Here is a 112,368-nt window from a genome sequence, read left to right on the forward strand (position 1 = left end):
TGGTCACGCTCTGTGAGCAGCGGCTCTAGCGTTCGTAAGCGAGCCAAGAACCATTTGGCATAGTCTTCAGCGACCTGCGGCTGCTTTCGCCCGGCCTGTTCGAAGTGCGCATACCGCAACACGAGCGTTTGCGGAAAGGTCAAGGTCGCCTCGCCGAAGTGGAGGTAGTTGAGGTACGGCCCGAAGTCTGGCTCGTCACGGCCAACATCCAGCTGGCCTGGCGAGAAGCGAGCGGCCAGGTACTGGCAGATCGCGGCCGATTCGGTCATCCGAGTCGCGCCCTCGGACAGCATTGGCACCGTCCCGAGGGGGTTGACCTCGAGGTACTGCCGCGACAGAACACGCGGCGGAAAGGGCAGCATCTTGAGTTCGTAGGACAGCCCGATTTCTTCGAGCATCCAGAGAGGCCGGAACGAGCGCGCACTGACACAGTGGTGCAAGATGATCATGTGAGGGACGTCTGATATGTCGAGTGCTCGGTGCGGTTTTCCAGTTTCACTTTGGGGCTGATCCAGTGACGTACCCAGCTGTCGCAGCAATTGCATCAGCAACGTTGATGTTCGATTCCGTCAGGCCCTGCGGGAGCACGATCACCCCGTCTTCATCGGCAATCAGCCGTGCACCAGGGGAGAATGTGATCCCGCCGAAGTGAACCGGGAGGTCTATTTCGCCCCTTCCACCCATGTCGGCCCGACGAGGGATCGTTCCGAGCGCTTTTACCCCGATGTCCATCTCGTCGATCACCGCTCGATCGCGAATCAAGCCATTGACGAGGACACCGGCCCACCCGTTGCGAGCCACGAGGCCGGCCATGACGTCTCCAAACAGTGCACGCCATTCCAAGCCACCTGCGTCGATGACGAGCACTTGTCCGTTCCCGGCTTGGTTGACCAGGACGCGAAGTGCGCTGATCCCATCCGTGTATCGGGCCGTCCGGATGTCGCCCGCAAACGCGCGTCTTCGGCCGAATCCCACAAAGGGAAGCGCGCAGGCCTGCGCCTGATCGCAGGCGTCGCAAAGGTCGGTTGTTTTGATGCTCATGCGGACATGGTAGGTCCGCAAAGTCGCTGACGGATACCGCATTCGGCGATAGCCCCGATGCCGTGCGAGCATGCACGTCTGCAGCGCGGGCACCGAGGCTGCCCTCCGTCCTCCGGGCGCTATGCCCAGCCGCGATAGCCCCCGTGGCGTATCAGCACTACATACGCGGGAGCTCTGCCGCCTAGAGTTCCCACGAGGTTTCAATCCATGACGACCATCCAACTCAATTCGCGCATCCTTTTCCTGAGCGACGATCCCAATGCGGTCGAGCGGCAACTCCAAGGTGAAAACTTGGCCTTGGTTGAGGCCGGCGCGCTCCGCGACAACATTTCAACGGACGAGATCACCCCGGCAACGGTAGGCACAGTCTGGGATGAACGACTCGGCCGCTATCCCTACACGGGCTTCGTGTCGAGCGGGGTCTATCCCATCGGAATAGATGCGGTAAAGAACGGCGGATTCGCTGTCACTGTCGCCGGCAAGCGCTATGGCAAGGGTTCCTCGCGCGAGCACAGTCCCAGGGCGGAACACACAGCAGGCATTCGTCTGATCATCGCAGAGAGCTTCGAACGCATCTACCGCCAGAATGCGGACAATCTCGGCCTGTTCACGTCCACCGACTTCAGTCTCGTCGAACGAATACAGCAGGGCGAACCAATCGACATCGAAGAGCTGGTGGCCTCGCGCGACGCTCAGGCGGCGGCGATCCTGCGCCATGGTGGTTTGCTGCGTTATGGGCGCGCGCGGATGAAGGTGATCAGCCTGCCGCCAGCGGATACCGCAACCGCTGGCCCCCGAACGCTTGTCGAAAAGATCATCGCGAAGCACCTCGCCGTGACCGGGGACAGCGGCACAAGTCTGAAGGCGGGCAGCGGCGCCTTCGTTCGGCCAGATTGGCGCTTTCTTATCGAGTACTACACACCGATGTGCGCGCACATGCTGCACGCGGAGTTCGGCCGACCACTGCAGTTGCACGATGCACCGAGCGTAAGGCTGTTCGAGGACCACACTTCCTATGTTCACCGCAGCATCGCCCACGCCCGCGCTGGGCTGGTACCCGCAATTCAAAACGTCGCTCGTGAACATCGCAAGTTCGGCGAGGAGTACGACTTGATTTCCCACGGCCTGTTGGCAGATGGCGTTGGCAGCGAAGGCATTTCGCACCCGATGATGTCGGAGCGCTATGCGCTACCCGGACAGATCGTCGTCGGCACCGACTCGCACACCACTCACAGCGGTGCGCTCGGCTGCATTGCTTTCGGTGTCGGCAGCACCGAGATGGCCAACGCGCTTGTCACCGGATTGGTTCGTGTCACTGTCCCTGCGTCCCTGCGAATCGAACTTGCGGGCCGACTGGCCGCAGGCGTGAGCGCCAAGGACGTCGTCCTGCACTTGCTGGCCGACCCTCGCATCCAGGCCGGTTCCGGGGTCGGCAAGGTGTTTGAATTCACCGGTCCGGTGATTGCTCAGCTTTCCACCGACGAGCGGGCCACCTTGACGAACATGACCGCGGAGCTTGGCGGCTTCACTGGCATCGTTGCTCCCGACCAGGAAACCGTGCGATTCTTGCGCGAACGCCGGAGTATCGATTTCCAGTTGGAGGACTGGATGCACAGCGACCCCGAAGCGTCCTATGCGGAAATCATCCAGATCGACTGTTCCACGCTCGCGCCCATGGTGGCGCGTCCTGGTGATCCAGGCAATGGCGTGCCGGTCACTGAGTTGCAGGAGCGCCCGAAGGTCGACATCGCCTACGGCGGTTCATGCACGGGCGGCAAGCGCGAGGACTTCGACGCGTATCACCAGGTGCTTTCGTGGGCTGTGGAGCGAGGCTTGCGCGTGCATGCGGACGTGAAGCTCTACCTCCAGTTCGGCACGATCGATGTTCGAGATTACTGTGTGGAGAAGGGCTACCTCCATGTCTTCGAATGCGCAGGCGCCGAGATGCTGCAGCCGTCCTGCGGCGCCTGCGTCAACGGGGGGCCCGGAACCTCTGGGCGAGCGGAGGAGATCACGATCAGCGCCATCAATCGCAACTTTCCTGGGCGATGCGGTCCGGGAAAAGTGTGGCTCGCCAGTCCCGCCACAGTAGCGGCCAGCGCGATCGCGGGCGAGATCGCGGCTTTTTCGGAGGTGCAGGCCCGTGCTGACGAAGGGCCCTTGCATGCCGCCAGCTGAGCAGGGATGCCTTCGACGCCCGGGGGCGAAGCTGGGCCTCCGCAATCAAGAGCGCGAAGCGATCACCACCAATCCTTGGTTCTCTGCGCTCTCGCCCAGCCTTCGTCACGACATCCTGCGACGTGCAGAGGTGCGCCACTATCCTGACGCGAGTGTGATCTGCCGGCGTGGTGATCCTGCCGATGCGTGGCTTGCGGTGCTGGCCGGTTCGGTACGCATCGGATCGCACTCACCCAATGACAGGCAGATCACTCTGCGCTACGTTGAGCCGGGCGTGTGGTTCGGTGAAGTCGAGATGTTCGATATGAAGGGCCGCCCCTACGATTTTCTGGCCCATGGAGACACTACTTTGCTGTGTGTGGGACGTGACGACGTGCAGCAGATCCTGGTTGATCATCCTGAATTCTGTATCGCGCTGCTGCGTCTTCAATCGCAACGCGCACGGCAGCTTTATCGCCTCGTCGAGGATCTGAATACCAAGTCCTTGCGGGCCCGGATTGCAAAGCATCTTTCGCAACTTGCGCGCACGTACGGGGAGCCAGCGAGCACAGACGGCCCGGAGGTCCGGATCGGCTTGCGTCTGCGGCAGGCCGAGCTTGCCGATTTGATAGGTTGCTCGCGGCAGAGGCTCAATCAAGAGCTGAAGCTGATGGAGAGGGACCAGACAATCAGCGTTGAAGCGGGGGGCGTGGTCGTGCGTAACGACCAAGCGCTGCGGCGGATCTACGAGCACGCGTCGTGATCGTCGTCTCTGGGCGACAATGCAGTAACCCAGCCCAGCATCGGAACATGCGCCGCGTCGATCCCCTCAGCCTTCAATTGTTCCTTGCCGCCGCACGCGAGGGCTCGATCAAGCGTGCCGCGGATGCCGAGCACATCGCGCAATCCGCGCTGAGCCGGCGTATTGCCGACCTTGAGCACGCGCTGGGAGTACAGCTCCTGAGTCGTTCCCCTCTCGGCGTCACGCTCACGGAAGCCGGGCAACGAGCGTACGCCCTCGGTGAAAAACTCGATGCCGACTTCCAATCGTTTGCGCGAGAGGTGCAGGCGTTGAGCGGAGAAGTCGCCGGTACGGTGCGTCTCTTTGCCAACCTCTCCTCGATCGTTGGATTTCTTCCCGAGCGACTCCACGCCTTCAAGGTCGAGCATCCGAACGTGGAAATCGTGCTGCAGGAGCGTTCGTCTAGCGAGTGCATCCGAGCGTGCCTGGACGACCGTGCGGATGTGGCAATTTGCCTCTCAGGCGCAGCCACGCCGCCTGCACTTGAGTCATGGCATTTTGCTGACGATCCGCTGATTGTGATCCTGCCGCCGAATCATCCGTTGACCAAGCAACGCGCGATTCGTTTCGCGGAGCTGCTGCGTCACCCGATCGTGCGCATCCAGTCCGGTGGAGCCGGCGACAGCTTCGTTCAAGAGCAGGCTGAAAAGCTCCGGATGCCTTATATGCCGGTTGTTGCGGTCAGCAGCTACGAAGCCGCCTGCCGCATGGTGGAGGTCGGCATGGGGGTCGCAATCATGACCGGCAGCGCGTTGCGAGCGCTCGCGGGCACGAAGCGCTTCGTGCGACGTCCTCTCGATGAGCCGTGGAAGGATCGGGAACTGCGCGTGTTCGCGCTCAAGAAATCAAGCCGGCTCCGGGCTGTGGACGCCATGATTGCTGCTCTGCGCGGCTGATCCTCACACGCGATTTCTGCTCGGACCGACCATCTGTGCCCGTGCTGCTGAGCGGCTAGGTGCAAGGGTATCGCGTACCGACATATCCCTTCTGACGCAAGAGCACTTCGCCCATTGGCGGCATCGCACCTAAAGTGCCCTCGAGCGAGTATCGCTCCACAAGAACTGCCAGGCGGCGCCACCGCTGAGGCGGTCGCACTTCCGCCAATCCCACGGAGACATCCATGCGCCTTTCATTGCTTCTCGGCCGCAGCGCCGCAATCGCCCTTTCACTGTTGAGCATCAACGCCGCGTTCTCGCCGGCGCAGGCTCAATCAAGCGAGAACAGGCCACTGCGCCTGATCGTTCCCAATCAAGCAGGATCCGGCGTGGATGCCGTGGCTCGTTCAATGAGCAGCGCCCTGACTGCTGCGTTCGGGCGACCGATCGTCATCGAGAACGTGCCCGGAAGTGGCGGCCTGATAGGGACGCAGCAGATCGTGCGTGCCCCAAAGGACGGTTCTGTCCTTGGCATGGTGTCCTCCAATCACGTCATCAATCCCTTCATCTACAAGCACGTACCGTTCGACGCCATCAAGGACATCACGCCGATCTCCGTGATCGCATCTTCCCCTCTCGTGCTCGTGGTGAACACCGAGACGGTCAGGGCAAAGACCACGCGCGAGTTCATTGCCGAACTGAAGGCCAGTCCCAAGAAGTTCTCCTACGGTTCTGCCGGCAATGGGACCGTCCTGCACTTGGCTGCGGAGTATTTCCTCAGCGAGGCAGGTGTGCAGGCCCTTCACATCCCATACAAGGGCACAGGCAACATGATCACCGACATCATCGGCGGGCAGGTCCATTTCGGCATGTTGCCGCTGGCGGTGGCGGCCCCTCAAATCAAGGCCGGGAAGCTGCGCGCCCTTGCGGTGAGTACTTCATCGCGCAACCCAGCCCTGCCCGACGTGCCGACGGTGGCGGAAAGCGGCATTCCGAACTTCGAGTTCGATAGCTGGGTGGCGATCATCGGCCCTGCAGGCTTGTCACCTGCCGTGATCGCGGGCACCTACCAGAAACTCAAGGAAACACTGGCAACGAAAGAGATTCAAGACAGCTTCGCAGCGCAAGGTTTCACGTCGATGGCGACCACACCCGAGCAGACCCAACCCCTCCTGATCTCCGAACTTGAAAAGCACGGAAAGCTCGTGAAGCGGTCCGGTGCCACCGCCGACTGATCTCGCGCAATCCCGATTCCCAATGCAAGGAACTGAAGTCATGAGCACAACCGTTTCCCTCAACGACAAATATGAGTTGCCAAAGGGCCGTGTGTTCATGACCGGGACGCAGGCGCTCGTGCGTTTGCTGATGGTGCAAAAGGCGCGCGACGAAGCGGCGGGTCTGAAGACCGGCGGCTTCGTCTCCGGCTACCGTGGGTCACCGCTCGGCTCCGTCGACCAAGAGCTCTGGAAGGCAAAAAAGCTGCTCGATAAGAACAACGTCACGTTCAACCCAGGCCTCAACGAAGAGCTTGCTGCGACATCGGCATGGGGTTCGCAGATGGCTAGCATGGATCCAAAGGCTACGGTGGATGGCGTCTTCGCCATGTGGTACGGGAAGGGGCCAGGCGTGGATCGCAGCGGCGACGTTTTCAAGCACGCGAACATCGCGGGCACGTCCAGATTCGGTGGTGTGTTGGCGATCGCAGGCGACGACCATACATGCAAGTCATCCACCCTGCCGCATCAGAGTGAGCAAGCCTTTATCGCCGCGGCGATGCCCGTGCTCAATCCTTCGGGCGTACGTGAATTTCTGGAGTTCGGTTTGCATGGCTGGGCGATGTCACGGTACTCGGGCTGCTGGATCGGCTTCAAGGCCGTCAGCGAAACCATCGAGACCACCTCGTCATTCGAGATCGACCCGATGGCGATTGAGACAAGGGTGCCGGAGAACCATCAGGTCCAGCCGGGCTCGCTGTCGATCCGGTGGCCGGACCCACCGATGGAGCAGGAGACCCGGCTGCTGCGCGACAAGCTTCAGGCCGTGCTCGAGTACGTTCGGCTGAACGGATTGAACCGGCAGGAATGGAAAGTTCCGAACGGCAAATTAGGCATCGTGACCACCGGCAAGAGCTATCTGGATACGCGTGAAGCGCTGTCGTTGCTCGGCATTGACGACGCCGGCGCCAAATCCCTTGGGCTGCGCCTGTTGAAGATCGGCGTGAGCTGGCCGCTCGAACCTGACTGCGTGACCGAGTTTGCCGAAGGCTTGGTCGAGATCCTCGTCGTGGAGGAGAAGCGAGGCGTGATCGAGCCGCAGATCAAAGAACAGCTCTACAACGCACCGGCCGACAGCCGCCCGCGTGTTGTCGGAAAAGCGGAGGGCGAAGGGGAATGGGTCCGGTCACCGAACGGCTTCTTGCTACCTCCGAACGGCGAACTCACGCCCGCCCTGATCGCCAAGGTGATTGCGCAGCGTTTGCTGCAAGTGCTCGGCGCGGGCGCACTCCCGCAGTTGGCGACAGCGGTTCTCGCCAGTGCTGGCTGCGCCGCAGCCCTCGACCCGACGCTTCCGCAGCGGCTGCCGTTCTTCTGCTCCGGTTGCCCGCACAACACTTCGACAAAGCTCCCCGAGGGGTCGCGCGCCGGTGCGGGCATCGGCTGTCACGGCATGGCGATCTTGATGGACCGCAACACGGGCAACATCACGCAGATGGGCGGTGAAGGGGCGGCCTGGATCGGCCATGCGCCGTTCACCTCCGAGGGACATATCTTTCAGAACCTCGGCGACGGCACCTACAGCCACTCTGGTTCTCTGGCGCTGCGCGCCGCGATTGCTGCGGGCGTCAACATCACCTACAAGATTCTCGCGAATGACGCGGTGGCGATGACGGGTGGGCAACCTGTCGAAGGGAGCCTGAGCGCCATCCAAATCCTGCAGCAGGTTGCAGCCGAGGGTGTCAAGAACTTGCACCTGGTGTCCGATGATCCTGCGTCCTGGCGGGCCTTGGGAGGGTTGCCCGCGGGCGTCGTCGTCAGCAATCGGGACCGGCTCGATGAGGTGCAGCGTCAGCTGCGGGACACGTCGGGCGTGTCGGTCATCGTCTATGCGCAAACCTGCGCCGCCGAAAAGCGGCGCCGACGCAAGAAGAAGGAGATGGTCGATCCGCCAAGGCGCGTTGTCATCAACGAGGAAGTGTGCGAAGGATGCGGCGACTGTGGTGTGCAGTCGAACTGCGTCTCCATCGTGCCGCTCGAAACCCCGCTCGGCCGCAAGCGAACGATCGATCAGAGTTCGTGCAACAAGGACTACTCCTGCGTCAAGGGTTTCTGCCCCAGCTTCGTGACCGTCGAGGGCGGTGCTGTTCGCAAGGCGCCCAAGTCCAAGAATGCATTGCCTGCTGACCTGCCCCATCCCGTCATTCCGCCGCTCGACCAGCCGTACAACGTGTTGATCACTGGCGTGGGTGGGACCGGAGTCGTCACCATCGGTGCACTCATAGGGATGGCTGCTCACATCGAAGGCAAGGGGGCCATCATCTTGGACATGGCGGGCCTGGCGCAAAAGGGCGGTGCGGTGATGTCACATGTGCGTTTGGCTGCGAAGCCCGACGCACTGCATGGTGCGCGAATCGGTCAGAAGCAGGTGGATCTGCTGCTGGCCTGTGATCTCATGGTCGCCGCAGGCAAAGAGGCGCTGTTCGCATCCGGCACCGAGCGAACCTACGCCGTGGTGAACACCCACGTCGCGCCCACCGGCGGGTTCGCGAAGAACCTGGATTGGCAGGCTCGTCCCGAAGAGTTGCTGCAGCAGTTGAAGTCTGGGGTGAAGCAGACTACGACAGTCGACGCGTCTCGCCTGGCGACCAAGCTGCTGGGCGATGCAGTGGCGACCAACGTCTTCATGCTGGGGTTCGCGTGGCAGTCGGGGCGAATTCCCCTTTCCGAGGCATCACTCCTGCGTGCGATTGAACTGAACGGCGCCGCCGTACCGATGAACACCGCCGCGTTTGCCTGGGGTCGGCAGGCTGTCCTGGAGTTGGACAAGGTGCGTGCCGCTGCAGGTATGGACACCTCGCAGGTGATGCTGCTGCCGCAGCGCACACCGTCATTGGATACGGTAGTTGCCGATCGCAAAATGCGCCTTTCCGGCTACCAGAACGAAAAGTATGCGCAGTATTTCGAGGCCCGCGTTCGGGAACTTGCAGCCCTTGAGAAAGCGACATTGGGAACTGACCGCGTGGCTCGGGAGGTCGCCGCAAGCCTCTACAAATTGATGGCGTACAAGGACGAGTACGAGGTGGCCCGCCTCTACACGGAGAGCGGCTTCTTCGAGCGCATCGACCGCGAGTTCGAGGGGGACTACAAGCTGCACTTCCACCTTGCACCGCCGATCCTGGCGAAGCGTGACGGCAATGGACGTTTGCTGAAGAAGGCATACGGACCATGGGTGGCAGCCGCTTTTCGTTGGCTCGCCAAGGGCAAGGTCCTGCGGGGCACCGTTCTCGACGTATTCGGCTACACGGCGGAGCGCCGCAACGAGCGTACCGAGATCGCGCGTTACCTCGGGCAAATGCGGCAGGTGCTCGCCGAGGCGCGGCCCGAACAGACTGCCACTCTTCTGGAGCTCGCGAGGCTTCCGCAAACCATGCGCGGCTATGGGCATGTGAAAGAGGCGAACGTGATCGCCGCGCGGAGGCGCGAGGCTTACGTTCTCGAACAGCTGCGCAAGCCGGTCGCAGTCAAGGATCCACAAGTGCAGGACCGCGAACCCCAAACTGTCTGAGGAAAAGAAATGAAGAACCAAGATGTATTCGTCGTCGGTGCTGTCCGCACCGCCATCGGCACCTTCGGCGGCTCGCTGAAGGAGATCCCGCTTTGTCACTTGGCGACCGGGGCCGTCAAGGCGGCGCTGGAGCGTAGCGGAGTCGAGCCTGCAAGCGTCGGCCACGTCGTAATGGCTCAAAGTAGTTGACGCCGGGCACAGGCCCACTTCGTCGAGCAGTTCCACAAGGGTGTATGTCTGCCTCAGGGCATCAACCATCAGCGTCTTCTTCCGATTGGTCAGGAGTTGCTGGTCGATGCACAGGTCGTTCCTAAGAAACGCCTTCCGCTGCCGGTTGTAATGTGAAGCCGAACCGAGCGGCGCGCCGCTCCAATTGCCTGACGACCCGTTCGCGATATCGCTGCTCATATTGATCGACGCCCGGATCTTGATATTGCATGTCGAAGCGCATCGTTCTGTAGAAGAGGATGGCGAGCTTGCGCGCTGTAGCGGTCACCGCCTTGGCCTTACCGATGCGTGCCGCCAGCCGTCGATAGAACGCACCGAGGGCCGTCTCGGTACGACCGACATTTACCGCCCACCAGGCGCAGTTGCGACGCCAGTCGGCTGGAGCTCTTGCGGGTATGGGCGGACAGCACCTTTCCCCCGCTGATCTTGCATCCGGGCGACAAACGCATCCACGAAGTGAAGTGCTTTTCGATGGGCCACTCACTGAGGTCGGTACCGCACTCCGCGACCAGCGAGGATCGTCGGTGAGGCGGGTTGGGGCGTCCTGCGGCGAAGCGAGGGGGCTGGCGAGGCCGCCCAGCAGTGCAGGCGCCGCGAGCGCTGCGGCGCTGGAAGCGCCGCCGATCTGGTGCAGGATGAGACGCCGTGCAGGCGTCTCTCGATCATTCAGGGACATGGAGGTCTTCTTCGGGGGGCGGAGTTCGTGCAGACGCATCGATCAGAAGGGCTCGTATTGCGCGGCACCCACCGTTTCCGTCGGCGTGATTGGTGTGCGGTCCAAAGGCTCCTGGGGTATCGGATATGCCAGTTCGAGCGAAAGAAACGGACTCGCGACCGAGGCCTCGTCCGTCGCTTGGGGCAGCGCGTCAGCGCTCGCCGACTGGATCGCATAGATCGAGATCGAGGTGGTGTGGCGGCGGCTCTACTCAAGGTGGGGCGGCTGGCCGCTTACGATGGACTTGCCGGTGTGATCGCGTACGGACCAAAGCGTGGACGCCGGGGCCCCGGGCGTTACCTGTGCCTTTGCCCGAGAAGGCTCGTCAAGCAGGACGCTCGCCTTGTCGTGCGTGAGTTCGCTGAGGTTTGTTGGTCTCTACCAGGGTCGCTAGCAGCGCAGACTTTGCCGTCCGTCAGGACCTCTATCCCGTGGCAGCGTTTTGAGTGATGGGGCGTTCAGCGGATCCCCGGTTGCTCAAGCCTGGGCGAGATGAGAGCAACCACCGATAACCTGTGATTCCCGCGACTAGAGGTGGTCGCCCAACCCACGGTAATGGGGTGTTCTCGTGACATTGGTTATCGCAAGTTGAGATGTGAGACTGCACCAACCACCGATAGAGCGGTGTTTGCGTGCCTGTGGCTATCGTTGGTGGGGCGGCCCACCTCATCGTTGGCTCGAAAGTGGTTTGTATCGGAGGCGCTTCGGTAGGGCAGGGTATGGCGCCACAAGCCGACACACGGAATGTCGCGCGCGCTGGGCGGCGGCTTCAGACTGACAGCAGTCCTAAGGTCGCGACGCCTGCACGTCGCAATTGGGCCCACTGCGGGCCTTCGCATCACTGACCTCGCTGCCGAAAAGCGGTCGCTCATGTCTGATCTGTCGATACAGGGGAAGTGCTTCCCAACAATCGGTAAGCCACATTTGTCGGTAGTCACCACGCGGCCCCTGACAGCCGCCAGTCGCGAGCGGTCGGCGCCAGGTATGGGTTAGGCTGAAAGCGTCCGTTCGGCCCAATGTGATCTCAATTGCTCAACCTTTGGGGGCACCCGAATTTCTTCTTCGGGCTCGGCCAGGAATTCCGCGATGCCCACCCCGCAACTCCTTTTCACCAAGCACATACTCGGCGTTGTCGGTCAGCCGCTTGACCGCAAGGTCGATGAATGCCCTCGCTCGTGCCGGTTGCGACGTCCTGCTCCCGAAGTACACAAAGTAGCTGGCGAAGTCCGGCATATGGTCGGCAAGTATGGGCACCAACTGTCCTGAACGGATATAGGGCGCGGCTGTCACCCCCGCCAACTGCCCCAAGACCTTCCCCGCTAACACGGCCTGCAACTCGAAGACTTCGTCATTGCTGCATATGGCGGGTACGACCGGTTGGTCGGCGACCTGATCGCCCAGCCTGACATGCCAGGGAGCGACCTTGCCGGTCCCGGGGTGGCGGAAGGCACTGCAGCGGTGCGAGGCGAGCGCGGGTAGGGAGTCCGGCACACCGTGGCGCTGGAAGTAGGCCGGTGCGCCGCAAATGACCATTTGCAAGGGAAACAGCTTGCGGGCAATGACACCTTCATGCGGCGATGGTCCGAGCCTGAAGCCGACGTCCACCCGATCCTCGACCCAGTTGCCGACCCGGTCATCCAGGAGCACGTCGGGCTGAATGCCTGGGTACAGTTCGCAGAATTCCTCGACCAGTCGCCAGAGGATAGGTTGAAAGGTCGTGCGCGGGCCGGCGATCCGCAATGGCCCGGTGAACTCATCCTTGGCCGTCCGTGCGTTTTGCAATGCACGCTGCATCCCCAGCAGTGCGGGCTGGACATCTTCGAGCAGGCGCTGACCGGCATCTGTCAAGGACATCACCCTCGTGGTGCGGTGAAACAGCCGCGCATCCAAATGCTCCTCCAACTGCGCGAGCGCCTTGCTGGCCGCCTGCGGACTGATGTTGAGCGCGTGCGCAGCCTTGCGCAGGCTGCCCAGTTCGGCAGCCTTGATGAAGGCGGATACGGATCGAAGCTCGTTGATGGCCATTTGAGGATGCCTCCGCCTCCATTGTCTCCAAATTGATGCCAATCAAACAACCTGTTTGTCACTATTCGGATGCGAGTCGAGTGCCTAAAGTTCGTTCTATCGAACACCAGCGGACTCCACATGCAACACATAACCCTGAACAACGGCCTCAAGATGCCCATCGCCGGTTTCGGCGTCTTCCAGATTCCGGATGCCAAGGATTGCGAACGCAGCGTCGTCGATGCCATCGAAGTCGGCTACCGGCTGATCGACACCGCCGCTTCCTACATGAACGAGGAAGCCGTGGGCCAGGGCCTGCGCGCCAGCGGTGTTCCTCGCGAACAGCTTTTCGTGACCAGCAAGCTCTGGGTTCAGGAGGCCGGCTATGAGCGCACGCAGCAGGCCATCGACAAGTCGCTGCGTCGCTTGCGGCTCGACTACCTGGACCTGTACCTGATCCACCAACCCTTTGGCGACGTGCACGGCTCCTGGCGCGCGATGGAAGACGCCCATCGGGCGGGCAAGCTTCGCGCCATCGGCGTCAGCAACTTCCACCCGGACCGGCTGATGGACATCAAGGCGTTCAACGAAATTGCGCCGGTCGTCAACCAGGTGGAGGTGAACCCTTTCCAGCAGCAGATCGAAAGCGCCACCTTCATGAAGGAAATCGGCGTACAGGCGCAGGCTTGGGCACCATTCGCCGAGGGGCGCAACAACTTGTTCCAGAACGAGGTGCTCGTCGGCATCGGCGCCCAGTACGGCAAGTCCGTGGGTCAAGTCGTGTTGCGGTGGTTGGTTCAGCGGGGGATCGTGGTCTTGGCCAAGTCGGTGCGCAAGGAGCGCATGGCCGAGAACATCGACATCTTCAGTTTCGAGCTGAGCGAGGCGGACATGACTCGCATCACGGCACTCGATACCAACACCAGCAGCTTCTTCTCTCACCGAGACCCTGCCATCGTCAAGTGGATGGCCGAGCGCAAGCTCGACATCTGAGCCAGTCGCATGAGCACTTCCGACACCCAGGCGCCGACCGGTGGCGCTGGCACCGTACTGGCCATCATCGTGGCCAGCTACCTGATGATCGTGGTGGACATCTCCATCGTCATCACCGGCTTGCCGCAGATCCAGGCCAACCTGGGTTTCAGCGCCGCCCAACTCACCTGGGTCACCAATGCCTACACGCTGGCCTTCGGCGGCCTGCTGTTGCTCGGCGCCCGCGCGGGCGACATTCTCGGGCGGCGGCGCATGTTCATCGCAGGCCTCTCGCTTTTCACGCTGGCTTCGGTGGCTATTGGCGTGAGCCAGTCGGCGGCCTGGCTGCTTGTTGCGCGTGCGGTCCAGGGCGTCGGGGCCGCAGTGCTGGCACCGTCCACGCTGGCCTTGCTGTCCACCCACTTCGCCGAAGGGCCGGCGCGCACCCGCGCGCTATCGATGTACGCCGCGGCGGCCGGTGTCGGTGCCACGTTGGGCTTGGTGCTGGGTGGCTTGTTCGCCGATCTGGTGTCCTGGCGGGCTGGCTTCTTCATCAATCTTCCCATCGGCCTGGTGCTGATTGCTGCAGCGAGGCGGCATATCGCGGAGACGGCCACGCGCTCCGGCGGCTTCGACCTGGGCGGCGCGGCGAGTTCCACCCTGGGCATGACGGCATTGGTGTTCGGCCTGGTGCGCGCGGCCGAAGCAGGCTGGCATGACGAGCTCGCGCTGGCCGCCCTGGCCGGTGGCGTGCTCATGGTGTTGGTGTTCGTCTGGATCGAACAGCGTGCCGACCACCCCGTTCTCCCGCTGCGGCTGCTGGCCAGCGGCGAGCGCGCCGGCGCCTATGTCACTCGCATGCTCTTCATGGCGGGTGCGGTGGGCTTCTGGTTCTTCTCCACGCAGTTCTTGCAGGGCGTGCTTCATCTGCGCCCCCTGCAGGCGGGCTTGGCCTTCCTGCCGGTCACGCTGCCCAACTTCGCATCCGCAATGGCGGTGCCGCGACTCGTGCGCCGGTATGGCAGCGCGCCCTTGTTGTTGGCAGGCCTGCTGCTGGGCGTCGCAGGCCTTCTCTGGCTGGGTCGGGCCGATGCCCATGCGAGCTACTGGCTGAACATCGCGCCACCCATGGTGCTTATCGGCCTGGGCCAAGGCTTGCTGCTGGGCCCGTTGACGGCCGCAGGCGTGGCGGGCGTCGCACCGGAGGATGCGGGGGCTGCGTCGGGTCTGGTCAATGTCGCCCACCAACTGGGCGGCGCATTGGGGCTGGGTGTGCTGGTGCTGGTCTTTGCCAGCGCGGTACCGGCCAGTGCGCACGACATCGAAGCCCTCGCACATCGAATCTCGGCCGTCATGGACGTGGGTGCGCTTCTGCTCGCACTGGCGCTGCTCGTGTCCTGGGCCTGCATCGTGGCGCCGCTTCGCCGCCGTTCCTCACAGCAACAGGAGACCCTTGTATGAAGACACTGCTTTGCCTTGCCCTGAGCGGCGCGGCCACCGCAGCGAGCGCGCAGACATCTGTGGCGGCAAGTGCCGCGCCCACCGTCGTCGTTCGCACGGCCTCGTCTACGTCAGTCACGACAGGAGCGAAGGAGACCTTCGCTGGCACAGTGCGCATCAGCTCCGCGTTTCAGGCGCAGTCTCCCGGAAGAGCGGGGGGCGCGATGGTGAGTTTCGAGGCGCGAGCCCGGACCGCTTGGCACACCCATCCGCTGGGGCAGACCCTGGTGGTCACGGCCGGGTTGGGGCTCGTGCAGCAACAGGGGCAGTCGGCCCAGGTGATCCGCCCCGGAGATGTCGTCAGCATTCCCGCCAACGTGCGCCACTGGCACGGTGCAGGCCCCGACGGCTCGATGAGTCACGTTGCCATCGCTGAAAAGGAAGACGGCATCTCGGTGACGTGGCAGGACAAGGTCAGCGATCAGAACTACGAGGCTGCGGTGGTGAGCGCCGGCCTCGCTTCGGCGACCACGGCCGCGACGCTACCTGGACGAGTCGCCCAAAGCACCGAGGAGTCGCGAGCCATGGCACGCACACAGCCCACCTCCGAGATCCTGTCGGCCAAGCAGCAGGCCATTCCACTGATTGCGTCCTTCATGGCGACCGGCGACATGCCCAAGCTCAACGCCGCCTTGAACCAGGGCCTCGATGCGGGAATGACGATCAGCGAGGCCAAGGAAATTCTGGTGCAGCTCTATGCCTACGCGGGTTTTCCGAAAAGCCTCAACGCGCTCGGCGAGCTGATGAACGTCGTGGAGGCACGCAAGCAACGCGGCATCCAGGACGCACCGGGCCGCGAACCTAGCCGCAGCATCGCCACCGGCAATGAACTGGTCGCGGCAGGCAAAGCGAACCAGAGCGAGATTTCCGGCGGGCCGGTTCAAGGCCCACTGTTCGACTTCGTGCCCGTCATCAACCAATTCCTGCAGGCCCATTTGTTCGGCGACATCTTCGAGCGCGACAACCTCGACTGGCAGAGCCGCGAGCTGGCGACGGTCGGCGCGCTCGCTGCCACGCCAGGGGTGGAGGCGCAATTGCGTTCGCACATGCGGGCCAGCCTGCGCGTGGGCTTGAGCGCCGCGCAGTTGCGACAACTGACGCAAGTGCTTGCCGAACGCGGCAATCCAGAAGCCGCCAGTCGCGCCAATGAAGCACTCACGCAGGCCCTTGCGGCTGCATCGAAAGGTTGAGCATGAAAGCCACCCGAATCCTGCTGACCACTGCCATCGCCATGACGACCCTGCTCGCCGGCTGCGCAAGCCAAACCAACGGCCCCGGCAACGCCTCTGGCCCTCTGTTGATCCAGGCTCAAGGGAGCTTCGCAGTCGGCGGGACTGTGCAGAGAACCCCTGGAAATTACGACAACAACAGGCCGACGGCTTCGGGGCAAACCTTCCACGGTGACCATCTCTACGCCTTCTATCAAGTTCCACAGAACCCGAAGGCTTTGCCGATCGTCATGCTGCACGGTGCCTTCCAGTCGGCGCGCAGTTGGGAGACCACCTCGGACGGACGTGAGGGCTTCCAGACTTTGTTCCTGCGCCGCGCCTTCCCCGTCTATCTTGTTGACCAGCCGCGCCGGGGGCGTGCCGGCAACAGCACCATCGCGGCATCCATCGAGCCGGCTCCCAATGACCAGCTCTTCTTCGACCAGTTCCGGATCGGCAAGTGGCCCAGCTACTTCGACAATGTGCAGTTTGATCGCAGCCCGGAGACGCTGAATCAGTTCTTCCGCTCAGTCACGCCCAACACCGGTCCCTACGACGCCGGCATGATTTCGGACGCCATGTCGGCGCTGTTCGCCAAGATCGGCCCGGCGATCTTGTTCACCCACTCACAAGGCGGTGGCCCAGGCTGGTTGACGGCAATCAAGAATCCGAACGTCAAAGCGATCGTCGCCTTCGAGCCGGGCAGCGGCTTCATCTTCCCGCAAGGCGAATTGCCCCCGGCAATGCTCAGCGCTGCCGGAACCTTGTCGCCCGAGGCGGTGCAGCTGTCGGATTTCCAGAAGCTCACCCGCATCCCGATCACCGTCTACTACGGCGACAACTTTCCGGTCGAGCCGACCACGGAGCGCGGCCAGGACAACTGGCGCGTACGGCTCGCCATGGCCCGGCTGTGGGTGGACGCCATCAACAAGCATGGTGGAGATGCCCGGTTGGTGCACCTTCCAGAGATCGGGATTCGCGGCAACACGCACTTCCTGATGTCCGACCTGAACAACGTTCAGATCGCCGACCTGGTGTCGAAGTTTCTCGCCGAGAAGAAGCTGGACTGATCTGCTTTGATGTCCGGCGTTGCGCGGGCATATCAAAGAAATATTGGAGTTTGAATGAACCGCAAAGTCGTCAATGAAAAACGGCGCGAGTTTCTCGGAAAGTCCGCGCTCGCGCTCTCAGTTGCAACCATCGGAGTTTCCGCAATGACCATGAACAACCCCGCTGTCGCCGCCGACGGCATCACCCTTTACGCGGACCTGCCCGGCGTTTCGCGCGAGAACCTGAACCTTCATGTCGAGGCGGAGACACTGACTATCGAGGCGGAGTCGGGCCTGACGGTGCCCGACGGCTTGAAGACCAGCCATACCGAGGTCGGACTCGGGCGGTTCCGTCGCGTGTTCACGCTCAGCAAGGAGCTTGACACGGAGAAGGTGTCAGCCGAGCTCGTGCAAGGCGTGTTGAAGCTGCGGATTCCCAAAGCCGAGCATGCGAAGCCCAGGCGGATCGACGTTAGTTTGGCTTGAAGGGCGCGTCGATGAGCGTACAGCCGACACGGCTGCACGCATTGCGCGGTGTATGTGCCTCTATGGACCAACAGGCGTGGGGGCGCTACGTGAGGTGGCCGACTGAACGCTATCAGGGGGTGTAATAGGTCGACCGAGCAGGTTGTGCGTACAACCAGCGACAGTGCCAGGACCACCCCGTCTCGTCTCGATCAATCCCGGTGCCTCCTGGTGGACCTGCGAAGCCTTGACACCGTGCATCCAGACTTTAGATGTTGGTTTATCTCAACTTAAGGAGGCGCAACGGCGATGCCGATGAATTTCCTGCGGCGCATTGAGAATGCGTCGTTTCCCTTGGTTATCCACGAAGAGAGCGACATTGAGTGCGCGGCCGTCCTGGCCGCTGCCAATCTTGTTGAGGCGAATCTCCCGGAGGTGGGCGATGGCGCCGGCTGTGGGGGAGTGATTTTGCGCATTACGCCGCTGGGTAGGGCAGAGTTAAACAGGCTGCGCGCAGATCTGGAGTAAAGATGCGCGCCGCGGTGTTGTGCGCCCTGTCGCTTCAACCTCATTTCATCGCTTCTCTATGAAGGAACCAAGGGCATCGGTAAGCGACTGGCCGTCCCACCTTGAGAACTGAGGCCAAGCCGGAGACCATGCTGTCCATCTAAGTTAGTTGGACATCATCAATGGACGTCAAGGTGTGCTCGCGCCCATAGGCACGCCGACGCCGGTGCTCGAGAAACTCAGCGCCGCGATGCGGAAGGCTTGTCAGTCAGCCGAACTGGCGAAGAAGTGGTGCGACTATGGCGGGGAACTGCGCTGCAACACGCCCGCCGAATTCACTGCCTTCATCAACGCTCATCGCGCGATGTGGGCAAGGTGATTCGCGCCGCGAATGTGACGCAGGAAGGCACCCTTGCCAAATAAATTTTTCGAACTGCCCCGATGCAATGCGCGCTGTGAACGAGGGCCTGCAACGAGCTCCGGGCGCGTGAATTGGTCATCCGACTGAGGGGATCGGCTTCACCTAGGTTTGTGGAATCTCGTTAGCGACGATAACCAGGTGTTTACGTGCCTGTGGTTATCGCGAGTTGGCCATCGCAAGCACTTATCTCTCTGTGCCATGTTCGCCCCTTCCCGAAATCTTGCTGCGTTCGGAGCATCACATTTGGCGTCAACCATGCCATCCGCTGATTGCGCGCCAACGTCTCACAAAAAGGCAAGCGAGCGATACCCTACGTTTCTCAACATGTCGGCTCGGGTATAGGCGGCCGACTCTCGAGCGTAGTCAGTTTTGTCGAGAACGGCCTCTGGTCCAACGCCCAGTAGCGCGCGGATCGCTTTAGCCATTCGACCATGATCCTTTTCGCCCGGCACTTTATCGTATTCGTCGAGAAGCCTGAGATATCGGTCGTAGGTTCCACTGACGTTAACGGATTGAACTTCATCAAAGCTTGGCAGAGAACGAGCAGCCAGGATTTCCAGTTCGGCCTGTTGCCTTCTTAGCAAAAGCCCGGCGGCCTTTAGCTGAGGCCCAAGAGGGCTCGAAATGTCAAACTGCAGGTTGATAGACCTGTCGATCCGCCTCAGACCTGTTGGCACAGAGATTTCAAGTAAGTGATGTGATATGACTTGTGGCGCGCCGGCCCGCGTGCTCCACGCACGCCTGCCCGCTTCGAGTGACAGATAAAGCTCCTCCTCAGGTAGGTTTTCTTCAGCCCAGCTCGGTCGCTTTGGCCAAGAACGAAGCGTTGCAAGTCGTATGTGGTCGATCGACGCGTCTTCAAGCCACTCAGGCAAACGGCCGTCCTCGTCGAATAGGATGGTTGGATCGACATTTGCGGCATTCATGCTGGCTGCTGGGCGGGCTATGTCAAGTAGGCCAAGCGCGAACGCTGCTTCAAAAACTTCGCTGTCTTCCTGAAGAATTGCGATATCAAGCGCTCCTGCGGCGTCAAAGGGACTGGCACTCCGCACAAGAGGCGTCTCTGTTGGACTAATCCAGTCTCGCAAAAGAAACTGCATCGGATCTAAGTGAAGTTTCGCATCCATGTAGACCCAATCGGCTTCAAAAAACCGAACGGATTTTCTAGTTATGAACTGTCTGCCTGTCTGAACGCACGCTCGAACCCAGGGCTCGTAACGAGGCTTCCAAGGTCCGAGCTTTTCCAAGTTCTCCCAGATTGTCGCAGTTGCGCTAGCAGTGAGTGGCGGGTCGTCGGAAAGCGACGCCGCCTTCCAGCGTTCAAAGAAGAAGGGATAGTGAAGGTTGCGTCGCAAAAACTCCCAGGCCCACTGTTGAGGGGTTAGGGCAGATGTGGCTAATGACATAAAAATTTGGCCTGCAGCGAACGAAGCAGTCTAGCTCCCTCATATGGATCGCGTGCGGGCATTGCTGTCAACAGTAATCCATCTCGGACGCGGGCGACTGCGTCGATTCACAAACGTTTGGCCCCCGTCAAACTTTTGGGAAATGCCAGTGCGGATCTTGAGAAACTCGATTTTTCACGAGGAGATCCAAACAACGCCAAACGCCTGTATCGCAAGTCGCCGTCGTTCATCATTCGGCGCCACCTAACTCCTTCAAAAATTTGCGTCACTAACCAGCTTGAATCGGCCCGCCCGGAGTCGCGCTCGTTCAGCTTTGAGATCCACATGAACATCAATGAAGAAAATTCCCAAAGAACAACTCGATCACGAGCTCGCACGAGCAGCGATCGCCGGCCGCCCGAAAGTATCTGAGGCTGGGCCTAGTGCCGGAGCGGTTGCATTTGCCGCCTTGCATGAGTACCACCGCGAGCCTGTCGACCGCCTACTCAAAATTCACGAGGTCGTGGTGCTTACTGGCATGTGCCGGAGCTCTGTCTACAACCGCCTGCGCGACGGTGACTTCGTCGGCCGTGTGAAGATCGGTCCCCGTTCGATCCGCTTTCCGGAGTCTGAGGTCCGACGGTGGATAGCCGAGCGGCTGCTTGAGCGCGACACGAAGGGAGGACGAGATGCCCGTGCGTAAACGCAATGGTCCATTGCTTGAAGGTGGCGGTGCACTGCGCGCTGCCATCTTGAAAGTCCGCCGCGCGATTGACGTCAGCGGCCGCCGTCTCCCGAAGATCGCGGTGAAGTTGACTACGCCTGGTGGCGAGTGCTGGGCTTACCTGCCTGAGCATGATTTGGTGCAGAAGAAGACGGGGTGTCTCATCGACTTTGCCGTTACTCATGACATCGACACAAGCGACATGGAGGAGGCGGATCTGAAGATCCTCTGTGGTCAGTTGCGTGCTGCGGCAAAAATGCGCGTTGTGCTACTGCAGCGACCCGGCTATTTCCGCGTTCTGGCCGCTGCGCACGAGGCGGAGGGCTTCGTGTATGCCAATCGCATCTACTGGGCGAACGAACAAGGGCAGCCCGGTAAAGTGGTCTGCGTGACCGACCGAGATGTGGTTCCCGCCTCGTGCTCCTTGACGCGTTGGAAGCGCAAGGTCGGCGTCTTGTTCGAAGGCCAACGTTACATGACTGTCGCACTGGGGGCGACTCTCTGCGCATTGCTCGTGCGCGCACTGGATTTGCACAAGATTTCTTTGTTCATCATCGGTGAGAGCTCGATGGGAAAGAGCGCGCTGCAGCGGGCGTGCTTGTCCGCAAGCCGCTCGGGCGATGATCTCGAAAGTGCAACCGGGACCGTCCTGGGCTTGCAGATGCGTATGTCTGAGCGACCTGACGAAGCGGTTCACCTGGAGGATGCCCGACAAGCCGGTAGCTCCGCAGATCTCCCCAAGCTCATCTTCGATGTGGGCAACGGCGCCGCGCGTGCTGTTGGCTCCGCTGGGCAGAGAGCCATCGTAGGGGAGCCAGCCTACTGTACGCTCGTGGTATCGAACGAGCGGACGATTGCTGAAGGGGCGAGAGGGGCGTCCGGCGTGCAGATCGACGCCGGAATGAGCGCCCGCGTTTTCGAGTTGGTCATCGAAGCCGAGCATGGTGCTTTCGACGCGCTTGCCCAAGACCAGGAGCCGGCGGAATTCGCCGAGAAGCTCGCCAGCCGATCGCGCAATTATTTCGGAGCGCTCTGGCCCGAGTGGGTCGAAGTGGTCGCACACAACTTGCAAGAAATCCGCCGGCAGCGTGACCGAGAGATCCCGCGCATGCGCCAGATTCTGGAGACCGCTGTTGAGGCTAAAGACCCTGTGTTGAAACGGATGATCAGCGGCTACGCCGGTTGGATGTTCGCGCTTTCGGTTGCGATCGACTACGACCTGATTCCGCTCACAAAGCAGGAAGTGCGCGGGGCCTTCGTCAGCGTCCTGGTTGAACAGCAAACGCGGCGCGGCGTCGGCCAGACACGCCAGCAAGATGAGATTTTGGGCTCGGTGCGCCATGCACTAGACCGCAATCCGAAGTTTTTCGTGCCTTGGGCAGACCGATCGAATGTCTTCAACGGCATGTGGGGGTACATCCGCGAATTTGAAGGCGAACGCTACTACTTGCTGTTGCCACGGATGCTCGGTGAGCTCTGCAAGGGTTTCGGTGATCGGGACGCTTTGCGGGCGCTCGAGGGCGCGAGTCTGCTCAAAACGAACAAGGGCGAGAAGACGCTGTCGGTTCGCCTGAACCCGGGCGAGAAACCCAAGCGGTTCTACGCGATCAGCGCGCGCATTCAGGGCGACGGCTAACCCATCAGTTGCGCTGTTACGCCGTAACAGCGCAACAACAGCGCGCACGAGTGCTGGGTCGCCATTGGTCCCGACCTACAACCGGGGTAATACCCCACAAACCTTTATTTCATTTACTGGTCTGGCTGAACCGCCAGGCAAGGAGAGACTCATGCCTTTTCGTCTGATTCCTGAACTGGAATCGCATTCTGATACTGACACCGAGCAGACGGCCCGGCTTTTCAGATCGTCGTTGTTCGACACCATGAAGGTGAAGATCAAGCTCCCGGCTAAAGCCGTTAACGAGCTGCACGCCTCGGCCCTCAAGCACGACGGCTACAACTTCAAGGTTCCCGGTCCGTTCCCTGGTTGCATCGCCACCATCTTCTCCCGACCCGGTGAAAAGATCGTGTACATCGAGGCAGGCCCGAAGTTCCTTACCGGTCAGAACATCGTCGGTATCGAGAACGCGCATCAGCTGACCTCCGAGATCATCATTTCAGCCCTAGTGCGTGCTGGGATTGGCATCAGCCAGGCACTTGCCCAGCGTGTGGAGGAGGGCGCCTATGAACTGCTGCGTGCCGACTTCGTTGCTCATTGCGATTGCGGCTCCCCCGGGCGTCTCCGCGCCGTCATGCTGGCGCTGCGTCATCTGGCTGTCGGCACTGCGCGTGACGTCAGCTTCTACGGCGTTGACACGCTCTACATCGGTCAGCACTCCCGTCGCAAGTCTTTGAAGATCTACAACAAGGGCTCGGAGCTGTCGATTCGCCCGATCCCTGAAGGTGTGCCGAATCGAACCCAGCTTACCGCTAAGGCTCAGAGCCTGTTGCGCTTTGAGTTCGTCCTGCGCGCTGAGGAGCTGAAGCGCCTCGGCCTGTCTGATCCGAAAGCGCTGACCTCTGAAATCGTCCGCGGTCTCATTCAGCGTCAGTTCGGCTTCGTCACCCGTGCCAGCGGTTTCATTCCGGATCTTGCACTGGCATCGAATCTGTCCCGCGCGTGCCAAGCGAAGCTTCGCGCGTGGGTGCTCGGCGACACGTCTGCGTTTGCTGGCTCCCCGACGACCTTCTCTTCGAATCGTCGGCAAGTTCTCGCCACCACAGGCATCGATGTCGCGAGTCCGATTGACGCCAAGACCCAGCGCTTGGCCGTCATGGCGGTCCGCGATGTGCTGCGCGACGGTGTGGGTTTCAAGGCTCGACCGAAGCAATGGGAGCGCCTGAAGGAGCGCGCCGAAGCATGCGGCCAAGGAGTGCTTCGCGAATAAGTCGATCCCTGGAAACCACCGAATTCCCTGTTTAGGGCCGCAGCGGGCTCGCCGGTACGGCTGCCGCCCGCGTGGTGCTCACTCCGGCAACCTGGCTGCTATCAGCAATTGCAACCCGGTCTGCGCAGAACACGCGTCCATGTCGTGTTCTACGAGAAAGATGGCGTGCTGGTCCTTGAGGGGCGTCAACAAGGCCGGCATGCGTTAGGTCTCTTCGGCGCCCCGCAGAGCGTCCTGCGCCATTGGATTGCACCTCCGAACGCATTGGCGATATGCGCTGACAATAGGCCAATGTCTTTCGGGTTTAAGCTCGCACCCCTCTCCGACTAAAGGATTACTTGATGACAAAAACTTTCCTCCAGGTGCAAAAGCAGATCGAGCAACTTCAGAAGGAGGCTGAGCACTTGCGCAAGAAGGAAGCCGATGGTGTGCTCAGTCGCATCAAGGAGGCAATTGCGGTGTATGGCTTCACCTCTGCCGATCTCGGCTTTGGTAAGGCATCTGGTCGGGTGGCTGTGGCTAAGACGGCCATTACGAAGAAGACGAAAAAGTCCAAGAAGGCTACTGTTGCTGCAACGGGCGCACCCAAGTTCAAGGACGACCAAGGCAATGTGTGGAGCGGCCGCGGTCCTCGCCCTGGTTGGTTCAAGGCTGCGCTCGAGGCGGGCAAGTCCGCTGACGAGCTGTTGGCCAAATAGTAAAGCTGCCACTCGGGCAGGCCCGAGTGGCATCCGGCTCACGCCAGTCAATGGGCGAGCGGGCAGCGCTTCAAGCTCTAACGTCGCGAAGCAACTGGTTGATAGATGGCCTGGGCCCGCTTTGCTGCCTCCGCCCTCTGGTCCTCGCTAATGTTCGGCAGCTCCAACCCTTCGTCACCGGCCGCGTACAGCCCGCCGCCAAAATCGCTGTCGTAAAACTGCCCATCTCGTTCTCCTCCATCGTGGTACGCGCGCATGGTCGAGATGGTGAGGTCGCGCCCGTGCAGCAATGCCAACTGATGCCATTGCCAAGCGTCCATCGCGTTGTCCGAGTCCAGCGCCTGGGTGGCAAGCGCCCGAATCAAGTCCATATCACCGCGCGCAGCCAGTTGCGTCATTGCGGTGGGGTCGCCTCGCCGTGCAAGCACAGCCAGGGCGTCAGGCGCTCCCTCCGCCGCGGCAACGCTCAGCCACTTCATGCGTTCGGCGTCGTCGGGTGCAAGTTCTGCCATGCGCAGCGCGCTCACGGGCCCTTTCATGCGGTCGGCCACTTCGTATAGGACTCTGCTGCCCAGCACCTCCGCGCATTCCAGGGCGGCCATCCGATCACCAAGCGACGCGGCGGTCTTGAGGTGGCGCATGTACTTCTCGTACACCGGCGCGGCGCGCAAGTAGCCTTCGACCCAGCCCTGCTCGATCAAGGACAGCTTTCTGCCTTTCAGCGACTCTTCGTAGAGGTAGGGGCTCGGCCTCTCGCAGCGGTAAAAAGCCGCAACCGCAAAGTGCGCAATCGGATCCTCCGGGCGAAGCTGAACCGCGCGCTCGAGGCTGTCGAGGAGGAGGGGAGACCTGATAGGTAGCCGTTGACCTTGTTGAGGTCCGCGATGTGGATCGGAGCGGGACTTCGTCTCCCAATCGTCATCGTCCAGATCCTCGTCTGCCAGTTCATCCTCGTCGTCGAGGCTTTTTCGCGAGGCCGAAGAAGACGCATGCAGCGCGGCCGCAAGCGTTTGCCATTCGATAAACGACAGCTGCAGCTCGCCAATCAATCCAATCAGCTCAGTTGCAACAAGCTCTGCATCTGCTGTCGGGTACTCAAGCTGTATCGCGCGGCCCGCTATCAGCGCGCGTGCCTGCAGGCTCTGGCCGTCAGTCCCCGCGTCCGCAAGCAATGCAGTTGCATCAAAGGCGGCCCAAGATCGAAACCCCGCCGCTGCTGCAAGCAATTCGAGCACGTGCCCCCGCTTGACGGGTGTGCCGGTGCGGGCCTGGAGACGGGATTGCGCAACATACGCCAGTTCTTTCAACGTCATTCGAAACTCCTTCGTTGTCGACACGTCGCCTCGGAAACGGTGCGCGCGTTTAAGTGCCCGAGGACGACAGGCGTCGGAAGAAGATCCGCGTTGAACGAAGAGATGGAAAAGTGGCCTTTTTCTACTCGCGCGCAAGTAAGGTGGGCACCTGGCGCGCAGTCTAGCGCAGCCGGCGGGTGGCAATCAATAGCGGTGGGGCTGGCCGTTTGGCCCAGCCAGTCGTTATCGTAGTCTTTGTAAATGCCCGTTTATCGCGACATGAGTCATGTGCGGCCCAGGTTGGAGGTTTGGGGAGCGGCCTCATCCTTGGTTTGAAATCAGTACGCGGAGGACTTCATCGGGAGTGCGAACACGGGCCCCCGCATGATGATCCAGCTCAGTTGAAGACGGTCGAGAGCATCGCGACGAGCCCCTCAGACATCCGGACCCGATACAGCTGGAGTGGCCACTCGTGGACACCGGAGTTGAGAAGGCGCATATTCTTGATCCCTCCACTCGATGGGAGGCCATCATGGAATGCTGCGGCGATTCGCTGCAGGGAGCTAGCCGCGGCCTAGCTGTCTCAGAGCTGATTCAGCGCGCGCATTCATCATTGGGGGAATGCGCGCCCAGCGAACGGGTTCGACGACGGGCTACGGTTTACGTGAATTGACCTATCGCGAGTCTTGTTCAGGCGTGGCGTCGTGGGGCTCCCCGCGTGTTCTGGCTGCAGCCAAGTTGTGGCTTAACCGGAGCGGGAGAGGCGGCTCTCTCCAGACCGGCGCCGATGCCAAGCTACTTGCGGAAATCGATCTCCCGCGTGAGAACGATGCCGCGGAAGTCGCGGAGCCTGTCTCGCTCAACGGCGGAGTTTTCGGCTAGAGCGAAGTTGCTATTGACCTCTTTAAGCAGCTGTTCCGTGTACTGCAGGTCGTTGTCCAGGGCAGCCATGTTCTTGTACTCGACCAGAATGAGCAGATCAGGTTCGCCGTCTCTGGGGTAGGCAACATTCAAGATCTTGTACGAGAGGACCTTGCCGTCCTTTTTCTGTTGCTCCACCAGGGCTCTCCAAAACCCGGACAGGTCCTTGATGTACTCATTGAAAACACCCGCCTTGGTCTTGACGTAGGTGATCGTCCATACCGACTTTTCGTTCCAGGCAGCGTCCTGCCCCTGAGCCAGGGCGTAGCTTGAGAAAAGGAACAGCGAAAGAAAGACAACCTTGCTGATAAACGAAGTCATAGCCGCTTTCCCGATCGAGTAGGTCAGGCAAAGTCTATGGGCGCGGCTTCGTGCAGTCAACGGACCCCGTTGCCGCGTTGCGAGTCCAAACGGGCCGCTCTTAGGCTCTTGGCTGATGCTCCCTTCCCATACCTCGTCGCGCCGACGAAGTTGCCAAGTTCCTCCATTGACAGTGCGCGGGAAAGGGGGAACACTGCGCCGGCGGTTGTTTTGATCAACCTTCGGAGGGTTCACATGCCTAGCAGTCCTTCCTCGGCGCTTGCTGCTGCCATCTCGCTATCAGTGGTCGTTGGCGCGACCCATGCGGGCACTGAGACTGTGAACGTCTCGAAAGACAGCATTGCTGGTGCAGGTAGAAACATCATGCGAACTGCTGACGGAGGCTTGGTCTCCGCTTACAGCGTCAGCGAGAAAGCGCGCCTCCAATTAGTCTTCAGCAGATCTACGGACAATGGCAAAAGTTGGAGTGACGTTATCGTTCCAACTGCGGACGGCGACGTGAGGCAGGCGGCGATCGATTCAAACTTCCAAGGCTCGTACATCGCGTTCACTCAGGAGAGCGGGGGGACCACAGCGGGTAGGATCGCGTTCGCAAGCGCTCCGTTTGGGTCAGACCCATCGCTGGTTGTGTCGGAGCGCGTCACGCCGGCGGGTGTTGAGCCGAACGACACGTTCATTCAAGCTTCCCGCAAAGGGTGGGGAAACCTTGCTGCGGATGACCGGGAAACAGTCGTCTATGGCTGGCAGGATGGAAAGTCTAAGAGTCTCTACATCGGTGTGTCGTCGGATGGCCGTACCTTCCCGATGGCTCGGAAGGTGGTGGATGACCCGTTCGCGGTCTCTGGTCCTTCCGTTGCGATCAGAGGTAATTTTGTCATTGCAACATTTCAAACGAAGAACCCGGCGATGGTGCCCGCAGACGTTTCCGCGCCAGGAGGGGCATACCCAGTCTGGGTCGAATCCTTTGACGCCGGGAAGACGTGGTCAACTCCGAAGCCTCTCTTCGGCATACGTACCGATGACTTCCCCGCAGTCAATGTCGAGGTGCGCCCTGGTGCCTTCAAGGCTGTACGGCTTGCGGGAGGGACATCTCAGTCGAATTCGCCCAGCTTGAACTGGGCGACCTCGCGCGATGACGATTCGAACGAGGAAGCCGAAGACAAGACGGTCCCTCGTGCTGCAGGTGCTGTCAGAGCGCCGCGAACGGATGGTGGTACCACTTTCGTGCAGTCGTCGCTGATGCGCGTTGACAGTGAGGGGCGGCGAGGAGAAGTCAGCGTCGTCAGCTTCCGCCCCATCGAGCCTGGCGCCAAGTGGACGCACGTGATTGCGCACAACAAGCTTACGCAGGTCGCCGGCCGGCAATCCCGGACCGCCTCACTCGCGGACGCCGCAGCTTCGCAGTTCCAATACAGCGCACTGATCGACACCTCTGTTCGCGCGACTCTTTTTCAGGAGCACGATCCTGGGAGCGATAAGTCTCGATTAGTCATCGCGGTGTCGACTGATACTGGAAAGTCGTTTGGCATAAACGTCAGCTTCTCCGCAGCGGAGTTGGCTGGATTGGGCATCCCTCACCTTGGAAAAAGCACGATAGTCTCTGCCAGTCAGTGCCTCTTTGAGGATCGAAATGGTGAGGTTTACATCGACCTTTTAGTCACTGAAGGCGGCGCCCTGAAGTACGCTCGGCTACCTCTTGGTGTGAATGCGAGCCGGCTCCGGGTCGAGCAGACAGTGGCGCGACGTGGCCCGGACTAAGCCACGCACTTATTCCTCTAAAGGAAAGTTGGATGCTGCACCACGTCGAGATCTACGTTTCCAATTTGGCCGTCACGCGGGCCTTCTGGTCCGAGTTGCTCGCGCAGATCGGCTACACAGTCACCGCCGACTTTGGAGATGGTTTTACCCTCAGTGTGGCGGAGGACGCGTACTTGACATTCGTCCAGGTAGCGGACAAGCACGCTTCCCATGAATACCACCGATCTGGTGTGGGACTGAATCACTTGGCGTTCAAGGTATCGAGCAGAGAGCGCGTAGATGCACTTCGACAGCTTTGCCTAGAGCGTCGCTATCAGTGTCTCTACGACGAAAGGTATCCATTTTCAAATGGCGGGACTGACTACTACGCGCTGTATGTTGAGGATCCAGATCGCATCAAGGTTGAGTTCGTGGCAGCGTGATGTGATCCTCGCTGGTGCAGCGGTCCTCTCAGCGTGTGGCATCAGTCTATGCTGTGCGCAGACGTCCGTCGCGGGCGATTGGGTCCAAGCGCAGCAGTTGGGCGGGGCCCTTAGCGTGTATTCGTACGGCGAGTCACCATATAGCCAATCTGCCCCCTTCCTAACGCTCGAAGAGCGAAACGCATTTTCGAGAGGGGCCATCGAGTTCAACCGCATTCGACAGTTGAGTGCGGATCGCAACGCGAACTCCTGCACGCATTGCCACGTCAAGGATGGGCGGGGAATCACGCAAGCAAATGACTTCCGATTAACAGGTTTTTCCGTTTCGAATCCGAAGAACGGAGAGGCGGCAAGCATCTATCGTCACCCTGCCGCTAGCGCACCTCCCCAAGGAAAACTGGAAGGCGTGGATTGGAGGCTTGTCCGCACTATTGAGCTTCCTGGCCGTTTTAAAGTCGATCTGGTCGTCCCTGAGGCGATCGTTGATGGCTTCAGTACTCACGTCGAGCTTAGGACATCTCCTGGTGTGTACGGCTTAGGATTGTTGGAGGCCATACCGGATGCAGAGCTCAGAGAGCTGGTCAGACGGCGGCCGTATCTCCGATTCGGCGTAAAGGGACGGCTTGGCGAGATAGCGAAGTCCGAAGGCACCTTGCCTCAAATCGGGCGGTTCGGCTGGAAGGCGAGTTTCGCCAGCCTCGATGAGCAGGTGGTGGCTGCGCTTGCGAGCGAACTCGGAATTGGAAAGAGTCAATCTGCTCAGGAGGCGCCACAACTGGCGGCGACGGTGGCGGACCTTACCGCTTACCTTCGCTCAATTGCCGTGCCGGCGCGAGATCGCGAAAGCGTGGACCGCAGCAAGCGAGGCGCTAGGCTCTTCTCAAGAGTCGGCTGCGCGATGTGCCACACGCCTAGTTGGAATCGAGTTGGTGTTGCTGGCCTAAAGGAGAGACTGGGTCGGGCAGAGAAGATTTATCCATTCACCGATCTACTGTTGCACGATATGGGCCCTGGGTTGCGCGCCAACAACTCCGATCCACTCAGCGCATACTGGAGGACGCCCGCGCTCTGGGGTATTGGGTTGCAAGCGTCAGTTTCTCCTCAATCTGGCTTTCTCCACGACGGTAGAGGGCGGACAGTGCTTGAGGCAATTCTCTGGCATGCAGGTGAAGCCCAATATTCGATTGCGCGATTCGAATCGCTGTCGCAGCAAGATCGTGATGACCTATTAAGTTTCTTGTCCTCTCTATGAAGTGGGCCTTGATTCTGAGCATGGCTGCGCGCCAAGGGCGGAGCCTCCTCCAGGGCTTGATGAGGCCGAGCGCACGATTCCAGTGCGGGCGAAGCCACGCAGAGCAGCACAGGCGAGTGGCGCTTACCCTAACCGGACTCGTACTCGGCGGGCTGTTGACTGCCATTACAACGGCTGCAGTAGCGTCTACCGAACCGTCGTTCTTGAGAGATCCGACCGGATACAACTCGAGACTCGTCTTCGAGTTCAACGGTCGCCTATGGATTAAAGACGGTGACAGTCCGCATGCCCGCCGCCTGACGAAGGGGAATGACGAGGAGTTCTCGCCGGCGTTCTCTCCGGACGGGACCAGAGTCGCCTTTGTGTCACGGAATCAATCCGGGGCCGAGGTTCATGTTCTTGAGCTTGATTCTGGGTCGCTGAAGCAACTGACCTATGACGGTGGATCCAACGTCAAAGTACAAGGCTGGTTCAGCAACAGTGAGGTGCTTTACTCGACGACCATCAGGTCGAAGAAGCGCGGACCCCTCTTATTCGTTGTCAGCGCTGACAGCTACACAACCCGAACGATTCCGCTTGCAGAGGTTTCTGAAGGCTGCACTATCCAGGGCGACTTCGTTTTCGTCAAACACGAGGAGTTGATTGATAACAACCGCCGCTACCGTGGCGGCTACGCTCAAAGCATATTCAAGATCAACTTGGGCGCCATTGCTTCTAACGGTGGCCTCACCTCGAAGCGTGATGCTTGGGTTTCAACTCCCTTGACAGACCCGAAGCGCGCGATCAGTCGAAAGCCTATTTGCACCGTAAACAGAATCTACTACCTGTCGGACGAGAGCGGCCGCTTTAACATTTGGTCAATGGAGGTGAACGGAAAGGGCGTGCGCCAGCACACATTCGAGACTGACTACGACATCCGTTCCATATCTCACGCCGGTCGCGGCAGGATTCTATACCACAAGCTTGGAGAGATCTATGAATTGGATCTCCGTGTGGGTCGATCGGAAAAGATCGACATCCGCTTGCCCGTGGACGCTTACAGCAACGAACTGGCACTGAAACTCAGAGTTGCGGACGCCACTGAACTGCAGGTTTCAAATGATGGTGATCGTGCCTGGGTGGTGGTTCGAGGAAAGCTTTGGCGCATAGACGCTACTGCTCGTGCAGCCACTTGCGTTGAGTGCGCGTCGAACCTGCGCGTGAAATCAATCCAACTCGCTCCCGATGAACGCACAGTTTACGCATTGGAAGACTCGACTGGCGAGTATCTGATTCGTAGGTACAGTCCGGTCCCCGGGGGGCCTGCGGTTCGGCTCGGTGGTGACATATCCGAACCAATTCTCGACTTTTCCCTCTCGCCGAATGGTCGCGACGTACTAGTTCGATCGGTTGCCGGCAACCTGTTCGTTATAAATGCGGCGACCGGTGAGTCGTGGCCGATGGGCATAGATTCGCGGACCCTGCCTCAGGCCATAAGCTGGTCGTCGAGTGGTAGGTTTGCTGCTTTCGTGACCTATACGGCGCAAGACATTGGCCAGATCACCGTCCTAGATGTCAACTGCCGTAGCGTCCGCCATGTCACGAGTGGCCGGTACGAAGCTTCGTTCCCGGTCTTTTCTCGCGGCGAAGACAAGCTCTATTTCGTCGCTGAGTCGAACTTTCGGTCGACCGTGGTAGACCCGTGGGCGCCTCGCGGATATTGGCCGGACTACCAGAAAAGGTCGCTGGTTTATTCCGTGGCCTTGAAGCAAGATACCTTCTTTACGGAAAGTGGGACTGCACCAGCTTGTGCCGCTGACGGACAGCGCGCGATCTCCATGCGGGAGTTGCAGCTGCAGACCGAAGAACTGCCGTTCACAGCTGGCAACTACACCTTTCTCGCAAGATCAGGTAACCGCCTACTGGCGATCTCTAAAGAGGCAGTACGTGATCCGAAGGGCCGGGTGGTGAGTTTCGGGTTGCCGGGGAACGAGGGCAGATCCGCGCCTATCGCGCTATTGCCTTTTGAAGTGAAGACCTATGCAAAGTCAAGGGACGGCCGCGCGTTGGCTGCATTGCACGAAGCCGGCCTTGTCGTGTGCCACCTGCCTGAGCCGGAGTCTCGTTGTCTCGCTGCAATCCTGGACAACATAGACGGGCTTGACCTACAAGTAAACCTCCAGCAAGAACGTCGGCAAATGTTTTGGGAGCTGTGGCGCCTGTATCGCGACTACTTCTGGCGCCCTGATATGGGCGGCGTGGATTGGAAGGCAGTCGGCGCGAAGTACGCCAAATTCCTGCCTCGCGTATCCAACAGAACTGAATTCAATGAACTGGTATCCGCGATGATCTCCGAACTAGGTGCTGGTCACACGTCGGTTAGGGGGCCTGATCAAGGCGCATTTAGCTCCGCGGCCACGGGGAAGTTAGGAGGTTTGCTGACGAAAGACGCAAGTGGCTTAAGAGTCGCCGAGATCTACGATGGAGATGTAGACCTTGTGGAAGAGCGATCCCCCTTCAGTAGGGCGAAGCCGCCGATAGAAATCGGTGATCTCATCACGCACATCAACGGCGTCGCAGTACGCGACGTGGATTCATTCGCACGAATGCTCATAGGAAAGGCTAGACAGCGCGTTGTAGTGGCTGCGAGCAAGCCTAGCGGTGAAGCGTATCAAACAATCGTTGAAACCGTGTCTGCTCCTCGCGAATCGCTCTTGCGTCTCAAGAGCTGGGTGGCGGGGAATCGCAATCTGGTGGAGCAGCGTAGCCATAGGAAGGTCGGTTACATACACCTTCGCTCAACGAACGAAGCAGACGTGGCCGACTTGATTCGGCAGTACGCTGACTTGCATGATCGGCAGGCGCTGATTCTGGATCTACGTGGGAATAACGGAGGAAACGCAGATCCGTGGATCTTGAACTTTCTTCAGCGCCGAACGTGGCTCAGAATTGCCAGTCGAACTGATCGGATTGAGCTGAGGAATCCGCGGGAATCCTTTAGCGGTCTGCTGATCGTTCTGGTGGATGGGGATACGTATTCGGATGGCGAGGCTGTCGCCGAGGGCGTGCGCAGGATGCGCCTTGGAGTCTTAGTGGGTAGCAGAACGTCTGGCGCCGGCATCTGGGTGAATGATGACAAGTCGTTGATTGACGGAGGCGCCGTTCGGATACCGGAGGCGGGATCCTTTGTTGTCGAAAATGGCGTTCGGAAGATGGTAATTGAGGGGCGTGGAGTCGAGCCGGATGTACGTGTTGAGAACGACCCTTATGCTCTCTTCCACGGACACGATGAACAACTCGACACGGCCTTGCGCATAGCAATGCGAAGGGATCGATCGGGGGTTGATCTGCCGCCTCGGTCGACACATCGAGCGAAGGCCCCAGGTCAACCATAGTGACCTCGATTCACTGCCAGTCCGCGCTCGGCTGGTAAGCGACAGCACAGATGCGACTCCGGTCAATCTTGGATGAGGCCTCGCCGACGAACGACTGAAAGAGGAATAGCACCGTGAGTAGATGATGCGACCGTCTACGTTCGCTAGCGCTGCGAAGCGGAACCGCGCGGGCACTTTCTGTCGCTGGATTTCTCACGTTGAATCGGCAAGTGAAGTTGCGAATCATGAGCAGTGTTGGTGAGGTGGGTTCCTCATAGGCCATATCGTCGATAGCTGATACGGCGGGCTCTCATCGCTTTGGGGCAAACGCCTCACCTTCGTAAACGCCCACTTATCGTCGGTTGGCTATGCAAACAGGGTGAGTCGCAGTCGCCGTTTGACATTAGTTCAGCTTTGCGCGCTCGCTGTCCAGGTGATCTGCCCATGCTTGAAGCATTGCGCGCCTTTCGTCTTGGTACGCGTGCCGGTTATATGCCGCTCGTACCTTGTCTGCTGGCGAGTGCGCTAGGCAGTGTTCGATGACATCAACATTGGCCCCTACTTTGTTGAAGTGCGTACTGAACGCGGCGCGCATGCCGTGCGGTGTACTTTCGCCACCGTAGCCTAGGCGCTCGATGACCGCGTTCAGTGAACGATTCGCCATTGGACGGCTGGGGTCCACTCGGTTCGGGAACAGAAATTCACATTTGTGCGGAACAAGGTCGCGCAACTCATTTAGCAGCATCACGGCTTGCGAGGACAAAGGCACCCAATGTTCCCGTTTGGCTTTCATCCGCGACGCAGGGATCGTCCATGCCTTTGCTTTGAGGTCGAACTCTTCCCACCTGGAAGAAGTGACCTCGGCCTTTCGGCAAGCGGTCAGCAGAACCAACAGCATTGCAATACGGGTTTCGGGCTGGATGCGGCTGGCGTCAAGTGCGCGCAGAAAATTTCCGACGCGTTGTGCGGGCAGCGCGGTGTGATGCACCTGATGGCGTGCTTGAAGCAATCGACGCGGAGGGGTCGGATTCGCCGTGATCATGCCTATGTCGATGGCGTGCTCGAAGATCGCGTGCAAGTGCGTTCGAAGATTCCTAGCGGTTTCGGGGGCGCGCTTTTCCACAGTCGTCAGCAAATTCGACAGTTCGATGCGCTGAATGCTTTCAACATGTCGAAGTTTTAGCTGTGGCAGCAAGTCGTTGTTGATTTCGCGCTCTCGCTGCCGCGCGGTTGAAGCACGCAACTGCTTGTCGGTTTTCAGTCGCCAAGCCGCAACCACTGCCTCGAACGTGCCCAGGTCCGCTTTCAGCTCGACCTGGATTTGTTGCAACTTGGCTTGCTGCCGATGGTGAACTGGATTAATGCCCTCTGCGACAAGACTGCGTGCCTCGAGATGCAGTTCGCGCGCGCGCTTCAAGCTGACGTCAGGGTATCGGCCCAAGGCCAGCACGCCTTCTTTTTGCTGGAGCCAAAACCTATAGCGCCACAGCTTTGTGCCGCCTGGTTGAACAAGCAAAAAAAGCCCGCCCGGGTCTGCCAGCTTGATGGCCCCTTTGGGCGCCTTCGCGTTTCGAATTTGGGTCTCAGTCAGCACGCGCGGCGCAGCAGGCTGGTGCCGGGCCTCGACGGGCAGGTGGGGTGGGGCGGTTGCCATACCCAATAGCATACCCAAAAAAATGTTGGCTGCAGCTGAATCAGTTTGGCTTTTGCTGCACGAGGTCGGAATGCAACTTGTTGTTTTTATTGAATATTTTCAGGGATTGGCCTGTTTTTTGCCGTTCAGTAAGATGCAAGAAAATAGCTCGTGCACATTACAGGTGGCTATTTTCATGAATCGCTAAGTTCTTGATTTCAATGATATTTGCGGAACGATACGACGGATCGGCTTCAAACCGTCCATCAGAGCTGACCGCGGGCGATGCCCGGAGCCAGAAATGTACGCCGCCGCGCGGCTTGCGCCCTGTCGGATCAGGGCCCAACATTCAGGCGGGCGCTGTTTGTTATCTACTGTTACTATGCGTAACCGATCCACGACATAGATCTTTCCAGGCATGCCCAAAGGGGTTCCGAACCCAGCCGAGATGTACGGCATCTACGTCAGGCCCTGGGGTTTCGAAGTGTCCATCGCCAGAGCCGGCGTTCGGCACCGCGAGGTGTTCGGCCAGGCCAGCTACGGCGGCAGCGCGCAAGCGCTCGCGCACGCCCAGCGCTGGCGCGATGCGCTGGTCAAAAGCCTGCCGCCATCCACGCGCCGCTCCCGGGCCGAGAAGATACGGCCCAACAACAAGACCGGCGTACCCGGGGTTTTCCGCCTGCTCGCGCCCAGTGGAAAGATCCTGGGCTGGCTCGCCAAGACCTACATTGCGCACGACCAGATTCTGCGGTCGCTGTTTCTCGCGAGCGAGCAGGGAAGCTCTGCGCGGTCGATGGCGATCCAGGAGCGCGGCCGGCAATTGGGGCAGATGTCGGGGCTGGCGAAGGTGCATCCCGCCGAAGAGGCGATCCGCAAGGCGCCCGCTCGTTCGGCTGCCAAGCTGCCCTCGAAGCGCTCGAAATCCGAAATCGTCCGCAAGAACAACCGCAGCGGAATTTCCGGCGTGACCTTCAAGTCGCCCCGTCCGAAGCACCCGGGATACTGGATGGCCATCACCTACACCACGGGAAAAGGCACGACGAGCAAGGCGTTCTCGGTCGCAGAGCATGGCTACGACAAGGCCAGGACGCTCGCCGAGGCCGAGCGTCGGCGCCAACTGGCCCAAAAGAAACGCGAAAGCCGCCAAGCCGAATGAAAGCAGACCGGATCGCCATTTCCGTGGCACCCGACATCGGCGTTTCGGCCCTGGCGGTGGCGCCGGCCGACGCGCAAGCCTGCCTCGTCCTTGCGCACGGCGCGGGCGCGGGCATGGCGCATCCGTTCATGAACGCCGTGGCCGAGGGCCTGGCTCAGCGGCGCATCGCGACGCTGCGCTACCAGTTCCCGTACATGGAAAAAGGCCTCAAGCGAGTGGACTCGCCGGCGCTCGCCCATTCGACCGTGCGAGCGGCCGTCCGGAGCGCCGCGCACCATCTCGATGGCGTTCGCCTGTTCGCCGGCGGCAAATCGTTCGGCGGCCGGATGACCTCGCAGGTCCAGGCGCTCGATCCGATGCAGGGCGTCGAGGGCCTGATCTTTCTCGGCTTCCCGCTTCACCCGTCGGGAGCCCCTTCCATCGACCGCGCCGCCCATCTCTACGAGGTCGAGGTGCCGATGCTGTTCGTGCACGGCACGCGCGACAAACTGGCGGAGCCCGAGCAGATGCGGCCCGTGCTTCATGGTCTCGGACCACTGGCCACGTCGATGGAAATCGAAAACGCCGAGCACTCGTTCAGCGTGCCCAAGCGCAGCGGGCGCTCGAACGAGGAGGCGCTCGACGAAATGCTCGATGGGCTGGCCTTGTGGACGCAGGCTTGGCGCATCGGCTGAGCCGCGACGCCGCTAGCTGGCCAGTGCGCGCATCTCCGCGAAGAGATCGGCCTTGCCTTCGAAGCCGATGCCCGGCAGCGGCGGCAGTGTGACGTAGCCGTCCTGCACCTTCACGCCGTCGGGGAATCCGCCGTAGGGCTGGAACAGGTCGGGGTAGCTCTCGTTGCCGCCGAGCCCGAGGCCCGCGGCGATGGCCAGCGACATCTGGTGGCCGCCGTGCGGAATGCAGCGCGAGGGCGACCAGCCGTATTCCTGCAGCATGTCCAGCGTGCGCAGGTATTCGACCAGGCCGTAGCTCAGCGCGCAGTCGAACTGCAGCCAGTCGCGGTCGGGCCGCATGCCGCCGTGGCGGATGAGGTTGCGCGCGTCCTGCATCGAGAACAGGTTCTCGCCGTGGCCATCGGGCCCGCGTACACCTCGCCGAGCTTGGCCTGCAGTTCGTAGTCGAGCGGATCGCCGGCCTCCTCGTACCAGAAGAGCGGGTACTGCGAGAGCGCGCGGCCGTAGTCGATGGCGGTGGGCAGGTCGAAGCGGCCGTTGGCATCCACCGCCAGCTGCTGGCCAGGGCCGAGGATCTTCAGCACAGACTCGATGCGCTCGCAGTCCTGTGCGAGCGTGGCGCCGCCGATCTTCATCTTCACGACCGAATAGCCGCGCTCCAGGTAACTGGTCATCTCGCGCTGCAGGCCCTCGACGCCCTTGCCGGGGTAGTAGTAGCCACCCGCTGCATAGACGAACACGCGTGGGTCGGGCGTGCCGTTGCCATAGCGTTCGGCGAGCAACTGGTAGAGCGGCTTGCCGGCGATCTTGGCGACCGCGTCCCACACGGCCATGTCGATCGTGCCCACGGCCACCGAGCGCTCGCCGTGGCCGCCAGGCTTCTCGTTGATCATCATGCGGGCCCAGATCTTGTGGGGGTCGAGGTTCTCGCCGGTCTCGTCGACGAGCGATGCCGATTCGGCCTCCAGCAGCCGCGGCAGGAAGCGCTCGCGGATCAGGCCGCCCTGGCCGTAGCGGCCGTTCGAGTTGAAGCCGTAGCCGATCACCGGCTTGCCGTCGCGGATCACGTCGGTGACCACCGCCACGAGGCTCAGGGTCATCTTCGAGAAGTCGATGTAGGCGTTGCGGATGTCCGACTTGATGGGACGCGTGGATTCGAGGATGTTGACGATTTTCATGAGGAGGGTGGGAGAGAATCTCCGCCGTGGTTCAAGGTGCGATGCAGGAAGGCGTTCATCTTTTTCCGGCGGGGCCTGCACCGTCCAATACTCGAAACGCATACAACTATTCAACTGCGCCGCATATGGGCTCCGGCAACCGACCCCTCGATCTCGAATGGCTGGAAGACTTCCAGGCCCTGGCCGAGACCGGCAATTTCTCGCGCGCAGCAGAGGCGCGCTCCATCGCCCAACCCGCGTTCAGCCGGCACATCCGCGCGCTGGAGGAATGGGTGGGCGTCGATCTGTTCGACCGCAGCGCGCACCCGGTCGCGCTGACCGCGGCGGGCAAGCGCTTCCAGCCCTTGCTGCAGGAAGTACTCGCCGGCCTGCAGGCGGCCCGTGTCGAAGCGCGTGACGCGCACGACCTGGACGCAGCGAGCCTGAGCTTCGCCGCCACCCATGTGCTCTCGCTCACCTTCTTCCCGCGCTGGCTGGGCAGCGTGGAAGCGCGGCTGAGCATGGGGCCGATCCAGACCATCTCCGACAGTTCGCAGGCCTGCGAGGACCTGATGTTGCAGCGCCGCGTGCAGTTCGTGCTGTGCCACGGCCATGCCGGTGCGCCCGGGCGGCTCGATGAAGCGCAATACCCGATGCAGCGTCTGAGCGACGACGTGCTGGTGCCGGTCGCGGCCCCCGATGCGAATGGCGCGCCGCAGCACGCACTGGGCGTGGGCCGTGCGCCTTCGGTGCTGGCGTACAGCGAGGCATCCGGTCTCGGGCGGATCATGCGGTCGATCCAGGACAGCGAGTTCGGCAAGGGCTTCGCGCCGTCGCTGTCCGTGGTCTTCACGGCGCACCATGCCGCGCTGCTCAGGACCATGGCGCTCGAAGGCCGTGGCCTGGCGTGGCTGCCGATGAGCCTGGTGGCGGACGACCTGCGCAGCGGCACGCTGGTGGATGCCGGCGCGGGCGGCTGGCGGGTGCCGGTGGACATCCGCCTCTATCGGCAGCTCGCTGCGATGACGCCGGTGGCCGAGGGGCTGTGGCAGCTCGTCAGCAAGGCCTGAGGCGACGCAACTAGGGGCAATGTCCTGCACGCCGCATCGCCGGCGACTGGCGAGCCGCGCGCCGCACATCCGGAAACTCGGGCGTTCAACAGGAGATGCCCCATGAATTCCAAAGTGCCCGCTCATGAGGAGCCCGAGATCACGCAGGAGGAGTCCGTGCCCAGCGACGGACGGGACACCGAAGGCGAGGAAATGATGAAGAAGGTGGGCAACCGCAAGCTTCACGAGCAAGGCCCGGCGGAAGAAAAGAAGCCGGAAGAGAAGAAGTCCTGACGCAGCGGCTACGGATCGCGCCCATGAACGGCACCGCAGCCACCGTCGATAACGTCGCCGCGCCCGCACCGGCCGCGTCGCTCTGGCAGCGCAGCCGTCGCTGGGTGCTGCTGCTGGTCGGCATCGCCATCCTCGGCCTCTTGCTGTCGCATGCGCACAAGGTGGACTGGGCGGGCGCCTGGCATGCGCTGCAACGCTATTCCCCCTGGCTGCTGCTCGGCGTGCTGGGGCTCGCCACTGCGAGCCACGCGCTGTATGGCTGCTTCGACCTGATCGGCCGGCGGCACACGCGCCACGCGCTGCCGCGTTGGCGCACATGGGCGATCGCGGTCACCAGCTACGCCTTCAATCTGAACCTCGGCTCGCTGGTCGGCGGCATTGCGATGCGTGCGCGTCTGTATGCGCGTGCGGGCCTCGACGAAGCGACGGTGGCGCAGATCGTCGGGCTCAGTCTTGTCACCAACTGGCTCGGCTACGGGCTGCTGGCGGGTGGCCTGTTCGCGGCGGGCGCCATCGCGCCGCCGAGCCGGGCGCCGATCGGTGCAGGTGCGTTGCGTGCGATCGGCGTCGTGATGATCCTGCTGGCCGTGGCGTACGTCGTGGCCTGCGCATTCTTGCGCGGCTGCGAATGGCGCGTGAGGAGCCGGCGGCTGAAGCTGCCCACTGCGCGGCTTGCCTTGGTGCAGCTCGCGCTGTCGGCGACGAACTGGGCGCTGATGGGGTCCGCGATGTACCTGCTGCTCGGGCAGCAGGTGCCCTACACGACCACTCTGGGCGTGCTGCTGGCCGCGTCGATCGTGGGTGTGATCACGCCGATTCCCGCGGGGCTCGGTGTGCTGGAAGCCGTCTACCTCGCGCTGTTGTCAGGCAGCGTGAAGCAGGGCGCACTGATGGGAGCGGTGCTCGCGTATCGCGCGCTCTATTACCTGTTGCCGTTGGCCGGCGGGATGGTGCTCTACCTGTTTCTGGAGCGCCATGCGACGAGTCATGCGTCGGACGGCGAACTGCTCACAACTCGATGAATGCGGACGTGGCCTTGTTCAGTGCCAGCTTTCCCTTGGCGGTGATCGATTCGACTTGCGCGAGTTGGCGTATTGCACGCTCATCGGGCGCACGCTCGGAAGGTGGGATGAATGCGGTGACCAGATCGGCCGCACGCAGCACGCGCAGCCTGTCGATGTCTGCGGCCGTGTGGACGACGTAGGGCAATCTCTGCTCGGAGATCACCCGAAGAAACTCCATGGACATGAGCCGTCTCCTTGTCTTGATGGCGGTCCGGACATTTTGCGCACAAACAATTAGCTGTGGCTAATCCCTGCGGTGGGCATGCCCTTTTGAAGCGCGTACGGAAGTTTTCACTTTGCTTGCGCAGTGCGGGCGCAACCGTTTGCCGCTGCACTGCAGCAGGTTATCTGCTGGCTTGAAGTGGCCAGGCGGTGGTGTCGGGCATGAGGATGTGCCAGAGCAACACGTCGATGCCATCGAAGGTCGCGCGGTAGCGATCGGACAGCCGACCTTCATCGGTCACGTCGCGGATCACGATGCCGTCGATGCGCTGCGGATTCGCGCGGTACACCTGCGCGTAGATTTCCGGATCGGCCTCGCCCGAATCGCCCACGAGCAGGAAGCGGCGCTGCGGGAATTCGGTGAGCAGCCGGTCGATCACGCCGAGCTTGTGCGCACGCGAATCCTCGGCGCCGGGGATCAGCGTGCGCCATGTCGTGCTCTCGCGCAGGTGCATGCTGCCGGCGGGAAAGTCGTTGTCGCGAACGAAGTCCGCGAGCGCCGGATAGAGCTGGATCGGGCTCGACGAGAGGTAGTGGAAGCGCGTGTCCGGCGTCATCGCGAGCGAACGGTAGTACGCGGCCATGCGGGGTGCCGCCTCGAAGCGCCGCGCGAAAGTGTTCAGCAGCATCTCGCGGCGGTCGCGAACCTGCGTGCGCTTGATGGTGTCGTCGATGTCCGAGATGACGGACACGCCCGTCGGCGGCACGACGAGCGCCTGCCCCCTGAAGCGGTGCAGCAGCTCGCCCGGCCCTGTCACGCCGTGGAACTGCAGCCACTGCAGCGGCGCGGTCGTACGCGGTGCATCGACCACCACGCGCAGGTTGCTGCGTCCGTCCGCCGTCGAGGGCGGCATCTTCACGCGGGTCTGCGTGCCGTCGAAGACGACGTCGATCAGCTTGCCTTCCTCGGACTCCGCGTGGAACAGCGCGGTGCGCTGGTTGAAGCGCAGCCGCGCCGCAGGCGAGAGCTTCTTGAGGCTCAGCCCAAGGTAGCGCGCCAGCGCGGCGTCCAGGCCCCAGCGCCGTTCGCGCTCGAAGATCCAGGCGTGGATGTCGACCTCGAGGCGGCCATCGTTCGTGGGGCGCGCCGTGCCGGGCATGAAGAGCGCTTCTTCATCAGGTTCTAGCGGTTCGGCGGCCTGCAGCGCTTGCATGGGCGCAAGGCCTGCAAGCAAGGCCGCACCCATCACAACGGACCGGCGCTTCAGTTGCGGCGCTGGAGGGTGAATAGGGCTGGTGTCGCTCATGCGTCCGCGATGCGTTCGTAGGTCACGAAGCTGAACGCCAGGCCGTCCTTGGCCGAGACGTGCGATTCGCGTTGTGTCTCGCGCCATGCAGCGCTGTCGAGCACCGGCGCATGCGCATCGCCCTCGTAGTCGCGAGCGATTTCGGTCACGACCGCGCGTTGTGCCAATGGCTCGGCCTCGGCGTAGATCTGCGCGCCGCCGATCACCCACACCTCGGGCGATGCTGCCTCGGCGCAAAGCGAGAGCGCATCGCGCAGGTTGCCCACCGGCAGCGCACCCTCGGCGCGCCAATCGGCCTGCCGCGTGACCACGATGTTCTGCCGCCCCGGCAGCGGTCGAAAGCGCGGCGGCAACGAGTCCCAGGTCTTGCGGCCCATGATCACCGGCGCGCCGGCGGTCTGCTGCTTGAAGTGCGCCATGTCCTCGGGCAGGTGCCAGGGGATCGTGCCGTTGGCGCCGATGACGCCGTTGGCGGCGCGGGCGTAGATGAGGTTGACGTTCATGGCAAGCGTGGTGGCAGATTCAGAGCGAGTCGATCTTGATCATGTTCGCGTTGATGGTACCGACTGGCTTGTGGATCTCGCTCTGCGGCACTTCCGCAAAACGGGCCAGCAGGCGCGGATTGATCGGCTCCGTGTCGAAGTAGACGGAGACACGAACAAGTTCGTTGGGGGCGCAGAGTGCGGTGAGGTACGTCGCATACCGGGCCACGAGCACATCTTCGTTGAGTTCGTCGGGCGACAGTTTCGCATGGCAGACGCGCGCGATCATCAGGTTGATGTCGTAGCTCAGACCAGCATCGCTCTGCAGGCGGGTACGGGCAACCCAGCATCCGTCGAGCGCCTGCTCTTCTTGCAGCACCTCGGACAGGAGCCGGGCAGCCCATCGCTGCAACGGTGTCAGCGGTACATCCATCAAATGACGCCAGAAGCCCTTGCGGAGCGAGTCGAGTTTCTCGTTGGCCAGATCCAGCCGTTTGGAGAACTCGTGAATCTCGTCTTCCGTTCCGCGCAGGCGCACGTGCGAGAGGATGGCTTCATAGCCCGATACCGCCAGGCGCCGGTCCAACTTGATCGCGGAGCGCACTTGAGCAATGCCTTCGGCACGCGAACGATTCAGCAGTGCGAGGCCCAGGGCGTACTGCGCGAGCGCGTCGGTCGCATGCAGTCGTGCGTGGCGCTCGAGGCCATGCAGTGTTTCGTCGGAAGCCTCGATTTCGTCCTCGGCCTGCAGGCGCTCCAGTTCGAAGGCGTTGTTCTCGAGTGCATCGCCTGAACTCCGGGTCTGCAGGGCACGCAGCCGAAGGTGGCGAAGGCGCCAGTTCGGCGCTGCCTTCTCTAGCCATCGGGCATTCGCACTGTCCAGTTGTGTGCTCCAGTCCGAACCGATCAAGGACTGGCCAGCGCAGCCGGGGAGGGACCAGTCCGGCAAATCCATCGTGGCGCCTGTCGCTTCGACACGGTCGTCCAGGGCAGGATGGGTGTCGTGGGTGCGGCGCGGCAGGCTCCGCGCCTCGTCCAGTGCGGCCTGGAGTCTGGCGGGGGAAGTGTCTCGCACGAATCGCTCGACGAGATCCCAGAAGGCTTCGGGTGCGTGCGGCGAATCGGCTTGCAGCTCGTTGAGCTTCAATGGCAGACGGGTCCTCATCAAGCTGCCTGCGACGTCGAGCTTGATCAGTGCCTTCGCGAGATGGTTGCTTCCCGTGGCCTGCACGGCCAGCGCGTCGGCCTCGAACTCGCACACACGCGACCAATCGGCAGACATCCGCATGAATCGCGGCAGGAACGCCAATGCGATCCATCGGCGCAGGCGGTCAATACCGGAGTCCTTCTTGTCATTGCCATCGAGGTAGATACCCCACTTGAAGCGAACGTTGTAGATCCAATGCCCGAGCCGGCCATGACGGCGCGAGAAATGGCCAAACTCGTGCGCGATGACTGCGGACACTTCATCCGCCGACAGCAGTTTCAGAAGAGGCACACCGAGCACCAGTGTTCGCCGGCCACCAATCAGCGCAAACAAGCCGCCCGAATACGATGCGGCGGCGTTGAGTTCGTCCGTGAGCAGAACGCGATGAATAGGCGGTGCGTTGAGCTTCGCTCGCAAGCCATCAAGGGTGTTGAAGAGTCCTGGGGCTTTGTCGCGCGAGAGCTCCGCGCCCGATGTTTCGAAGGTGGGCTGGAAAATCCACCACATCCATACCGTGAGGGCGGAGCCCACCACTGCCGCCGTGGCTGGGCCGAGAAAAACGGCCTGGAGAATGATCATTGGCGCCCATGCCAGCATCGAGGCAGCCAGGAAGGTCAGTTCGGCGGCCACGGCCATCAGGGCCAAGCCAGCGCGCGCTCCGGACGGATGCGGTCTCACACTGCCACAGGCGCCTTGATCGGATCACCGTGCTTGTAGTCGAGCACCTCGAAGTCTTCGTACTGGTAGTCGAAGATCGAATCGGGCTTGCGCTTGATGTGCAGCGTGGGGTACGGGTACGGATCGCGGCTCAGCTGCAGCTTCACCTGTTCGGCGTGGTTGCTGTAGATGTGGCAGTCGCCGCCGGTCCAGATGAAGTCGCCCACATCGAGGTCGCACTGCTGCGCGACCATGTGCGTGAGGAGGGCGTAGCTCGCGATGTTGAAGGGCACGCCCAGGAAGATGTCGGCGCTGCGCTGGTAGAGCTGGCAGCTGAGCTTGCCGCGTTCGCCCTCGGCCTGCGGCGGCGCGACGTAGAACTGGAAGAAGGCGTGGCAGGGCATCAGCGCCATCTTCGAGAGCTCGGCCACGTTCCAGGCGCTCACGATGATGCGGCGCGAATCGGGGTTGGTCTTCAGGGTCTTGATGACGTCGGAGATCTGGTCGATGTGTCCGCCATCGGGCGTGGGCCAACTGCGCCATTGCACGCCGTACACGGGGCCCAGGTCGCCGTCTTCGCGCGCCCATTCGTCCCAGATGGTGACGCCGCGTTCCTTGAGCCAGTTGTTGTTGCTCGAGCCGGTCAGGAACCACAGCAGTTCCTGGATGATGGATTTGAGGTGCACCTTCTTCGTGGTCACCAGCGGAAAGCCTTCGTTCAGGTCGAAGCGCATCTGGTGGCCGAACACGCTCTTGGTGCCCGTGCCGGTGCGGTCGCTCTTGAACACGCCGTGGGTGTCCACGTGGCGCATGAAATCTTCGTACTGGGAGCGGACGGGGCGGGTGGGCGTGGAGGTCATGGCAAGAGGGGCTCTCGGAGGCGGGTTTTCGAATTTTAAGTGCCCGGGCTTAGCATGGCGGCCATGAGCCAAGACCACCCCACGAAGGGCCACGAACACGGCCACGACCATCCTCACGACCACAGCGAACTCGGCGAGATGGACCTGCGCGTCCGCGCCCTCGAAAGCGTGCTCACACAGAAGGGCTACATCGACCCCGCTGCGCTCGACGCGCTGATCGACACCTACCAGACCCGCATCGGCCCGCGCAACGGCGCCCGGGTGGTGGCGCGGGCCTGGGTCGACCGCGAGTTCCACGACTGGCTGATGGCCGATGCCACGGCTGCCATCGCCTCGCTCGGATACACGGGCCGGCAGGGCGAGCACATGGTGGCGGTGGAAAACTCCGACGAACAGCACCACATGGTCGTCTGCACCCTCTGCAGCTGCTACCCCTGGCCCGTGCTCGGGCTGCCACCCACCTGGTACAAGAGCGCGCCATACCGCTCGCGGGCCGTGAAGGACCCGCGCGGCGTGCTGGCCGATTTCGGCACCACGCTGCCCGAGACCACGCGCATCCGCGTCTGGGACTCGACCGCCGAAGTGCGCTATCTCGTGATTCCGCAGCGCCCCGCCGGCACCGAGGGGTTGAGCGAGGAAGAGCTCGCCGCGCTGGTCTCACGCGATTCGATGATCGGCACGCGGCTCGCGGACATGCCTTCGACGGGGAGCGCCACATGAGTTACGTCACCCATGCCGACCTCGGCGGCCAGCCGGGCTTCGGGTCGGTCACGCCCGAGCCCGAGGGCGAACTCTTCCACGCGGATTGGGAGCCGCGCGTGCTGGCCCTCACGCTCGCGATGGGCGCGACCGGCTCCTGGAACATCGATGCGAGCCGCGCCGTGCGCGAGACGCTGCCCGACTACCGCGACCTGAGCTACTACCAGATCTGGCTCGGCGCGCTGGAGCAACTGATGCTGCAGCGCGCGCAGGTCTTCCCCGACGAGATCGCCTCCGGCGAGATGAAGCATCCGGCCGCGCCGGTCGCCCGCGTGCTGCAGGCGGCGAACGTGCCCGCGGTGCTCGCCAAAGGCTCACCCACCGAGCGCCCCGAGCTGGGCCCGGCGCGCTTCGCCGTCGGGCAGGCGGTGCGCATGCACCTGGGCAAGGTCGACCATCACACGCGGCTGCCGGGCTATGTGCAGGGCAAGCGCGGCACGATCGAACATGTCCACGGTGCGCATGTGTTCGCCGATGCGCATGCGCAGGGCCTGGGCGAACAGCCGCAGTGGCTGTACACGGTGGTCTTCGACGAAGCCGAGCTCTGGGGCGATGCGGCGCCGCGCCAGAACCTCTCGGTGTCGGTCGATGCGTGGGAGAGTTATCTGGAGCCCGCCGCATGAAGAACGACGTGCCACCGCTCGCGCTTGCACCCGGCATGCCGCGCGATGCAGACGGCCCGGTGTTCAAGGAGCCCTGGGAGGCACAAGCCTTCGCGATGACGCTGGCGCTGCACGAGCGCGGCCTGTTCACCTGGGTCGAATGGGCCGAGGCGCTTGCCGCGCAGATTGCCGCGGCGCAGGCCGCGGGCGACCCCGACACCGGCGACACCTACTACCGCCACTGGCTCGCCGCGCTCGAAGGCCTCGTGGCCCGCAAGGGTGCGAGCTCGGGCGATGAACTCGCGCGCTACCGCCACGCCTGGGACCATGCGGCCGACCGCACGCCCCATGGCCAGCCGATCGAATTGCGTGGCGAGGACTTCCCGGGTTGATCTGTCTTGCTCCTTCCCCTTTTGGGGGAAGGCTGGGATGGGGGCAAGCGGCGCCAGTTCGGCGCAGTGCTTCATCGAGCGCCGCGTGCCCCCACCCCGGCCCTCCCCCAGAGGAGGAGGGAGGAAAACCAAGACCTAGACCCGGATCACGCGGCCCGGGTTCAGCGTGTTCTTCGGATCGAGCCCGCGCTTGATCGCCCGCATCATCTCCAGCGCCACTGGCGACTTGTGCTTCTCAAGCTTGTCGACTTTGAGCGAGCCCACGCCATGCTCGGCAGAGAACGATCCACCGAACTTCTCGACCGCGTCGTACACCAGCGTGTTGATGCGGTCTTCCTCGTTCTTCAAGAACGCCTTGGTGTCGATGTTCTCCGGCGCCTGCACGTTGTAGTGCAGGTTGCCGTCGCCCAGGTGCCCGAAGTTCACGAGCCGCACGCCGGCGATTTCGCTTTTCAGGAGCGCATCGGTCTCGGCGACGAAGGCCGGGATGCGTGACACCGGAATCGAGATGTCGTGCTTGATGTTCAGGCCTTCCTCGGCCTGCGCGAGCGGAATGCTCTCGCGGATGTGCCAGAGCTGGTGCGCCTGCGTGAGGTTCTCGGCCACCACTGCGTCGGTCACGCAGCCGTCTTCGAAGGCAGTTTCGAGCAGCGCCTCGAAGCGTGCGCGCGCATGGTCTTCGGATTCGCTGTCGGAGTTCTCCAGCAGCACGCAGTAGGGCACGGCTTCGTCGGCGATGAAGGGCACGCGCAGCTGTGGCATGTGCTTGTCGACCAGGCTCAGCGCGAACTTGCCCATCACCTCGAAGCCCGTGAGCCCCGAGCCCAGGTGCTTGTGCGCGAGGCCCAGCAGCGTGACCGCGTGGTCGAGCGAGGGCACCGCGGCCCAGGCCGTGAGCTGCGCGGCCGGCAGCGGGTAGAGCTTCATCGTCGCGGCGGTGATGATGCCCAGCGTGCCTTCGCTGCCGATCATCAAGTCGCGCAGGTCGTAGCCCGTGTTGTCCTTGCGCAGACCGCTCGTGCCTTCCCAGATCTCGCCCTGCGGCGTGACCACTTCGAGGCCCAGGCACAGCTCGCGTGTGTTGCCGTAGCGCACGACCTGCGTGCCGCCCGCATTGGTCGCAAGGTTGCCGCCGATGGTGCAACTGCCCTCGGCCGCGAGGCTCAGGGGGAACAGGTAGCCCTCTTTTTCCGCGGCCTCCTGAAGCGTCTGCAGGATGCACCCGGACTCGACGGTCATCGTGAGGTTCGCGCCGTCGATGGTGCGGATCGCGTTCAGCCGCTGCAGGCTCAGCACCACCTGCGTGCCGCTGTCGTCGGGAATCGAGCCGACCGCCAGACCGGTATTGCCGCCCTGCGGCACGATGGCCGTGCCGGCCGCGGCGCAGGCCTTGACCACATCGGCCACCTGCTGCGCATTCGCCGGCCGCACCACCGCGAGCGACTTGCCGCGCGAGCGCTTGCGCCAGTCCTGCTCGTAGGCGGTGAGGTCGCCTTCGTTGAGCACATGCGAGGCGCCGACGATGGCGCGCAGTTGGTCGATCAATGCAGTGGAAGAAGAAGTCATTGGGCGGAAGCCTCCAGTTGACGGGCAGCGGCAGCCTTGGCGTGGCGCAGGCGAAGGCGCACATGCCACGCACAGGCCGCGAAGAGCACCAGGCACAGCAGCACCTCGACCAGCGCGAGCAGTTGCCCCACGCCGTTGGTGTCGCTCCAGGCGCGCACCACGCCCTCGGTGAAATAGAGCCAGATCATCAGGCTGACCCAGCGGTAGGTGTACATGCGGTTCTTGTAGAGCCCCGCGAGCGGAATCACGAGCGGCAGCACCTTCAGCGCGAGCAGCGAGCCGCCCGGCCGCAGCGGCGCGAGCCACAGCTCCCAGGCCAGGCCCAGCACGATCAGGCCGACGAGGCTGCCCACGGCAAGCCATCGGGTGGCGCGGACGGAAGAGGGCGGAAGCGGGGTGGCGGTCACGGTGCGGCGGAAGAGGGCGCCCCATGGATGGCGGCGCATTGAAGGGCGGATGGCATGATACCGGCCATGAATCGCAGGCAGCTTTGGAGGGATCTTTCGCGCTTTCCATGGCGCAACACCGCAGCGGTGCTGGGGGAGCGTTTCCGTGAAGACCGCCTCGGGTTGACGGCCAGCAGCCTGACCTTCACGACCACCATCGCGATGGTCCCCTTCTTCACGGTGGCGCTGGCCCTCTTCACCGTGTTCCCCATGTTCGCCAAGATGCAGGGCCGCCTGCAGCGCTGGCTCATCGAGAGCCTGATCCCCGACAACATCGCGCGCCAGGTGCTCGGCTACCTGAACCAGTTCGCGAGCAAGGCGAGCGGCCTCGGTATCGCCGGCCTGATCGTGCTGCTGATCACCGCCATCGCGCTGATCCTCACGATCGACAAGACGCTCAACAACATCTGGCGCGTGCCGCGGCCGCGGCCGCTGGCGCAGCGGGTGCTGATCTACTGGGCCACCATCACGCTCGGCCCGCTGATCCTGGCCGTGAGCCTGTCGACCACCTCGTACGTGTTCGCGGCCTCGCGCGACGTGGTGGGCGGCGCGATGGTCAAGCTGGCCTTCGACAGCCTCGAATTCCTGCTGCTCGCCGCCGGCATGGCCGCGCTCTACCACTACGTGCCGAACACCAACGTGCGCTGGTCGCATGCGTGGGCCGGCGGCATCTTCGTGGCGGCGGCCATCGAGATCGCCAAGCGCGTGCTGGGCTACTACCTGAGCCTGGTGCCGACCTATTCGGTGCTGTATGGCGCCTTCGCCACCTTCCCGATCCTGCTGGTGTGGATCTACGTGGCGTGGGTGATCGTGCTTTTAGGGGCGGTCATCGCGGCCTATTTGCCAAGCCTGCTCACCGGCGTGGCGCGACGCGGCGGCGCGGCGGGCTGGCCGCTGCAACTGGCGATGGAAACGCTGCAGCACCTGGCGCGCGCGCAGGCCACGCCAGCCAAGGGCATGGGTGCGACCGAACTGGTGACGCGCATGCGCGTCGACACGCTGCAGCTCACGCCGGTGCTCGAAACCCTGGTGGCGCTCGACTGGATCGCGCCGCTCGCCGAGGAGCCTGCCAACGCCGACCCGCGCTACGTGCTGCTGGCCGACCCGTCGACGCCCATCGAGCCGCTGCTCAAGGAGCTGCTGATGCCGCAGGCCGAGCCGCTCGAAGACCTCTGGCAGAAGGGGCCGCTGCGGTCGCTTCGCCTCGGAGATGTGCTCCTTATCTAGCAGCAGATCAGATCTTGACCTTGCCGAGCCAGATGTCGCGGTACATCGCCCAGTCGCCCATGAAGGAATAGAGCGGCCGCTTGAACGAGGCCGGCTTGTTCTTCTCGAAGCCGAAGTGCCCGACCCAGGCGAAGGCATAGCCCACCAGTACACCCGCCAGCAGCCAGAGCGGGTTGAGCGTGACCACCAGCGCCACCAGGCACAGCAGCGACAGCGTCGAGCCCGCGAAATGCAGGCGCCGGCAGGTGCGGTTGGCGTGCTCGGTCAGGTAGAACGGGTAGAACTCCGCAAAGCTCTTGAAACGGCGCGGATCGACGGCAGATTCCGGGGCAGTCGTGGTGTTCATGGGCTTGTCTCCTGGCGCCGGAGCGCCTTGTGTGGGCTTTGTCCATAATAGCCACGACCTTGCGGCCGCACCACCCCGGTCCCCCTTCACACCACTGACGCATCAGCCTTGAGCGCTCTGCCCGCCACCACCGATTCCGCCGATCCGGCCAGCGATGCGCTGTGGGTTGTGTGCCTGTGCGCCGAATGGTGTGGCACCTGCCGCGACTACCGGCCGATGTTCGAGCAGGTGGCGCGTGCGCATCCGCAGTTGCGCTTCGGCTGGGTCGACATCGAGGACCACGCCGACATCGCCGACGGGTTCGACGTCGAGACCTTCCCCACGCTGCTGGTCGCCGGTGCCGACGGCACGCGCTTCCTGGGCCCGCTGCTGCCGCATGCCGAAACGCTGTCGCGCATGCTCGGCGCCTTGCAGCCGCCGCAGCCTTCGAGCCTCGATGTCGACCTGCTCCTCGCCGTGCTGAACAAGAAGCCGGCGACGTTCTCGGTTTAACCGGCCCCTTCCTCCCATGAACATCCTGATCTTCGGCGCCACCGGCATGGTGGGGCAGGGCGTGCTGCGCGAGTGCCTTCTGGCCTCCGACGTGGAACGTGTCGTCGCGGTTGGGCGCAACGCCACCGGGCAGCAGCATCCGAAGCTGCAGGATCTGGTCGTGAAGGACATGTACGACTATTCCGCCGTCGAGCCGCAACTGCAGGGCTTCGATGCCTGCTTTTTCTGCCTGGGCGTGTCGTCGGTCGGCATGAAGGAAGACGACTACCGCCGCATCACCTACGACCTCACGATGGCCGCGGCCACCGTGCTCGCGCGGCTCAATCCGGGCATGACCTTCACCTACGTGACGGGCTCCGGCACCGACAGCAGCGAGCGTGGCAGCAGCATGTGGGCAAGGGTGAAGGGCGCGACCGAAAACGCCCTGCTGCGCCTGCCGTTCAAGGCGGCCTACATGTTCCGCCCCGGCATCATCCAGCCGCTGCATGGCGTGCGTTCCAAGACGCCGCTGTACCACAGCGTCTACATGGTGATCTCGCCGCTGCTCAGCCTCGCCTACCGGTTCTGGCCCGACAAGGTGACGACCTCCGAGCAGATTGGCCTGGCCATGCTGGCCGTGGCCCGCGGCGGCGCGCCGAAGGTGCTGCTCGACCCCGTGGACATCAACGCCCTGCGTTGACCGGCCCTCGCGACACGCGGCAGCAGCCCTGCGTTTTTCCTTGCCTGCCCGCGCGATGAAGCAGACCGTTCCCGGCATCTCGCGCCGCCTGCTTCTTTGCGGGGCTTCGGGCGCGGCGCTGGCGGTGCATCGAGCAGCGACAGCACAGGGCGCCTGGCCGCAGAGGCCGATCCGTCTCGTCATCCCCTTTGCAGTCGGCGGCGGCACCGACATCGTGGCGCGGATGATCGGCCAGACCCTGTCGCAGCAACTGGGCCAGCCCGTCGTGATCGACAACAAGCCCGGCGCCTCCACCCTCATCGGCACCGAGATCGTGGCCCGCGCCCGGCCCGACGGCTACACGCTGCTGCTGGCGGGCTCCACCAGCTACAGCGTGAATCCGGCGCTGCGCGCGGCGCGCGCCTACAACCCATCGCGCGACTTGGCGCCCATCGCCATCGTCGCGCGGGTGCCGCTCGTGCTGTTTGCGGGCGGCACCACGCCGTGGCACTCGCTGCCCGCGCTGATCGATGCGGCCAGGGCGCGTCCCGGGCAGATCCGCTATGCCACGTTCGGCAATGCGTCGGGTTCGCACCTCACGGGCGAACTGTTCGCGCTGGCCGCAGGCATCCGGCTGCAGGACATTGCCTATCGGGGCAGCAGCCAGGCGATGGTGGCGGTGATCGGCGGGGAGGTTGACCTGGGCATCGACACCGTGGCATCGGTTGCGCCGCACGCGCGCAGCGGAAAGGTGCGCGCGCTGGGCATCGTGGGCGCTGCGCGATCCGGCCTTTTGCCCGGCGTGCGCACGCTGGCGGAGCAGGGGTTGCCCGAGGCAAGCTTCGACGCCTGGTATGGCTTTGCCGCGCCGGCACACACGCCGGCGCCCGTGCTCGCGAGGCTGACGCACGCCATATCGGAAACGCTGGGCAGCCCCGCATTGCAGGCGCAGCTGCGCGCGCAGGGCATCGAGCCGACGATGATCGGCGCCGCCGCCTTCATGGCGCAGATCGAAAGGGAGATCCCGCGGTACCGCGCGTTGGCGCATCGCGCGGGGATCGCCGCGAACGAATAGCCTGCCGGTTCAGGCCGCTGGCGCGCTCAGGAAGTCGCGCAGCGCGAACAGCGTCTCGTCCGGCGCCTCGCTCATCAGCGCGTGGCCGGCACGCACGGTCACCACCTTCGCATTGCGCGCCTTGCCGACCAGCACCTTGGTGGCGCGCGCCGGCGTCATCTGGTCGGCATCGCCGAGCAGGAACAGCACCGGGCACTGCACCGCTTCCATCGCGGCTTCGCCGTTTGCGTAGTCGTTGCAGGCCTTGAAGCCGATGTGGAACACGTTGTGCGTGCGGTTGCTCGCGAGCACGCGGCGCATGAGCGCGCGTGAACTGCCGTAAAGCCAGGTGCCGGGGCCCAGCGACGAGGGCGGCGGTGCGAGCAGCGAATGCGAGAAGGTGTTGACCATCGCGATCGCACGCTGCGGATCGTTCAGCGCGCCGTCGAGCAGCGCGGGCGACACCACCATCGGATAGGCCGTGCCGACCAGCGCCAGGTGCGTCACGCGATCGGGCGCGCGCGCTGCGACCTCCAGCGCGATCAGCGAGCCGAAGCTGTGGCCGACCAGCGCCGCTTTTTGCACACCTGTCGCGTCGAGCAGCGCGATCACGAACTGCGCCGCTTCTTCCACGCTTGCCGGTGGCGGGCCTTCGCTCTTGCAGTGGCCGGGCAGGTCGAGCGCGAGCACGTTCCATCCGTGGTTGGCGAACCAGCGGCTCTGCAGGATCCACACGCTGTGGTCGTTGAGCACGCCGTGGATGAACACGACCGTGGGCTTGGCTGCATCGAAGGGCTTGCCGCCGGTGTAGCAATAGGTGGCGTGGCCGTTGACGGTGTAGTGCATGTCAGGCACCTGCCTTTTCCGCGGCCTTCAGCGCGCGCTTGAGGTCATCGATCAGGTCGGCCGGGTCTTCGAGCCCGATCGAGAGGCGAATCGTCCCTTGCGAGATGCCCGCGCCCGCGAGCGCCTCGTCGGTCATGCGGAAGTGCGTGGTGCTGGCCGGGTGGATCACCAGGCTGCGGCAGTCGCCCACGTTGGCCAGGTGGCTGAAGAGCTTGAGCGCCTCGATGAAGGCCTTGCCCTGCGTGCGGCTGCCCTTGATGTCGAAGCTGAACACCGCGCCCGCGCCGCGCGCGCCGTGGCGCAGCAGCTTCTGCGCGAGCGCATGGCTCGGATGCGATTCGATCAGCGGATGCCCCACGCGCGAGACGAACGGATGGCTTGCGAGGAACTCGACCACCTTCTGCGTGTTGTCGATGTGGCGCTCCATGCGCAGCGGCAGCGTCTCGATGCCCTGCAGGATCAGCCACGCCGTGTGCGGGCTCATCGACGCGCCGAAGTCGCGCAGGCCCTCGCGGCGGGCGCGCAGCAGGAAGGCACCGACGGTGCTCTCTTCGCTGAAGACCATGTTGTGGAAGCCGTCGTAGGCCTGCGTGAGTTCGGCGAACTTGCCCGACTTCTCCCAGTCGAAGCTGCCGCCGTCGACCACCACGCCGCCGATGACGGTGCCGTGGCCCGAGAGGAACTTGGTCGCCGAGTGATAGACCAGGTCGGCGCCCCAGTCGAAGGGCTTGATCAGGTAGGGCGAGGTGAGCGTGGAGTCGACCAGCAGCGGCACACCGGCTTCGTGCGCGATGTCGCTCACGGCGGGGATGTCGAGCACGTCCAGGCCCGGGTTGCCCACGGTTTCGCCGAAGAAGAGCTTGGTCTCGGGCCGCACTGCGGCGCGCCAGCCATCGAGGTCGCCGGGCTTCACGAAGGTGGTTTCGATGCCGAAGCGGCGCATCGTGTAGTGCAGCAGGTTCTGCGAACCGCCATAGAGGGCGGTGCTCGCCACGATGTGCGAGCCCGCGCCCATCAGCGTGGCGATCGACAGGTGCAGCGCGGCCTGTCCGCTCGCGGTGGCGATGGCGCCGATGCCGCCCTCGAGCGCCGACACCCGCTGCTCCAGCACCGCATTGGTCGGGTTGCTGATGCGCGAATACACATGGCCCGCGCGCTCCAGGTTGAAGAGCGCGGCCGCGTGGTCGCTGGACTCGAAGACGAAGGAGGTGGTCAGGTGGATCGGCACCGCCCGCGCGCCGGTGGCAGGGTCGGGCGAGGCGCCGGCGTGCAGCGCGAGGGTGTCGAAACCGGGGTCGGAATAACCGGGCATGAGGGCCTTTCTGTTGTCTCTCGCAAAGCCCCGTTACGTCTGCAAAGCATGCGTGGGCGACAGGGGCGTTCAGGTCGGCGTCGATTGTGGGCTATATTCAAATCGGCACCCCGCCCAGCAAGAGAGTTCGAGAGTCCGAGAGGAGCACACGATGAAAGTCAGCGACATCCTTCGCGTCAAGGGCAACACGCTCTTCACCATCACGCCAGACGACCTGCTGGCAGAAGCCGCCACCACGATGGCGGAAAAGGACATCGGCTCCCTCGTGGTCATGGAGCATGGCGATCTGGTCGGCATGCTCACCTTCCGCGAAGTGATCGTGGCCATCGTGGGCAACGGCGGCCAGGTCGGGACCACGCTGGTGCGCAAGGCCATGGACGACGCCCCCGTCACCTGCACCCTGGAGACCGACCTCGACGAGATCCGCCGCATCATGCTGGAGCGCCACGCGCGCTACATGCCCGTGATGGACAAGCGCATGCTGATGGGCGTGATCAGCTTCTACGACGTGGCCAAGGCCGTGGTGGACAGCCAGAATTTCGAAAACAAGATGCTCAAGGCCTACATCCGCGACTGGCCTGCGGAAGACGAGAGCAAGACCGGCTGATCTGCCGACCTGCAGCAGGCGGCATCACTCCTTGATGTTGGCGGTCTGCACGATTTTCTGATTGCGGCTGTATTCGGCCTGCACGAATTTGCCGAACGATTCCGGCGTGCCGCTCCCCGGCAGCGCACCTTGCTCCATCAGCTTGGAGCGCACCCCTTCCTCCTGCAGCACCGCATTGAGTTCCTGGTTGATCTGCGCAACCACGGCCGGCGGCGTTTTCGCAGGTGCGAAGATGCCCGTCCAGCTCACCATGTCATAGCCCTTCAGGCCCGGCATCTCGTCGAAGGTGGGCACGCCGGGCAGCGCGGCCAGGCGCTTGTTGCTGGTGATGCCCAGCGCCTTCAGGCGCTTGCCGTTCACATGCGGGATGGCGCTGGTGCTCACCAGCATCGCGAGGTCGACCTGGTTGCCGATCACGTCGGTGGCAATCTGTGCGCCGCCGCGGTAGGGCACATGCGTGACGAAGATGCCGCTGCGTTCCTTCAGCAACTCCATCGCCAGCTGCAGCACGGTGCCCACGCCCGAGGTGGCGTAGTTGTACTGGCCCGGCTTGGCCTTGGCGAGCTTCACGAAATCGGCGAAGGTCTGCGCCTCCAGGCCGGGCCGCGCGACCAGCACCATCGGCGCCGTGTTGAGCAGACCCACCGGTGCCAGGTCTTTCAGCGGATCGAAGCGGAAGGCCGTCGGGTTCACCAGCTTGCCGATGGCGATCGCGCTGTCCGGCCCGACCACCAGCGTGTAGCCGTCGGGCGCGGCGTTCACGGCCTTGGCCACGCCGATGGCGCCGCCCGCGCCGCTCACGTTGTCGATCACGACCGATTGCTTGAGCCGCTCGCCGAGCCGCTGGGCGACGAGGCGCGCGTTGACGTCCACGCTCCCGCCGGCCGTGTACGGCACGATCAGCGTGATGGGCTTGGCGGTCGGCCACGCCTGCGCAAGCGCGGCGGTGGGCAGTGCTGCGCAAAGTGCGGCGGCGAGGAGAAGGCGTCGGGGCGTGTTCATGGCGTGGTTCATCCGGGGATAGAAGGCGTGGGTTCGGTATCGAGGCGGGCGCGCAGCGTGTCGAACGCCTCGCTCCACTGCATGCGCCATTCGCGGCGTTGCGTGTCGGCTATCCATGCGCCGTCCAAGCCGTTGTGCATGAAGCCGCGCAGGTCGGTAAGGCCGAAGCCGAAGTCGCGCACCATCATCAGCCACGCCCCGGTGGGCGTGACCTTGTGCAGCGTCGGGTCGTCGGTGTTGGGGTGGATGCGCAGGCCCAGCCCGGGCATGCGGCGGATCGGATGGTCCAGCGCCCAGCGCTCGGGCGGCAGCGTTCGCAGGTAGTACGAGTTGGTCGGCACCACGGTGAAAAGCACGCCACGCTCGGCGCATTCGCGCGCGAAGTCGGGCTGGTCGACCACCGTGTAGCCGTGGTCGATGCGGTCCACCTGCAGCACGTCGAGCGCGGTGCGCACGTTGGTCCAGGGCATGCCGAACTCGCCGGCATGCGCGGTGGTCTTGAGGCCCGCCTTCTTCGCCGCGGCATAGGCCTGCGTGAACAGTTCCGGCGGCCGGTCGACCTCGCGGTAGTCGATGCCGATGCCGATCACCTCGTCGCAGCGGTGGGCCTTGACCCACTCGACCATCTCCAACGCCGCCTCGGGGCTGGCCTCGCGGTCGATGGCGGCGATGAGCCGGCCGGTGATGCCGAACTCCTGCTGCGCGTCCTGTATCGCGCGGACGATCGCGGCCTGCGCCATCGCGTAGGGAATGCCCGAGCCGTGCACCGTGCCGGTCGGGTTCCAGAAGAACTCCGCATAGCGCACGTTGTGCGAGGCCGCATCCTGCAGGTATTCGAGCGTGAGCTGGTACAGGTCGCCGGGGCCGCGCACCAGTTGCGCGTCGAGCGCGCGCAGCACGCGCAGCACGCCGACCGGCTTTTCGCCGCGCGTGTAGAAACCCTCGATCTCGTCGGCCGCCAGCGGCGCGCCGGCACGCAGGTTGAGTTGCTTGAAGGTTTCGTGCCGCACCGTGCCGAACAGGTGGCAGTGCAGCTCGACCTTGGGGATCGCGCGGAGGAACGATTCCAGCGTGAAGGAAGAGGGGGAGGTGCTGGTCATGCTGACCAGTCTAGGCAGCGCAGCGCCATAAGGAAAATTTTGAATTTCTATAATTTGATTCACCGGATCAATAACCACCGGTGACTGGAGATGCCATGGCCGCCTTGCCCCTGCGTGCGCTCACGCTGCGCCAGCTGCAGTTCTTCTCGGTGCTGGTGGAGGAGGGCCAGTTCGGCCGCGCGGCGCGGCGCCTGGCCATCACGCAGCCCGCGCTCAGCAACGCCATCAAGCAGATGGAAAAGCTGCTCGGCGCCGAATTGCTCACCCGCTCCACCCACCGCCTCGAACTCACGCCCGTGGGCGCCGAGGTGCTGGCGCGCACCGACTTTCTCGTCAACACCTTCGAGGTGGCGCTGCGCGACATCGAGAGCACGGTGCAGCGCGGCCGCGCCTTCGTGCGCGTGGGCGTGATCCCGTCGGCCAGCGCGCGCGTCGCGGCGGCCGTGAGCGAATTCCTCCAACAGGGCGGTCAGCGCGAGGTCGAGCTGGCCTGGCGCGATGCGCCCTCGACCACCCTGCTGGCCGAGTTGCGCAGCGGCCAGCTCGACATGGCGGTGGCGGCCATCACCGAGCCGCCGAACGGGCTGACCTGCATCGACCTCTTCCGCGATCCGCTGGTGCTGGTGGTGCGGCGCGATCACCCGCTGGCCGCGGCGGGCGATGCGACCTGGGAGGCCATCGGCAAGGAGCGCCTCGTGCTGTTCGAGAGCGGCAGCATGCCGGCCCTGGGCAACCCGGCGCGCGCGCAGTTCGCGCAGGGCGCGGAGCCGTACCGCGTGAGCTATTCCGAGACGCTCTACGCGCTGGTGCGCAGCGGCCAGGCGCTGGGGCTGATGCCGCGCCTGTACACCTCGTCGCTGCGCGATCCCGAGCTGGTGGTGCTGCCGCTGCTGACGCCGCGCATCGAACGCCGCGTGGTGCTGGCCTACCTGCCGGGGCCGATGCGCAACGTGGTGGCGCAGGAGCTCATCGCATTACTGCGTAACCGATTGCCCCAGAGTGGAGAGCCCAAAGTGCGCCGTGTCACTCGGGGAACACGCGTTCGACGCCAGCCGTAGCCGGCGCTAAGATGCGCCGCACATGCCTCGCCCGCTCGTCGCCGCCGTGTTCGCGATCCTCCTGTGCTGCCACGGCCTCGTCGTGTTCGCGCAGGGCCTGGTCGACGCGGCAAACCAGCGCGACGAGGTGGCGCACGTGCTCTTTGCCGACGCGTCCGCAACGGCCGATGCAGCGTGCGCAGTCGGTGCCACGCAGCCCGCGGACGACGCGGACCTGGACATCGGCCACAGCATCGAAGCCCCTTTCGTCGAGCACCTGTTCAGCATCGCGCCCCTTGCGGCGTCGCCGCCGGAATTCGCACCGGCGTTCTTCCCGCTGACCTTTCTCCCGCGGCCTGCGCGGCCGCCCCAGCTTCTCGCCTCCTTCGCGTAGGTCCGGGCCTTTTGGCCTGCCGACCACGCGCTTGTGCGCGCAGCCTTGCCCATCGCATGCGCTTGCGCTACCCATGCCATTCGCGCCACCGGCTCGCGATGGCACCCGACAAGCAAGAAAGAGGAACGAGGAGAAGACATGAAGCAATCACGAGACGTCATGTTCGCGAGGCTGGCCAATTTCCGCATCGATGCCGATGCCCTGCGGCGCCATTTCCTGGACCACGTCTGCACGCTGCCGTCGATGCCGTACCGCGACAACCGCGTGGACTACATCGGCTGGGCCGTGACCAGCCGCGACGGCACGCTGACCGACGGCATCCGCCGGATTCCCGGCAAGCAGCCCTTCGTGCCCGGCACCGCGCCGACGGACGCCTGTTCGGGCTACCTCGCCGAGGTGATGGACGCCTTGCGCGACGCGGGCCTTGCGCCCTTCCGCGCGCGCATCATGCAGCTGGAGAGCGAAGGCGCCGAGATGCCGCTGCACACCGATGCGCTCAGGGAAACCTGGCGCCTGCACATCCCGATCATCACCAACCCCAATTGCTTCTTCGAGTGGCAGCGCGCCGACGGCAGCATCGAGAGCGTGCACCTCCCCGCCGACGGGTCGGCCTGGCTGGTGCGGGTGGATGTGAACCACCGCGCCGTGAACCGCAGCAACGAGCCCTCCAGCCGCGCCCACCTGCTGATGGGCCTGAACCCGGGGCCCGAATTCCACATGCTGGCCGAGCCGTGGCTGCCGGTGTTCCAGAAGACCGACGCCTTCGCGGCGACGGAATGACCGATGCCCACCGGTGACGTGAACGGTTTCGGCGCATGGAAATCCGCAGAGGACATCGATGCCGACCTGCACGCCTTCAGCAAGTCGGATCAGCTCGAGCTGAGCCTCTACCGCCTGCGCAGCGCGCTCAAGGAAGACCACCCATTCAGCAAAGAGATCCTCCCGAGGTACCAGGACGCGCTGATCCTCTCGGGCAACGTCAACGCGGCGCTGGAACTGCGGGCCAGCGAGCCGTGGAAAGAGGCATTCCAGAAAGACCAGAAGGGGATGGACGTCGCGTTCACGCAGTTGATCGCGGGGCAGATCGCCCAGCTGGCGCGGCGGCTGGAGCAGGTGATCGACGCGTTTCCGTTTGAATTCGCCACTTATCTGGCGGGACTGAAAAGGCATCATGCGGCGACGTACAAAAGCATTGCCGGTATTGCCCGGCCCCTGATCGAGCAGAAATCGCTCGAGAATCCGCAGGACGCAATTGCGTTGAAATTGGCAATTGAAGGATTCGAGGGTTATGGGGAAGATATTCAAAAAGAAATCCTGATCGATTTCTTTGAAAGCCAGAATCACGAAACCCTGTGCAAATTCTTCCAGACCGCGCTTCCGGCGAATGGAAAGATATTCAGGGAATTCGTCGCGGATATCCTGCAGGACGAAAAAGGAATCCGACGGCTGAAGGATGCGGCCATCTGCCGCGTGCTGATTCTGGGGTATGCATTGCTGGACGAGGCGGTCTACGATCGTGCGCTTCAGCAGGTGCGCGAATCTGTCGCGGCTGAAAAAGGTGGCGCCGCGCTGTCCAGCGCGAGAATTGCCCGTGCATTTCGCGTCGCCGTCCAAAGCCCGCCCCGCGAATTGAACAGGCAGCAGCTCGATATTGCGGTTTGCATTTCGGGCCAGATGCGCGGTTATGCGGAGGCCTTCGAGACCTGGAAGCACCTGCACCTCGACGGGCATCGGGTGAAGTATTTCGTCCACACCTGGGAAGACACCGGCTGGCGATTTCCCGATCCGTTGTCAGGAAATGGTGTCGATCGAATATTCAAGCATGCGCCGTTTGCTCACGCCTACAGGCAGGCAGGATTTCAATATGGCCTCGAGGCATTGAAGAAGTCCTATCCGAACTTCTTTTCGAAGCTGGCCGTCTCTTCGACGATCAATGAATCGGATATCAAGGCGATATACGGAAATGACACGGCGGTGGTCATCGAGAGCCATCAAAGACCCGAATTCGAAAACGACGCGAACAATCAACGCAAGATGTTCTACAAGATCCAGGAAGCGCACCGCCTGATGATGGACGACGGTGGCATCTACGATCTCGTTCTGAGAATAAGGCCGGATCGCGCATTCCGGGCGAGCGGCAAAAAAGCGGACTGGATAAAAATGGCCGAAGAATGCCGTAAACAGCGAATCATCTATTTCAACAACCTGATGGTCACCAAGACGCTTTACGCGGGCGATCAATTCGCCATCGGATCGCCCGAGGCCATTGGGTGCTACGCCAATACGCTGAGGCTCCAGACCCAGGCCATCGATGAAAAATGGTTCGGATTCCCGAGGCGGCTGCGCTCGCACTGCTCGCTCGCACATTCGCTGCTGTTCCAGGGCGTGCGGCGCCGTCCCCTCGAAAACATCGTGCCGGTCGAAGCGATGCCTGCGGCAGCCTATGGGAAGAATGAATTGCGAAAATTGCTTGCTGTCGATTTGCCCTCGGGGCCGTCGAGCGAAATGGACAAGTTGCTCTGGAATTCCCTGAGTTGAAGAATCCGCTGGAATAACCGTGCGAATATCTGCCACAGGCGCCCCGTTGCCGGCCATCCGATTGCCATGGAAGCAGATTTTTGCAGGCGGCGCAATTGCCTATGCCGCCTGCGTGCCTTTGGTGTCTGCCAGGGAATTGCAGGAAGCGCCGGGATGCCGGAATTCGAAGAACCAGCACCGGCTCGAACTGGAACAGAAATTCGAATTCAATGGCATTCGCGTGTTCTATACGCAATCGGGACCGCATGCGCTGTATACCAATGCAGATCTCAATCGCAACGGCGTGCCCGATATCGTCGAGGATGCGGCGCTCCATCTGGACACCGTCCGTCAGATCTTCAACCGCAACGGATTTCGCGACCCACTCACCAGCCCGAGATTCCGGCAGGCCGAATCCATCGATATCGATTTCCTGAATTTTGATGTCTACAGTCCTGAAATCACAGACAAGCGCGGCCTGTCGTTTTCGGCAGTCATCCGTTATCCGGAAAGCCGCATCCGGGCCGAAAAATGCTCGATTTCAATGGCCATCAATTCCGCATTGAAGGGTAATCACGAGCGGGTGAAGGATTTTTTGATTCCGCATGAATTGTTCCATCTCTACCAATACGGCTACACCATGTTCCGCGCCAGCTGGTTTCTCGAAGGCATGGCCAAGTGGGCGGAATGGGTCACCCTGGCGGAAAACGATCGCAATCCGAAATTGTGGAGCACGCCGCTGCCTTCATCATTGCAGGAGTTGAACGATCAGGTTTTTCTCAATCCCAATCCCTATGATGTCCGGCATTTTTGGAATCGATTGGCCGAACTCATCAAGAAAAAGGAATTTCCCATGATCATTCCCCCGGAACTGCGGGACCGGAAATTCGCCGATGGCACGCCGGTGATCAAGGACAACATCTGGCGTGGCCGCTCCCTGATGTTGAAGATCCTGGAAGGGCTGGACGAGGAAGACGACGTGGTGGGCCAGGAAAAGAATCTGCCGCCCTATGCCTGGGCCAACGAGGTCCAGCGCGCCGCAATCCACAATCCACGGCTGATGAAAATCGTGCAGCGCGCGCTGGCGTCCTATTCGATTTCGGGTGCGGAGGTCAAACAATTCCTCGCCATCGACCCGGGGCAGGTCCAGTGATTGTCATCACCTCCGCCGCCTACGTCGATTCGGAATTGCAATCGGAATTCGGCCGTCTGCCGCCCGCGTTTCTTCCCGTGGGCAACCGCCGCCTGTTCCTGCGGCAGTTCGCGGTGCTGCAAGCGCGCTTTCCCGGCGAGACCCTCTACCTCTCGCTGCCCGAGAGCTACGCCATCCCGCACCGCGATGCGCACGCGCTGCAGGCGCAGGCGGTGCAGGTGCTGCGGGTGCCCGATGGGCTGACCCTGGCCGATTCGGTGCTGTTCTCGATCAACACGATCGGCAACTACGACGAGGGGCTGCGCATCCTGCACGGCGACACGCTGATCCAGGACCTTCCGGCGGGCTGGGATTGCCTCTGCGTGGCCGAATCCGCGGACGACTACGACTGGCATGTCGACCCCGGCCCGGACGCCGGCACGCGTGTGTGGTGCGGCTACTTCGCCTTCCGGTCGGTGGGGCGTCTGGCCAGGTGCCTGGTGGCGGCGCGCGGCTCGTTCGAGAAGGCCGTCTCGGCCTACGACGAGGCCTGCTATCTGGAGCGCGTGCACACCGGCGAGTGGTCGGACTTCGGGCACGTCAACACCTTCTATCGCTCGCGCGCGCAGATCACCACGCAGCGCGCGTTCAACGACCTCGCGATCGGCGATCGCCGCGTACGCAAGACGGGCAGGCCCGCCGAGAAGATCCGCGCGGAGGCGCAGTGGTTCGGCGCACTGCCGCCGCGCCTTCGGGTGTACGCGCCGCAGCTGCTGGACCACGGCCCGGTCGCACCCGATGGCTACGGCTACGAGCTGGAGTACATGTGCATGGCACCGCTCAACGAGCTGTACGTGCACGGCTCCAACTCGATGGCGTTCTGGTCGCGCGTGTTCAAGCACCTGGCCGACTGGCTGGCCGCCTGCCAGTCGGCCGTGTCCTTGACCGACAGCGAGCGGCAGCTGGTGGCCGAAGACAGCCGCGGCATGCTTGCGGAAAAGACCCGGGCGCGCATGAACGCCTATGCCGACGGGTGCGGGCTGAGCGTGTCGGCGCCCACGCGCCTGAACGGCCGCGCACTGCCGTCGCTCTCGGCCATCCTGGCGCGCTGCATCGAGGCCGCGGCGCGCGTGCCGCTGGTGCCGGGCGTGATGCATGGCGACCTGTGCTTCAGCAACATCCTGTTCGACACGCGCTCGGACTGCATCAAGGTGATCGACCCGCGCGGCCTCAACTTTCGCGGCGAGGCGAGGCTCCTGGGTGACCTGCGCTACGACCTCGCGAAGGTCGCGCATTCGGTGCTCGGCCTGTACGACTACATCGTGGCCGATGCCTTCGACATCGACGACGGCACGGGGCTGGACTTCCAGCTGCGCATCCATGCCGACGAGGACGCCGCCGCCATTCAAAAACTGTTCGCGGGCCTGCCGTTGTTGAACGGCATGACGGCGCGGCATGTCGCACCGGTCACCGTCATGCTGTTCCTGTCGATGCTGCCGCTGCACCAGGACACGCCGCGCCGCCAGCGCGCGATGCTCGCCAACGCATTGCGCCTCTACGAGCACATGGAGCACTGAGAAAAAATGTTCGTCATACCCATGGTGGGCAAGAGCCGCCGTTTCACCGAGGCCGGCTACGCGCTGCCCAAGTACCGCCTGCCGCTGCACGGGCAGACGGTGTTCTTCCATGTCGTGAAGTCGTTCGAACGCTACTTCGAGGACGATCTTTTTCTCTTCGTGGTGCGGCGCGACCATGACATCGCGGGGTTCCTCGAGCAGGAACTGAAGAACCTGGGCGTCAAGGAATTCCGCATCGTCGAGATCGAGGGCGACACGCTCGGACAGGCCGACACGGTGCACCAGGGGCTGCGGCAGATGCCCGGCGACGATGCGCTGTACGTCTTCAACATCGACACCATCCGCCCGGGTTTCAGGAAGTCGCCCTGGGCCGCCGATGCGCAGGGGTACCTGGAGGTGTTCGAGGGAGAGGGCGAGCACTGGTCGTTCGTCGAACCGGGCCCGGGCCATGCGGTGCTCCGGACAACCGAGAAGGAGCGCATCTCCAACCTGTGCAGCGACGGCCTCTATCACTTCACCGACGCGCGGGTCTTCAACGAGGCCTTCGAGCACCAGCGCGCGAACCGTTCGATGACGCGGGGCGAGTACTACATCGCGCCTTGCTACAACGTGCTGATCGAGAAGGGCGGGCGCGTGGCCTACGAACTGATCAACCGCAGCGAAATCGTGTTCTGCGGAACCCCGCAGGAGTACGAAGAGGCGGCTGCGAAGAGGTGGGACTGAAAGCGGCATGAAGCCGCTGCGGCTCAGTGCAGCTCGGCCGCTGCGTGGATCGTCTCGCGCACCCGCGGATAGATCTGCGCGTTCCACTTGCTGCCGCTGAACACCCCGTAGTGCCCGACGCCCGCCTGCAGGTGATGCGTCTTGAGGTACGGCCGGATGCCGGTGCAGAGGTCTTGCGCGGCCACCGTCTGGCCGACCGCGCAGATGTCGTCGCGCTCGCCTTCCACCGTGAGCAGCGCGGTGCGGCGGATGGCCGCGGGGTTCACCGTGCGGTCGCCCACGGTGAGCACGCCGCGCGGCAGGTCGTAGGTCTGGAACACGCGCTCCACCGTCTCCAGGTAGAACTCGGCCGGCAGGTCGTTCACCGCGAGGTACTCGTCGTAGAAGGTGCCGATGGTGCGGGCCTTCTCGATGTCGCCTTCGACGAGATGGGTGAACATGTCCTGGAACTGCTTCTTGTGGCGCTCGGGGTTCATGCTCATGAAGGCCGAGAGCTGCAAAAAGCCGGGGTACACGCGCCGCATCGCACCCGCATGCGGCCATGGCACATGGCTGATGAGGTTGCGGCGGAACCACTCGATGGGCTTGCTGGTGGCGAGCACGTTCACACCCGTGGGGTTGATGCGGCAATCGACCGGCCCCGCCATCAGCGTGAGGCTGCGCGGCGTGGCGGGGTTGTCGTCTTCGGCCATGAGCGCGGTGGCGGCGAGCGCGGCCACGCAGGGCTGGCAGACCGCCACCATGTGCACGCCGGGGCCGATGGCTTCGAGGAACTGGATGAGCTGCAGCGTGTAGTCGTCGAGGCTGAACCCGCCATGCCACAGCGGCACGTCGCGCGCGTTGTGCCAGTCGGTCAGATACACGTCGTGGTCGCGCAGCAGCGTGCGCACGGTTTCGCGCAGCAGCGTCGCGAAATGGCCCGACAGTGGTGCAACCAGCAGCACGGGCGGGTGCACGGCCTGGATGTCCTTGCGGAAGTGCAACAGCGTTCCGAAAGGCGCGGTCAGCGTTTTCTCTTCGTGGACAACGACTTCCGCGCCATCGACCATCACCGAGTCGATGCCGTAGGCGGGCCGCGAGTGGGTCAGCCGCATGCGCGAGAACACCTCGAATTGGGCGGCGAGGCGCCGCATCATGGTGCGGTCGGTGCCGTCCTTCCAGAGCGCCTTGCCCCAGTACTGCGCTGCGAGCCGCGAGGGCGAGAAAAGGTCGGCTTGGTTCTGGTAGGCCCGGTACAGCATGCATGGGATGCAGGCAAGTTGCGGGCCAGCCGGGTGGCATGGGGCTTGCACGCGAGCAAGCAACGTCAAGGAGCTTCCCGATGGCCAAACCCGTTCTCACGATCAGCAGCAAGAACTACGGCGCCTGGTCGCTGCGCGGCTGGCTGATGTGCAGGCTGGCGGGGCTGGACTTCAGCGAGAAGATCATTCCGCCCGACGATCCGGCCATGAAGGCCGAGATGCTGCTGCTCTCCTCGTCGATGCTCGTGCCCTCGTTGCAGCACGGCGGCGTGAAGGTGTGGGACACGCTGGCCATCGGCGAATACCTCAACGAGATCAAGCCCAAGGCCGGGCTGCTGCCGGCCGACGCGGCCGCCCGCGCGCACTGCCGTGCGATCTGCGGCGAGATGCATTCGGGCTTCGCGTCGATGCGCGGCGCGCTGCCGATGAACATCAAGGCCCACTTCAAGAACTTCAAGGTGTGGTCGCGCGCGCAGGCGGACATCGACCGCATCGTCGCGATCTGGCGCGAATGCCTCAAGGCCTACGGCGGGCCGTTTTTGTTCGGCAAGCAGCCGGGGATTGCCGATGCGATGTATGCGCCGGTGGTCACGCGGTTCCTGAGCTATGACGTGGCGCTCGACAGCACCTGTGCGGCCTACTGCAAGCGCGTGATGGAGCTGCCGGCGATGAAGGAATGGGTGGCTGCCGCGAAGCAGGAGCCCGAGGAGATCGACGAGCTGGACGCGGAGTTTTGAGCCTGTTCTTCTAGCGCCGGAACATCCGCAGGTCGAGCGCGCTTTCTTCGCCGAGCCACATCGCGTGCGTCGTGTGGTCGGCGAGGTCGTCGCCCGTCACGCCGTGCACGAAGATGTCCAGGCCGTTGCGGTTGGCATCGAGCCATTCGATCACCTGGTCGAACTCGGCGGCATCGAAGGCCAGCTGGCAGCTCCAGTGCGGATGGGGTCCCACGAGCCGTTCGTGCACGCGGCCCACGACAACCATCAGCTCATGGCCAGCACGCTCGCAGAACTCGCGCGCCTGCGCCACCGTGGCGGGGGCGAAGTAGACGTGGGCGTGGTACTGGGGGTAGAGGTTTTCGGGGCGGCGCGGCATGGTGTGTGCATTGTGGCCTCACGGGGCTTCAACTGCGAGGCAGGTGAAAGCGCCCGCTGTAGCGGAACACGTCGCCGAACCAGCGGTGGCGCAGCAGCATCTTCATCGTGAAGTGCTCGGGGCTCGATGGGTCGGGGCGTTCCTCGACATAGGCCGTGCCCATGAAGAGCCCGAGGGGCAGCGGGATGCGAAGGCCCGCGATCCGCCAGATATAGCCCCTGTCGCGGAACACCAGCGCGCCATCTTCCGCGCTCACCGCCAGGCGCATGCCGATGCCGAAGCGCACGTACTCGATCACCTCGGCGCCGTGCGATGCGGTGTGCTCCATGTGCGAGCGGAAGTGGAAGGGCTTGCGACCTGCGAAGTGGAAGACGCGGTCCCAGTACAGGTTCGCATCATCGGGCTGGCAGCGGTAGTGAACCTCGATCGGCACGTCGGTGCCGGTGTAGGGCACGAGCGCGCCGAAAAGGCGCCCGAAGGGCATCAGCAGCGCGGCCCATGGCGCGTGATGGACCTCGCGCATGGTGCCGCGGACGCAGACGTAATCGTCGGAGAACGGCGTCATCGTGTAGTGACGGCGGATCACGTCGCCCAGCTGCGCCCACTCCGCGCCGAGCGCCTGCTGGAAGACGGGTGGCTGCGCCGTCGTCATCGTGCCGCCACCGCCACGGTGCCTTCGCTGCGCGCCTTGTAGAAACGCAGGATGTGCTCTGCCCCGTCGCCCAGCAGGAACTCCGCGACCCGGTCCGCATACCAGTTGAAGCGCGTGCTCACGCGCCACGCCACATCGACGCGCAGCTCGGTGCCGCCGTTGCGCGGCGTCAGCGTGAAGGCCGAGTCGCGCAGGTCGAAGTACTGGCCGCCGATCATCACGTGGTCGTCCAGCGCGCCGGCGGGAAAGGAGTCGGGCGAGAAGCGGTAGCGCCACTTCAGCAGGCGGCCGGGCTGCCACTCGGTGATGACCTCCTCGAAGTGCACGTTCTTCTGCCACAGCACCTTGCGCACGCGGCCTTCGGGCGTCTCCTCGGTCACGCCGGCGAGAGGCAGCGGCACGCCGATGCGATAGGCCCAGGCGTCGTCGACTTCGGCGGGCTGGATGTCGTGCGCATTGTTCAGCTCGTGCCACACGCGTTCGGCCGGCGCGGCGATGAAGAGCGTGCGCGAGGTGGTCGAGAACTGGTCGGGGTTGGGCAGGTGCGGCTCGATGGCGCCGAGCACGAGCGGCAGCATCGCGAAGCTGTAGAGCGCGGGTTTGGGCCAATCGGTGACGCGGCACACGAGCCCCATCGCGAGGCCGCCGACGCTGCCCATGACCGCGAAGAGCGGAACGATGACGACGGCGCAGATCATCCCTTCGATGAACACGAGCAGCGTGCCGATGACGAAGAGCGCGGTCGAGACCCACGGCGCCCAGATGTAGTAGCCCCAGCTGCGCCGCTCGATGCGCTCGGCCATGTACACGGTGACTGCGCCGCACACCGCGGGCGCCAGGTAGACGAAGGCGCCGAGCATTGCCGAGAACGGGTGGCCCGGCCCGCCGCTGAAGGCGATGCGCAGCACGAGCGCGGCCGCCGCGCCGACCAGCAGCGGCCAGAACCAGGCGAAGGGCATGCGGCGGCGGGGCTTGTCCTCCTCTTCTGCATCGGCGGGGGTGATGGGGGCCAACTCGGAGAGCCTGCTTTCTTCGGGTTCGGTGCTCATGGAAACGTCTTCTCCTCTTTTGTGTTGTATCAGTCGGTGCGCTTGGCCGTCACCATGCAGTAGTCGAAGTCGCGCCAAAACATGCCCAGCGCGAGCGCGCAATAGCTCGCCACGATGTGCTTGCGGCGCCACGGGCTCAGCCTGCCGCGCGCCTTCCAGAGTTCGGCCAGCGTGAAGCGCGTGGCCAGCACCGGGATGTGCAGCGCGCTCGGCGCGACGCGCCAGCGCAGCGACTTGAATTCGATGTCTTCGAAGCCGTTGTCGCGCAGCGCCGCAGTGAAGTCGTCGCGCATGGCGAGCGTGGGCACGGCCCAGCTGTCGGCCCAGAGACGGTGCAGCCAATCGGCGATGCGGCCCGGGTTCTTCCGCAGCAGGAAACCATCGACCACCACAAGCCGTGCGCCAGGCTTGAGCAGGCGCGCCGCCTCGCGCACGAAGTCGGCCTTGGCGGTGCCTTCGGCGTAGCAGGCGCTCTCGAGGGCCCAGGCGCCGTCGGCCTGTGCGGCGGGCAGGCCTGTGCGGGTGTAGTCGGCCTCGATGTGGGCCAAGCGGTCTGCGACGCCGGCTGCTGCATCGAGCCGTGCAGAGATGCGGTTCTGCACGGGCACGTTGGTGACGGTGACCGCGTAGAGCGACGGGTCGTCGCCGACCAGCGTGCGCGCGGTGGCGCCGGCGCCGCAGCCCATGTCGATGACACAGCGGCGTTGGCCCGCGGTGGGTTGCATCTCGTCGAGCCGCAACGCGCGGCCGACGGCGCGGTTCATCTCCACCAGCATGCCTTCGCGACGAAGCGGATTGAGCCCCGCGCGCCAGAAGCCGAAGTGCATGTTGTAACTAGGGCTCCAGGCGCTGTAGTCGACCGCCACTTCGGTGAAGTAGTCCTGCGTGTCCTCGGCCGTGATGGGGGCGCTGGCAGTGTGCACAGGCGCATGAGGCGTGGTGGAGGGCATGCGGAAGTCGGGCTGGAAGACGTTGGGCATCAAGGCTCCTTCGGACGTTGGTTCTTGTGTTTCCCTGAGGGCGTGACAGCGTGATCGGTTCAGAGGTGGCAGCGGTCGTCGGCGCAGGTGGCCGGCGCGATGGCGCCGCGGCCTGCGAGGCGCGCTACGAGCCAGCGCGGCAGCCGGTAGCGGTTGCGCGCGAGCACGGCATAGGCGCGGTCGGCGAGTGCGCCGACGACGGGCAGGTCGAGCAGTGCGCCACCGGCGGGCAAACCGACCGCAGCGCGGCAGGCGCGAATCGCCGCGACGCCGGACAGCACAAGACTTGCGGCGTCAACCGCGTGCATCGCCGTCATCAGCGTCTCGCGTGGCGCCGGGCCGGCAGCGAAGCCGAGGGGCGAGCAGTCGACGAGGTTCAGCCGGCCGGCGGCATCGCGTGCGCGCATCGCGCTCATCTCAGCCACGCAGAGCGGGCAGGTGGCGTCGTAGTAGACGGTGAGCGGATAGGTCGTGGCGGTGATGCGGGTCATGGCGTTCTTGGTTCCCGATATTTCTGTCAAAACAGAAATGAATGGGCAAAAAAAGAGGGCTCAGATCATCGGCAGGCTGGCGTGGTGCGCGTCGGGATCGTCACCTTTGCCTGCAGGCGCCGCATCGCCGCGCACAAACTTCTGCACGCTGGCCCCGAGCGTCAGCACCTTGTCGAGCGTGCCGGGCGAGAGCCGCAGCATCTCGTCGGCCCAGGTGGCGAGCTTGTCCATGAGTTCCATGGTGGAGCGGATGCGGTCTTGCGCGTCGGCCGGCTCCTTCTGGAAATCGGGGCTGGACACGAGCTCCCGCAGCACGCGGACGGTGGGGTCGAACTCGCGCTCCTTGCGCTCGCGCACCACGGTGCGGAACAGCTCCCACACGTCGACGCTGGTCTCGAAATAGTCGCGCCGGTCGCCCAGGATGTGGGTGACGCGCACGAGGTTCCAGGCTTGCAGTTCCTTCAGGCTGTTGCTGATGTTGGAGCGCGCCACACCCAGCGTGTCGCAGAGCTCTTCGGCGTGCATCGGCTTGCCGTGGGCGAAGAGCAGGGCGTGGATCTGCGAGACGGTGCGGTTGACGCCCCACATGGAGCCCATTTCGCCCCAGTGGACGACGAACTTGCGTTGAATTTCTGTGAGTTCCATGGGGCCGAGTCTAGGATTTCTTGAGTTTCTGTCAAGAGAGAAATAGAAAAATCGCCACGCCCATGTGAATGGTGGAATACTGTATGAATAAACAGTAAATTCCCTGTTGAGGATTTGCCATGCCACCCGCATCCCCCGTTCCCATCCACATCATCAAAGGGCGAGGTGCGGCCACGCGGCTGGCGCACCGTTTTTCCAAAGACGAGCGCAACGCCTTCGACGACGGCTGGGGCACGCTCGAAGAAGGCGTGGCCGAGGCCGACGAGCTCATGCCCCTCGCGACCGAGGTGCGCTTCGAGGACGTGAAGTCGGTGCTCACCGGAAACGAATCGCCCGACATCTACTTCGACCGCTCGCTCAACCCGTACCGCGGCTGCGAGCACGGCTGCATCTACTGCTTCGCGCGGCCCACGCACAGCTACCTGAACCTCTCGCCCGGCCTCGACTTCGAGACCAAGCTCATCGCCAAGCGCAACATCGTCGAGGTGCTGCGCGCCGAACTCGGACGCAAGAGCTACCGGCCGAGCCAGATCGCGATCGGCACCGCCACCGACTGCTACCAGCCGATCGAGCGCGAGCTGCGGCTTACGCGCTCGGTCATCGAGTTGCTCAAGGAAGTGCGGCATCCGTTCGCGCTGGTCACCAAGTCGAGCGCCGTCGAGCGCGACCTCGACCTCATCGCGCCGATGGCGGCCGAGCACCTCGCGGCGGTGTACGTGACCGTGACCACGCTCGACGGCGAACTCGCCCGCAAGCTCGAGCCGCGCGCTGCCGCGCCGCACCGGCGGCTGCGCACCATCCGCACCTTGGCCGAGGCGGGCGTGCCGGTGGGCGTGAGCGTGGCGCCGCAGATTCCCTTCGTCACCGAAGACATGGAGCATGTGCTCGAAGCCGCCTGGGAGGCCGGCGCGCGCAGCGCGTTCTACACAGTGGTGCGGCTGCCATGGGAGGTGGCACCGCTCTTCAAGGAGTGGCTCGCGCTGCACTACCCGCAGCGCGCGGACCGCATCATGGCGCGCATCCACGAGATGCGCGGCGGCAAGGACTACGACGCCGACTTCGCCACGCGCATGAAGGGCTCGGACCTGTGGGCCGACCTGATCCACCAGCGCTTCCAGAAGGCGACGAATCGCCTGGGCTTCAACCGCGAGCGCATCCCGATGGACCTCACCGCGTTCCGGCCGCCGGGAGCGGTGGGGCAGGGCAATCTGTTCTAGCGAATCCGTGCGCGGCGGCGACCTTCGCTCGGCGCTGCTCGAGCACCCGGCCGTTTCGGTTCCTACTTGTCGTGATGCAGGTAGGTCGCCCGGCGCGGCAGCATCAGGCTGACCGCGAAAACCACCACCATCATTGCCGTCACGTACCAATAAAAGTACGACTCGTGGCCGATCGACTTCAGGCCCAGCGCCACGTATTCCGCGCTGCCGCCGAAGATGGCGTTGCCCACGGCGTACGAGAGGCCCACGCCCAGCGCGCGCACTTCGGGCGGGAACATCTCGGCCTTCACGATGCCGCTGATCGAGGTGTAGAAGCTCACCACGGCCAGTGCCACGACGATCAGCACGCCGGCCAGCAGCGGACTGGTCACGCTCTGCAGGCTGGTCAGCACCGGCACCGTGATCAACGCGCCGAGCACGCCGAACAGCAGCATGTTGCTGCGCCGGCCGATGCGGTCGGACAGCGCGCCGAACAGCGGCTGCATGCACATGTAAATGAAGAGGCATGCCGTCATCACGTTGCTGGCCGTCTTGATCGACATGCCGGCCGAGTTCACCAGGTACTTCTGCATGTAGGTGGTGAAGGTGTAGAAGATCAGCGAGCCGCCGGCCGTGTAGCCCAGCACCATGAAGAAGGCGCGCTTGTGGTGCTTGAACAGTTCGCCCATGGTGCCGGCGCCCTTGGCGGCGCGGGTCTCGGTGCTGGCGGTTTCGGTGAGCGAGCGGCGCAGCATGAGGGCCACCACCGCGGCCACCGCGCCCAGCACGAAGGGAATGCGCCAGCCCCAGGCCTTGAGCTCGGCATCGTCCAGGAACTGCTGCAGCACGACCACGACCACCACGGCCAGCAGCTGGCCGCCGATCAGGGTCACGTACTGGAAGGACGAGAAGAAGCCGCGCTGTCCGCGCATCGCCACTTCGCTCATGTAGGTGGCGGTGGTGCCGTATTCGCCGCCGACCGACAGGCCCTGCAGCAGCCGCGCGGCCAGCAGCAGCACCGGTGCCGCCGCGCCGATGCTGGCGTAGGTGGGCAGGCAGGCGATGACCAGCGAGCCCACGCACATCATCGTCACCGAGACCACCATCGAGGTCTTGCGGCCCTTGCGGTCGGCCAGCCGGCCGAAGATCCAGCCGCCGATCGGGCGCATCAGGAAGCCGGCGGCGAACACGCCGGCCGTGTTCAGCAGCTGCGCCGTCGGGTCCGACTTGGGGAAGAACGCGGGTGCAAAGTAGATGGCGCAGAACGCGTAGACGTAGAAGTCGAACCACTCCACCAGGTTGCCGGACGAGGCCGCGAAGATCGCGAAGATGCGCTTGCGCTTTTCCTCGAAGGTGTAGGGCGTGGAGGAGGTGTCGGGGAGGGATGCGTCCGGGCTGGAGGCACCGGCGCTGGCGATGGCGGTCATTGGGGTCCTTGTCTCTGGGCGCGGCCCGTGGGACCGCCTGAAGCTTGTGCCCGGGAGTCTCTTCCGGCGCTGCCGCGCCGTCGTCCGTAGCCGCCCGCCGCGCTGCTACGTACCTGTACGCAAGGGTAAATACCTAGAGCGCGTGTTCCCGCAGGAACCGGTCGAGTTCGTGGCTGTTCGACAGGCCCAGTTTGGCGAACACATGGGCGCGGTGCGTCTCCACCGTGCGCAGCTCCAGGGGCGCGAGCTCCAGCGCGATCTTCTTGTTGGGCTTGCCCTCGGCGACCAGCCGGGCCACCTGCATCTCGCGCGGCGTGAGCTTGGCCCACAGCAACTGCGCGGCCTGCCGGGCCTGCCGGCGCACGGCAATGTCCTGCGCCTGCTGCAGCGCCCTGGCGATGCTCTCCAGCAGGCGTTCGTCGTTGCAGGGCTTCTCGAGCCAGCCGAACGCGCCGTTCTGCACCGCCTCGACCGCCATCGGAATGTCGCCGTGGCCGGAGAGGAACAGCACCACCAGCGGACTGTCCTGCGCGCGCAGCGCATCGAACACCTGCAGCCCGCTCATGCCTTCCATGCGCAGATCGAGGACGACGCAGCCCGCGCGCTGGACGTCGGCGCTGGCCAGGAACGCCTCGCCCGAGGCAAAGGTCTGCACCGCGTAGCCGCGCGACAGCAGCAACAGGCCCAGCGACCGGCGCACGGCCTCGTCGTCGTCGACCACGCACAGGTTGTTGGCAAGGGTGGCATTCACGTCGAAACCTCCAGCTCCAGGGTGAAGACCGTGCCGCCGCCGGCCCGGTCGGCAAAGGAAAGTCGCCCGCGGTGGGCTTCCACGATCGAAGCCGCGGATGCGGCGCACGATCTCGGCACTGCGCTGGGCCTGCGCCACGGTCTCGTCGAGACTGTCGGCCAGCAGCGCCTGGTTGCCCTGTTCCGCGAAGGCCTTGGCGGCGCTCGCGAAATTGCTCAGCGCCATCAGCGGCTGGTTCAGTTCATGGGCGAGGGTGGAGGCCATCTCGCCCAGGCTCGCCAGGCGCTGGGCATGCTGCAGCTGCTCGTCGTTCTCGCGCTGGCGCAGTTCGGCGCGCTTCTGCGCGGTGATGTCCACCACCGAACTCATCCAGCCGCTGTGCTGGCCGCCGGCATCGATCAGGCGCGCGGTGTAGACCCTGGTGATGACGTCGTGGCCGTCCCGGTGGCGCAGGCGCGATTCGAAGCCCGAGAGGTCGGTCTGCCCGCTCAGCATGGTGTCGTTGTGGCGCCAGTGCTGCGCCACGTCGTCGGGGTGCCAGTAGGGGTAGGGCGGCAGCCGGCCGAGCAGCTCGTCGGCGCCGTAGCCGACCATCTCGCAGAAGGCCGGGTTGACATAGATGATCCGGCCCTCCAGGTTGCGTGCGCGCATGCCGACCAGCAGCGAGTCTTCCATGGCCTTGCGGAAGGCGTGCGCTTCGTCCAGCGCACGCGTGCGCTCGCGCACCCGCTGCTCCAGGTCGCGCCGCGCATCGCGCTGCTCGGCGAATCGGCGCTCGCGCAACTGCCAGTACAGCCCGCCCAGCAGCAGCACGCCGGCACCCAGCAGCCCGAGCATCCAGGTGCGCTCGCGGGCGTCGGTCACCTCCGCGTGATCGGCCATCACCGTCAGGGTCCAGCCGAGATCGGGCAACGCTTCGTCCACTGCGAGGAACCGGCGCGAGCGGCCGTCGATGTCGGTGCGCACGAGGTAGGCGGGCTGCCCGTCGCCGCTCTCCACGGTCCAGGGCAGGACAGGAAAGCGGTTGCGGGCGCCGTACTGCTGATGCCGCTGTACCTCCGCAAGGTCCGCGTCTCCCAGCGCCCGCGTGGACTGGTACATCCACGATGGCACCGAGCTCAGGAAGACGATGCCGTGGACGTCGGTCAGCAGGATCGGGTCGCGCAGGAACGCCCACGCCGCCTGGCGCAGGATGACCTTGGCCGCCATCACGCCCAGCACGGCGCCGTTCTCCGAGCGCACGGGCGCGGACACAAAAAGCCCGGGTTCGCCGGTGGTCTGGCCGACGCCGTAGAAGAGGCCGTTGCGCCCCGCGAGCGCATCGATGAAGTAGGGCCGGTTGGCATAGGACTCGCCGACGAAAGTCTGCGGCGTGGCCCAGTTGCTCGCTGCGAGCGTGAAGCCCTGCGGGTCGATCAGGTACAGCACATCGGAGCCCGCGTCGCGGTTCACTTCCTCGATGTAGCGGTTGGCACGCTGGCGCGCGGCGGCATCCTGCGGATGCGCGAGCGCGGCGAGCACGTCGGGATGCATGCCCGCGGTGAGCGGCAGGTAGCCGTACTTGCCGGCGGTGTCGCGCAGGCCCAGCACATGCACTTCCATCGCGCGGCGGATCGAGTCCGTCTGGAAGGCCGTTTCGCGGTTCGCTGCCCACTGTCCCGCGGCGGCGATCAATGCCACGGTCAGCGCGATGGCCGTCACCCAGGCAAACAGCGCGCGGCGGCCGGAGCGGGCGTGGGAAGTCGGCGGTTCAGGCGTGAGAGGCGGCATGAGGAAGCGGGGCCGGCTGGCGCGGCGGATGAGATTCTGCACGCGCCGTCCGCTGGCGCCCGTGCGCCGCGACCGCTCAGGCCGGCGCTTCCCAGTCGCCGCCGAGCGCCTTCACGAGAAACACCGAGGTCAGCAGGCGCTGGCCCTGCAGCTGCGCGGCCTGACGCTCGACCGTCAGCAGCGACTGCTGCGCGGTGATCACATCGAGGTAGGTCGACGCGCCGCCTTCGTAGCGGCTGGTCGCCATGTCGAGCACGCGGCGCGCGGCGGCAACGGCCGCCTGTGCCTGCGTGGTGGCGCTGTCGAGCGCGGAGAGCCCGGTGATGCCGTCTTCCACTTCCTGCATCGCGGTGAGCACCGTGCGGCGGTAGTTGCCCACGGTGGCGTCGTAGCCGGCCTTGGCGAAATCCACATTCGCGCGCACGCGCCCGCCGTCGAACAGTACCTGCGTGGCCGACACGCCCACCGACCACAGGAGGCTTGGTCCGTTGAACAGCGATTCGATCAACCGGCTGTCCACGCCCACGGTCGGCGAGATGATGAAGCTCGGGTAGAAGGCCGCGGTGGCCACGCCGATCTGTGCATTCGCGGCCGCCATCGAACGTTCGGCCGAAGCCACGTCGGGCCGGCGCTGGAGGATTTCGGACGGCACGCCCAGCGGCACCGCAGGGGGGCGGATCTCGCGCAGGTCCACGGGGAGCGCGAAACTCGGCGCCGGTGTACCGGTGAGGGTGGCGAGCGCGTGCTCGTACTGCGCGCGCTGCTTCTTGAGCACATCGACCTGCGTCAGCGTGGTTTCCAGCAGCGCCTGCTGCTGCGCCACGTCGAGGCCCGAGACGGCGCCCAGGTCGTGCCGCGCGGTGACCAGCTCGAGCGCGCGGCGCTGCAGGCCGATGGAGCGCGAGAGCACGTCCAGCTCGATGTCGGTCGAGCGCAGGTTGAAGTAGTTGTTCGCCACGTCCGCGGTGAGCACGAGGCGCGTGTTCGCGAGGTCCGCGGCCGATTGCTCGGCCGATGCCGTCGCGCCTTCGACCGTGCGCTGCACGCGGCCGGCCAGGTCGAGCTCGTAGCTGGCGTTGAGTGACAGCGCGAAGTCGTTCTGCACCGTCGATGCGTTGGTGGTCGCGTAGTTCGTGAGCGGCCGGTTGGCCGAAATCTTCAGGCGCGAGGCGCGGGCGCCGAGGCCCAGCTGCGGGAATCGGCTGGCCGAGCTGACATCGAGATTGGCACGCGCCTGGGCGAGCCGGGCGTTGGCGATGGTCAGCGTCGGGCTGCCGGCGAGGGCCTTGTCCTGCAGCGCGTCGAGTTGCGCATCGTTGAAGCGCTTCCACCACGGGCCCTTGTCGGCCACGTCGTTCGGCGTGGCCTGGCGCCAGGGCGCCTCGAGCGTCCAGCTGACGGGCAGTGGGGTCTCAGGCGTCTTGTAGTCGGGCCCGACCGCGCAGCCCGCGGCGAGCAATGCCGCGATGGCGGCGGCAATGACCCGCAGTCTCACGCCGGTTCCTTTTTGGCGGCTGCCTTTGCAGCGGGGGCGGGCTCATCAGGCGCCACCGTCACCACGTCGCCTTCGGCCAGCGAGTCGGAGGGGTTGAGCACCATGCGGTCGTTGTTGCCGAGGCCGTCGATCACCTCGACGTTCTCGCCGTAGTTGCGGCCCAGCGTCACCGCGCGCAGCGCGATGCGGCCCTGCGCATCGACCACCGCGATGCGCGTGCCCTCGGCGCGGAACAACAGCGCATTGGCCGGCACCGTGATCGTGCGAGCCGCGGCCAGCGGCAGCGACACCTGCACGTAGGCGCCCGGCAGCAGCGCGCCGTCGCGATTGGGCAGCGACACCTCGACCTGCATCATCCGCGTGGTCGCGTCGATGGCGCCCGAGGTGCGCGCCACTTCGCCCTTGAAGGTCTGGCCGCGCAGCTCGGCCTGCGTCACCACCACCGGCTGGCCGGCCTTCACGAGCTGGGCGTAGGCCTGCGGCACGTTGATGTACACGCGCAGCGGATCGGTCTGCGCCAGCATGAAGAGCGCGCGGCCGGCGCCGCCGCCCGCGCCCGCATCGATCAGGTCGCCCACGTCGACGTTGCGGCGGGTGATGACGCCCGCGAATGGCGCGACGACGCGCTTGAAGCCTTCGGTCTGCTTCAGGCGCTGCACGTTGGCATCGGCGGCGGCCACGTTCGAGGTGGCCTGCGCGACGGCGCTGCGGCGTTCGTCCAGGTCCTGCTGCGAGACCACGTCCTTCTTGCGCAGGTTTTCCCAGCGCTCGGCCGTGCTCTGTGCGAGCGAGAGGCCCGAAGCCGCTTGCGCACGTGCCGCCACGGCTTGCGAGAGTTGCTGGTCGATTTCGGGCGTTTCGATTTCCGCGAGCAGCTCGCCCTTTTCGACGCGGCTGCCGATGTCCTTGGTCCAACGCTTGAGGTAGCCGCTCGCGCGCGCCGAGATCGGCGACTGCACGAAGCCCTGCAGCGTGCCCGGCAGCGCCAGCGTCTGGCCGGCGGTGGGCGTGCGCGGAAGGGCGGTCTGCACGTAGAGCTTGGCGCGCTCCGTAGTGCCCGCTTCGAGCGCACGCGCGTTGGCGATGCGCACGAACACCGTGCGCGCCGCACCGAGCGCCAGCAGCACCAGCACGATCACGACGAGCCAGCGCGTGCGCTTCACGATCTGCCGGCGGCGCAGCAGTTCGCCTTCGCCCTCTTCGACCGCGATGGGGTGGATGGCCAATGCCGAGTGGCGTTGCTCCGTCATGAAATCAGTTCTCCTGGGGCGCTGCGCCCGCTGGCGTGTGACCCGAGTGGCCGGCTTCTTCGCGTGCCGCCTTGCGATGCGCAAGCCGACTGTGCACCCCCGCGAACACGGCGGGCACGAAAAACAATGTCGACACCGTGGCAAAAAGCAGACCGCCGATGACCGCACGGCCCAGCGGCGCGTTCTGCTCGGCACCTTCGCCGAGGCCCAGTGCCATCGGGATCATGCCGATGATCATGGCCAGCGCCGTCATCAGCACCGGCCGGATGCGGGTGGCGCCGCCTTCGAGCGCGGCCGAGAGCGGCGGAATGCCGGCCTGCAGCCGCTCGCGTGCGAACGACACCAGCAGGATGGAGTTGGCCGTGGCCACCCCCATGGTCATGATCGCGCCCGTGAGCGCGGGCACGCTCAGCGTGGTGCCGGTAATGAACAGCATCCACGCGATGCCGGCGAGCGCCGCGGGCAGGGCGGTGATGATGATGGCCGCGTCCAGCCACGACTGGAAGGTGACCACGATCAGCAGGTACACCAGCACGATCGCCATCGCCAGCCCCACACCCAGGCCGATGAACGACGATTGCATCGTCTGCACCTGCCCGCGGATGGTGACCTGGCTGCCGCGCGAGAGCTTGGGCCGCATCTCGTCGACCAGCACCTGCACCTTGGAGGCCACGCTTGCGAGGTCGGTGCCCTGCACGCTCACGTAGACGTCGATGACCGGCGCGATGTTGTAGCGCGACATCACGGCCGGCTGGCGCGCCGCCTGCGCATCGACCAGGTTGCCCAGCAACTGCTGCGAGGCGCCGCTCGCGGCCGCCGCGCCGCCCGCGCCCACCGGGATGTTGAGCAGCGAATCGAGCGAGTCGATGTTGTACTGCGGCGTCTGCACCGCGATGCTGTAGACCACGCCGTTCACCGGATTGAGCCAGAAGGCCGGCGCCGTCTGCGAACTGCCCGAGAGCGCGATCAGCACGTTCTGCCCCACGTTGGCGGCGGTGAGGCCGTACTGCTGCAGCCGCGTGCGGTCCATCTGCAGGTTGAGGCTGGGGCCGTCGAGCCGCTGGTGCACGTGCGCATCGACCGCGCCCGGGATCTGCCTGATCGCTTTCGTGAGCTCGGCCGCGCGCGCCGCGTTGCCCGCGATGTCGGCGCCGCTGAACTGCACGTCGATGGCCGCGGGCAGGCCGAAGTTCAGGATCTGCGTGACGATGTCCGCGGGCTGGAAGAAGAACTCGATACCCGGAAAGCGCTTGGGCAGCTCCGCGCGCAGCAGCGTGACGAACTCCTCGGTGGGCCGGTGGCCGTCCTTCAGCGAGAGCAGCAGTTCGGCATCGAAGGTGCCGATGGTGCCGGCGTTGCTGTACGAGAGGTTGATGCCGCTGTTGGGAATGCCCAGGTTGTCGAGGATGGTCTCGAGTTGGTCGGCCGGCACCAGTTCGCGGATGGCGACTTCGACGCGGTCGGTCAGGCGCGCGGTTTCCTCGATCCGGGTGCCGGTGGGCGCGCGCACGTGCAGGCGAATCTGGCCCGCGTCCACGGTCGGGAAGAAGTCGCGGCCCAGCACCGGATACAGCAGGCAGGAAAGAAGACAGAAGCCGAGGAAGAGGCCAATGAAACCGCCGCGCTTCGACAGCACCACCGACAGCAGCAGCGTGTAGGCGCGGCGCACGCGTTCGAAGCGGCGGTCGAAGCTCTGGTAGACGCGCTGCAGCGCGCTCGGCTTCTTGCCTTCGACCGGCTGCGCGTGCACGCCGCCCATCAGCAGCATCACCAGCGTAGGCACCAGCGTGCGCGAGAGCAGGTAGGAGGCCAGCATCGCGAACACCACCGCCTCGGCCAGCGGCACGAACAGGAAGCGCGCCACGCCCGAGAGAAAGAACATCGGCACGAACACGATGCAGATGCACAGCGTGGAAACGAAGGCCGCGCTCCCGATCTCGCCCGCGCCGACCTCGATGGCTTCCCGGAGCGGCGTGCCCATGTGCAGGTGGCGCTCGATGTTCTCGATGGTCACGATCGCCTGGTCCACCAGGATGCCCACCGAGAGCGCAAGCCCGCCCAGCGTCATGAGATTGAGCGTTTCGCCCAGCGAATACAGCACCAGGATCGAGGCCAGGATCGACAGCGGAATCGTGAGGCCGATGATGAGCGTGCTGCGCCAGTTGCCCAGGAACAGCAGCACCATCGCCGCCGTGAGCGCCGCCGCCAGGATGGCCTCGAACACCACGCCCTTCACGGCTGCCTTCACGAACACCGATTGGTCGAAGAGCGGCGTGACCTTGATGTCCTGCGGCATCGACTGGGTGGCGATCGGCAGCATCGCGCGGATGTTCGCCACGATGTCCAGCGTGGAGGCGCCGCCGTTCTTGAGCACCGACAGCAGCACGCCGCGCACGCCGTCCTGGCGCACGATGTTGGTCTGCGGCGAGAAGCCGTCGCGCACATAGGCCACATCGCGCAGGTAGGTGGTGGCCCCGTTCACCGTGCGCACCGGCAGGTCGTTCAGGCCCGCGATGGCGTCGGGCGAGCCGTTCATGCGCACGCTGTATTCGGTGGCACCGAACTTGGCGGTGCCCGAGGGCAGGATCAGGTTCTGCGTGTTGACCGCGTTCACCACGTCGGCCGGCGTGAGGCCGCGCGCCTGCATCGCCTGGGTGTCCAGGTCGACCGAGATCAGCCGGTTCTTGCCGCCGTAGGGGAACGGGATGGCTGCGCCCGGCACGGTGATGAGCTGCGGGCGCAGCTGGTTGACGGTGGCGTCGAAGAGCGAGTTTTCAGAGCGCGTGGGGCTGGAGAGCGCCAGCTGGATCACCGGCACGCTCGAGGCCGAATACTTGATGACCAGCGGCGGCGTGATGCCCGGCGGCAGCTGGCGCACCTGCGCCTGCATCGAGGCCACCACCTGCGAGATGGCCATCTCGATGTTGGCCGTGGGCTGGAAGAACACCTTGATGATGGACACGCCCGCGAGCGACTGCGACTCGATGTGCTCGATGTCGCTCACCGTGGTGGTCAGGCCCCGCTCGACCTGGCCCGAGATGCGCTGGCCCATCTCCTGGGCCGGCAGGCCCGTGTAGTTCCAGATGACGCTGACCACCGGGATGTTGATTTCCGGAAAGATGTCGGTGGCCATGCGCGCCAGGACAAAAGGCGTGGCCAGCACGATCAGCATCGCCATGACGATGAAGGTGTAAGGGCGACGCAACGCGAGCTGGACCATGGACAGGGCTCTCTGCTTCCGGCGGAAAAAGGTTTCGCATCATAAGGAAGTAGATTTAAGTTTGCTGCCGCCGTTTTCTCAGGGTGTGGCGCTTTACCAAAAGGCCGCATGTGGACGGGATTCGGCTGGTAATACGCGCAGCTTGACCCCGGCCCCTTCGATCCAGTCAGCGAGGCGGTGTGCTTTGAGCAGGGCGCAGCATGTCTTCGATCGCCGCGTCATGGGCTACAGGCAGTTTGAAGAACTTCACCTCGAATGAACCCTGCCACGCGAAGCGGGTTCCGCTGTCGCCGAATATTCCGAACTTCACCGGTATCTGGTGGCCCAGGTATGACTTCCAGTTCGATGACTTGAGCTTGGCAAAGTCGATGGCGCTCGAGATCGTCGGCGCGAGCAGGAAGCCTGACTGTCCCATGCCTGCGATGTAACGGTAGGCTCGCGACTTTCCGTCGGGATAGGTTGCAGTGAGATGAAGCTGCGGGGATTTGAATGCAATGGAAGCCGCCCTGCCGATCGCCGTCGGGCGCACGTCGATTTGAACGAACATCGGCGAATCCAGCGCCGGCACGTCGATCAGCTCGCCCAGCCGCATCGTGCGCTGCGAAACGGCGGCCCCCAAGTCAAATGGTGAAACCGATGTGTCGCGGGCAAGGACCGCATAGGAGCCGGCGAGTTGGGTCACCCGGTACTGGTTCAGTAGCACTGGCCAGCTCGCACCGTCTTCGATGGTCGGATAACGGTCGTCAATGGGGGCCACCGAAAAAAAGACCCAGTCGGGGCCCGCAATACGAAGGTGGTCCGCATTGGCACGTGCAAGGCCTTGCGTGTAGGCGGAATAACTCTGCGGGATCGGTCGAGGGGTCCAGTTGTTGCCACTGGCGAGCAGGACGGAGATGTCGGACGGATAGAGATCCGCTGTGCCTTGGGACACTGGCAGCGGATGCGCCGTCCGGATGCTCGCATTTGCACGTTCGAAGGCCTCATCAAAAAGGAATATCCCTTTGGCACGATTTACTATGCCGGCGGCCCCGCTCCTGACCGCCAAACGAAAGCTTTCGGCCACGGCCATGGGGGTCACCGGGGCGACGTTTGACGCGATAAACCCCCAGTTGAGGGCTGCGATCCCAAGTGCTGCTACGGCGCTCCACCGAGGCAACCACACCAGGCAGAGAAAGGCCACGAACACCGGGGCGAAAGCGGCTGCAATGGCGTGTCCGTCATGACGGACAAAACCGGCCTTGAAGCAAAGAAAGAAGAACAGCCCCGTCGCGCTCAGGAAGATCCATCGGTACTGCCGATTCAAATGCCAGGCGGACCTCAAGAGCAGCAGCGCACAGAGTGCGTAGACGGCGATGTCGCTTCTACGCCCCAGGGTCGACATGGCGTCGGTGTATCCCGAGATGATGGAAGTTTGTGCCATGAAATACGCCGGCAGGTTGGATATCGCCTGCCCGCAAGCCACCCACGCCACAAGCAATGTCGACACAAAGACCACTGCACCCAGCGATGCCAGCATTACCGATCTGCGCCAGACCACTGCCAGGGTGGCACCACCGCAAAACACCACAGTTGGAAGCGCGCTGCCTTTTATGAGCAAGAGGATGGATATGGCGGCCATGCCCAAAAGCAGCGAGGAAACATACAGGTATCGCTCCTTGGCAGGCTTCGCGCTGGCGAGCAAGACCGACAGCGGGAGACCCAGGAAGATCGGATCGAGCAAGTTGGCCTGGCTGAGCAAGAAAGGCAAGGCGAGCAGCCAGGCCCTGTTCTGCGCGCCACTGATGGTCCGGAAGCTCAAGAATAGCGATCCGGCGATCAAGAGCGCCCCCGCGAGCATCGCTGTGTCGGTCGCAGGGAAATACTGTCGCGAGTAAACCGTAGCCAGTGGGCCGAAGGTGAAGATGAGATCACGCCCGAACTGCAAGTTCTTCCCGGCCGCAACATTCAGCGCGTGCATCCAGGACATGTCCAGCGATCCGTCCGGGAAACTCGTGGAGAAGGGAACGAGGATCAAGACGGTGAGGATTGCCGCAAACCAGGTTGCGAGAGTTGCGGCCATGGAGTGCCACGCAGGGCCTCCACGCACATCGATGCATTTTTCCATCAGGTACGGAGTTCTTTTACGGTTGCAGCCGATCGGCCGAGGCGCCATTTTCGCTGTCTATTGCACTCCAACATCAGGCGTTCACGCGACGTACTACTCGCTTGGACCGGAAACAATGGGCGCGGACCTGTGCCCGCTTGCGGGTGATGGGCTGGCTAGGGCGCGGGCGCATCGAGCGCCAACCGCAGCCGCGTGACGTTCGGATTCCCCGGATCGCGCTGCACCCTGAACCCCAGCTTGCGCGCCAACGCCAGCATGCCGACGTTGTCGTAGAGCGTGATGTCCGCCAGTTGCTTCACGCCGGCTTCGGTGGCCGCATCGATCAGCTTGCGCATGAGCTTCATGGCAACGCCGCGGTGCTGCCACGCATCGCCGATCACGACGGCGAATTCGGCGACGTGCGCCGTCTCGGGCGTGTCGCCTCGCACGTAGCGCACCACGCCCATCTGCTGCTCCGCGCCGTCGACCATGGTGGTCGCGATGAGCGCGAGCTCGCGCTCGTAGTCGATGTGGGTCATGCGCCAGAGCTCGTCGGGCTGGGGCTTGCGTGGCGAGAGCAGGCGGCGGTAACCCGTTTCGTTCGACAGGCCCGCGACGAACGCCGTGTGCATCGGCAGGTCGTCGGCGTGGATCGGGCGGATGCGCACTGGCGTGCCGTCGGCGAGGTGCCAGTCTTCGACAAGGTGACTGGGGTAGCCGACGGCCGGCATGGCATCAGCCGATGACTTCGGGCCAGTCTGTGTGGAAGAACTGGCCTTCGGGTTTGTCCACGCGTTCATACGTGTGCGCGCCGAAGAAGTCGCGCTGCGCTTGCAGCAGGTTCGCGGGCAGGCGCTCCGTACGGTAGCTGTCGTAGTAAGCCAGCGACGCACTGAACGCCGGCACCGGAATGCCGTTGCTCACCGCCAGCGCCACCACCTCGCGCCAGTTCTGCTGCGTGCGATTGAGCAGGTCCTTGAAGAAGGGGTCGAGCATCAGGTTGGCCAGCGCCGCGTCGGTGCGGAAGGCGTCGGTGATGCGGTTCAGAAAGCGCGCGCGGATGATGCAGCCGCCGCGCCAGATCGACGCGATGCCGCCCAGGTCGAGCTTCCATTCCTTCTTGTCGCCCATCGTCTTGATGAGGTCGAAGCCCTGCGTGTAGCTGATGACCTTGGAGGCATAGAGCGCGTCGTGCACCTTGGCCACCAGCGCCTTCTTCTCCAGCGAGAGTTCGACCTTCGGTCCCTGCAGCACCTTGCTGGCGGCCACGCGCGCCTTTTTCTGCGACGACAGCACCCGCGCCTCGACGGCGGCGTTGATGGTGCTGATGACCACCGCGTTCTCGGCCGCATTGATCAGCGTCCACTGGCCCGTGCCCTTCTGGCCGGCCTTGTCGAGGATCAGGTCGACGATCGGCTTGCCCGTTTCCGGGTCCTTCTGCTCGAGTGCCTTGGCGGTGATCTGGATCAGGTAGCTCTGCAGCTCGCCGTCGTTCCACTCGTTGAAGATCGCGGCCATCTCGTCGGTGCTGAAGCCTGCTGCCTTGAACAGGCTGTAGGCCTCGCAGATGAGCTGCATGTCGCCGTACTCGATGCCGTTGTGCACCATCTTCACGTAGTGGCCCGCGCCGCCGGGGCCGATGTGAATGACGCAGGGCTCGCCGTCCACCTTGGCCGCGATGCTCTCGAAGATCGGCTTCATCACTTCCCAGGTGGAGAGCGGTCCGCCCGGCATGATCGACGGGCCCTTGCGCGCGCCTTCCTCGCCGCCCGAGACGCCCGCGCCGATGAAGCGCAGGCCCTTGCTGCTCAGGTAGGCATCGCGGCGCTCGGTGTCGGTGTAGAGGCTGTTGCCGCCGTCGATGACGATGTCGTCCTTCTCCAGCAGCGGAATGAGTTGCTCGATCACCTGGTCGACCGGCGCGCCGGCCTTGACCATGATCTGGATCTTGCGGGGCTTCTCGAGGCTCTGGACGAACTCTTCGAGCGTCTTGGCGCCCACCAGCTTCTTGCCGGGGTTCGCGGCGACGAAGGCTTCGGTGGTGGCCTCGGTGCGGTTGTAGACGCTGACCTGGAAGCCTCGGCTTTCCACGTTCAGCACGAGGTTCTGGCCCATCACGGCCAGGCCGATCAGTCCGAAATCGCTTTTCTTGCTCATGTTTCCCCGGAGCCCTTCCTTGGTATGCGGTTGATGAGGGTTGGATGTGGCGGTCATTGTGCCGGGGCCACCGCAGCCCGGCGTCGGAGGGCGTCTATACCCGCTTGGCAAACGGGTCCGGGCTGGCTATGTTTGGCGAGATGACTCCCGCCGCCGCTTCCGCGCCCGCCGCCATACACGCCTGGTCGACCGACACCGTGCCGCCGCCGCAGCGGCTGGACTACTGGATCGGCGCGATCTGCGAGGGCTTTCTCGAGATGGACGTGACCAGCACCGACGCCGGCGCGTTCGGCGCCACGCTCGAATCCGTGCCGCTCGGCCCCATCGGCGTGAACCGGGTGCGCGGCACCGCGCAGGACGTCTACCGCACGCGCCGCGCCATCGCCCACAGCCGGAGCAACTACTACTACCTGCTCTGCAAGACCGATTCGCCCTGGGTGGCCGTGCAGGAGGAACGCTCCGCGCGCATGCTGCCCGGCGACGTGGTGCTGGTCGATTCGCGGCGCCGCTATGCGTTTCATCTGCTGCAATCGGCCGACACCCTCTCGCTCGAACTGCCGACCGCGTGGGTCGAGTCGTGGCTGCCCGATGCCGGCGACCTCGTGGCGCGCCGCATCGACGGGTGCAGCGGCTGGGGCGGCGTGCTCAGCGGCTTCGCACAGCAACTGACGCCCGAAGTGGCCGCGAAGCCGCCGCTGCCCGCGGCGCTGCTGACCGACCAGTTGGGCGGGCTGCTCTCGCTGGCGTTCGGGCAGGCGCCAGCAGCGCTCGACCAGGGCAGCCGCGCCGCGTTGCGCCAGCGCGTGCTCGACGCCACCCGCGAGCGCCATGCCGAGCCGGGCCTCACGGCCGCGGGCGTGGCGCGCGAACTGGGCATTTCGGAGCGCAGCCTGCACCGCTGTCTCGCCGACGGCAACACCACCTTTGCGACCGCGCTCACGGGCTTTCGCATGCAGGTGGCGCAGCGCATGCTGGCCGATGCGCGCTTCGACCGGTTGAGCGTCGCGGAGATCGGGTTCCGCGTGGGGCTGAGCGACGCCTCGCATTTCGTGCGGCAGTGCCGCCGGCACCTGGGCCACACGCCGGGCGAGCTACGGCGCCTTCGCCCCTGAGGTCGGGGGCCCGGCAGACTCCTTCGTTCCCATGTCCATCGCCATGATCCACAGCGCCAGGAAGGCCGACAGGCCGAGCAGGGCCGAGAACCACAAGGCCCCGTCGTCCCATCGTTCCACCGCCAGCCCGAACAAGAAGGGTGCACCGGCCTGAACGATGCGCGCCGGCACCATCAGGAACCCTTGTCGTTGCCCATAGCCTTCGGCACCGAAGATCAACAGCGGAAGCGTTCCGATGGCGATGGTCAGGATGCCGTTTCCCAAGCCGTGCAACACCGCGAAGACAGCAGCGGCCGAAGTACCGAACACGCCGAGACAGAGCGCGCCCAGCGGGTGAGCGAGGGTGGCCAATCGGGCCGAGAGCAGCGGGTGCGCGCGCTTTAGAAAAGTGAACTCGATCACCCGCCCCACCACCTGGGCCGGCCCGACCAGCGCGGCGATGCCAACCGCTGCGGCCAGCGTGGCGCCGCTGGCCAACAGCAGCTCCGGAAGGTGCGCGGCCATCGCCGTGCTGATGAACCAGGTGACGGCAAAGACGTAGGCCATCAGGACCGCGGCGCGACGCTGCTGCGCTGGTGCAAGTCCGGCGCCGGTGTCCTTCCGGCCGACAGTTGCTTCGTTCGACGACGTCTGACCGGGGCGAGAAGCGCGTGGCAGCAGCACATTGAGGGGAAGACCGATCACCAGGTGCAATGCCGCCCACACAAGACATGCTCCGCGCCAACCCACGGTGCTTTCCAGATAGGCCGACAACGGCCAACCCACGGTGCTCGCAAAGCCCGCGAACAGCGTGATGCCAGTGATTGCGCTGCGCGCATCCTGGCCGTGCAGGCGCACCACCGTAGCAAACGCCGCTTCGTAGAGCCCGCTGCCCATGGCCAGGCCCATCAGCGCCCAGGCGGCGAACACATGGCTGGCATGCGTGGCCTGGCTCAGTGCGGCCAGCCCTGCGGCAAACACCACGTTGCTGGCAATGAGCACCGGGCGCCCGCCGAGGCGGTCGATGAGCCGGCCGGCGTACGGCCCGATGCCGGCGGAAACGAGCAGTGCGACCGAGAAGGCGCCGAAAACCGTGGACGTGGAAATGCCGATGTCCTTGCCGATGGCGCCGGCCAGCACCGCAGGTAGGTAGTAAGACGAGGCCCACGCCAGGGTCTGAGCCACGCCGAGCAGCACTGTCGTCGTGGTCCTGTGTTGCACGCTGGGTTGGCCTTGCTCAGATGCTGCGCAGGTTGACCCGCTTGGACAGCGCTTCCGCGCTCTCGCGCCGCTCGCTGTAGCGGTCGACCAGGTAATCCGCGCAGTCGCGCGTGAGCAGCGTGAACTTCACCAGCTCTTCCATCACGTCGACCACGCGCTCGTAGTAGGGCGAGGGCTTCATGCGGCCGTTCTCCTCGAATTCGAGAAAGGCCTTCGCCACCGACGACTGATTGGGGATCGTGATCATGCGCATCCAGCGGCCGAGCACGCGCAGCTGGTTCACCGCATTGAACGACTGCGAGCCGCCCGACACTTCCATCACCGCGAGCGTCTTGCCCTGCGTGGGGCGCACCGATCCGACGGCCAGCGGGATCCAGTCGATCTGCGCTTTCATGATGCCGGTCATCGCGCCGTGGCGTTCGGGCGATGTCCACACCATGCCCTCGGCCCACTGCGCGAGCGCGCGCAGCTCCTGCACCTTCGGATGGTCTTCGGGTTCGCCATCGGGCAGGGGCAGGCCGCGCGGGTCGTAGATGCGCGGCTCGGCACCCATTGCACGCAGCAGGCGTGCGGCCTCCTCGGTCAGCAGGCGGCTGTATGAGCGCTCGCGCACCGAGCCGTACAGCAGCAGGATGCGCGGTGCATGTGCGGCGCGCGTTGCAGGCAGGAGGCTGTGCAGATCGGGGCGGCGAAAGGCTTCCGGATCGAGGTTGGGCAGATCAAGGCTTTGCGACACGCTGGCCTTTCGCGTCGATCACGGCTTCGCCGTCTTCCTTGGTGAACGCGCCGAGCTGCGGGCGCGGCAGGATGTCGAGCACGGCTTCGGAAGGTCGGCACAGCCGCGTGGCAAGCGGCGTCACCACGATCGGCCGGTTGATGAGGATCGGGTGCTGCCCCATGAAGTCGATCAGTTGCTCTTCGGTCCACTTCGGATCGTCGAGGCCGAGTTCGTCGAAAGGCGTTCCCTTGCGGCGCAGCACATCGCGCACCGGCACGCCCATGGCCGCGATCAGCTGCTTCAGCGTGGCGCGATCGGGCGGGGTCTTCAGGTACTCGATGACCGTGAGCGCCTCGCCCGTGTTGCGGATCAACGCGAGCACGTTTCTGGACGTGCCGCAGGCGGGGTTGTGATAGATGGTGACGTCGCTCATGAGATTCGAAAAGTAGGTGTGGAGAGGTGGCGCAGTCTCAGCCGAGGCTCAAGCGAAGCGCAAGAGCGGCCAGCGTGACCGCGAGCACGGGGATGGTCATCACGATGCCGACCTTGAAGTAGTAGCCCCAGGCAATGGTGGTGCCCTTCTTCTCGAGCACATGCAGCCAGAGCAGCGTTGCCAGACTGCCGATCGGCGTGATCTTGGGGCCCAGGTCGCAGCCGATCACGTTGGCGTAGATCATGGCTTCCTTCACGATGCCGCTCGCGCTCGATGCGTCGATGGAGAGCGCACCGATCAGCACGGTCGGCATGTTGTTCATCACCGATGAAAGTGCGGCCGTGAGAAAGCCCGTGCCCATGGCAGCGCCCCAGACGCCGCTTTCCGCGAAGACGTTCAGCAGCGAGGCGATCTGGCCGGTCAAACCTGCGTTGCGCAGGCCGTAGACCACCAGGTACATGCCCAGCGAGAAGATCACGATCTGCCAAGGCGCCCCGTGCAGCACCTTGCGCGTGCTGATGACATGTCCGCGCGCCGCAACGCCCAGAAGGATGACCGCACCCACGGCCGCCACCGCGCTGACGGGAACGCCCAGCGGCTCCAGGCCGAAGAAGCCGATGAGCAGGAGCACCAGCACGATCCAGCCGGCCCGGAACGTCGCCGGATCGCGAATCGCGTCGACTGGCGCCTTGAGCTGGGCCACGTCGTAGCTCGCTGGAATGCCGCGGCGAAAGTAGAGCATCAGCACCAGCAGGCTCGCGAGCACGGCCGCGATGTTCACCGGCACCATGACCGATGCGTATTCGTTGAAGCCGATCTTGAAGAAGTCGGCCGAGACGATGTTCACCAGGTTCGACACGATCAGCGGCAGGCTGGCCGTATCCGCGATGAAGCCGGCCGCCATCACGAACGCGAGCGTGGCGGCGGGCGTGAAGCCCAGCGCGACGAGCATGGCCATCACGATGGGCGTGAGGATCAGCGCGGCGCCATCGTTGGCGAAGAGCGCCGAGACCGCTGCGCCCAGCAGCACGATGAATGCAAACAGCAGCCAGCCGCGCCCGTTGCCCCAGCGCGCCACGTGCAGCGCGGCCCATTCGAAGAAGCCGGCTTCATCGAGCAGCAGGCTGATGATGATGACGGCAACGAAGGTCGCGGTCGCGTTCCATACGATGCCCCAGACGACCGGGATGTCCGCGAGGTGAACCACGCCAAGGAGCAACGCAATGACGGCGCCGAGCGAAGCGCTCCAGCCGATGCCCAGGCCGCGTGGCTGCCAGATGACGAGCACGAGCGTGAAGACGAAGATCAGGATGGCCGCGAGCATTTGAAAAGTTTCTCTTGGATTGCGATGGGGTGCGATGACTCGCGTCGAAGATGCACAAAGGGCGGGAATTTCCGCCCCCGGATCAGATGCTTCGAAGGGCCGCGCGAAGTTGTGCTTCGTCCAGCGTGTCGAAGGGCGTTTGCGCCAGCTTGCGCATGCGCTCGCCGATGGCCTGGCGGGTGGACTCGAAGGCCGCGCGCTTTTCTTCCGCGTTCGTTCCGGCGTTGGACGGGTCGGGGTAGCCCCAGTGCATGGTCACGGGCGAGCCGGGCCAGTAGGGGCAGGTTTCCTCTGCCGCGCTGTCGCACACGGTGATCACCACGCGCAGGGCCGGTGCGCCGGGTGCCGCGAATTCATCCCAGCTCTTGCTGCGATAGCTGGAGGTGTCGATGCCCGCGGCTTCGAGCACTTCGATGGCCACCGGGTTGATGCGCCCGCTCGGTGCGCTGCCTGCGCTGTGGGCGCGCGCGTCGACACCGAGTTCCTGCGCCCAATGGTTGAACATGCCCTCCGCCAGCACGCTGCGTGCCGAGTTGTGCGTGCAGAGGATCAGGATATTTGTCGTCATGTCAGCGGGTTCCGATGTCGCGAACTTCGCGTTGAATGGCCAGGGTCTCGAGCTTGACGAGCGGGAGCGAAAGCAGGAACTCGATGCGGCGCTTGAGCGTGACCGCCGCGTCGGTGAAGGCGCGCTGCTTCGCCTCGTCCGACCCTTCGACGGCCGCCGGGTCGGCCAGGCCCCAGTGCGCGGTGATGGGTTGACCGGGCCAGACCGGGCAGACCTCGCCCGCGGCCTGGTCGCACACGGTGATGACGAAGTCCATGTGCGGTGCGCCGTCTTTCGCGTACTCCCCCCAGCTTTTGCTTCGATAGCCGGAGTCCTTGAAATGCAGGTTGCGCAATGTGGCCAGCGCGAGCGGATGCACGGCGCCCCTGGGATGGCTTCCCGCCGAGAAGGCGGTGAAGCGGTCCGAACCCAGGTGGTCGAGGATCCCCTCGGCCAGGATGGAGCGGGCAGAGTTGCCCGTGCAGATGAAGAGCACGTTGTGTTTGCGTTCGGTCATGGTGCGAAAACCGGGTTTCAGGTTAAGGATGCGAAGGTGTCCAAATGGGCATCACTGGCCGCAGCAGGCGTTTTTTTGCAGCCCCAGTCGTCCGGCGGCCTTCGTGGCCAGGCCTTGCACCTGTTGGCTGACCTGGTCGCGCCCCTGACCGAACATCTTGGAAGCGTCCATCGTTCTGTAGTGCTCCCATGCCACGCCTTGCGGGTCGGTGACCCAGTGCTTCTCGCTCCTGGAATAGCAACAGACCGTGGCGCCCTCATCAAACAGAGTCTTGTCCGCGGCCTGCGCACGACTCTTGAGTTCAGCCAGTTCGCTTTCATCCTCGGCCTGGATGCCGAGATGGTCGATGCCCGTGCCATCTCCCCGCGTGGAGATCGCGAAATTGACCCGCGGGTCGTCCAACATCCATTTCGCGTAATCGCGCTCGACGCGCGCAGGCTCTGCCGCAAAGAGGTGGGAGTAGAACGCGATGCTCTTGCTCAGATCATCGACGTGCAGATGAACGTGAAACCGCTTCATGACAGGTTCTCCGAGATGGGTGTTGAGAGGGGACAACGAGGGGCGAAAACCATCAGCAGGCACAGGACGCATCGGCGTCTGCCAGACATGCCTGCCCTTCGCAGCAGTTCTCGGTGAGGTAGCCCAGCAAGGCATTCATCCGATCGAACGACGCGCGGTAGATGAGGTTGCGGCCCTGCCGCTCCTGCGAGATCAGGCTCGCGTGCACAAGCTCCTTGAGGTGGAAGGACAGGCCGGTGGCAGAAACCTCCAGTGCCTCGGTCAGCGCACTGGGCGTCAGGCCCGCGGGGCCAGCCACCACCAGTGCGCGAAACACCCTCAGGCGGATCGGCTGCGCGAGGGCAGCCAGGGATCGGACGACGTCGTTTTCTTCCATGATTCAAGTATCTTTGAATTATTGAATAATGGCAACCCCGGCAGATGGCGCGAACCGGCCATGGCCCTGGCAGGCCACGGCCATCCGGAGCGCGCACCCGTTCCTACAGTCGTTCTCTTTTCCATCGAAGAAGGAGACACCCATGTCCGACACCTACGTTCTCGTCCACGGCGCCTGGCATACCGGCGCGGAAATCGAAGCCGTGGCCGATCACCTGCGCAAAGCCGGTCACACCGTGCATTGCCCGACGCTGGCTGGCAACCGGCCCGGCGACGACCGCGCGACCATCGGCCTGGACGATGCGATCGCCTCGGCCGTGCGCTACATCGAGGAGAAAGACCTGACCGACGTGCGCCTGGCGGGCCACAGCTACGGCGGCATGGTGATCTCGGGCGTGGCGGACCGCATTGCGCACCGGTTGAAGCGGCTGGTGTACATCAACGCCTTCGTGCCGCTCGATGGCGAATCGCTCAACGACATGGTGCCGCCGCACTACGTGACGATGTTCGATGCCATCGCCGGAGCGAACGGCAACGCCGTGACCTTGCCGTTCGAGATCTGGCGCGAGGCCTTCATCAACGATGCCGATCTCGCACTCGCGCAGGCCGCCTATGACAAGCTGAATCCGCACGCGTACCGCACCTTCACCGACAAGATCCAGCTCAAGCAGCCGCTCGCGGCGCTCGCGCTCGGCAAGTCCTACGTCAATTGCCAGCAGGACATTGCGCTGCCGCACAGCCTGCCGTGGCATCCGCGCCTGTCGGAGCGGCTGGGACTTTTCAGGCTGGTGGAGTGCCCCGGCAGCCACGAGATGTTCTTCTCGAATCCCGCGCGGCTCGCGCAGGCGATCCTGGAGGCGGGGCGCGACTGAGGCCCTGCTGCGGATTCAGGCGCCGGCAAAGAGCGCGTCGAACACGCGAATCGATGCATAGGCATCGTTGGCCGCGTAGCGGATCTGCGACTCTGTCAACTGCTTGTTGGCCCAGTTCGAGGTGGTCGCCTTGCGCGACTTCATGAAGCGGCGGTCGAACACCAGCGCCACCGCCGTCTTCACGCCCACCGACTTGCGGTAGCCGCGGCGGCGGAATTCGTTGTCGATGTCGTACACCGCGCCCGGCTCGATGTTCAGGCGGTTGCGGATCAGCGTGAGGTCGGTCGAGAGGCCGAAGCCGACCTTCTTCAATTCGGTCGAGGCGATCAGCGCGGCGACCACCGGGTTGCATTCGGTGCGATGCAGCTGGAAGAGCCAGGCCGTCTCGCGCGTGGCGAACTGCACCACGTGCGGTCCGCCCGAGACCTCGTTCTTCGCGAAGGTGGGCTTGGATTCGGTGTCGAAGCCGGCGACTCCGGCGGTCAGCAAGGTGGCTGCGGCGTGCTCGGCCTCCTGCAGCGTGGTGACGACGACGATGTCCTTCAGGTCCAGGCCCTCGAAGGGCTCGAGCAGGGCGATCTGCTCGCGTTCGGGCAGGGGCTGCAACTTGGATGTGTTGTCGCTCACCGAGAGGATGCTTTCTTGGTCTTCACTGGGGCTTTCTTTGCGGGTGTCTTTTTGGCTGCCATTTTCTTCGCTGCGGCCTTGGGCTTGGGCTGTTTCGGAGGCTGACCCGAACGCAAGGCGGCTTCGTAGGCGAGGCGGCCCCAGCGCGCGGCTTCTTCGCGGTCTTCGAAGAAGTCGGCCGGGGCTTGCCGGTACGACATCGGCATCGACTTGCCCTGGCGCACATAGGTGAAGGGCGGCAGATTCAGCTTGTCGAAATGCCCGGCGCTTTCGGCGTCGGACTTGAGGTACAGCGTGTCCTTGAAAACGAGCGCGATCATGCGGCCCTCGTGCCACACGCCGTGGCCGCCGAACATGCGGCGCGTCTGGATACGGCCCAGGCGCTCGAAGGTCTCGTGCAGGCTCTGGACGAACTCGCTCATCGTGCAGCGTCCGGCCTGACTGGCGTCGATGCCTGCGCGCCGACCACGGTGTTCCAGGCCTTCACCCGCCAGCCGGTGACGATGCCGTTCAGCACATACGGGTCGGCTTTGGCAAAAGCCTCCGGCACCTCGGGCGATTCGGCCTCGAACAGCAGCACCGCGCCATCCGGCGGGTTGCCGGTGGCGCCGCCGAGCAGCAGCTCGCCGCGCTCCACCGACTGCCAGGCGAAGGCCAGGTGCACGTCGCGGAACTCCCCGCGGCGTTCGAGGTAGTCGGGGGCGGTGTCGTAGATCAGCAGGTAATGCATGAGGGGGTCTCCGCGGGGTTCATGCCGTGATTTCGATGCGGTTGCCGTCCGGGTCGAGCACCACGCTCTCGTAGTAGCCGTCGCCGGTGCGGCGTGGGCCGTCGAGCAGTGGATAGCCGTCGGCCTTCAGGCGTTGTGTGAGCGCGTCGACGGCGGCATCGGAGCCCACGCTGATCGCCAGGTGCGTCCAGCCCATGCGCTGCGCGCCGGCTTCGGCCGTGACGGGCGTGAGCGTGCGGGTCGTCATCGCCTCGATGCGGGCGCCATCGCCCAGGCTCAGGAAGCAGGAGGCGAAGCCTTTCGTCGGGTTCACGTAGCCGGCGCCGGCCGTCGCGCCGAAGTAGTCGACATAGAAGCGCTTGCAGCGTTCGAGATCGGTGGTCCAGAGTGCGATGTGATCGATGCGCATGACAAAACCAGGAATGAGGGGCCGCTCAATCCACCCGCCATGGCGGGCGCGAGGGCGACCAATGGTAGGCGATGCGTTCGCGTCCGCTGGTGGGGTGGTGGTCGACCGTGCCGCGCACGAGGCCATAGCGTTCGTAGAAGCGCTGCGCGGCGGTGTTGGTGGTGGCCACGTGCAGCCGCCAGCCGGTCGGTATGCGCACGCAGGCTTCGTCCAGCAGCGCCTGCCCGAGGCCCTGGTTGCGCAGGTGCGGCTCGACGAAGAGCTGGGCCACGTACTCGCGCCGCTCCAGCAGCACCATGAACGCGAGCACCTGGCCATCGCGCTCGGCCAGCACCACCTCGGCCGGTGGCACGAATTCGGTCTGCACGCGGCGCAGCCAGTGCGAAATGGGTTCGGTAAAGGCGGCGCCGCGGTTGGCCGAGATCCATGCACGCCGCCAGATGCCGGCCAGCACGAGGCTCTCTTCGGCGGTGCCGTCGCGCGACCGCAGGTGGAAGGCGGGGATTTGGGCGGCGGACATGCGTTTCATGATACGGCGCGTATCCGCCGCAGTCGATCAGGCGTGCAGTGATTGCGCGTGGTGCGCGATGTGGTCGGCCATGAAGCTCTGGATGAAGTAGTAGCCGTGGTCGTAGCCCGCGTGCCGGCGCAGCGTGAGCGGCTGGCCGGCAGCGAAGCAGGCGGCCTCGAACGCCTCCGGATGCAACTGCTCGGCAAGGAATTTGTCGGCCAGCCCCTGGTCGATCAGGATGCCTTGCGGGTAGGGCGCGACGGTCTGAGACTGCATGAGTGCGCTCGCGTCATGAGCGAGCCACTGTGCGCGGTCGACGCCCGGCGCGCCGAGGTAGCCGTTGAACGCCTTCTCACCCCACGGGCACTGCGTGGGTGCACAGATCGGCGCGAAGGCCGAGAGCGACTTGAAGCGCCCCGGATGCCGCAGCGCCAGCGTGAGCGCGCCATGGCCGCCCATCGAGTGGCCGAAGATGCCGATGCGATGCCCGTCGATGGCGAAGTGCTGCGCCACGAGCGGCAGCAGTTCGTGGACGATCCAGCTTTCCATGCGCCAGTGCGTGGCCCATGGTTCGCGCGTGGCGTCGAGGTAGAAGCCGGCGCCGATGCCGAAGTCCCAGTCGTCCTTCGCGCCGGGCACGCACTCGGCGGCGGGGCCGCGCGGGCTGGTGTCGGGCGCGATCAGCGCGATGCCCAGGCTTGCGGCCATGCGCTGCGCGCCGGCCTTGATGGCGAAGGTCTCTTCATTGCAGGTGAGGCCCGCGAGGTAGAGCAGGGCCGGCACCGGCCCGTTCGCAGCCTGCGGTGGCAGGTAGACCGAGAAGCGCATCGGCAACCCGATCTCTTGCGACGCATGCTCGTGAAAGCTCTGCACGCCGCCGAAGCAAGGGTGTTCGGACAAGGTCTTGGGGGTGTGGTCGGTCATGGCTTGTTGTTGCGCAATGCGGGCACCAGTTCGAGCACCGCATCGGCGAAGGTGCGCGGTGCTTCCTGCGGCAGGTTGTGGCCCGCGCCGGGCACGAGGCGATGCGAGCGCGGACCGCTGAAACGATGTGCGTGGGCCGCGGCATCGGCCGGTGGCCGCACGCCGTCGTCGATGCCGTCGAAGGTGATGGCGGGCACGGTGATCGCCGGTTGCGCGGCAAGGCGGCGTTCGACGTCCGCATACGCCGGGTCGCCGGGCACGAGGCCGAAGCGGTGGCGGTACGAATGGATCACCACCTCGACGAAGTCCGGATGGTCGAAGGCAGTGGCGCTGCGCTCGAAGGTGGCGTCGTCGAACTGCCAGGTCGGCGACCACAGCTTCCAGAGCAGTTTCGCGATGGCCTTGCGGTCCTTTGCGAGGCCGGCCCGGCCGCGCTCGCTGTGGAAGTAGTACTGGTACCAGAGGCTGTGCTCGTTCTCGGCCGTGTCCGGCTCCATCGCCTTGGCGATGTTCTGGATGTTGTAGCTGTTGAGCGATACCAACCCCGCGCAGCGTTCGGGCCACAGCGCCGCGACCACGCAGGCGGCGCGGCCGCCCCAGTCGTAGCCGGCGAGCACAGCGCGTTCGATCTTCAATGCATCGAGCAGCGCGAGCAGGTCGGCGCCGAAGGCCGCCTGCTCGCCCGAGCGGGGCGTGGCATCGGCGAGGAAGCGCGTGGCGCCGTAGCCGCGCATGTACGGCACGATCACGCGGCAGCCTTGGCTTGCGAGCATCGGCGCGACTTCGGCGTAGGTGTGGATGTCGTACGGAAAGCCGTGCATCAGCAGCACGGGTGGGCCATCTGCAGGGCCGGCTTCATGGTAGGCGACTTCGAGGACGCCCGCCTCGATCTTGCGCAATGGCTCCATGCGATTCATGGCGGGTGCCTCGCAGTGCTCAGTACAGAACCACGCCGCGAATCGACTCGCCGCGCTTCATCAGGTCGAAGCCCTTGTTGATGTCTTCCAGCGGCATGGTGTGCGTGATCAGGTCGTCGATGTTGATCTTGCCTTCCATGTACCAGTCCACGATCTTCGGCACGTCGGTGCGGCCGCGTGCGCCGCCGAAGGCCGAGCCTTCCCATTTGCGGCCGGTGACCAGCTGGAATGGCCGCGTGCTGATTTCGGCGCCCGCTTCCGCCACGCCGATGATGATGCTGCGGCCCCAGCCCTTGTGCGTGCATTCCAGCGCCTGGCGCATCACCTTGGTGTTGCCGATGCACTCGAAGCTGTAGTCGGCGCCGCCGTCGGTCAATTGCACGATGGCATCGACCACGTTTTCGGTGTCCTTCGGGTTGATGAAGTGCGTCATGCCGAACTTGCGTGCCATGGCTTCGCGCTCGGGGTTCAGGTCGACGCCGATGATCTTGTCCGCGCCCACCATCTTGGCGCCCTGGATCACATTGAGGCCGATGCCGCCGAGGCCGAACACCACCACGTTGGCGCCGGCTTCCACCTTGGCCGTGAAGATCACCGCGCCGATGCCGGTGGTCACGCCGCAGCCGATGTAGCAGACCTTGTCGAAGGGGGCGTCCTTGCGGATCTTGGCGAGCGAGATTTCAGGGGCAACGGTGTAGTTGCTGAAGGTCGAGGTGCCCATGTAATGCGCGATGGGCTTGCCGTCGAGGCTGAAACGCGAGGTGCCGTCGGGCATCAGGCCCTTGCCCTGCGTGCCGCGGATCAGCTGGCACAGGTTGGTCTTGCGCGAGAGGCAGAACTTGCAGTGGCGGCATTCGGGCGTGTAGAGCGGAATGACGTGGTCGCCTTTTTTCAGCGTGGTGACGCCGGGGCCCACGTCGACCACGATGCCCGCGCCTTCATGGCCGAGGATCGCGGGGAAGATGCCTTCGGGGTCGGCGCCCGAGAGCGTGTAGTAGTCGGTGTGGCAGATGCCGGTGGCCTTGATCTCGACCAGGACTTCGCCGAACTTGGGGCCTTCGAGGTCCACGGTTTCGATGGTGAGGGGGGCTCCGGATTTCCAGGCGACGGCGGCTTTGGTTTTCATGGCGGGTTCGGGGGAAAAGAGGGAGAGGGAGGGGCAGACCCCAAGAATACTCAGGCAGGGCCAGCAGGGAAGATACCCGACATCCCGATGAACCCGGGCAGGTGTCGGAAATTCCAGACCCAGTTCCGCAGGGCCGGGAACTCGTCGAGCGAGATACCGCCTTCGCCAGCCAGCGCGACATACGGGAAGCAGGCGAGGTCGGCAATCGTCGGATCGGGTGCCGAAGCCAGCCAGCGCAGGCCCGCGCTGGCCTGTTCGGCGAGGTGGTCGTCGAGCATGCGGAACACGGCGCGCGCGCCGCTGCGGCAGGCGTCGATGTCCAGGTGGTGGTAGCCGAGCGCATCGTGCAGGCGCGCGGCCGAGGCGGTGCGGGTGATCTCGTCGGCGGTGGCGAGCCACATCGCGACCTGGCCGCGCAGCTTTGCATCGTCCGGATACCAGGGGCCGCGCGCGTCATGGCGGCTCGCGAGGTAGACCAGGATGGCCTGCGCATCGCGCAGCACGAAGCCGCCGTCGTCGATCACCGGGAGCTGTCCGAGCGGATTGACGTTCGCAAGAAATGCGGCCGACTTGTGTTCGCGCCCCGGGTAGAAGTCGACCGGCACGGATTCATGGGCAACACCGAGCCACGCCAGCATCTGCCGCACCTTGAAGCAGTTGCCCGAGAGCGGATAGTCGTACAGCTTCAGCATCGTCGTCATGCGGCGGCCCTCGTGCCGAAGCGCATGCCGCGCTCGCGCAGCCAGCGGCGATAGGTGACCGAGGAGGTGTCGCCGCGCGTCGGCGTCTCGGCGCGGCCTTCGAGCGGCATGCGCTTGAAGGCGTGGTTCTCCAGGATCGGCTTGTCCTGCCCGAAGATCGTTTGCTGGAAGGCGATGAGTTCGGCGTCGGTGGAGACCTCGTCGAAGCAGGCAAGGATCGTGTGGGCGATCACATGCTCGTCGTCGATCGGCTGCAGGAAAAGGCCGATGGCGTCCTGCGCGTCGGGGCGCAGGCTCGACTTGTAGAGCATGGCCGAGAAGGGCTGCATCACGCGGTAGGTGTAGAGCACGTTGCTGCCGGTGTCGTGCGCGGCCGAGGCCCGGGGCTGCCAGAAGCGGCAGTCGGTGGCCCAGATCTCCCCGGTGGCGGGGTCGATGTCCACCTGGTACTGCGCCACCTCGGTGTGCGGCACCTTGCCGAGGTAGTCGGCATGCACGAAGGGGAAGTGCGCCATGTCCAGGAAGTTCTCGATCACGCGCAGGCCCGACACCGCCACGCCGATGCCGCCGCAATCGACGGTGCGGCGGCCGGGTTCGGCGTATTCCGGGAATGCAAAGAGCGGGCGCGCAGGGTGACCGCTGGGGCAGACCCAGAGGTAGCCGTAGCGCAATTGCACGGCCAGTGGCTGTGCGTCGAGACGGCATTGCGGCGTGCCGTCGGCATCGGCCCAGAGCGAAAGCGTTTCGCCGAGCAGGCAGGTGGCATGCGGTTGCCGTTCGGAGGTGCCGGAGAGCGCGCTTGCAGATCCGACGACGAGCCAGTCGTCGCGCATGTTGGGATCGTCGGTGACGAAGGGCATCGGGGTTCCTTCAGCCTTGTGTTTCGATGGTGCCGCGCAGGTTGCGCGCGGCTGTGTGGAGGGTCTTCATCGCGTCGGAGCCGGGCGGCGCCTCGGTCCACAGGTGGACGAAGGTGAGCTGCGGTTGTGCGTCGAGCACCAGCGCAACGGTCTTCACTCCGTCGAGCGTGCCTCGAAATGTGCCCGGTGCCGCATCGGCCGCGAAGCCGCGCCGTGCAAGCACATTGCGCACGTTCTCTGCGCCGGCACGCAGCGTCAGCGTGCGGCAGAAGTGCCAACCGGCCGGCACGGCCTCGGCCAGCGAAGGCGGTGCAGACGATGCGTCTCGCGTGAGGTTGACCCACAGCATGCCGCCCGCATCGACCGCGCCGAACACCTTGGCGCAGACGTTGCGCGGCGCCTGCATCGCCGGATGGGCCGGAATGCTGACGCATTGCCCGTTGCCCGCGGCGTACTGCCAGCCGTGGTACGCGCAGGAGAGGCGGTCTTCGATGACCTGGCCGAGCGTGAAGCGCACGCTGCGGTGCGGGCAGCGGTTTTCCCAGGCCTGCGCCGCGCCGCTGGCCGATCGCCAGAGCGCGAGCTCCTGGCCCTCGGCGAAGCCGGCGACGATGTTGGCGCCGGGATGTACGCCGGCAGATGGCGCCACGGGGTGCCAGGTGGAAGTGGTCGGATCGGTCATGTCGTTCGTGGCCCTCAGCGCGAGCCGCCCATCACGCCTTCGGCGAACCAGTCCATCTTTCCGAGGTCCGCGTCCGCCACATTGCTGCCGGCTGCCACGCGAATCGCGCCTTTCTGGTCCTTGATGGGGCCACCGAACACTTGCAGCTTGCCGCTCGCGATGTCGCGCTCCTTCGCCTGCACAAGCTCGGCGACATCTTTCGGAACGCGCGGGCCCATCGGCGCCATCTTCACCACGCCGTCGGCGATGCCACCCAGGTAGAGGCTGGGCTTCCAGGTGCCGGCCATCACCTCGCGCGCCACCCGCGTGTAGAAGCCGCCCCAGTGGTGGGTAACGCCCGTGAGGTAGTTCTTCGGCGCATGGCTGCGCATGTCGGAATGGAAGGAGATGACGCCCACGCCGCGCGCTTCGGCCGCGGTGGTCACGGCGGGCGTGTCGGTGAAGTGCGTGAGCACGTCGGCGCCCTGGTTCATCAGCGCGACAGCGGCGTCGCGCTCCTTGGGCGGATCGAACCACGAGTTGATGAACACCACATGCACCATCGCCTTCGGGTTGACGCTGCGCGCGCCGAGCGTGAAGGCGTTCAGGTACCACATCACATCGGGCACCGGGTGCGCGCCGACGAAGCCGATGGTGTTGGAGCGCGTGGTCCTGCCCGCCACGATGCCCGCGAGATAGCCGCCTTCGTGCCAGCGGGCGTTGTAGCCGCCGAAGTTTTTCGCGGTCTGGTAGCCGCTGGCGATCAGGTACTTCGTGTCGGGGTTGTCGTTGGCGACCGAAAGCATCGGCTTCATGTAGCCGAAGGAGGCGCCGAAGATCAGCTTGCAGCCATCGGCCGAGAGCTCGCGCGCCACGCGCTCGGAATCGGGGCCCTCGTTGGTGTCGGGCACGGTGCGCACGCTGACCTGCGTGCCGAGGTTCTTCTCGAGCTCGCGCCGCCCGAGGTCGTGCTGGTAGGTCCAGCCGGTGTCGCCGACCGGGCCGAGGAAGACGAAGCCGATCTTGAGCGGCCCCGCCGCCCAGGCGGCGCGCAACGGGAGCAGGGAGGCGGCGACGCCGGCGGAGAGCAGGGTACGTCGGGCAGGGCTGTGCATCGGGTTTTCTCCAATCGTGGGGAGCGGGGCTCGGTGGGGCTTGGCATAGCATTCGCTACGCCCGCGCAGACCGTACCGTTTCTTTCCACCCGATGAAAGCCACATGCCGAGACGCAACTTTTCATTTCTGAAACGGCCAGCTTTCGCCGAAGGAGACCGCGCGTGACCGGCATCGATCTGGCGCTGGTGCAGGCCTTCGTGCTGGTCATGCAAAGCGGCAGCCTCACGAAGGCCGAGAGCCTGTCGGGCGTCTCCAAGGCCACGCTGAGCCGGCAGCTCACGCGGCTGGAGGAACTGCTGGGCGCGCAACTGCTGATGCGCAGCTCGCGCCGCGTCACGGCGACCGAGGCCGGGCGCGCCTTCTTCGCGCGCTGCGAAGGCTTGCTGGACGACGTGACAGGCCGGCTGGAGACGGCACGCACTGAGATCCAGGAGATCACGGCGGGCGTCTCGGGCAGTCTTTCCTTGCTGTCCGATACGCAGTTCAGCACCTCGTTCGTCTGCCATGTGGTGAAGCTGTTCCTGGAGTCGCACCCGAACGTGCGCTGCCAGCTCGACGTGGCGAGCCGTCTGAATGCGCCGCAGATCGGCGACGTCGATTGCTACGTGTGCTCCGAGCCGCCCGACGTGCCGAACCTCGTCGCCAAGCTGCTGGGCCGGCTGAACTACGGCCTCTATGCGAGCCCGCAGTACCTCGAGCGCCAGGGCGTGCCACAGGTGCCCGACGACCTGCTGGATCACCGCTCGATCGTCATGAAGGAGGCCTCGGGGCCGTCGCAGGTGCTGCTGGTCTCGGGTGCATCGGGCAGCTACGCCTTTCGCCCGGAGCCCGCCTTCGAGACCAACGACCACTGGGTGATGAAGACCTTCTGCATCGACGGCTTCGGCGTCGCGCTGCTGCCGGCCTTCTTCGCGCGGCCCGAAGTGGCGCAGGGCGTGCTCGTGCCGGTGCTGCCGCAATGGCAACCGGAGCCGCGGCGCATCTACTGCGCCTACCAGCGGCAGCGCTACATGGGGCAGAAACTGCGCGCGTTCGTCGACCTGATGGCGCGCTGCGTGGTGGACATCGATTCGTACAACTACTACGTGGGCTCGTCCGCGGCCCGGCGGGGCAAGGCGGGTGCAAGACCATAATGACGGCCCGCCCGACGTTCGCCTGATCCATCATGAAGAAAATCCTCGTCCTCAACGGCCCCAACCTCAACCTGCTCGGCACGCGCGAGCCCGAGCAATACGGACGCGACACGCTGGCCGATGTCGAGCGCCTGTGCAAGGACACGGGCGCAAAGCTCGGCGTGGAGATCGAATGTCGCCAGTCGAACCACGAAGGCGTGCTGGTCGACTGGATCCAGGAAGCGGGCCGCGAAGTGGCTGCGGGCCACATGCTCGGCGTGGTGATGAACCCCGGCGCCTACACCCACACTTCGATCGCGCTGCACGATGCGATCAAGGGGGCGAGCGTGCCGCTGATCGAGCTGCACATCTCGAACGTGCATGCGCGCGAGGAGTTCCGCCACAAGTCCTACATCTCGCCTGCGGCGCGCGGGATCATCGTGGGGCTGGGCGTCAAGGGCTACACGCTGGCGATTGCCGCGCTGGTGCCCTGAACCGCCAGCGAATCAATACATCTGCTTGGGTGCCGCGGCCTTCCAGCTGCGGCTGATGCGGCCAGCGCTGTCGATGCTCTCCAGATGCACGTCGAAGCCCCAGAGTCGCGCGACGTGCTTGAGCACTTCTTCCGCCCCGTCGTGCAGCGGCAGGTTGTTGCGCTGCGTGTGCCGCAGCGTCAACGAGCGGTCGCCGCGCGTGGCCACGCTCCACACCTGGATGTCGGGCTCGCGGCTGCTGATGTCGTACTGGCGTGAGAGGGATTCGCGCAGCGACTGGTAGCCGCTGTCGTCGTGGATGGCGGAGACCTCGAGCTCGGCTTCGCTCTGGAAGTCGCGAATGGAGAACAGGCGGAAATCGCGCATCGTCTTTGGGCTCAGGAACTGGCCGATGAAGCTCTCGTCCTTGAAGTTGCGCATCGCGTAGTCGAGCGTCTTGACCCAGTCGCTGCCGGCGAAGTCGGGGAACCAGCGGCGGTCTTCCTCGGTGGGCTTCTCGCAGACGCGGCGCAGCTCGGTGAACATCGCGAAGCCCAGTGCATAGGGGTTGATGCCGCTGTAGGCGCGGTGGCCCACCGGCGGCTGGAAGATCACGCCCGTGTGCGAGCTGAGCCATTCCATCATGAAGCCGTCGGCCAACTGGCCGCGCTCATACATGGTGTTGAGCAGCGTGTAGTGCCAGAAGGTGGCCCAGCCTTCGTTCATCACCTGCGTTTGCCGCTGCGGATAGAAGTACTGCGCGATCTTGCGCACGATGCGCACCACCTCGCGCTGCCAGGGTTCGAGCAGCGCGGCGTTCTTCTCGATGAAATAGAGCAGGTTCTCCTGCGGCTCCGACGGAAAGCGCCGCGTGGCGTCGGATTCGGCCGCCTGCTCGGCGCGCTTGGGCAGCGTGCGCCAGAGGTCGTTCACCTGCTGTTGCATGTGGCGCTCGCGATCGGCGCGTTGCACGCTCTCCTGCGCGAGCGAGCGTTTCTGCGGGCGGCGATAGCGGTCGACACCGTAGTTCATCAGCGCATGGCAGGAGTCGAGCAGTTCCTCCACTGCATCGAGGCCGTGCCGCTCCTCGCACTCGGCGATGTAGTGGCGCGCATAGACGAGGTAGTCGATGATGGACGACGCATCGGTCCACATCCGGAACAGGTAATTGCCCTTGAAGAAGCTGTTGTGGCCGTAGGCCGCATGCGCAATCACCAGGGCCTGCATGGCCATGGTGTTTTCTTCCATCAGGTAGGCGATGCACGGATCGGAGTTGATGACGATCTCGTAGGCCAGGCCCATGTGGCCGCGCTTGTAGTTCTTCTCCGTCGCGATGAACTGTTTGCCGTACGACCAGTGGCGGTAGATCATCGGCATGCCCACGCTGGCGTAGGCATCCATCATCTGCTCGGCGGTGATCACCTCTAGCTGGTTGGGGTAGGTGTCCAAGCCGAAGCCCTTCGCCGTCTTCGCGATTTCGGTGTGATAGGTCTCGATGAGCTCGAAAGTCCAGTCCGAGGGACTGGGCAGGCGCTCCAGCTTCAGGTCCGAAGGAGGGCGGTCGGTGGCGGCGGTGGTGTTCATGAGGTGACCCCTTCCTTCTTGAACAGGTCGCGGAACACGGGGTAGATGTCTTGGGCGTCGGAGACCTTGCGCATCGCGAAGTTGGGCTGCACGCCTTCGAGCTGCGCGTATTCCTGCCACAGGTTCTGCTCGGTCTCGGCCACCTGCACGTAGGCGTAGTAGCGCACCACCGGCAGGATGTCGTTGACCAGCAGCTCGCGGCAGCGGCCGCTGTCCTGGTGCCAGTTGTCGCCGTCGCTGGCCTGCGCGCCGTAGACGTTCCATTCGCCGCTCGGGTAGCGCGCCTTGATGATCTCGTCCATCAGCACCAGCGCGCTGGAGACCACGGTGCCGCCGGTCTCGGTGGCGTGGAAGAACTCTTCCTCGGTCACTTCCTGCGCCTGCGTGTGGTGGCGCAGGAACACGAGGTCGATGGTCTCGTAGTGCCGCGTGAGGAACATGTAGAGCAGCATGAAGAAGCGCTTGGCCATGTCCTTGCGCGCCTCGTCCATCGAGCCCGACACGTCCATGAGGCAGAACATCACCGCCTTGGCGCTGGGCACCGGCGTCTTCACGCGGTTGCGGTAGCGCAGGTCGATGGGGTCGATGTAGGGCACGTGCCGCATGGTGCGGCGCAGCTCGGCGATGAGCTCCTCGGTCTCGCGGATTTCCTTCTCGATCAGCGCCGTCGTGGCCTGCGGATGCGCCTTCAGGTGCAGCAGATGCGCCTCGAGGCGCTTGAGTTCCTTGCGCGGTTCGCCGCCCAGCGCAATGCGACGCGCGAGCGCTCCGCGCATCGAGCGCACCACGTGCAGATTGTTGGGCGAGCCATCGCTCGTGAAGCCGGCGCGGTGGCTCTTCCACTCGGGCACGTCGGCGATCTGGGTGCGGATGAGGTGCGGGAGCGCCAGGTCGTCGAAGAAGACACGCATGAATTCTTCGCGGGTGAGGCGGAAGACGAAGTCGTCTTCGCCTTCACCGCTGTCGCTGGCCTCGCCACTTCCTGAGCCACCGCCGCCCTGGCCGTCGGGGCGGGCGATGCGGTCGCCCTTCAGGTACTCCTGGTTGCCCGGATGCACGTACTCGCGGTCGCCGCCACGGGCATGTCCGAACACCGGTTCGGACACATCGTGGCGCGGCAGGGTCACGTCTTCGCCTTGCTCCAGCTCGCGGATGTTGCGGCCGCTGACTGCGCGCCGCACCGCCTCCTGGATCTGCCCCTTGTAGCGCCGAAGGAAGCGCTCGCGGTTGCCAATGGACTTGTTCTTGCCCGATAGCCGGCGGTCGATGATCTGCTGCAGGATGGCCACGATGGTGTCAAAGCTCCTTGCAAAGAAGAGAACGAATGAAGGCTCGTCGTTATGAACTCTTGCGCACGCGCAGGTACCACTCGCAGAGCAGGCGAACCTGCTTGGCGGTGTAGCCCTTCTCGACCATGCGAGTGACGAAGTCTTCGTGCTTCTTCTGCTCGTCGGCGCTGCTCTTGGTGTTGAAGCTGATCACCGGCAGGAGCTCTTCGGTGTTGGAGAACATCTTCTTCTCGATCACCGCGCGCAGCTTTTCGTAGCTGGTCCACGCCGGGTTCCGCCCCGCGTTGCCGGCCCGCGCACGCAGCACGAAGTTGACGATCTCGTTGCGGAAGTCCTTCGGATTGCCGATGCCCGCGGGCCGTTCGATCTTCTCGAGCTCGCCGTTGAGCGAGGCGCGGTCGAACACTTCGCCGGTGTCCACGTCGCGGAATTCCTGGTCCTGGATCCAGTAGTCGGCGTAGGTGACGTAGCGATCGAAGATGTTCTGGCCGTACTCGCTGTAGCTCTCCAGGTACGCGGTCTGGATTTCCTTGCCGATGAACTCGGCATAGCGCGGCGCCAGGAGCTCCTTGATGTAGCTGATGTACTTCTGCTCGACCTCGGGCGCGAACTGCTCGCGCTCGATCTGCTGCTCGAGCACGTACATCAGGTGCACCGGATTGGCGGCGACTTCGGAGCTGTCGAAGTTGAAGACCTTCGAGATGATCTTGAAGGCGAAGCGGGTGGAGACGCCGCTCATGCCTTCGTCGACGCCCGCGTAGTCGCGGTACTCCTGGATCGACTTGGCCTTGGGGTCGGTGTCCTTGAGGTTCTCGCCGTCGTACACCTGCATCTTGCTGAAGGTGCTGGAGTTCTCGGGCTCCTTCAGGCGGGTGAGCACCGAGAGCTGCGCCATCATGCGCAGGGTGCCGGGCGCGCAGGGTGCCTGCGCCAGCGACGAGTTGCGCACCAGCTTCTCGTAGATCTTGATTTCTTCCGAGGCGCGCAGGCAGTAGGGCACCTTGACGATGTAAATCCGGTCGAGGAAAGCCTCGTTGTTCTTGTTGTTGCGGAAGGCCTTCCACTCGCTCTCGTTGCTGTGCGCGAGCACGATGCCGTCGAAGGGAATGGCACCGAAGCCTTCCGTGCCCTTGAAGTTGCTCTCCTGCGTGGCCGTGAGCAGTGGATGCAGCACCTTGATGGGCGCCTTGAACATTTCCACGAACTCCAGCAGGCCCTGGTTGGCCAGGCACAGGCCCCCGGAGTAGGCGTAGGCGTCGGGGTCGTCCTGGGCATAGGTCTCGAGCTTGCGGATGTCGACCTTGCCGACCAGCGAGGAGATGTCCTGGTTGTTCTCGTCGCCGGGCTCGGTCTTGGCCACTGCGATCTGCCGCAGTACCGAGGGGAAGCGCTTGACCACCTTGAACTGGCGGATGTCGCCGCCGTATTCCTCCAGGCGCTTGACGGCCCAGGGCGAGAGAATTCGATTCAGGTAGCGGCGCGGAATGCCGTATTCCTTTTCAAGGATCTCGCCGTCTTCCAGGGTGTCGAAGAGCCCCAGGGGCGATTCGTTCACCGGCGAACCATGGATCGCATAGAAGGGCACGTGCTCCATGAGCTGCTTCAGGCGCTCTGCGATCGAACTCTTGCCGCCGCCGACCGGACCCAGCAGGTAAAGGATTTGCTTCTTTTCTTCCAGCCCCTGGGCGGCATGGCGGAAATAGGACACCACCTGTTCGATGGCGTCCTCCATGCCGTAGAACTCCTTGAACGCCGGATAGATCTTGATGACCTTGTTGGCGAAGATGCGCGAAAGCCGGGGGTCGTTGCGCGTATCGACCAGTTCGGGCTCGCCAATGGCCTTGAGCATGCGCTCGGAGGCGGTGGCGTAGGCGGTGGGATCGCGCTTGCAGATATCCAGGTATTCCTGCAGCGAGATCACCTCCTCGCGAGTGCGCTCGTAGCGGGCGGCAAAGTTGCTGATCACATCCATGGTCACGCCTCCATCAGGTCAGTGGGGCTTTTGGCCCCGAGGCCTGCAGCAAAGGCAATGCGCGCCATTTAAAAGGTGCCCGCCCCGCTGCATGCGGTGGAAAACTCCCCTACAACATTCTGCTAACAATCAGGATAAAGCAAAGATTGAACCCGGCAAATCTTTTATTTATTGCGAACCACACTGGCAAGTAAAGTTCCTGAAAAAAGCCGGAACTAGTTTTCAAATTTCAGTTAAATTAAAAGGCTCGGCTTGTGCAATTCTCTCCGGGTGAAATGCCTATATCGAACGGTATTGGTGTTTTCCCGGGAACACAGTGCCTATTGGGCGCTGTAGCTCAATAAAAACATACGTCTCCCTGCAATAACGCGCGATCTGTCGTTTGGTTTATTGCACATCCAAAAAATATCTAAAAGCAATCATCACGCCACCTTGGGCTAGGCGATCAGCTCATGTACGCGTGGGATGGGAGCGCAGATTCCGGGTGGCAAGGGCCGCAATGGTGCGAGGCGCACCGCCCGCGTGCTCCGGGGCGGCCTCGCGGCTCAGATTGCACCAGTCCAAGGAGACACGGCGTTCCGGCGCCCCGTCGCGCCGCATCCGCCAAGCGGCGTGGGAGCGCGTGTTACAGACGGAGAAAAGCCCCGAGGCCCTGCTGCAACCGGTGCGCGCAGAGGCTCAGGGCCTCGAACATTCCCGCACGTCTTTGGTGCCCGGCGGGATCTTCTCTCAGGTCACTCAGATCAGCTGAAAAATTCCTTGGCCTTGTCGAACCAGCCCTTGTCGGTCGGGCTGTGCTTGTCGCCGCCCTTCTTGAGCGACTCGTCGAGTTCCTTCAGAAGCTTGCGCTGATGCTCGGTGAGCTTCACCGGCGTCTCGACGCGCACATGGCAATACAGGTCGCCTGGATAGCTCGAGCGCACGCCCTTGATGCCCTTGCCGCGCAGGCGGAACTGCTTTCCGCTTTGCGTGCCGTCGGGGATGTCGATGGCCGCCGCGCCCTTGAGCGTCGGCACGCTGATCTCACCGCCGAGCGCCGCCGTGGTCACGCTGACCGGCACCACGCAATGCAGGTCGTCGCCATCGCGCTCGAAGAGCTCGTGCTTCTTGAGGCGGATCTCGATGTACAGGTCGCCCGGCGGCCCGCCGTTGGTGCCCGGTTCGCCGTTGCCGGTGCTGCGGATGCGCATGCCGTCGTCGATGCCGGCGGGAATCTTCACCTCGAGCGTCTTGTTGTTCTTGATCTTGCCCTGGCCATGGCACACGGTGCAGGGCTCGGGAATGATCTTGCCGCTGCCGTGGCAGGTGGGGCAGGTTTGCTGCACGCTGAAGAAGCCCTGGCGCATCTGCACCGCGCCGGCGCCGTGGCAGGTGGTGCAGGTGATCGGCTTGGTGCCGGGCTTGGCGCCCGAGCCCTTGCAGGTGTCGCAGTTGTCCCAGCTGGGAATGCGGATCTGGGCTTCCTTGCCCTCGGCCGCTTCCTCGAGCGTGACTTCCATCGCGTAGCTCAGGTCACTGCCGCGGAACACCTGGCGCCCGCCGCTCTGGCGGCCACCGCGCGCTCCGCCGAACACGTCGCCGAAGATGTCGCCGAAGGCCTCCGCGAAGCCGCCGAAGCCTTCTGCGCCCGGGCCTCCGCGCATGTTGGGGTCGACGCCGGCATGGCCGTACTGGTCGTAGGCCGCACGCTTCTGGCCATCGGACAGCATTTCATAGGCTTCCTTCACCTCCTTGAACTTGGCCTCGGCGTCCTTGCTGGTGTCGCCGTGGTTGCGGTCGGGGTGGTGCTTCATCGCAAGCTTGCGATAAGCCTTCTTGATTTCTTCCTCGCTGGCGTTCTTGGGGACGCCGAGGGTTTCGTAGTAGTCGCGTTTGGTGGCCATGGCAGGTCGATCAGGGGGCTCGGGAGACAGCGGGAACTCGGGTGACTTGAAGCGAGAAAGGCTGGAGCACCCCGCAGGGTGATCCAGCCTTGGTCAAGCGGCTGTGGATCAGCCCTTCTTGACTTCCTTGACTTCGGCGTCGACCACGTTGTCGTCGGCCTGCGCGTGCGCAGCAGCTTCCGCGCCAGCCGGGCCGCTCGCTGCCGAGGCGCCTGCCGCGGCCTGCGATTCCGCGTACATCTTCTCGCCGAGCTTCTGGCTGGCCGTCATCAGCGTGTTGGTCTTTTCCTCGATCACGGTCTTGTCTTCACCCTTGAGGGCTTCCTCGACGTCCTTGATCGCGGCTTCGATTGCTTCCTTCTCGGCGGCTTCCAGGCTCGCACCATGTTCGCCCAGCGACTTCTTCACGCTGTGCACCATGGCCTCGCCCTGGTTGCGGGCCTGCACGATCTCGAGCTTCTTCTTGTCGTCTTCGGCGTTGAGTTCGGCGTCCTTCACCATCTTCTGGATTTCGTCCTCGGAGAGGCCCGAGTTCGCCTTGATGGTGATCTTGTTTTCCTTGCCGGTGCCCTTGTCCTTCGCGCCGACGTGCAGGATGCCGTTGGCGTCGATGTCGAAGCTCACCTCGATCTGCGGCGTGCCGCGCGATGCCGGCGGAATGCCTTCCAGGTTGAATTCGCCGAGCGCCTTGTTGCCCGAAGCGATTTCGCGCTCGCCCTGGAACACCTTGATGGTCACGGCCGGCTGGTTGTCCTCGGCGGTCGAGAAGGTCTGCGCGAACTTCGTCGGGATCGTGGTGTTCTTCGTGATCATCTTGGTCATCACGCCACCCATGGTCTCGATGCCGAGCGACAGCGGGGTCACGTCCAGCAGCAGCACGTCCTTGCGGTCGCCTGAGAGCACCTGGCCCTGGATGGCGGCGCCGACGGCCACGGCTTCGTCGGGGTTCACGTCCTTGCGCGGTTCCTTGCCGAAGAAGGCCTTCACCTTTTCCTGCACCTTGGGCATGCGGGTCATGCCGCCGACCAGGATCACGTCGTTGATGTCGCTCACGCTGATGCCGGCATCCTTGATGGCCAGGCGGCACGGCGCGATGGTGCGTTCGACCAGCTCGTCGACCAGGCTT

106 protein-coding genes and 3 pseudogenes (2 of these 109 only partly in view) are annotated in these 112,368 nt (G+C 64.3%); 47 read left to right on the forward strand and 62 right to left on the reverse strand.

Annotation, left to right across the window (positions count from 1 at the left end):
• Both ACSFA7_RS00275 and rraA read right to left on the reverse strand, forming a co-directional pair.
• Positions 1–449, reverse strand: partial view of a glutathione S-transferase family protein gene (locus ACSFA7_RS00275; protein WP_435497550.1) — the 5' portion only. The gene continues 229 nt to the left of window position 1, outside the view; 449 of the gene's 678 nt are visible here — the first part of the coding sequence; the start codon lies at positions 447–449; the stop codon falls past the left edge of the window.
• Between the two features lie 46 nt (positions 450–495).
• Positions 496–1,041: a ribonuclease E activity regulator RraA gene (gene rraA / locus ACSFA7_RS00280; protein WP_435497551.1), complete on the reverse strand. Its 546-nt coding sequence runs from the start codon at positions 1,039–1,041 to the stop codon at positions 496–498.
• 207 nt (positions 1,042–1,248) lie between these two features.
• Between rraA and ACSFA7_RS00285 the strand changes: the two genes are divergently transcribed.
• The 6 genes and pseudogenes from ACSFA7_RS00285 to ACSFA7_RS00310 form a co-directional block, all read left to right on the forward strand.
• Complete coding sequence (locus ACSFA7_RS00285; protein ID WP_435497552.1) at positions 1,249–3,219, forward strand: aconitase family protein; 1,971 nt, start codon at positions 1,249–1,251, stop codon at positions 3,217–3,219.
• Positions 3,206–3,961 carry a Crp/Fnr family transcriptional regulator gene (locus tag ACSFA7_RS00290; protein WP_435497553.1) on the forward strand — a complete coding sequence of 252 codons (756 nt, stop codon included), beginning with the start codon at positions 3,206–3,208 and terminating at the stop codon, positions 3,959–3,961. Before ACSFA7_RS00285 ends, ACSFA7_RS00290 begins: the two co-directional genes overlap by 14 nt.
• Before the next feature lie 47 nt (positions 3,962–4,008).
• On the forward strand, positions 4,009–4,896 hold the full coding sequence (locus tag ACSFA7_RS00295; RefSeq protein ID WP_309972494.1) for a LysR family transcriptional regulator: 888 nt from the start codon (positions 4,009–4,011) through the stop codon (positions 4,894–4,896).
• A gap of 224 nt (positions 4,897–5,120) precedes the next feature.
• On the forward strand, positions 5,121–6,110 hold the full coding sequence (locus tag ACSFA7_RS00300; protein WP_435497554.1) for a Bug family tripartite tricarboxylate transporter substrate binding protein: 990 nt from the start codon (positions 5,121–5,123) through the stop codon (positions 6,108–6,110).
• A gap of 22 nt (positions 6,111–6,132) precedes the next feature.
• A complete protein-coding gene (locus ACSFA7_RS00305) occupies positions 6,133–9,657 on the forward strand; it encodes an indolepyruvate ferredoxin oxidoreductase family protein (protein ID WP_435497555.1) in 3,525 nt (1,174 codons plus the stop codon).
• A 9-nt stretch (positions 9,658–9,666) separates the two neighbouring features.
• A pseudogene (locus tag ACSFA7_RS00310) lies at positions 9,667–9,831 on the forward strand (thiolase family protein); the annotation flags it as partial.
• Between the two features lie 136 nt (positions 9,832–9,967).
• Here the strand turns inward: ACSFA7_RS00310 and ACSFA7_RS00315 are convergent.
• Together ACSFA7_RS00315 and ACSFA7_RS00320 are read right to left on the reverse strand one after the other, a co-directional pair.
• The gene (locus tag ACSFA7_RS00315; protein WP_435497556.1) at positions 9,968–10,561 is read right to left on the reverse strand and encodes a hypothetical protein; all 594 of its coding nucleotides are present in this window, start codon (positions 10,559–10,561) and stop codon (positions 9,968–9,970) included.
• Positions 10,562–11,632: 1,071 nt separating this feature from the next.
• Complete coding sequence (locus ACSFA7_RS00320; protein WP_435497557.1) at positions 11,633–12,625, reverse strand: LysR family transcriptional regulator; 993 nt, start codon at positions 12,623–12,625, stop codon at positions 11,633–11,635.
• Between the two features lie 120 nt (positions 12,626–12,745).
• On the opposite strand from ACSFA7_RS00320, the gene ACSFA7_RS00325 reads away from it, so the two are divergent.
• From ACSFA7_RS00325 to ACSFA7_RS00355, 7 genes are all read left to right on the forward strand, one after another.
• Entirely contained in the window at positions 12,746–13,597 is an 852-nt protein-coding gene (locus tag ACSFA7_RS00325; RefSeq protein WP_435497558.1) for an aldo/keto reductase, read from the forward strand.
• Between the two features lie 9 nt (positions 13,598–13,606).
• Positions 13,607–15,037: an MFS transporter gene (locus ACSFA7_RS00330; RefSeq protein ID WP_435497559.1), complete on the forward strand. Its 1,431-nt coding sequence runs from the start codon at positions 13,607–13,609 to the stop codon at positions 15,035–15,037.
• Complete coding sequence (locus ACSFA7_RS00335) at positions 15,034–16,266, forward strand: (R)-mandelonitrile lyase (RefSeq protein ID WP_435497560.1); 1,233 nt, start codon at positions 15,034–15,036, stop codon at positions 16,264–16,266. Before ACSFA7_RS00330 ends, ACSFA7_RS00335 begins: the two co-directional genes overlap by 4 nt.
• Positions 16,267–16,268: 2 nt before the next feature.
• On the forward strand, positions 16,269–17,354 hold the full coding sequence (locus ACSFA7_RS00340; protein WP_435497561.1) for an alpha/beta hydrolase: 1,086 nt from the start codon (positions 16,269–16,271) through the stop codon (positions 17,352–17,354).
• 144 nt (positions 17,355–17,498) lie between these two features.
• Complete coding sequence (locus tag ACSFA7_RS00345; protein WP_435498866.1) at positions 17,499–17,819, forward strand: Hsp20/alpha crystallin family protein; 321 nt, start codon at positions 17,499–17,501, stop codon at positions 17,817–17,819.
• A gap of 288 nt (positions 17,820–18,107) precedes the next feature.
• Positions 18,108–18,326 carry a hypothetical protein gene (locus tag ACSFA7_RS00350; RefSeq protein ID WP_435497562.1) on the forward strand — a complete coding sequence of 73 codons (219 nt, stop codon included), beginning with the start codon at positions 18,108–18,110 and terminating at the stop codon, positions 18,324–18,326.
• 148 nt (positions 18,327–18,474) lie between these two features.
• The gene (locus ACSFA7_RS00355) at positions 18,475–18,684 is read left to right on the forward strand and encodes a type 2 periplasmic-binding domain-containing protein (RefSeq protein WP_435497563.1); all 210 of its coding nucleotides are present in this window, start codon (positions 18,475–18,477) and stop codon (positions 18,682–18,684) included.
• A gap of 326 nt (positions 18,685–19,010) precedes the next feature.
• On the opposite strand, the gene ACSFA7_RS00360 is transcribed toward ACSFA7_RS00355, so the two are convergent.
• Positions 19,011–19,853 carry a hypothetical protein gene (locus ACSFA7_RS00360; RefSeq protein ID WP_435497564.1) on the reverse strand — a complete coding sequence of 281 codons (843 nt, stop codon included), beginning with the start codon at positions 19,851–19,853 and terminating at the stop codon, positions 19,011–19,013.
• A 613-nt stretch (positions 19,854–20,466) separates the two neighbouring features.
• Here ACSFA7_RS00360 and ACSFA7_RS00365 point away from each other — a divergent pair.
• The 4 genes from ACSFA7_RS00365 (at position 20,467) to ACSFA7_RS00380 (ending at position 24,418) form a co-directional block, all read left to right on the forward strand.
• A complete protein-coding gene (locus ACSFA7_RS00365; RefSeq protein ID WP_435497565.1) occupies positions 20,467–20,814 on the forward strand; it encodes a helix-turn-helix transcriptional regulator in 348 nt (115 codons plus the stop codon).
• On the forward strand, positions 20,801–22,471 hold the full coding sequence (locus tag ACSFA7_RS00370) for a DUF927 domain-containing protein (RefSeq protein ID WP_435497566.1): 1,671 nt from the start codon (positions 20,801–20,803) through the stop codon (positions 22,469–22,471). Before ACSFA7_RS00365 ends, ACSFA7_RS00370 begins: the two co-directional genes overlap by 14 nt.
• Positions 22,472–22,622: 151 nt before the next feature.
• Positions 22,623–23,720, forward strand: a complete 1,098-nt coding sequence (locus tag ACSFA7_RS00375) for a phage/plasmid replication protein, II/X family (protein ID WP_435497567.1) — start codon at positions 22,623–22,625, stop codon at positions 23,718–23,720.
• Positions 23,721–24,061: 341 nt separating this feature from the next.
• On the forward strand, positions 24,062–24,418 hold the full coding sequence (locus ACSFA7_RS00380) for an H-NS histone family protein (protein WP_435497568.1): 357 nt from the start codon (positions 24,062–24,064) through the stop codon (positions 24,416–24,418).
• Between the two features lie 77 nt (positions 24,419–24,495).
• Here ACSFA7_RS00380 and ACSFA7_RS00385 read toward each other — a convergent pair whose 3' ends face one another.
• Entirely contained in the window at positions 24,496–25,731 is a 1,236-nt protein-coding gene (locus tag ACSFA7_RS00385) for a hypothetical protein (RefSeq protein WP_435497569.1), read from the reverse strand.
• Positions 25,732–26,505: 774 nt separating this feature from the next.
• Positions 26,506–26,952 carry a hypothetical protein gene (locus tag ACSFA7_RS00390; RefSeq protein WP_435497570.1) on the reverse strand — a complete coding sequence of 149 codons (447 nt, stop codon included), beginning with the start codon at positions 26,950–26,952 and terminating at the stop codon, positions 26,506–26,508.
• 234 nt (positions 26,953–27,186) lie between these two features.
• On the opposite strand from ACSFA7_RS00390, the gene ACSFA7_RS00395 reads away from it, so the two are divergent.
• From ACSFA7_RS00395 to ACSFA7_RS00410, 4 genes are all read left to right on the forward strand, one after another.
• Positions 27,187–28,710: a sialidase family protein gene (locus ACSFA7_RS00395; RefSeq protein WP_435497571.1), complete on the forward strand. Its 1,524-nt coding sequence runs from the start codon at positions 27,187–27,189 to the stop codon at positions 28,708–28,710.
• 32 nt (positions 28,711–28,742) lie between these two features.
• A complete protein-coding gene (locus ACSFA7_RS00400) occupies positions 28,743–29,132 on the forward strand; it encodes a VOC family protein (RefSeq protein ID WP_435497572.1) in 390 nt (129 codons plus the stop codon).
• 223 nt (positions 29,133–29,355) lie between these two features.
• Positions 29,356–30,384, forward strand: a complete 1,029-nt coding sequence (locus ACSFA7_RS00405) for a di-heme oxidoredictase family protein (protein ID WP_435497573.1) — start codon at positions 29,356–29,358, stop codon at positions 30,382–30,384.
• 203 nt (positions 30,385–30,587) lie between these two features.
• Positions 30,588–33,758, forward strand: a complete 3,171-nt coding sequence (locus tag ACSFA7_RS00410) for a S41 family peptidase (protein ID WP_435497574.1) — start codon at positions 30,588–30,590, stop codon at positions 33,756–33,758.
• 382 nt (positions 33,759–34,140) lie between these two features.
• Here ACSFA7_RS00410 and ACSFA7_RS00415 read toward each other — a convergent pair whose 3' ends face one another.
• On the reverse strand, positions 34,141–35,391 hold the full coding sequence (locus ACSFA7_RS00415) for a tyrosine-type recombinase/integrase (protein ID WP_435497575.1): 1,251 nt from the start codon (positions 35,389–35,391) through the stop codon (positions 34,141–34,143).
• Between the two features lie 427 nt (positions 35,392–35,818).
• Between ACSFA7_RS00415 and ACSFA7_RS00420 the strand changes: the two genes are divergently transcribed.
• Both ACSFA7_RS00420 and ACSFA7_RS00425 read left to right on the forward strand, forming a co-directional pair.
• Positions 35,819–36,526: an AP2 domain-containing protein gene (locus tag ACSFA7_RS00420; protein ID WP_435497576.1), complete on the forward strand. Its 708-nt coding sequence runs from the start codon at positions 35,819–35,821 to the stop codon at positions 36,524–36,526.
• Positions 36,523–37,200 (forward strand): alpha/beta hydrolase family protein, encoded by a 678-nt coding sequence (locus ACSFA7_RS00425; protein WP_435497577.1) that lies wholly within the window; start codon positions 36,523–36,525, stop codon positions 37,198–37,200. The genes ACSFA7_RS00420 and ACSFA7_RS00425 overlap by 4 nt, the downstream gene beginning before the upstream one ends.
• Before the next feature lie 12 nt (positions 37,201–37,212).
• Here the strand turns inward: ACSFA7_RS00425 and ACSFA7_RS00430 are convergent.
• Positions 37,213–38,378, reverse strand: a pseudogene (locus ACSFA7_RS00430) (mandelate racemase/muconate lactonizing enzyme family protein).
• Between the two features lie 125 nt (positions 38,379–38,503).
• Here ACSFA7_RS00430 and ACSFA7_RS00435 point away from each other — a divergent pair.
• The 3 genes from ACSFA7_RS00435 (at position 38,504) to ACSFA7_RS00445 (ending at position 40,722) form a co-directional block, all read left to right on the forward strand.
• Positions 38,504–39,427, forward strand: coding sequence for a LysR family transcriptional regulator (locus ACSFA7_RS00435; RefSeq protein ID WP_435497578.1), 924 nt, complete (start codon positions 38,504–38,506; stop codon positions 39,425–39,427).
• A 102-nt stretch (positions 39,428–39,529) separates the two neighbouring features.
• Positions 39,530–39,700, forward strand: a complete 171-nt coding sequence (locus tag ACSFA7_RS00440; protein ID WP_435497579.1) for a hypothetical protein — start codon at positions 39,530–39,532, stop codon at positions 39,698–39,700.
• A 23-nt stretch (positions 39,701–39,723) separates the two neighbouring features.
• Entirely contained in the window at positions 39,724–40,722 is a 999-nt protein-coding gene (locus tag ACSFA7_RS00445) for a lysylphosphatidylglycerol synthase domain-containing protein (RefSeq protein ID WP_435497580.1), read from the forward strand.
• Here the strand turns inward: ACSFA7_RS00445 and ACSFA7_RS00450 are convergent.
• From ACSFA7_RS00450 to ACSFA7_RS00470, 5 genes are all read right to left on the reverse strand, one after another.
• Complete coding sequence (locus ACSFA7_RS00450) at positions 40,709–40,948, reverse strand: hypothetical protein (RefSeq protein WP_206178101.1); 240 nt, start codon at positions 40,946–40,948, stop codon at positions 40,709–40,711. The genes ACSFA7_RS00445 and ACSFA7_RS00450 overlap by 14 nt on opposite strands.
• A gap of 160 nt (positions 40,949–41,108) precedes the next feature.
• Positions 41,109–42,140, reverse strand: coding sequence for a phosphatidate phosphatase App1 family protein (locus ACSFA7_RS00455; RefSeq protein WP_435497581.1), 1,032 nt, complete (start codon positions 42,138–42,140; stop codon positions 41,109–41,111).
• A gap of 89 nt (positions 42,141–42,229) precedes the next feature.
• On the reverse strand, positions 42,230–42,736 hold the full coding sequence (locus ACSFA7_RS00460; RefSeq protein WP_435497582.1) for a dihydrofolate reductase: 507 nt from the start codon (positions 42,734–42,736) through the stop codon (positions 42,230–42,232).
• 19 nt (positions 42,737–42,755) lie between these two features.
• The gene (locus ACSFA7_RS00465) at positions 42,756–44,558 is read right to left on the reverse strand and encodes a M48 family metallopeptidase (RefSeq protein WP_435498867.1); all 1,803 of its coding nucleotides are present in this window, start codon (positions 44,556–44,558) and stop codon (positions 42,756–42,758) included.
• Positions 44,559–44,596: 38 nt separating this feature from the next.
• Complete coding sequence (locus ACSFA7_RS00470; RefSeq protein WP_435497583.1) at positions 44,597–45,439, reverse strand: thymidylate synthase; 843 nt, start codon at positions 45,437–45,439, stop codon at positions 44,597–44,599.
• Between the two features lie 63 nt (positions 45,440–45,502).
• Here ACSFA7_RS00470 and nthA point away from each other — a divergent pair, with 63 nt between their 5' ends.
• From nthA to ACSFA7_RS00485, 3 genes are read left to right on the forward strand one after another with little or no spacing between them, the layout of a single operon-like run.
• Positions 45,503–46,159 (forward strand): nitrile hydratase subunit alpha, encoded by a 657-nt coding sequence (gene nthA, locus ACSFA7_RS00475; RefSeq protein ID WP_435497584.1) that lies wholly within the window; start codon positions 45,503–45,505, stop codon positions 46,157–46,159.
• Complete coding sequence (nthB, locus tag ACSFA7_RS00480; protein WP_435497585.1) at positions 46,156–46,821, forward strand: nitrile hydratase subunit beta; 666 nt, start codon at positions 46,156–46,158, stop codon at positions 46,819–46,821. The genes nthA and nthB overlap by 4 nt, the downstream gene beginning before the upstream one ends.
• The gene (locus tag ACSFA7_RS00485; protein ID WP_435497586.1) at positions 46,818–47,192 is read left to right on the forward strand and encodes a nitrile hydratase accessory protein; all 375 of its coding nucleotides are present in this window, start codon (positions 46,818–46,820) and stop codon (positions 47,190–47,192) included. Before nthB ends, ACSFA7_RS00485 begins: the two co-directional genes overlap by 4 nt.
• Positions 47,193–47,327: 135 nt before the next feature.
• Here ACSFA7_RS00485 and ACSFA7_RS00490 read toward each other — a convergent pair whose 3' ends face one another.
• The gene (locus ACSFA7_RS00490) at positions 47,328–48,758 is read right to left on the reverse strand and encodes an FAD-binding oxidoreductase (RefSeq protein WP_435497587.1); all 1,431 of its coding nucleotides are present in this window, start codon (positions 48,756–48,758) and stop codon (positions 47,328–47,330) included.
• Positions 48,755–49,204 (reverse strand): DUF2069 domain-containing protein, encoded by a 450-nt coding sequence (locus ACSFA7_RS00495; RefSeq protein WP_435497588.1) that lies wholly within the window; start codon positions 49,202–49,204, stop codon positions 48,755–48,757. The genes ACSFA7_RS00490 and ACSFA7_RS00495 overlap by 4 nt, the downstream gene beginning before the upstream one ends.
• Positions 49,205–49,219: 15 nt before the next feature.
• Between ACSFA7_RS00495 and ACSFA7_RS00500 the strand changes: the two genes are divergently transcribed.
• Positions 49,220–50,431, forward strand: a complete 1,212-nt coding sequence (locus ACSFA7_RS00500; RefSeq protein ID WP_435497589.1) for a YihY family inner membrane protein — start codon at positions 49,220–49,222, stop codon at positions 50,429–50,431.
• A gap of 7 nt (positions 50,432–50,438) precedes the next feature.
• On the opposite strand, the gene ACSFA7_RS00505 is transcribed toward ACSFA7_RS00500, so the two are convergent.
• Positions 50,439–50,777 carry an Mpo1-like protein gene (locus ACSFA7_RS00505; protein WP_206178110.1) on the reverse strand — a complete coding sequence of 113 codons (339 nt, stop codon included), beginning with the start codon at positions 50,775–50,777 and terminating at the stop codon, positions 50,439–50,441.
• 108 nt (positions 50,778–50,885) lie between these two features.
• Here ACSFA7_RS00505 and ACSFA7_RS00510 point away from each other — a divergent pair, with 108 nt between their 5' ends.
• From ACSFA7_RS00510 to ACSFA7_RS00520, 3 genes are read left to right on the forward strand one after another with little or no spacing between them, the layout of a single operon-like run.
• The gene (locus ACSFA7_RS00510; RefSeq protein ID WP_435497590.1) at positions 50,886–51,269 is read left to right on the forward strand and encodes a thioredoxin family protein; all 384 of its coding nucleotides are present in this window, start codon (positions 50,886–50,888) and stop codon (positions 51,267–51,269) included.
• A 16-nt stretch (positions 51,270–51,285) separates the two neighbouring features.
• Positions 51,286–51,948, forward strand: a complete 663-nt coding sequence (locus ACSFA7_RS00515) for an NAD-dependent epimerase/dehydratase family protein (protein WP_435497591.1) — start codon at positions 51,286–51,288, stop codon at positions 51,946–51,948.
• 55 nt (positions 51,949–52,003) lie between these two features.
• Complete coding sequence (locus ACSFA7_RS00520) at positions 52,004–53,002, forward strand: Bug family tripartite tricarboxylate transporter substrate binding protein (RefSeq protein WP_435497592.1); 999 nt, start codon at positions 52,004–52,006, stop codon at positions 53,000–53,002.
• Positions 53,003–53,011: 9 nt separating this feature from the next.
• Here ACSFA7_RS00520 and ACSFA7_RS00525 read toward each other — a convergent pair whose 3' ends face one another.
• Together ACSFA7_RS00525 and ACSFA7_RS00530 are read right to left on the reverse strand one after the other, a co-directional pair.
• Positions 53,012–53,827: an alpha/beta fold hydrolase gene (locus ACSFA7_RS00525; RefSeq protein WP_435497593.1), complete on the reverse strand. Its 816-nt coding sequence runs from the start codon at positions 53,825–53,827 to the stop codon at positions 53,012–53,014.
• A 1-nt stretch (position 53,828) separates the two neighbouring features.
• Entirely contained in the window at positions 53,829–55,139 is a 1,311-nt protein-coding gene (locus ACSFA7_RS00530; protein WP_206178115.1) for an O-acetylhomoserine aminocarboxypropyltransferase, read from the reverse strand.
• A 151-nt stretch (positions 55,140–55,290) separates the two neighbouring features.
• On the opposite strand from ACSFA7_RS00530, the gene ACSFA7_RS00535 reads away from it, so the two are divergent.
• Positions 55,291–55,746: a CBS domain-containing protein gene (locus ACSFA7_RS00535; RefSeq protein ID WP_042578619.1), complete on the forward strand. Its 456-nt coding sequence runs from the start codon at positions 55,291–55,293 to the stop codon at positions 55,744–55,746.
• 24 nt (positions 55,747–55,770) lie between these two features.
• Here the strand turns inward: ACSFA7_RS00535 and ACSFA7_RS00540 are convergent, their stop codons facing one another.
• Positions 55,771–56,748: a Bug family tripartite tricarboxylate transporter substrate binding protein gene (locus tag ACSFA7_RS00540; RefSeq protein ID WP_435497594.1), complete on the reverse strand. Its 978-nt coding sequence runs from the start codon at positions 56,746–56,748 to the stop codon at positions 55,771–55,773.
• Between the two features lie 8 nt (positions 56,749–56,756).
• Positions 56,757–57,848 (reverse strand): adenosine deaminase family protein, encoded by a 1,092-nt coding sequence (locus tag ACSFA7_RS00545; protein ID WP_435497595.1) that lies wholly within the window; start codon positions 57,846–57,848, stop codon positions 56,757–56,759.
• A gap of 95 nt (positions 57,849–57,943) precedes the next feature.
• Here ACSFA7_RS00545 and ACSFA7_RS00550 point away from each other — a divergent pair, with 95 nt between their 5' ends.
• The 7 genes from ACSFA7_RS00550 (at position 57,944) to ACSFA7_RS00580 (ending at position 65,228) form a co-directional block, all read left to right on the forward strand.
• Positions 57,944–58,906 carry a LysR family transcriptional regulator gene (locus ACSFA7_RS00550; protein ID WP_435497596.1) on the forward strand — a complete coding sequence of 321 codons (963 nt, stop codon included), beginning with the start codon at positions 57,944–57,946 and terminating at the stop codon, positions 58,904–58,906.
• A 22-nt stretch (positions 58,907–58,928) separates the two neighbouring features.
• Entirely contained in the window at positions 58,929–59,279 is a 351-nt protein-coding gene (locus tag ACSFA7_RS00555) for a hypothetical protein (protein ID WP_435497597.1), read from the forward strand.
• A gap of 138 nt (positions 59,280–59,417) precedes the next feature.
• A complete protein-coding gene (locus ACSFA7_RS00560) occupies positions 59,418–60,059 on the forward strand; it encodes an aspartyl/asparaginyl beta-hydroxylase domain-containing protein (RefSeq protein WP_435497598.1) in 642 nt (213 codons plus the stop codon).
• Positions 60,060–60,062: 3 nt separating this feature from the next.
• Positions 60,063–61,817 (forward strand): hypothetical protein, encoded by a 1,755-nt coding sequence (locus ACSFA7_RS00565; RefSeq protein ID WP_435497599.1) that lies wholly within the window; start codon positions 60,063–60,065, stop codon positions 61,815–61,817.
• 46 nt (positions 61,818–61,863) lie between these two features.
• The gene (locus ACSFA7_RS00570; protein ID WP_435497600.1) at positions 61,864–62,949 is read left to right on the forward strand and encodes a hypothetical protein; all 1,086 of its coding nucleotides are present in this window, start codon (positions 61,864–61,866) and stop codon (positions 62,947–62,949) included.
• Positions 62,946–64,505, forward strand: a complete 1,560-nt coding sequence (locus ACSFA7_RS00575; protein WP_435497601.1) for a phosphotransferase — start codon at positions 62,946–62,948, stop codon at positions 64,503–64,505. The genes ACSFA7_RS00570 and ACSFA7_RS00575 overlap by 4 nt, the downstream gene beginning before the upstream one ends.
• 6 nt (positions 64,506–64,511) lie before the next feature.
• On the forward strand, positions 64,512–65,228 hold the full coding sequence (locus ACSFA7_RS00580; protein WP_435497602.1) for a glycosyltransferase family 2 protein: 717 nt from the start codon (positions 64,512–64,514) through the stop codon (positions 65,226–65,228).
• Between the two features lie 23 nt (positions 65,229–65,251).
• Here ACSFA7_RS00580 and ACSFA7_RS00585 read toward each other — a convergent pair whose 3' ends face one another.
• Positions 65,252–66,469, reverse strand: a complete 1,218-nt coding sequence (locus ACSFA7_RS00585) for a polyhydroxyalkanoate depolymerase (RefSeq protein WP_435497603.1) — start codon at positions 66,467–66,469, stop codon at positions 65,252–65,254.
• Positions 66,470–66,549: 80 nt separating this feature from the next.
• Here ACSFA7_RS00585 and ACSFA7_RS00590 point away from each other — a divergent pair, with 80 nt between their 5' ends.
• On the forward strand, positions 66,550–67,206 hold the full coding sequence (locus ACSFA7_RS00590) for a glutathione S-transferase family protein (protein ID WP_307509165.1): 657 nt from the start codon (positions 66,550–66,552) through the stop codon (positions 67,204–67,206).
• Between the two features lie 10 nt (positions 67,207–67,216).
• Here ACSFA7_RS00590 and ACSFA7_RS00595 read toward each other — a convergent pair whose 3' ends face one another.
• Genes ACSFA7_RS00595 through ACSFA7_RS00620 form a run of 6 tightly spaced genes read right to left on the reverse strand, consistent with a single transcriptional unit; the run spans position 67,217 to position 71,381 of the window.
• Complete coding sequence (locus ACSFA7_RS00595; protein ID WP_435497604.1) at positions 67,217–67,564, reverse strand: DOPA 4,5-dioxygenase family protein; 348 nt, start codon at positions 67,562–67,564, stop codon at positions 67,217–67,219.
• 28 nt (positions 67,565–67,592) lie between these two features.
• A complete protein-coding gene (locus ACSFA7_RS00600; RefSeq protein ID WP_435497605.1) occupies positions 67,593–68,216 on the reverse strand; it encodes a DUF4166 domain-containing protein in 624 nt (207 codons plus the stop codon).
• Entirely contained in the window at positions 68,213–69,265 is a 1,053-nt protein-coding gene (locus tag ACSFA7_RS00605) for an SRPBCC domain-containing protein (RefSeq protein ID WP_435497606.1), read from the reverse strand. Before ACSFA7_RS00605 ends, ACSFA7_RS00600 begins: the two co-directional genes overlap by 4 nt.
• 29 nt (positions 69,266–69,294) lie before the next feature.
• Complete coding sequence (locus tag ACSFA7_RS00610; protein WP_435497607.1) at positions 69,295–70,245, reverse strand: SAM-dependent methyltransferase; 951 nt, start codon at positions 70,243–70,245, stop codon at positions 69,295–69,297.
• A 59-nt stretch (positions 70,246–70,304) separates the two neighbouring features.
• Positions 70,305–70,736 carry a thiol-disulfide oxidoreductase DCC family protein gene (locus tag ACSFA7_RS00615; RefSeq protein WP_435497608.1) on the reverse strand — a complete coding sequence of 144 codons (432 nt, stop codon included), beginning with the start codon at positions 70,734–70,736 and terminating at the stop codon, positions 70,305–70,307.
• Between the two features lie 60 nt (positions 70,737–70,796).
• Positions 70,797–71,381: a GbsR/MarR family transcriptional regulator gene (locus tag ACSFA7_RS00620; RefSeq protein WP_435497609.1), complete on the reverse strand. Its 585-nt coding sequence runs from the start codon at positions 71,379–71,381 to the stop codon at positions 70,797–70,799.
• Positions 71,382–71,500: 119 nt separating this feature from the next.
• Here ACSFA7_RS00620 and ACSFA7_RS00625 point away from each other — a divergent pair, with 119 nt between their 5' ends.
• Entirely contained in the window at positions 71,501–72,598 is a 1,098-nt protein-coding gene (locus ACSFA7_RS00625) for a PA0069 family radical SAM protein (RefSeq protein WP_435497610.1), read from the forward strand.
• 62 nt (positions 72,599–72,660) lie between these two features.
• Here ACSFA7_RS00625 and ACSFA7_RS00630 read toward each other — a convergent pair whose 3' ends face one another.
• The 9 genes and pseudogenes from ACSFA7_RS00630 to gnd form a co-directional block, all read right to left on the reverse strand.
• Complete coding sequence (locus ACSFA7_RS00630) at positions 72,661–74,004, reverse strand: MFS family transporter (RefSeq protein ID WP_435497611.1); 1,344 nt, start codon at positions 74,002–74,004, stop codon at positions 72,661–72,663.
• Between the two features lie 133 nt (positions 74,005–74,137).
• The gene (locus ACSFA7_RS00635; RefSeq protein WP_435498868.1) at positions 74,138–74,755 is read right to left on the reverse strand and encodes a response regulator transcription factor; all 618 of its coding nucleotides are present in this window, start codon (positions 74,753–74,755) and stop codon (positions 74,138–74,140) included.
• 93 nt (positions 74,756–74,848) lie between these two features.
• Positions 74,849–76,525 (reverse strand): annotated as a pseudogene (locus ACSFA7_RS00640) (PAS domain S-box protein); the annotation flags it as partial.
• A 76-nt stretch (positions 76,526–76,601) separates the two neighbouring features.
• Positions 76,602–78,020, reverse strand: coding sequence for an efflux transporter outer membrane subunit (locus tag ACSFA7_RS00645; protein ID WP_435497612.1), 1,419 nt, complete (start codon positions 78,018–78,020; stop codon positions 76,602–76,604).
• The gene (locus ACSFA7_RS00650; protein ID WP_435497613.1) at positions 78,017–79,270 is read right to left on the reverse strand and encodes an efflux RND transporter periplasmic adaptor subunit; all 1,254 of its coding nucleotides are present in this window, start codon (positions 79,268–79,270) and stop codon (positions 78,017–78,019) included. Before ACSFA7_RS00650 ends, ACSFA7_RS00645 begins: the two co-directional genes overlap by 4 nt.
• Before the next feature lie 4 nt (positions 79,271–79,274).
• Positions 79,275–82,496, reverse strand: coding sequence for an efflux RND transporter permease subunit (locus tag ACSFA7_RS00655; RefSeq protein ID WP_435498869.1), 3,222 nt, complete (start codon positions 82,494–82,496; stop codon positions 79,275–79,277).
• 160 nt (positions 82,497–82,656) lie between these two features.
• A complete protein-coding gene (locus tag ACSFA7_RS00660) occupies positions 82,657–84,549 on the reverse strand; it encodes a hypothetical protein (RefSeq protein ID WP_435497614.1) in 1,893 nt (630 codons plus the stop codon).
• Between the two features lie 200 nt (positions 84,550–84,749).
• On the reverse strand, positions 84,750–85,304 hold the full coding sequence (locus ACSFA7_RS00665) for a GNAT family N-acetyltransferase (RefSeq protein WP_435497615.1): 555 nt from the start codon (positions 85,302–85,304) through the stop codon (positions 84,750–84,752).
• A 4-nt stretch (positions 85,305–85,308) separates the two neighbouring features.
• Entirely contained in the window at positions 85,309–86,730 is a 1,422-nt protein-coding gene (gnd, locus tag ACSFA7_RS00670) for a decarboxylating NADP(+)-dependent phosphogluconate dehydrogenase (RefSeq protein ID WP_435497616.1), read from the reverse strand.
• Positions 86,731–86,870: 140 nt separating this feature from the next.
• Here gnd and ACSFA7_RS00675 point away from each other — a divergent pair, with 140 nt between their 5' ends.
• Entirely contained in the window at positions 86,871–87,842 is a 972-nt protein-coding gene (locus tag ACSFA7_RS00675; RefSeq protein ID WP_435497617.1) for a helix-turn-helix domain-containing protein, read from the forward strand.
• Here the strand turns inward: ACSFA7_RS00675 and ACSFA7_RS00680 are convergent.
• The 8 genes from ACSFA7_RS00680 to ACSFA7_RS00715 all read right to left on the reverse strand — a co-directional run bounded on the left by ACSFA7_RS00680 (position 87,822) and on the right by ACSFA7_RS00715 (position 93,476).
• The gene (locus ACSFA7_RS00680) at positions 87,822–89,042 is read right to left on the reverse strand and encodes an MFS transporter (protein WP_435497618.1); all 1,221 of its coding nucleotides are present in this window, start codon (positions 89,040–89,042) and stop codon (positions 87,822–87,824) included. The two genes, ACSFA7_RS00675 and ACSFA7_RS00680, sit on opposite strands and share 21 nt — an antisense overlap.
• 16 nt (positions 89,043–89,058) lie before the next feature.
• Positions 89,059–89,778, reverse strand: a complete 720-nt coding sequence (arsH, locus tag ACSFA7_RS00685; RefSeq protein ID WP_435497619.1) for an arsenical resistance protein ArsH — start codon at positions 89,776–89,778, stop codon at positions 89,059–89,061.
• Positions 89,762–90,193, reverse strand: a complete 432-nt coding sequence (arsC, locus tag ACSFA7_RS00690; protein WP_435497620.1) for an arsenate reductase (glutaredoxin) — start codon at positions 90,191–90,193, stop codon at positions 89,762–89,764. Before arsC ends, arsH begins: the two co-directional genes overlap by 17 nt.
• A 37-nt stretch (positions 90,194–90,230) precedes the next feature.
• Entirely contained in the window at positions 90,231–91,517 is a 1,287-nt protein-coding gene (locus ACSFA7_RS00695; protein WP_435497621.1) for an arsenic transporter, read from the reverse strand.
• 82 nt (positions 91,518–91,599) lie between these two features.
• A complete protein-coding gene (locus ACSFA7_RS00700) occupies positions 91,600–92,085 on the reverse strand; it encodes an arsenate reductase ArsC (protein WP_435497622.1) in 486 nt (161 codons plus the stop codon).
• 1 nt (position 92,086) lies between these two features.
• Positions 92,087–92,581 carry an arsenate reductase ArsC gene (locus ACSFA7_RS00705; RefSeq protein ID WP_435497623.1) on the reverse strand — a complete coding sequence of 165 codons (495 nt, stop codon included), beginning with the start codon at positions 92,579–92,581 and terminating at the stop codon, positions 92,087–92,089.
• 51 nt (positions 92,582–92,632) lie between these two features.
• Positions 92,633–93,100 carry an ArsI/CadI family heavy metal resistance metalloenzyme gene (locus ACSFA7_RS00710; RefSeq protein ID WP_435497624.1) on the reverse strand — a complete coding sequence of 156 codons (468 nt, stop codon included), beginning with the start codon at positions 93,098–93,100 and terminating at the stop codon, positions 92,633–92,635.
• 52 nt (positions 93,101–93,152) lie between these two features.
• Positions 93,153–93,476, reverse strand: a complete 324-nt coding sequence (locus ACSFA7_RS00715; protein WP_435497625.1) for an ArsR/SmtB family transcription factor — start codon at positions 93,474–93,476, stop codon at positions 93,153–93,155.
• Positions 93,477–93,618: 142 nt separating this feature from the next.
• Here ACSFA7_RS00715 and ACSFA7_RS00720 point away from each other — a divergent pair, with 142 nt between their 5' ends.
• The gene (locus ACSFA7_RS00720) at positions 93,619–94,347 is read left to right on the forward strand and encodes an alpha/beta fold hydrolase (protein WP_435497626.1); all 729 of its coding nucleotides are present in this window, start codon (positions 93,619–93,621) and stop codon (positions 94,345–94,347) included.
• Positions 94,348–94,362: 15 nt separating this feature from the next.
• On the opposite strand, the gene ACSFA7_RS00725 is transcribed toward ACSFA7_RS00720, so the two are convergent.
• Genes ACSFA7_RS00725 through ACSFA7_RS00780 form a run of 12 tightly spaced genes read right to left on the reverse strand, consistent with a single transcriptional unit; the run spans position 94,363 to position 102,928 of the window.
• A complete protein-coding gene (locus ACSFA7_RS00725) occupies positions 94,363–94,974 on the reverse strand; it encodes a 3'-5' exonuclease (protein ID WP_435497627.1) in 612 nt (203 codons plus the stop codon).
• A complete protein-coding gene (locus ACSFA7_RS00730) occupies positions 94,971–95,396 on the reverse strand; it encodes a TfoX/Sxy family protein (protein WP_435497628.1) in 426 nt (141 codons plus the stop codon). Before ACSFA7_RS00730 ends, ACSFA7_RS00725 begins: the two co-directional genes overlap by 4 nt.
• On the reverse strand, positions 95,393–95,704 hold the full coding sequence (locus ACSFA7_RS00735; RefSeq protein ID WP_435497629.1) for a YciI-like protein: 312 nt from the start codon (positions 95,702–95,704) through the stop codon (positions 95,393–95,395). Before ACSFA7_RS00735 ends, ACSFA7_RS00730 begins: the two co-directional genes overlap by 4 nt.
• Before the next feature lie 19 nt (positions 95,705–95,723).
• Positions 95,724–96,113 carry a VOC family protein gene (locus tag ACSFA7_RS00740; protein ID WP_435497630.1) on the reverse strand — a complete coding sequence of 130 codons (390 nt, stop codon included), beginning with the start codon at positions 96,111–96,113 and terminating at the stop codon, positions 95,724–95,726.
• Between the two features lie 25 nt (positions 96,114–96,138).
• Positions 96,139–96,633 carry a GNAT family N-acetyltransferase gene (locus ACSFA7_RS00745; protein WP_435497631.1) on the reverse strand — a complete coding sequence of 165 codons (495 nt, stop codon included), beginning with the start codon at positions 96,631–96,633 and terminating at the stop codon, positions 96,139–96,141.
• 36 nt (positions 96,634–96,669) lie between these two features.
• Positions 96,670–97,548: an S-formylglutathione hydrolase gene (gene fghA, locus ACSFA7_RS00750; RefSeq protein ID WP_435497632.1), complete on the reverse strand. Its 879-nt coding sequence runs from the start codon at positions 97,546–97,548 to the stop codon at positions 96,670–96,672.
• Positions 97,545–98,465 carry an alpha/beta fold hydrolase gene (locus tag ACSFA7_RS00755; protein WP_435497633.1) on the reverse strand — a complete coding sequence of 307 codons (921 nt, stop codon included), beginning with the start codon at positions 98,463–98,465 and terminating at the stop codon, positions 97,545–97,547. Before ACSFA7_RS00755 ends, fghA begins: the two co-directional genes overlap by 4 nt.
• 19 nt (positions 98,466–98,484) lie before the next feature.
• On the reverse strand, positions 98,485–99,591 hold the full coding sequence (locus ACSFA7_RS00760; protein ID WP_435497634.1) for an S-(hydroxymethyl)glutathione dehydrogenase/class III alcohol dehydrogenase: 1,107 nt from the start codon (positions 99,589–99,591) through the stop codon (positions 98,485–98,487).
• 50 nt (positions 99,592–99,641) lie between these two features.
• Complete coding sequence (locus ACSFA7_RS00765) at positions 99,642–100,292, reverse strand: glutathione S-transferase family protein (protein ID WP_435497635.1); 651 nt, start codon at positions 100,290–100,292, stop codon at positions 99,642–99,644.
• Positions 100,289–101,152: an aromatic ring-hydroxylating dioxygenase subunit alpha gene (locus ACSFA7_RS00770; RefSeq protein WP_435497636.1), complete on the reverse strand. Its 864-nt coding sequence runs from the start codon at positions 101,150–101,152 to the stop codon at positions 100,289–100,291. Before ACSFA7_RS00770 ends, ACSFA7_RS00765 begins: the two co-directional genes overlap by 4 nt.
• 10 nt (positions 101,153–101,162) lie before the next feature.
• On the reverse strand, positions 101,163–101,834 hold the full coding sequence (locus ACSFA7_RS00775; RefSeq protein WP_435497637.1) for a Rieske 2Fe-2S domain-containing protein: 672 nt from the start codon (positions 101,832–101,834) through the stop codon (positions 101,163–101,165).
• 14 nt (positions 101,835–101,848) lie between these two features.
• Positions 101,849–102,928: a BMP family ABC transporter substrate-binding protein gene (locus tag ACSFA7_RS00780; protein WP_435497638.1), complete on the reverse strand. Its 1,080-nt coding sequence runs from the start codon at positions 102,926–102,928 to the stop codon at positions 101,849–101,851.
• Positions 102,929–103,090: 162 nt separating this feature from the next.
• Here ACSFA7_RS00780 and ACSFA7_RS00785 point away from each other — a divergent pair, with 162 nt between their 5' ends.
• Positions 103,091–104,062, forward strand: a complete 972-nt coding sequence (locus ACSFA7_RS00785; RefSeq protein ID WP_435497639.1) for a LysR family transcriptional regulator — start codon at positions 103,091–103,093, stop codon at positions 104,060–104,062.
• Between the two features lie 32 nt (positions 104,063–104,094).
• Entirely contained in the window at positions 104,095–104,535 is a 441-nt protein-coding gene (gene aroQ / locus ACSFA7_RS00790; protein ID WP_042578586.1) for a type II 3-dehydroquinate dehydratase, read from the forward strand.
• 12 nt (positions 104,536–104,547) lie between these two features.
• On the opposite strand, the gene ACSFA7_RS00795 is transcribed toward aroQ, so the two are convergent.
• The 5 genes from ACSFA7_RS00795 to dnaK all read right to left on the reverse strand — a co-directional run.
• Positions 104,548–106,098 (reverse strand): SpoVR family protein, encoded by a 1,551-nt coding sequence (locus tag ACSFA7_RS00795; protein ID WP_435497640.1) that lies wholly within the window; start codon positions 106,096–106,098, stop codon positions 104,548–104,550.
• Positions 106,095–107,387 (reverse strand): YeaH/YhbH family protein, encoded by a 1,293-nt coding sequence (locus ACSFA7_RS00800; protein ID WP_206178158.1) that lies wholly within the window; start codon positions 107,385–107,387, stop codon positions 106,095–106,097. Before ACSFA7_RS00800 ends, ACSFA7_RS00795 begins: the two co-directional genes overlap by 4 nt.
• Before the next feature lie 49 nt (positions 107,388–107,436).
• Positions 107,437–109,359 carry a PrkA family serine protein kinase gene (locus ACSFA7_RS00805; RefSeq protein WP_435497641.1) on the reverse strand — a complete coding sequence of 641 codons (1,923 nt, stop codon included), beginning with the start codon at positions 109,357–109,359 and terminating at the stop codon, positions 107,437–107,439.
• 743 nt (positions 109,360–110,102) lie between these two features.
• A complete protein-coding gene (gene dnaJ, locus ACSFA7_RS00810) occupies positions 110,103–111,242 on the reverse strand; it encodes a molecular chaperone DnaJ (RefSeq protein WP_042578582.1) in 1,140 nt (379 codons plus the stop codon).
• Between the two features lie 108 nt (positions 111,243–111,350).
• Positions 111,351–112,368, reverse strand: the 3' portion of a protein-coding gene (dnaK, locus tag ACSFA7_RS00815; RefSeq protein ID WP_435497642.1) for a molecular chaperone DnaK. The gene runs 920 nt beyond the window's last position; the window shows 1,018 of its 1,938 coding nt (coding positions 921–1,938); its start codon lies beyond the right edge, outside the window; its stop codon occupies positions 111,351–111,353.

The organism is Variovorax trehalosi (assembly GCF_051216415.1).
Lineage (GTDB): Bacteria > Pseudomonadota > Gammaproteobacteria > Burkholderiales > Burkholderiaceae_C > Variovorax.

Coding starts and splice junctions, on each gene's coding strand:
- ACSFA7_RS00580 (WP_435497602.1), top strand. CDS start 64,512: ATGTTCGTCATACCCATGGTGGGCAAGAGCCGCCGTTTCACCGAGGCC.
- gnd (WP_435497616.1), bottom strand. CDS start 86,730: ATGAGCAAGAAAAGCGATTTCGGACTGATCGGCCTGGCCGTGATGGGC.
- ACSFA7_RS00590 (WP_307509165.1), top strand. CDS start 66,550: ATGGCCAAACCCGTTCTCACGATCAGCAGCAAGAACTACGGCGCCTGG.
- ACSFA7_RS00500 (WP_435497589.1), top strand. CDS start 49,220: ATGATACCGGCCATGAATCGCAGGCAGCTTTGGAGGGATCTTTCGCGC.
- ACSFA7_RS00380 (WP_435497568.1), top strand. CDS start 24,062: ATGACAAAAACTTTCCTCCAGGTGCAAAAGCAGATCGAGCAACTTCAG.
- ACSFA7_RS00400 (WP_435497572.1), top strand. CDS start 28,743: ATGCTGCACCACGTCGAGATCTACGTTTCCAATTTGGCCGTCACGCGG.
- ACSFA7_RS00315 (WP_435497556.1), bottom strand. CDS start 10,561: ATGTCCCTGAATGATCGAGAGACGCCTGCACGGCGTCTCATCCTGCAC.
- ACSFA7_RS00615 (WP_435497608.1), bottom strand. CDS start 70,736: ATGACCCGCATCACCGCCACGACCTATCCGCTCACCGTCTACTACGAC.
- ACSFA7_RS00740 (WP_435497630.1), bottom strand. CDS start 96,113: ATGCGCATCGATCACATCGCACTCTGGACCACCGATCTCGAACGCTGC.
- ACSFA7_RS00520 (WP_435497592.1), top strand. CDS start 52,004: ATGAAGCAGACCGTTCCCGGCATCTCGCGCCGCCTGCTTCTTTGCGGG.
- ACSFA7_RS00745 (WP_435497631.1), bottom strand. CDS start 96,633: ATGTCCGCCGCCCAAATCCCCGCCTTCCACCTGCGGTCGCGCGACGGC.
- ACSFA7_RS00455 (WP_435497581.1), bottom strand. CDS start 42,140: ATGCAAGCGCTGCAGGCCGCCGAACCGCTAGAACCTGATGAAGAAGCG.
- ACSFA7_RS00770 (WP_435497636.1), bottom strand. CDS start 101,152: ATGCCCTTCGTCACCGACGATCCCAACATGCGCGACGACTGGCTCGTC.
- ACSFA7_RS00780 (WP_435497638.1), bottom strand. CDS start 102,928: ATGCACAGCCCTGCCCGACGTACCCTGCTCTCCGCCGGCGTCGCCGCC.
- arsC (WP_435497620.1), bottom strand. CDS start 90,193: ATGAGCGACGTCACCATCTATCACAACCCCGCCTGCGGCACGTCCAGA.
- ACSFA7_RS00375 (WP_435497567.1), top strand. CDS start 22,623: ATGCCTTTTCGTCTGATTCCTGAACTGGAATCGCATTCTGATACTGAC.
- ACSFA7_RS00345 (WP_435498866.1), top strand. CDS start 17,499: ATGACCATGAACAACCCCGCTGTCGCCGCCGACGGCATCACCCTTTAC.
- rraA (WP_435497551.1), bottom strand. CDS start 1,041: ATGAGCATCAAAACAACCGACCTTTGCGACGCCTGCGATCAGGCGCAG.
- ACSFA7_RS00735 (WP_435497629.1), bottom strand. CDS start 95,704: ATGCATTACCTGCTGATCTACGACACCGCCCCCGACTACCTCGAACGC.
- ACSFA7_RS00490 (WP_435497587.1), bottom strand. CDS start 48,758: ATGACTTCTTCTTCCACTGCATTGATCGACCAACTGCGCGCCATCGTC.
- ACSFA7_RS00600 (WP_435497605.1), bottom strand. CDS start 68,216: ATGACGACGGCGCAGCCACCCGTCTTCCAGCAGGCGCTCGGCGCGGAG.
- ACSFA7_RS00290 (WP_435497553.1), top strand. CDS start 3,206: ATGCCGCCAGCTGAGCAGGGATGCCTTCGACGCCCGGGGGCGAAGCTG.
- ACSFA7_RS00720 (WP_435497626.1), top strand. CDS start 93,619: ATGTCCGACACCTACGTTCTCGTCCACGGCGCCTGGCATACCGGCGCG.
- ACSFA7_RS00555 (WP_435497597.1), top strand. CDS start 58,929: ATGCCTCGCCCGCTCGTCGCCGCCGTGTTCGCGATCCTCCTGTGCTGC.
- ACSFA7_RS00285 (WP_435497552.1), top strand. CDS start 1,249: ATGACGACCATCCAACTCAATTCGCGCATCCTTTTCCTGAGCGACGAT.
- ACSFA7_RS00360 (WP_435497564.1), bottom strand. CDS start 19,853: ATGGATGCGAAACTTCACTTAGATCCGATGCAGTTTCTTTTGCGAGAC.
- ACSFA7_RS00730 (WP_435497628.1), bottom strand. CDS start 95,396: ATGAGCGAGTTCGTCCAGAGCCTGCACGAGACCTTCGAGCGCCTGGGC.
- ACSFA7_RS00420 (WP_435497576.1), top strand. CDS start 35,819: ATGTACGGCATCTACGTCAGGCCCTGGGGTTTCGAAGTGTCCATCGCC.
- ACSFA7_RS00540 (WP_435497594.1), bottom strand. CDS start 56,748: ATGAACACGCCCCGACGCCTTCTCCTCGCCGCCGCACTTTGCGCAGCA.
- ACSFA7_RS00610 (WP_435497607.1), bottom strand. CDS start 70,245: ATGCCCAACGTCTTCCAGCCCGACTTCCGCATGCCCTCCACCACGCCT.
- ACSFA7_RS00320 (WP_435497557.1), bottom strand. CDS start 12,625: ATGGCCATCAACGAGCTTCGATCCGTATCCGCCTTCATCAAGGCTGCC.
- ACSFA7_RS00390 (WP_435497570.1), bottom strand. CDS start 26,952: ATGACTTCGTTTATCAGCAAGGTTGTCTTTCTTTCGCTGTTCCTTTTC.
- nthA (WP_435497584.1), top strand. CDS start 45,503: ATGAGCCAAGACCACCCCACGAAGGGCCACGAACACGGCCACGACCAT.
- ACSFA7_RS00505 (WP_206178110.1), bottom strand. CDS start 50,777: ATGAACACCACGACTGCCCCGGAATCTGCCGTCGATCCGCGCCGTTTC.
- ACSFA7_RS00340 (WP_435497561.1), top strand. CDS start 16,269: ATGAAAGCCACCCGAATCCTGCTGACCACTGCCATCGCCATGACGACC.
- ACSFA7_RS00495 (WP_435497588.1), bottom strand. CDS start 49,204: ATGCGCCGCCATCCATGGGGCGCCCTCTTCCGCCGCACCGTGACCGCC.
- ACSFA7_RS00675 (WP_435497617.1), top strand. CDS start 86,871: ATGACTCCCGCCGCCGCTTCCGCGCCCGCCGCCATACACGCCTGGTCG.
- ACSFA7_RS00625 (WP_435497610.1), top strand. CDS start 71,501: ATGCCACCCGCATCCCCCGTTCCCATCCACATCATCAAAGGGCGAGGT.
- ACSFA7_RS00755 (WP_435497633.1), bottom strand. CDS start 98,465: ATGAATCGCATGGAGCCATTGCGCAAGATCGAGGCGGGCGTCCTCGAA.
- ACSFA7_RS00365 (WP_435497565.1), top strand. CDS start 20,467: ATGAAGAAAATTCCCAAAGAACAACTCGATCACGAGCTCGCACGAGCA.
- ACSFA7_RS00710 (WP_435497624.1), bottom strand. CDS start 93,100: ATGAAGCGGTTTCACGTTCATCTGCACGTCGATGATCTGAGCAAGAGC.
- ACSFA7_RS00440 (WP_435497579.1), top strand. CDS start 39,530: ATGAATTCCAAAGTGCCCGCTCATGAGGAGCCCGAGATCACGCAGGAG.
- aroQ (WP_042578586.1), top strand. CDS start 104,095: ATGAAGAAAATCCTCGTCCTCAACGGCCCCAACCTCAACCTGCTCGGC.
- ACSFA7_RS00650 (WP_435497613.1), bottom strand. CDS start 79,270: ATGACGGAGCAACGCCACTCGGCATTGGCCATCCACCCCATCGCGGTC.
- ACSFA7_RS00705 (WP_435497623.1), bottom strand. CDS start 92,581: ATGACCGAACGCAAACACAACGTGCTCTTCATCTGCACGGGCAACTCT.
- ACSFA7_RS00550 (WP_435497596.1), top strand. CDS start 57,944: ATGGCCGCCTTGCCCCTGCGTGCGCTCACGCTGCGCCAGCTGCAGTTC.
- ACSFA7_RS00305 (WP_435497555.1), top strand. CDS start 6,133: ATGCAAGGAACTGAAGTCATGAGCACAACCGTTTCCCTCAACGACAAA.
- ACSFA7_RS00300 (WP_435497554.1), top strand. CDS start 5,121: ATGCGCCTTTCATTGCTTCTCGGCCGCAGCGCCGCAATCGCCCTTTCA.
- ACSFA7_RS00545 (WP_435497595.1), bottom strand. CDS start 57,848: ATGACCAGCACCTCCCCCTCTTCCTTCACGCTGGAATCGTTCCTCCGC.
- ACSFA7_RS00585 (WP_435497603.1), bottom strand. CDS start 66,469: ATGCTGTACCGGGCCTACCAGAACCAAGCCGACCTTTTCTCGCCCTCG.
- ACSFA7_RS00465 (WP_435498867.1), bottom strand. CDS start 44,558: ATGGCCGTGGCCGCCGAACTGACCTTCCTGGCTGCCTCGATGCTGGCA.
- ACSFA7_RS00415 (WP_435497575.1), bottom strand. CDS start 35,391: ATGGCAACCGCCCCACCCCACCTGCCCGTCGAGGCCCGGCACCAGCCT.
- ACSFA7_RS00620 (WP_435497609.1), bottom strand. CDS start 71,381: ATGGAACTCACAGAAATTCAACGCAAGTTCGTCGTCCACTGGGGCGAA.
- ACSFA7_RS00605 (WP_435497606.1), bottom strand. CDS start 69,265: ATGAGCACCGAACCCGAAGAAAGCAGGCTCTCCGAGTTGGCCCCCATC.
- fghA (WP_435497632.1), bottom strand. CDS start 97,548: ATGACCGACCACACCCCCAAGACCTTGTCCGAACACCCTTGCTTCGGC.
- ACSFA7_RS00630 (WP_435497611.1), bottom strand. CDS start 74,004: ATGACCGCCATCGCCAGCGCCGGTGCCTCCAGCCCGGACGCATCCCTC.
- ACSFA7_RS00460 (WP_435497582.1), bottom strand. CDS start 42,736: ATGAACGTCAACCTCATCTACGCCCGCGCCGCCAACGGCGTCATCGGC.
- dnaJ (WP_042578582.1), bottom strand. CDS start 111,242: ATGGCCACCAAACGCGACTACTACGAAACCCTCGGCGTCCCCAAGAAC.
- ACSFA7_RS00565 (WP_435497599.1), top strand. CDS start 60,063: ATGCCCACCGGTGACGTGAACGGTTTCGGCGCATGGAAATCCGCAGAG.
- ACSFA7_RS00595 (WP_435497604.1), bottom strand. CDS start 67,564: ATGCCGCGCCGCCCCGAAAACCTCTACCCCCAGTACCACGCCCACGTC.
- ACSFA7_RS00470 (WP_435497583.1), bottom strand. CDS start 45,439: ATGACCTCCACGCCCACCCGCCCCGTCCGCTCCCAGTACGAAGATTTC.
- ACSFA7_RS00695 (WP_435497621.1), bottom strand. CDS start 91,517: ATGCTCGCGGCCATCCTGATCTTCGTCTTCACGCTCGTGCTCGTCATC.
- ACSFA7_RS00435 (WP_435497578.1), top strand. CDS start 38,504: ATGGGCTCCGGCAACCGACCCCTCGATCTCGAATGGCTGGAAGACTTC.
- ACSFA7_RS00530 (WP_206178115.1), bottom strand. CDS start 55,139: ATGCCCGGTTATTCCGACCCCGGTTTCGACACCCTCGCGCTGCACGCC.
- ACSFA7_RS00665 (WP_435497615.1), bottom strand. CDS start 85,304: ATGCCGGCCGTCGGCTACCCCAGTCACCTTGTCGAAGACTGGCACCTC.
- ACSFA7_RS00330 (WP_435497559.1), top strand. CDS start 13,607: ATGAGCACTTCCGACACCCAGGCGCCGACCGGTGGCGCTGGCACCGTA.
- ACSFA7_RS00485 (WP_435497586.1), top strand. CDS start 46,818: ATGAAGAACGACGTGCCACCGCTCGCGCTTGCACCCGGCATGCCGCGC.
- ACSFA7_RS00335 (WP_435497560.1), top strand. CDS start 15,034: ATGAAGACACTGCTTTGCCTTGCCCTGAGCGGCGCGGCCACCGCAGCG.
- ACSFA7_RS00715 (WP_435497625.1), bottom strand. CDS start 93,476: ATGGAAGAAAACGACGTCGTCCGATCCCTGGCTGCCCTCGCGCAGCCG.
- ACSFA7_RS00700 (WP_435497622.1), bottom strand. CDS start 92,085: ATGACGACAAATATCCTGATCCTCTGCACGCACAACTCGGCACGCAGC.
- ACSFA7_RS00795 (WP_435497640.1), bottom strand. CDS start 106,098: ATGAACACCACCGCCGCCACCGACCGCCCTCCTTCGGACCTGAAGCTG.
- ACSFA7_RS00660 (WP_435497614.1), bottom strand. CDS start 84,549: ATGGCCGCAACTCTCGCAACCTGGTTTGCGGCAATCCTCACCGTCTTG.
- ACSFA7_RS00325 (WP_435497558.1), top strand. CDS start 12,746: ATGCAACACATAACCCTGAACAACGGCCTCAAGATGCCCATCGCCGGT.
- ACSFA7_RS00775 (WP_435497637.1), bottom strand. CDS start 101,834: ATGACCGATCCGACCACTTCCACCTGGCACCCCGTGGCGCCATCTGCC.
- ACSFA7_RS00445 (WP_435497580.1), top strand. CDS start 39,724: ATGAACGGCACCGCAGCCACCGTCGATAACGTCGCCGCGCCCGCACCG.
- ACSFA7_RS00370 (WP_435497566.1), top strand. CDS start 20,801: ATGCCCGTGCGTAAACGCAATGGTCCATTGCTTGAAGGTGGCGGTGCA.
- ACSFA7_RS00385 (WP_435497569.1), bottom strand. CDS start 25,731: ATGACGTTGAAAGAACTGGCGTATGTTGCGCAATCCCGTCTCCAGGCC.
- ACSFA7_RS00295 (WP_309972494.1), top strand. CDS start 4,009: ATGCGCCGCGTCGATCCCCTCAGCCTTCAATTGTTCCTTGCCGCCGCA.
- ACSFA7_RS00805 (WP_435497641.1), bottom strand. CDS start 109,359: ATGGATGTGATCAGCAACTTTGCCGCCCGCTACGAGCGCACTCGCGAG.
- ACSFA7_RS00535 (WP_042578619.1), top strand. CDS start 55,291: ATGAAAGTCAGCGACATCCTTCGCGTCAAGGGCAACACGCTCTTCACC.
- ACSFA7_RS00425 (WP_435497577.1), top strand. CDS start 36,523: ATGAAAGCAGACCGGATCGCCATTTCCGTGGCACCCGACATCGGCGTT.
- ACSFA7_RS00765 (WP_435497635.1), bottom strand. CDS start 100,292: ATGACGACGATGCTGAAGCTGTACGACTATCCGCTCTCGGGCAACTGC.
- ACSFA7_RS00350 (WP_435497562.1), top strand. CDS start 18,108: ATGCCGATGAATTTCCTGCGGCGCATTGAGAATGCGTCGTTTCCCTTG.
- ACSFA7_RS00450 (WP_206178101.1), bottom strand. CDS start 40,948: ATGTCCATGGAGTTTCTTCGGGTGATCTCCGAGCAGAGATTGCCCTAC.
- ACSFA7_RS00395 (WP_435497571.1), top strand. CDS start 27,187: ATGCCTAGCAGTCCTTCCTCGGCGCTTGCTGCTGCCATCTCGCTATCA.
- nthB (WP_435497585.1), top strand. CDS start 46,156: ATGAGTTACGTCACCCATGCCGACCTCGGCGGCCAGCCGGGCTTCGGG.
- ACSFA7_RS00560 (WP_435497598.1), top strand. CDS start 59,418: ATGAAGCAATCACGAGACGTCATGTTCGCGAGGCTGGCCAATTTCCGC.
- ACSFA7_RS00760 (WP_435497634.1), bottom strand. CDS start 99,591: ATGAAAACCAAAGCCGCCGTCGCCTGGAAATCCGGAGCCCCCCTCACC.
- ACSFA7_RS00515 (WP_435497591.1), top strand. CDS start 51,286: ATGAACATCCTGATCTTCGGCGCCACCGGCATGGTGGGGCAGGGCGTG.
- ACSFA7_RS00525 (WP_435497593.1), bottom strand. CDS start 53,827: ATGCACTACACCGTCAACGGCCACGCCACCTATTGCTACACCGGCGGC.